The organism is Streptomyces mashuensis (assembly GCF_014654785.1).
In the GTDB taxonomy this organism is placed as follows: Bacteria; Actinomycetota; Actinomycetes; order Streptomycetales; family Streptomycetaceae; genus Streptomyces; species Streptomyces mashuensis.
Map to the genome: position 1 here is coordinate 1 of NZ_BNBD01000022.1, position 87,634 is coordinate 87,634.

At 73.9% G+C, this 87,634-nt stretch carries 83 protein-coding genes, 1 tRNA gene, 1 pseudogene and 1 riboswitch; of the genes and pseudogenes, 36 read left to right on the forward strand and 49 right to left on the reverse strand.

From position 1 onward, the window contains the following. Together IE305_RS33320 and IE305_RS30505 are read right to left on the reverse strand one after the other, a co-directional pair. A partial coding sequence (locus IE305_RS33320; protein WP_229891737.1) for a hypothetical protein occupies positions 1 to 190 on the reverse strand: 190 nt, incomplete at its 3' end. Between the two features lie 258 nt (positions 191 to 448). Continuing rightward, the gene (locus IE305_RS30505; RefSeq protein ID WP_190133068.1) at positions 449 to 1,099 is read right to left on the reverse strand and encodes a DNA-3-methyladenine glycosylase; all 651 of its coding nucleotides are present in this window, start codon (positions 1,097 to 1,099) and stop codon (positions 449 to 451) included. Positions 1,100 to 1,158: 59 nt separating this feature from the next. Here IE305_RS30505 and IE305_RS30510 point away from each other — a divergent pair, with 59 nt between their 5' ends. Then, complete coding sequence (locus tag IE305_RS30510) at positions 1,159 to 1,941, forward strand: sporulation protein (RefSeq protein ID WP_190133069.1); 783 nt, start codon at positions 1,159 to 1,161, stop codon at positions 1,939 to 1,941. Positions 1,942 to 1,976: 35 nt separating this feature from the next. On the opposite strand, the gene IE305_RS30515 is transcribed toward IE305_RS30510, so the two are convergent. Together IE305_RS30515 and IE305_RS30520 are read right to left on the reverse strand one after the other, a co-directional pair. Beyond that, positions 1,977 to 2,408 carry a barstar family protein gene (locus tag IE305_RS30515; protein WP_190133070.1) on the reverse strand — a complete coding sequence of 144 codons (432 nt, stop codon included), beginning with the start codon at positions 2,406 to 2,408 and terminating at the stop codon, positions 1,977 to 1,979. Then, positions 2,405 to 2,821 carry a guanyl-specific ribonuclease gene (locus IE305_RS30520; protein WP_229891739.1) on the reverse strand — a complete coding sequence of 139 codons (417 nt, stop codon included), beginning with the start codon at positions 2,819 to 2,821 and terminating at the stop codon, positions 2,405 to 2,407. The genes IE305_RS30515 and IE305_RS30520 overlap by 4 nt, the downstream gene beginning before the upstream one ends. 149 nt (positions 2,822 to 2,970) lie before the next feature. Between IE305_RS30520 and IE305_RS30525 the strand changes: the two genes are divergently transcribed. After that, positions 2,971 to 3,510 carry a YbhB/YbcL family Raf kinase inhibitor-like protein gene (locus IE305_RS30525; RefSeq protein ID WP_190133138.1) on the forward strand — a complete coding sequence of 180 codons (540 nt, stop codon included), beginning with the start codon at positions 2,971 to 2,973 and terminating at the stop codon, positions 3,508 to 3,510. Positions 3,511 to 3,602: 92 nt separating this feature from the next. On the opposite strand, the gene IE305_RS30530 is transcribed toward IE305_RS30525, so the two are convergent. From IE305_RS30530 to IE305_RS30545, 4 genes are all read right to left on the reverse strand, one after another. Then, the gene (locus tag IE305_RS30530) at positions 3,603 to 4,376 is read right to left on the reverse strand and encodes a sulfite exporter TauE/SafE family protein (protein ID WP_190133071.1); all 774 of its coding nucleotides are present in this window, start codon (positions 4,374 to 4,376) and stop codon (positions 3,603 to 3,605) included. A gap of 119 nt (positions 4,377 to 4,495) precedes the next feature. After that, a complete protein-coding gene (locus IE305_RS30535) occupies positions 4,496 to 5,449 on the reverse strand; it encodes an SPFH domain-containing protein (RefSeq protein ID WP_190133072.1) in 954 nt (317 codons plus the stop codon). Positions 5,450 to 5,582: 133 nt separating this feature from the next. Then, on the reverse strand, positions 5,583 to 6,005 hold the full coding sequence (locus IE305_RS30540) for an NfeD family protein (RefSeq protein WP_229891741.1): 423 nt from the start codon (positions 6,003 to 6,005) through the stop codon (positions 5,583 to 5,585). Positions 6,006 to 6,053: 48 nt separating this feature from the next. Then, the gene (locus IE305_RS30545) at positions 6,054 to 6,863 is read right to left on the reverse strand and encodes an ABC transporter ATP-binding protein (protein ID WP_190133073.1); all 810 of its coding nucleotides are present in this window, start codon (positions 6,861 to 6,863) and stop codon (positions 6,054 to 6,056) included. A 104-nt stretch (positions 6,864 to 6,967) separates the two neighbouring features. Here IE305_RS30545 and IE305_RS30550 point away from each other — a divergent pair, with 104 nt between their 5' ends. Continuing rightward, entirely contained in the window at positions 6,968 to 7,768 is an 801-nt protein-coding gene (locus IE305_RS30550) for an Rv1486c family protein (protein ID WP_190133074.1), read from the forward strand. A 117-nt stretch (positions 7,769 to 7,885) separates the two neighbouring features. On the opposite strand, the gene IE305_RS30555 is transcribed toward IE305_RS30550, so the two are convergent. The 4 genes from IE305_RS30555 to IE305_RS30570 form a co-directional block, all read right to left on the reverse strand. Further along, on the reverse strand, positions 7,886 to 8,188 hold the full coding sequence (locus tag IE305_RS30555) for a chaplin (protein WP_190133075.1): 303 nt from the start codon (positions 8,186 to 8,188) through the stop codon (positions 7,886 to 7,888). A 202-nt stretch (positions 8,189 to 8,390) separates the two neighbouring features. Continuing rightward, the gene (locus IE305_RS30560) at positions 8,391 to 8,630 is read right to left on the reverse strand and encodes a chaplin (RefSeq protein ID WP_308440290.1); all 240 of its coding nucleotides are present in this window, start codon (positions 8,628 to 8,630) and stop codon (positions 8,391 to 8,393) included. A 201-nt stretch (positions 8,631 to 8,831) separates the two neighbouring features. After that, positions 8,832 to 9,476, reverse strand: a complete 645-nt coding sequence (locus tag IE305_RS30565) for a response regulator (protein WP_190133077.1) — start codon at positions 9,474 to 9,476, stop codon at positions 8,832 to 8,834. After that, a complete protein-coding gene (locus tag IE305_RS30570; protein ID WP_190133078.1) occupies positions 9,469 to 10,614 on the reverse strand; it encodes a GAF domain-containing sensor histidine kinase in 1,146 nt (381 codons plus the stop codon). Before IE305_RS30570 ends, IE305_RS30565 begins: the two co-directional genes overlap by 8 nt. Positions 10,615 to 10,775: 161 nt before the next feature. Here IE305_RS30570 and IE305_RS30575 point away from each other — a divergent pair, with 161 nt between their 5' ends. Together IE305_RS30575 and IE305_RS30580 are read left to right on the forward strand one after the other, a co-directional pair. Continuing rightward, a complete protein-coding gene (locus tag IE305_RS30575) occupies positions 10,776 to 11,474 on the forward strand; it encodes a nitroreductase family protein (RefSeq protein ID WP_190133079.1) in 699 nt (232 codons plus the stop codon). A gap of 404 nt (positions 11,475 to 11,878) precedes the next feature. Next, positions 11,879 to 12,565, forward strand: a complete 687-nt coding sequence (locus IE305_RS30580; protein ID WP_190133080.1) for a transglycosylase SLT domain-containing protein — start codon at positions 11,879 to 11,881, stop codon at positions 12,563 to 12,565. Positions 12,566 to 12,677: 112 nt separating this feature from the next. Here the strand turns inward: IE305_RS30580 and IE305_RS30585 are convergent, their stop codons facing one another. Continuing rightward, positions 12,678 to 15,278 carry an ABC transporter ATP-binding protein/permease gene (locus tag IE305_RS30585; RefSeq protein ID WP_190133081.1) on the reverse strand — a complete coding sequence of 867 codons (2,601 nt, stop codon included), beginning with the start codon at positions 15,276 to 15,278 and terminating at the stop codon, positions 12,678 to 12,680. Positions 15,279 to 15,609: 331 nt separating this feature from the next. Between IE305_RS30585 and IE305_RS30590 the strand changes: the two genes are divergently transcribed. Then, entirely contained in the window at positions 15,610 to 17,277 is a 1,668-nt protein-coding gene (locus tag IE305_RS30590; RefSeq protein WP_190133082.1) for a streptophobe family protein, read from the forward strand. A gap of 107 nt (positions 17,278 to 17,384) precedes the next feature. Beyond that, positions 17,385 to 18,614 carry a phosphoserine phosphatase SerB gene (serB, locus tag IE305_RS30595; RefSeq protein WP_190133083.1) on the forward strand — a complete coding sequence of 410 codons (1,230 nt, stop codon included), beginning with the start codon at positions 17,385 to 17,387 and terminating at the stop codon, positions 18,612 to 18,614. A 67-nt stretch (positions 18,615 to 18,681) separates the two neighbouring features. On the opposite strand, the gene IE305_RS30600 is transcribed toward serB, so the two are convergent. The 5 genes from IE305_RS30600 to IE305_RS30615 form a co-directional block, all read right to left on the reverse strand. Further along, positions 18,682 to 19,203 (reverse strand): SixA phosphatase family protein, encoded by a 522-nt coding sequence (locus tag IE305_RS30600; RefSeq protein WP_190133084.1) that lies wholly within the window; start codon positions 19,201 to 19,203, stop codon positions 18,682 to 18,684. Between the two features lie 115 nt (positions 19,204 to 19,318). Beyond that, positions 19,319 to 19,438 carry an SGM_5486 family transporter-associated protein gene (locus IE305_RS33620; RefSeq protein ID WP_268255961.1) on the reverse strand — a complete coding sequence of 40 codons (120 nt, stop codon included), beginning with the start codon at positions 19,436 to 19,438 and terminating at the stop codon, positions 19,319 to 19,321. Between the two features lie 105 nt (positions 19,439 to 19,543). After that, positions 19,544 to 20,314 carry an enoyl-ACP reductase FabI gene (fabI, locus tag IE305_RS30605; RefSeq protein ID WP_190133085.1) on the reverse strand — a complete coding sequence of 257 codons (771 nt, stop codon included), beginning with the start codon at positions 20,312 to 20,314 and terminating at the stop codon, positions 19,544 to 19,546. Positions 20,315 to 20,319: 5 nt separating this feature from the next. Next, complete coding sequence (gene fabG, locus IE305_RS30610) at positions 20,320 to 21,024, reverse strand: 3-oxoacyl-[acyl-carrier-protein] reductase (protein WP_190133086.1); 705 nt, start codon at positions 21,022 to 21,024, stop codon at positions 20,320 to 20,322. Between the two features lie 279 nt (positions 21,025 to 21,303). Beyond that, positions 21,304 to 21,380: transfer RNA gene (locus IE305_RS30615), tRNA-Lys, on the reverse strand. Positions 21,381 to 21,475: 95 nt separating this feature from the next. On the opposite strand from IE305_RS30615, the gene IE305_RS30620 reads away from it, so the two are divergent. The 3 genes from IE305_RS30620 to tyrS all read left to right on the forward strand — a co-directional run bounded on the left by IE305_RS30620 (position 21,476) and on the right by tyrS (position 25,870). Then, on the forward strand, positions 21,476 to 23,002 hold the full coding sequence (locus tag IE305_RS30620; protein ID WP_190133087.1) for a TldD/PmbA family protein: 1,527 nt from the start codon (positions 21,476 to 21,478) through the stop codon (positions 23,000 to 23,002). Beyond that, positions 22,999 to 24,402 (forward strand): metallopeptidase TldD-related protein, encoded by a 1,404-nt coding sequence (locus IE305_RS30625; RefSeq protein ID WP_190133088.1) that lies wholly within the window; start codon positions 22,999 to 23,001, stop codon positions 24,400 to 24,402. The genes IE305_RS30620 and IE305_RS30625 overlap by 4 nt, the downstream gene beginning before the upstream one ends. Positions 24,403 to 24,466: 64 nt before the next feature. Next, positions 24,467 to 25,870, forward strand: a complete 1,404-nt coding sequence (gene tyrS / locus IE305_RS30630; protein ID WP_190133089.1) for a tyrosine--tRNA ligase — start codon at positions 24,467 to 24,469, stop codon at positions 25,868 to 25,870. Positions 25,871 to 25,971: 101 nt separating this feature from the next. On the opposite strand, the gene IE305_RS30635 is transcribed toward tyrS, so the two are convergent. Continuing rightward, positions 25,972 to 26,250 (reverse strand): GlsB/YeaQ/YmgE family stress response membrane protein, encoded by a 279-nt coding sequence (locus IE305_RS30635; RefSeq protein ID WP_190133090.1) that lies wholly within the window; start codon positions 26,248 to 26,250, stop codon positions 25,972 to 25,974. A 220-nt stretch (positions 26,251 to 26,470) separates the two neighbouring features. Between IE305_RS30635 and IE305_RS30640 the strand changes: the two genes are divergently transcribed. Together IE305_RS30640 and IE305_RS30645 are read left to right on the forward strand one after the other, a co-directional pair. Next, positions 26,471 to 26,845 (forward strand): DUF3099 domain-containing protein, encoded by a 375-nt coding sequence (locus tag IE305_RS30640; protein ID WP_190133091.1) that lies wholly within the window; start codon positions 26,471 to 26,473, stop codon positions 26,843 to 26,845. A gap of 238 nt (positions 26,846 to 27,083) precedes the next feature. Next, complete coding sequence (locus tag IE305_RS30645) at positions 27,084 to 27,347, forward strand: hypothetical protein (RefSeq protein ID WP_229891743.1); 264 nt, start codon at positions 27,084 to 27,086, stop codon at positions 27,345 to 27,347. A gap of 28 nt (positions 27,348 to 27,375) precedes the next feature. Here IE305_RS30645 and moaA read toward each other — a convergent pair whose 3' ends face one another. From moaA to IE305_RS30660, 3 genes are all read right to left on the reverse strand, one after another. Beyond that, positions 27,376 to 28,365, reverse strand: coding sequence for a GTP 3',8-cyclase MoaA (moaA, locus tag IE305_RS30650; RefSeq protein ID WP_229891744.1), 990 nt, complete (start codon positions 28,363 to 28,365; stop codon positions 27,376 to 27,378). A gap of 130 nt (positions 28,366 to 28,495) precedes the next feature. Continuing rightward, positions 28,496 to 30,154 carry a monocarboxylic acid transporter gene (locus IE305_RS30655; RefSeq protein ID WP_190133093.1) on the reverse strand — a complete coding sequence of 553 codons (1,659 nt, stop codon included), beginning with the start codon at positions 30,152 to 30,154 and terminating at the stop codon, positions 28,496 to 28,498. Then, complete coding sequence (locus IE305_RS30660) at positions 30,151 to 30,540, reverse strand: DUF485 domain-containing protein (RefSeq protein WP_373311787.1); 390 nt, start codon at positions 30,538 to 30,540, stop codon at positions 30,151 to 30,153. Before IE305_RS30660 ends, IE305_RS30655 begins: the two co-directional genes overlap by 4 nt. 441 nt (positions 30,541 to 30,981) lie before the next feature. Between IE305_RS30660 and IE305_RS30665 the strand changes: the two genes are divergently transcribed. Next, entirely contained in the window at positions 30,982 to 32,538 is a 1,557-nt protein-coding gene (locus tag IE305_RS30665) for a S8 family peptidase (RefSeq protein ID WP_190133095.1), read from the forward strand. Here IE305_RS30665 and IE305_RS30670 read toward each other — a convergent pair. The 7 genes from IE305_RS30670 to IE305_RS30700 all read right to left on the reverse strand — a co-directional run bounded on the left by IE305_RS30670 (position 32,528) and on the right by IE305_RS30700 (position 40,059). After that, positions 32,528 to 33,262 carry a lysoplasmalogenase gene (locus IE305_RS30670; RefSeq protein WP_190133096.1) on the reverse strand — a complete coding sequence of 245 codons (735 nt, stop codon included), beginning with the start codon at positions 33,260 to 33,262 and terminating at the stop codon, positions 32,528 to 32,530. The genes IE305_RS30665 and IE305_RS30670 overlap by 11 nt on opposite strands. Then, complete coding sequence (locus tag IE305_RS30675; protein ID WP_190133097.1) at positions 33,259 to 34,161, reverse strand: sterol desaturase family protein; 903 nt, start codon at positions 34,159 to 34,161, stop codon at positions 33,259 to 33,261. The genes IE305_RS30670 and IE305_RS30675 overlap by 4 nt, the downstream gene beginning before the upstream one ends. A gap of 130 nt (positions 34,162 to 34,291) precedes the next feature. Beyond that, a complete protein-coding gene (locus IE305_RS30680; RefSeq protein ID WP_190133098.1) occupies positions 34,292 to 35,464 on the reverse strand; it encodes an FG-GAP-like repeat-containing protein in 1,173 nt (390 codons plus the stop codon). A gap of 56 nt (positions 35,465 to 35,520) precedes the next feature. Continuing rightward, positions 35,521 to 37,578 carry a glycoside hydrolase domain-containing protein gene (locus IE305_RS30685; RefSeq protein WP_190133099.1) on the reverse strand — a complete coding sequence of 686 codons (2,058 nt, stop codon included), beginning with the start codon at positions 37,576 to 37,578 and terminating at the stop codon, positions 35,521 to 35,523. 113 nt (positions 37,579 to 37,691) lie between these two features. After that, positions 37,692 to 39,161, reverse strand: a complete 1,470-nt coding sequence (locus IE305_RS30690) for a C40 family peptidase (protein ID WP_190133100.1) — start codon at positions 39,159 to 39,161, stop codon at positions 37,692 to 37,694. Between the two features lie 149 nt (positions 39,162 to 39,310). Continuing rightward, complete coding sequence (locus IE305_RS30695) at positions 39,311 to 39,469, reverse strand: hypothetical protein (RefSeq protein WP_190133101.1); 159 nt, start codon at positions 39,467 to 39,469, stop codon at positions 39,311 to 39,313. Between the two features lie 275 nt (positions 39,470 to 39,744). Next, positions 39,745 to 40,059, reverse strand: coding sequence for a hypothetical protein (locus IE305_RS30700; protein WP_190133102.1), 315 nt, complete (start codon positions 40,057 to 40,059; stop codon positions 39,745 to 39,747). Positions 40,060 to 40,240: 181 nt separating this feature from the next. On the opposite strand from IE305_RS30700, the gene IE305_RS30705 reads away from it, so the two are divergent. From IE305_RS30705 to IE305_RS30730, 6 genes are all read left to right on the forward strand, one after another. After that, entirely contained in the window at positions 40,241 to 41,227 is a 987-nt protein-coding gene (locus tag IE305_RS30705) for a helix-turn-helix transcriptional regulator (RefSeq protein WP_190133103.1), read from the forward strand. A 207-nt stretch (positions 41,228 to 41,434) separates the two neighbouring features. Beyond that, positions 41,435 to 44,080, forward strand: coding sequence for an MXAN_6230/SCO0854 family RING domain-containing protein (locus IE305_RS30710; protein ID WP_229891746.1), 2,646 nt, complete (start codon positions 41,435 to 41,437; stop codon positions 44,078 to 44,080). 79 nt (positions 44,081 to 44,159) lie between these two features. Then, positions 44,160 to 45,191, forward strand: coding sequence for a DEDDh family exonuclease (locus IE305_RS30715; RefSeq protein WP_190133105.1), 1,032 nt, complete (start codon positions 44,160 to 44,162; stop codon positions 45,189 to 45,191). 54 nt (positions 45,192 to 45,245) lie between these two features. After that, positions 45,246 to 46,034: an SURF1 family cytochrome oxidase biogenesis protein gene (locus IE305_RS30720; RefSeq protein ID WP_190133106.1), complete on the forward strand. Its 789-nt coding sequence runs from the start codon at positions 45,246 to 45,248 to the stop codon at positions 46,032 to 46,034. Between the two features lie 82 nt (positions 46,035 to 46,116). After that, positions 46,117 to 47,904, forward strand: coding sequence for a glycoside hydrolase family 15 protein (locus IE305_RS30725; RefSeq protein ID WP_190133107.1), 1,788 nt, complete (start codon positions 46,117 to 46,119; stop codon positions 47,902 to 47,904). Positions 47,905 to 47,908: 4 nt separating this feature from the next. Continuing rightward, positions 47,909 to 48,664, forward strand: coding sequence for an SDR family oxidoreductase (locus IE305_RS30730; protein ID WP_190133108.1), 756 nt, complete (start codon positions 47,909 to 47,911; stop codon positions 48,662 to 48,664). A 19-nt stretch (positions 48,665 to 48,683) separates the two neighbouring features. Here IE305_RS30730 and amaP read toward each other — a convergent pair whose 3' ends face one another. From amaP to IE305_RS30770, 8 genes are all read right to left on the reverse strand, one after another. Then, on the reverse strand, positions 48,684 to 49,280 hold the full coding sequence (gene amaP / locus IE305_RS30735; RefSeq protein ID WP_190133109.1) for an alkaline shock response membrane anchor protein AmaP: 597 nt from the start codon (positions 49,278 to 49,280) through the stop codon (positions 48,684 to 48,686). A 4-nt stretch (positions 49,281 to 49,284) separates the two neighbouring features. Then, the gene (locus IE305_RS30740; RefSeq protein ID WP_190133110.1) at positions 49,285 to 49,905 is read right to left on the reverse strand and encodes a DUF6286 domain-containing protein; all 621 of its coding nucleotides are present in this window, start codon (positions 49,903 to 49,905) and stop codon (positions 49,285 to 49,287) included. Further along, the gene (locus IE305_RS30745; RefSeq protein ID WP_190133111.1) at positions 49,902 to 50,261 is read right to left on the reverse strand and encodes an Asp23/Gls24 family envelope stress response protein; all 360 of its coding nucleotides are present in this window, start codon (positions 50,259 to 50,261) and stop codon (positions 49,902 to 49,904) included. The genes IE305_RS30740 and IE305_RS30745 overlap by 4 nt, the downstream gene beginning before the upstream one ends. Next, positions 50,258 to 50,449: a hypothetical protein gene (locus IE305_RS30750; protein ID WP_190133112.1), complete on the reverse strand. Its 192-nt coding sequence runs from the start codon at positions 50,447 to 50,449 to the stop codon at positions 50,258 to 50,260. Before IE305_RS30750 ends, IE305_RS30745 begins: the two co-directional genes overlap by 4 nt. A gap of 54 nt (positions 50,450 to 50,503) precedes the next feature. Further along, entirely contained in the window at positions 50,504 to 50,956 is a 453-nt protein-coding gene (locus IE305_RS30755; protein ID WP_190133113.1) for an Asp23/Gls24 family envelope stress response protein, read from the reverse strand. Positions 50,957 to 51,034: 78 nt separating this feature from the next. Next, a complete protein-coding gene (locus tag IE305_RS30760; RefSeq protein WP_190133114.1) occupies positions 51,035 to 51,826 on the reverse strand; it encodes an enoyl-CoA hydratase/isomerase family protein in 792 nt (263 codons plus the stop codon). A 167-nt stretch (positions 51,827 to 51,993) separates the two neighbouring features. Next, the gene (locus IE305_RS30765) at positions 51,994 to 52,227 is read right to left on the reverse strand and encodes a helix-turn-helix domain-containing protein (RefSeq protein WP_190133115.1); all 234 of its coding nucleotides are present in this window, start codon (positions 52,225 to 52,227) and stop codon (positions 51,994 to 51,996) included. 388 nt (positions 52,228 to 52,615) lie between these two features. Next, positions 52,616 to 54,214: an ABC-F family ATP-binding cassette domain-containing protein gene (locus tag IE305_RS30770; RefSeq protein WP_190133116.1), complete on the reverse strand. Its 1,599-nt coding sequence runs from the start codon at positions 54,212 to 54,214 to the stop codon at positions 52,616 to 52,618. 244 nt (positions 54,215 to 54,458) lie between these two features. Between IE305_RS30770 and ypfJ the strand changes: the two genes are divergently transcribed. Both ypfJ and IE305_RS30780 read left to right on the forward strand, forming a co-directional pair. Then, positions 54,459 to 55,352: a KPN_02809 family neutral zinc metallopeptidase gene (ypfJ, locus tag IE305_RS30775; RefSeq protein ID WP_190133117.1), complete on the forward strand. Its 894-nt coding sequence runs from the start codon at positions 54,459 to 54,461 to the stop codon at positions 55,350 to 55,352. 17 nt (positions 55,353 to 55,369) lie between these two features. After that, positions 55,370 to 55,789 carry a VOC family protein gene (locus IE305_RS30780; RefSeq protein WP_190133118.1) on the forward strand — a complete coding sequence of 140 codons (420 nt, stop codon included), beginning with the start codon at positions 55,370 to 55,372 and terminating at the stop codon, positions 55,787 to 55,789. A 16-nt stretch (positions 55,790 to 55,805) separates the two neighbouring features. Here IE305_RS30780 and IE305_RS30785 read toward each other — a convergent pair whose 3' ends face one another. The 3 genes from IE305_RS30785 to IE305_RS30795 form a co-directional block, all read right to left on the reverse strand. After that, positions 55,806 to 57,239 carry a hypothetical protein gene (locus IE305_RS30785; RefSeq protein ID WP_190133119.1) on the reverse strand — a complete coding sequence of 478 codons (1,434 nt, stop codon included), beginning with the start codon at positions 57,237 to 57,239 and terminating at the stop codon, positions 55,806 to 55,808. Positions 57,240 to 57,361: 122 nt separating this feature from the next. Further along, positions 57,362 to 58,489: an alpha/beta hydrolase gene (locus IE305_RS30790; RefSeq protein ID WP_190133120.1), complete on the reverse strand. Its 1,128-nt coding sequence runs from the start codon at positions 58,487 to 58,489 to the stop codon at positions 57,362 to 57,364. Between the two features lie 45 nt (positions 58,490 to 58,534). Then, the gene (locus tag IE305_RS30795; RefSeq protein ID WP_190133121.1) at positions 58,535 to 59,245 is read right to left on the reverse strand and encodes a class II aldolase/adducin family protein; all 711 of its coding nucleotides are present in this window, start codon (positions 59,243 to 59,245) and stop codon (positions 58,535 to 58,537) included. A 113-nt stretch (positions 59,246 to 59,358) separates the two neighbouring features. Between IE305_RS30795 and IE305_RS30800 the strand changes: the two genes are divergently transcribed. From IE305_RS30800 to cobC, 9 genes are all read left to right on the forward strand, one after another. Beyond that, positions 59,359 to 60,606 carry an inorganic phosphate transporter gene (locus IE305_RS30800; RefSeq protein WP_190133122.1) on the forward strand — a complete coding sequence of 416 codons (1,248 nt, stop codon included), beginning with the start codon at positions 59,359 to 59,361 and terminating at the stop codon, positions 60,604 to 60,606. Between the two features lie 49 nt (positions 60,607 to 60,655). Then, a complete protein-coding gene (locus IE305_RS30805) occupies positions 60,656 to 60,880 on the forward strand; it encodes a hypothetical protein (protein ID WP_190133123.1) in 225 nt (74 codons plus the stop codon). A gap of 168 nt (positions 60,881 to 61,048) precedes the next feature. After that, positions 61,049 to 61,176: riboswitch (cobalamin riboswitch) on the forward strand. Between the two features lie 126 nt (positions 61,177 to 61,302). Further along, complete coding sequence (locus IE305_RS30810; protein ID WP_229891749.1) at positions 61,303 to 62,301, forward strand: cobalamin biosynthesis protein; 999 nt, start codon at positions 61,303 to 61,305, stop codon at positions 62,299 to 62,301. Continuing rightward, positions 62,298 to 63,839: a cobyric acid synthase gene (locus IE305_RS30815; protein ID WP_229891751.1), complete on the forward strand. Its 1,542-nt coding sequence runs from the start codon at positions 62,298 to 62,300 to the stop codon at positions 63,837 to 63,839. The genes IE305_RS30810 and IE305_RS30815 overlap by 4 nt, the downstream gene beginning before the upstream one ends. Before the next feature lie 49 nt (positions 63,840 to 63,888). Beyond that, on the forward strand, positions 63,889 to 65,988 hold the full coding sequence (locus tag IE305_RS30820) for a putative cobaltochelatase (protein ID WP_190133124.1): 2,100 nt from the start codon (positions 63,889 to 63,891) through the stop codon (positions 65,986 to 65,988). After that, positions 65,988 to 66,587: a cob(I)yrinic acid a,c-diamide adenosyltransferase gene (gene cobO, locus IE305_RS30825; RefSeq protein WP_190133125.1), complete on the forward strand. Its 600-nt coding sequence runs from the start codon at positions 65,988 to 65,990 to the stop codon at positions 66,585 to 66,587. Before IE305_RS30820 ends, cobO begins: the two co-directional genes overlap by 1 nt. Further along, positions 66,581 to 67,936, forward strand: coding sequence for a cobyrinic acid a,c-diamide synthase CobB (locus IE305_RS30830; RefSeq protein WP_190133126.1), 1,356 nt, complete (start codon positions 66,581 to 66,583; stop codon positions 67,934 to 67,936). The genes cobO and IE305_RS30830 overlap by 7 nt, the downstream gene beginning before the upstream one ends. Next, entirely contained in the window at positions 67,930 to 68,376 is a 447-nt protein-coding gene (locus IE305_RS30835) for a cobalamin biosynthesis protein (protein ID WP_190133127.1), read from the forward strand. Before IE305_RS30830 ends, IE305_RS30835 begins: the two co-directional genes overlap by 7 nt. A 10-nt stretch (positions 68,377 to 68,386) precedes the next feature. Then, positions 68,387 to 69,466, forward strand: coding sequence for an Rv2231c family histidinol phosphate aminotransferase CobC (gene cobC, locus IE305_RS30840; RefSeq protein ID WP_190133143.1), 1,080 nt, complete (start codon positions 68,387 to 68,389; stop codon positions 69,464 to 69,466). Between the two features lie 17 nt (positions 69,467 to 69,483). On the opposite strand, the gene IE305_RS30845 is transcribed toward cobC, so the two are convergent. Next, entirely contained in the window at positions 69,484 to 70,455 is a 972-nt protein-coding gene (locus IE305_RS30845; RefSeq protein WP_190133128.1) for an SCO1860 family LAETG-anchored protein, read from the reverse strand. 217 nt (positions 70,456 to 70,672) lie between these two features. Continuing rightward, positions 70,673 to 71,803 (reverse strand): amidohydrolase family protein, encoded by a 1,131-nt coding sequence (locus IE305_RS30850; RefSeq protein WP_229891752.1) that lies wholly within the window; start codon positions 71,801 to 71,803, stop codon positions 70,673 to 70,675. 349 nt (positions 71,804 to 72,152) lie between these two features. Between IE305_RS30850 and IE305_RS30855 the strand changes: the two genes are divergently transcribed. After that, complete coding sequence (locus IE305_RS30855; protein ID WP_229891754.1) at positions 72,153 to 73,481, forward strand: sensor histidine kinase; 1,329 nt, start codon at positions 72,153 to 72,155, stop codon at positions 73,479 to 73,481. Then, complete coding sequence (locus IE305_RS30860; RefSeq protein ID WP_229891756.1) at positions 73,478 to 74,179, forward strand: response regulator transcription factor; 702 nt, start codon at positions 73,478 to 73,480, stop codon at positions 74,177 to 74,179. The genes IE305_RS30855 and IE305_RS30860 overlap by 4 nt, the downstream gene beginning before the upstream one ends. Positions 74,180 to 74,200: 21 nt before the next feature. Here IE305_RS30860 and IE305_RS30865 read toward each other — a convergent pair. Further along, positions 74,201 to 75,372 (reverse strand): annotated as a pseudogene (locus tag IE305_RS30865) (serine hydrolase domain-containing protein). A gap of 181 nt (positions 75,373 to 75,553) precedes the next feature. Here IE305_RS30865 and IE305_RS30870 point away from each other — a divergent pair. Then, entirely contained in the window at positions 75,554 to 76,750 is a 1,197-nt protein-coding gene (locus IE305_RS30870) for a TerD family protein (RefSeq protein WP_190133147.1), read from the forward strand. Here the strand turns inward: IE305_RS30870 and IE305_RS30875 are convergent. From IE305_RS30875 to IE305_RS30885, 3 genes are all read right to left on the reverse strand, one after another. Beyond that, positions 76,722 to 77,783 (reverse strand): MsnO8 family LLM class oxidoreductase, encoded by a 1,062-nt coding sequence (locus IE305_RS30875; protein ID WP_190133129.1) that lies wholly within the window; start codon positions 77,781 to 77,783, stop codon positions 76,722 to 76,724. The two genes, IE305_RS30870 and IE305_RS30875, sit on opposite strands and share 29 nt — an antisense overlap. A 51-nt stretch (positions 77,784 to 77,834) precedes the next feature. Further along, a complete protein-coding gene (locus tag IE305_RS30880; protein WP_190133130.1) occupies positions 77,835 to 79,223 on the reverse strand; it encodes an alkaline phosphatase PhoX in 1,389 nt (462 codons plus the stop codon). Between the two features lie 145 nt (positions 79,224 to 79,368). Continuing rightward, positions 79,369 to 80,883: a hypothetical protein gene (locus tag IE305_RS30885; protein WP_190133131.1), complete on the reverse strand. Its 1,515-nt coding sequence runs from the start codon at positions 80,881 to 80,883 to the stop codon at positions 79,369 to 79,371. 334 nt (positions 80,884 to 81,217) lie between these two features. Between IE305_RS30885 and IE305_RS30890 the strand changes: the two genes are divergently transcribed. After that, complete coding sequence (locus IE305_RS30890; protein ID WP_190133148.1) at positions 81,218 to 83,068, forward strand: DUF8508 domain-containing protein; 1,851 nt, start codon at positions 81,218 to 81,220, stop codon at positions 83,066 to 83,068. A 151-nt stretch (positions 83,069 to 83,219) separates the two neighbouring features. Beyond that, on the forward strand, positions 83,220 to 84,113 hold the full coding sequence (gene dapA, locus IE305_RS30895) for a 4-hydroxy-tetrahydrodipicolinate synthase (RefSeq protein WP_190133132.1): 894 nt from the start codon (positions 83,220 to 83,222) through the stop codon (positions 84,111 to 84,113). Here the strand turns inward: dapA and IE305_RS30900 are convergent. The 3 genes from IE305_RS30900 to dapD form a co-directional block, all read right to left on the reverse strand. Next, on the reverse strand, positions 84,089 to 84,784 hold the full coding sequence (locus tag IE305_RS30900) for a hypothetical protein (RefSeq protein WP_190133133.1): 696 nt from the start codon (positions 84,782 to 84,784) through the stop codon (positions 84,089 to 84,091). The two genes, dapA and IE305_RS30900, sit on opposite strands and share 25 nt — an antisense overlap. Continuing rightward, on the reverse strand, positions 84,781 to 84,927 hold the full coding sequence (locus IE305_RS30905) for a hypothetical protein (RefSeq protein WP_190133134.1): 147 nt from the start codon (positions 84,925 to 84,927) through the stop codon (positions 84,781 to 84,783). The genes IE305_RS30900 and IE305_RS30905 overlap by 4 nt, the downstream gene beginning before the upstream one ends. 125 nt (positions 84,928 to 85,052) lie before the next feature. Next, positions 85,053 to 86,051, reverse strand: a complete 999-nt coding sequence (gene dapD / locus IE305_RS30910; RefSeq protein WP_190133135.1) for a 2,3,4,5-tetrahydropyridine-2,6-dicarboxylate N-succinyltransferase — start codon at positions 86,049 to 86,051, stop codon at positions 85,053 to 85,055. Positions 86,052 to 86,260: 209 nt separating this feature from the next. Between dapD and IE305_RS30915 the strand changes: the two genes are divergently transcribed. Continuing rightward, entirely contained in the window at positions 86,261 to 87,535 is a 1,275-nt protein-coding gene (locus tag IE305_RS30915) for a S8 family peptidase (RefSeq protein WP_190133136.1), read from the forward strand. Positions 87,536 to 87,634 lie beyond the last annotated feature (99 nt).

Genomic DNA, 87,634 nt, shown 5'->3' on the forward strand with positions numbered 1-87,634 from the left:
AACATATCTGGCGTTGACTTTTGGCACGCTGTTGAGTTCTCAAGGAACGGACGCTTCCTTCGTACTCACCCTCTCGGGCTTTCCTCCGGGCGCTTCCCTTCGGTGTCTCCGACTTTATCAGACTCTCTTCCGTGCCGTATCCGGCGTGGAATTCGATTCCGATATCCCCTGTCGGCGGGGTGTCCACCACGTTAGCGGATTTCCTCGGCGGCTGCTAATCGAGTCGATCGAGCCGATTTCGGAAACGCATTCCGGCACGCAAAGGCGCACGGAACACGACCCCGGTCCGGGGCTTCCTCGTAGTGGTGGTTGTACCGCCCATCAGGTGCGCTCGTACGGCGCTGCCCTTCTCAGGCGGCTCAGCTACGTTAGGCCCTCCCGGCCGCAGAGTCAAGCACCGAGGTCAGCGGGCCCGTCAGCCCTCCGCGAGCCCTCCCTCGGCCCTGTCCTACTGCTGCGCCTTCCCCCGGTTCCGCGGGACATGCGCCCGGTAGCGGCTCACCGTCGGGTCGCCGTCCGCCCAGAAGCGCCAGGGGTGATGGGCGCCGTCGCCGCCGACGCCCGTGCGGGGGCCGTTGCGGATGCTGCCGCGGGGGACGGGGGTGCCCTCCAGTACCCGTAGGGGGGCGTCGGGGCCGGCGCAGAGGTCGGTGCCGTTGAGGGTGCGGTCCACGTCGAGTGCGGTGGCCAGGCGGGCCGGGCCCTGGGCCAGCTCGTGGTCGTGGCGGGCCTTGGGGCGGCGCTTGCGGGCCAGGCCGGCGCCCTCGATCACCTCGCCGCCGCGCAGCAGGACACCGCTGGCGGTGCCTTCGGGGCCGCAGACCAGGTTCAGGCTGAACCACATTCCGTAGATGAAGTAGACGTAGGCGTGTCCGGGCGGACCGAACATCGACGCGTTGCGTTCCGTGCGGCCCCGGTAGGCGTGCGAGCCGGGGTCGGCCTCGCCGGCGTATGCCTCGACCTCCGTGATGCGGAGGACGATCCGTCCCTCGGGCATCGTCCGGACGAGGGTGCGGCCCAGCAGGTCGGGGGCGACCTCGAGGACGGGACGGTCGAAGAACTCCCTGGGCAGTGGCATACGGTCAGGCGCGGAAATCATGCCGGCCGAGCCTAGTGGAAGGGCCCGGGGAACCGAACCGGGTCCGGGGAGGATGTTCAGTGGTGTTCAAGAAGCTCATGGCAAGCCTGGGGGCGGGCGGCGCTTCGGTGGAGACGGTGCTCTTCGAGGAGAACGTCGTACCGGGCGGCGTGGTGCAGGGCGAGGTCCGCATCCAGGGCGGGACCGTGCCGCAGCGGATCGAGGGCCTGTCGGTGGGGCTCCAGGCGCGCGTCGAGGTGGAGACCGACGACGGCGAGTACAAGCAGGACGTGGAGTTCACGCGGGTCCGGCTGGGCGGGGAGTTCGAGGTGCAGGCGGGTGCGGTGCACACCGTGCCGTTCGGGCTGGAGGTGCCGTGGGAGACGCCGGTCACGATGTTCCTGGGCCGGCAGCTGACCGGGATGAGCGTGGGGGTGTCGACACACCTGGCGATCGCCCGGGCGGTGGACTCGGGTGACCTCGATCCGGTGAACGTGCACCCCCTGCCGGCGCAGCAGGCGATCCTCGACGCGTTCGGCCGGCTCGGCTTCGTGTTCAAGGCCGCCGACCTGGAGCGGGGCCACATCAGCGGGACGCGGCAGCGGCTGCCCTTCTACCAGGAGATCGAGTTCCATGCACCGGCGCAGTACCGGGGGCTGAACGAGGTGGAGCTGTCGTTCGTGGCGGACGACCGCGAGATGGACGTGGTGCTGGAGATGGACAAGAAGCCGGGCCTGTTCGGCTCGGGCAGCGACACGTACCGTTCGTTCACCGTCGACCTGGCGTCGTACGGGGACACGGACTGGGCGGCGTACCTGCACCAGTGGCTGGCCGAGGTGGGTGGCCGCCGCAACTGGTTCTGACGCCTCGTTCCCCGCCCCGGGCCGGGCGGCTGCGGTCAGGCGAGCAGGACCGCCAGCACCGGGTCGTGCCCGGCCCAGAAGCCGACGGCGTCGGTGAGGATGGCCTCCGCGGTGCGGGCGTCGGCCGGGGCGGACTTGCGGAAGGTCTCCCAGTCCTCGGCGAGCAGGAGGTGGCCGCGTGTCTTGCCGGCCTCCCGCCACCAGGAGAGGTCGGTGAGGCAGTCGGCGAGGGCGTCCCAGTTGTGGCCGAACCACGAGGGGAAGTCCAGGTCGGCGGCGCACCGGTCGAGGAAGGCCGCCTTGTCGTGGACGTGGGCGAGGCGGAGGCGGGCGGGGTGCCAGTCGGCGCCGGTGGCGAGGGCGGCGACGTCGTCGGGGGCGTCGGTGGGCGGGAGGCGGTAGACGCCCGGCGGGGTCGCGCCCGAGAGGAGCGCGGGGACGCCGGGCGGGGGGAGCAGGCCGGTCATGGGTGCACCACCGCTTCGAAGGTCTTGTAGTGGTCGCCGGTGTAGTAGCGCTCCTCGTGCTGCCCGGTGATGATGCGCCGGGCGCCGCGGTCGCGGGAGCCGGGGGTGGGGACGGTGTACTCGTGGTAGTAGCCGCGGTTCTGGCGGGGCAGCCGGTTCTCGTGGTTGCCGAAGACGGTGCCGTCCTTGGGGTACGGGAAGGGGCCGCCCTTGGCGATGAGTTGCAGGGTGTGCCGGGCCTCGGGGGGCAGTTGGTCCTCGGTGACGGTCTTCATGCCCTTCGCCCAGGCGGGCGCGGTGCCGGTGGCCGGGCGCGCGGGCTGTTCCGTCTTGTGCCCGCCGGAGGAGCCGGAGGAGCACGCGGGCAGGAGCAGGAGGGGCAGGACGGCCAGGAGTGCGGTCAGGGTGCGCACGAGGCGTCCCGCGGGCCGTCGTCCGTTGTGGCGAAGTACATGGAGCACGCTCCCTATGGTCGCAGCCCGTGCGGCTGTCGCCTCGTTAGGCTGGCGGTTCCGGTTGTCCGCCGTATCTGGAGGTGTTCCCCGTGTCCGACGCGTCCGGTGTGTCCGAGCAGAAGCGTCCGCCGCTCCCCCATGAGTTTCTTCCGCCGGTGCCGTCGTTCACGCTGGTGAGCGACGACGTCGTGCCGGGCGGGGAGCTGAGCGGGGATCAGGTGCATGCGGGCGGCAATCGTTCGCCGCATCTGCGCTGGGAGGGGTTCCCGGAGGGGACGAAGAGTTTCGCGGTGACGTGTTTCGACCCCGACGCGCCGACGGGCAGCGGTTTCTGGCACTGGGTCGTCTTCGACATCCCGGCCGGGGTCACCGAGCTGCCCGCCGGGGCCGGCAGCGGGAAGATGGAGGGGCTCCCGGAGGGGGCCGTGCACGTGCGCAACGACTACGGCACGCGGGACTTCGGGGGTGCGGCGCCGCCGGCGGGCGACGGGCCGCACCGGTACGTGTTCACGGTGTACGCCGTGGACCGGGAGAAGCTGGGCCCGGACGCGGAGGCGTCGCCGGCGGTGGTCGGGTTCCACCTGCGGTTCCACGCGCTGGCGCGGGCGCATGTGATCGGTACGTACGAGGTGCCGGCGGGCGGCTGAGGCGGGAGGTTCCGCCGGTTCGTCCACGTACGGGGGAGGGTCCGCTGCGGCCCCTCCCCCGTTGCTGTCCGGTGCGGCCGGTGCCGCGGCGGCTACTTGAGCAGCAGCTGGACGATGGCGACGGTGCCGACGGCGACGATGATGCCGCGCAGGGCGACGGGCGGGAGGCGGCGGCCGATCCTGGCGCCGATCTGGCCGCCGATGACGGAGCCGACGGCGATGAGCAGCACGGCGGTCCAGTCGACGTGGGCGGCGAGGACGAAGAAGACGGCGGCGACGCCGTTGACGACGACGGCGAGGACGTTCTTCAGGGCGTTGATGCGCTGGAGGTCCTCGTCGAGCAGGACGCCCATGAGGGACAGGTAGAGCACGCCCTGGGCGGCGCCGAAGTAGCCGCCGTAGGCGCTGGCGAGGAGCATGCCGGCGAAGAGGACGGGGCCGCCGTGGGCGGGGACGTGGGTGCCGTTGCGTTCGCGGCGGCGGGCGAGGGTGCGGGCGAGCCGGGGTTGCAGGACGACGAGGACGAGTGCGATGCCGATGAGGGCGGGCACGATGGCGTCGAAGGCCGAGGACGGCAGGGCGAGCAGCAGGACGGCGCCGGCGAGGCCGCCGACGAGGGCGGTGATGCCGAGGCGGAGGACGCGGGGGCCCTGGCCCTGGAGTTCCCGGCGGTAGCCTATGGCGCCGCTGATGCTGCCGGGGACGAGGCCGAGGGTGTTGGAGACGTTGGCAGTGATGGGGGGCAGTCCGGTGGCGAGGAGCACCGGGAAGGTGATGAGGGTGCCGGAGCCGACGATGGTGTTGATGGCGCCTGCGCCGATGCCGGCGCCGAAGACCGCGAGTGCTTCCCAGATGGACAAGGCCATCTCCTTCGGATCGGTGTGTCGCCTCCCCGCCACAGGGGTCGGGGGGCTCGCACCGATCATGCACGAACCGGATCATGGGGGGACAGGCCCTGGCCGGTTCGTGCCGGGTCGTGCGGGGGTCAGTCGAGGGGGGGCTGCTCGCGGCGCGGGGTCTCCTTGGTGGTGCGGGGGGCGCTGCCGCCGCCGCGGGGGCCGAGGCTGCCCAGGCCGTTGCCGACGGCTCCGCTGAGGCCCTTGAGGGCGTCGCCGATCTCGCTGGGGACGATCCAGAGCTTGTTGGCGTCGCCTTCGGCGATCTTCGGGAGCATCTGGAGGTACTGGTAGGAGAGCAGCTTCTCGTCGGGGTCGCCGGCGTGGATGGACTCGAAGACGGTGCGGATGGCCTGGGCCTCGCCCTCGGCTCGGAGGGCGGCGGCGCGGGCCTCACCTTCGGCGCGGAGGATGGCCGACTGCTTCTCGCCCTCGGCGCGCAGGATCTCGGACTGCCGGATGCCTTCGGCCTGGAGGATGGCGGCGCGCTTGTCCCGGTCGGCGCGCATCTGCTTCTCCATCGAGTCCTGGATGGAGGTGGGGGGCTCGATGGCCTTGAGTTCGACGCGGTTGACGCGGATGCCCCACTTGCCGGTGGCCTCGTCGAGGACGCCGCGGAGGGCGGCGTTGATCTCCTCGCGGGAGGTGAGGGTGCGCTCGAGGTCCATGCCGCCGATGATGTTGCGCAGGGTGGTGACGGTGAGCTGCTCGATGGCCTGGATGAAGCTGGAGACCTCGTAGGTGGCGGCGCGGGCGTCGGTCACCTGGTAGTAGATGACCGTGTCGATGTTGACGACGAGGTTGTCCTGGGTGATGACCGGCTGGGGCGGGAAGGGGACGACCTGCTCGCGGAGGTCGATGCGGTTGCGGATCGTGTCGATGAAGGGGACGACGATGTTCAGGCCCGCGTTGAGAGTGCGGGTGTAGCGGCCGAAGCGCTCCACGATGGCGGCGCTGGCCTGCGGAATGACCTGAACCGTCTTCATGAGGGCGATGAAGACGAGCACCACCAGGATGATCAGGACGATGATGATCGGTTCCATCGTGGCTCCAGCTCCCCGTGCCGTGTCGGTGACGTTGCCCGCTGTGCGGTGCACGCGGTGATCGTTGTGAGGGAGTCTTCCAGAACCGGGCACCGCTGTGCAGGCGTTAGGGCGGAGCCGGCCGGTCCCGGTCTCACACGACCACGGCCGTGGCGCCGTCGATCTCGATGACGTCCACCTGCTCGCCCACTTCGAAGGCGCGCCCGGTGTCGAGGGAGCGCGCGGACCAGATCTCGCCCGCGAGCTTGATGCGGCCGCCGTTGCCGTCGACCCGTTCCAGGACGACGGCCTGCCGGCCCCGGAGCGCGTCCACGCCGGTCGCCAGCTCGGGGCGGCCCCGGCGCTGGCGGTTGGCGATCGGGCGGACGACGGCGATCAGGGCCACGGAGACGACGGCGAAGACGAGGAACTGTGCCACGGTGCCGCCGCCGAGGACGGCGGTGACGGCGGCGGCGACGGCTCCGGCCGCGAACATGCCGAATTCCGGCATCGCGGTGACGACCAGCGGAATGCCCAGCCCGACGGCGGCGACGAGCCACCACACCCAAGTGCCCACCTGGTCATGGTAGGGGCGCGGCCCCGCCCCGGGACAGAGCGCGCGGGGTCAGGACAGCGGCAGCCCGTGGGCGGTCCAGCGGTCGCCGTGGCGCTCGACGACGAGGGGCAGGCCGAAGCAGTGGGAAAGGTTGCGGGAGGTGAGCTCCAGCTCGATGGGGCCGGCGGCCAGCACCTTGCCCTGGCGGATCATCAGGACGTGGGTGAAGCCGGGGGCGATCTCCTCGACGTGGTGCGTGACCATCACCATCGAGGGGGCGAGCGGGTCGCGGGCGAGGCGGCCCAGGCGGCGTACGAGGTCCTCGCGGCCGCCGAGGTCGAGGCCGGCGGCGGGCTCGTCGAGCATGAGCAGCTCGGGGTCGGTCATCATGGCGCGGGCGATGAGGGTTCGCTTGCGCTCGCCCTCGGAGAGGGTGCCGAACTTCCGGTCCAGGAAGTCGGTCATGCCGAGGACGTCGAGGAAGGCGCGGGCGCGCTGCTCGTCGACCTCCTCGTAGTCCTCGCGCCAGCCGGCGGTCATGCCGTAGGCGGCGGTGAGGACGGTCTGCAGCACGGTCTGGCTGCGGGGCAGCTTGTCGGCCAGGGCGATGCCGGCCACGCCGATGCGGGGGCGGAGGTCGAAGACGTCGACGGCGCCGAGCTTCTCCCCCAGGATGCGGGCGGTGCCCTTGCTGGGGAAGAGGTAGCTGGACGCGACGTTGAGAAGGGTGGTCTTGCCGGCGCCATTGGGGCCGAGGATCACCCAGCGCTCGCCCTCCTTGACCGACCAGGAGACCTGGTCCACCAGAGCCCGGCCCTCGCGGACCACGGATACGTCCACCAGTTCCAGCACATCGCTCATGAGCGCGTTGTCTCCCATTGCAGTCGCGTCGTCGCCTGCGCCTGTCCGGCGCAGCCCCCGGGGCAGAGCCCCAGGGAAAAACTACGCCACCCGGCGAGCGAGCCGGTCTCTAGGCTGGGGGCATGCTCGACGAACATCGCTCAGGGCGGCTCACCGCCTGGGGAAATGCCCTTATTGCCGGATTTGCCGCACCTGATGACGTGGCGGACCGCATCACCGGGGAGGACGCGTCCCACCGTGTCACGGGTCTGCCGGGCGAGTCCGGCCCGGTGGGCCTGACGCTGGCGCTGGGCCGGCTGCGCGCGCTGGGCGCCACGGGGCTGCGGCTGGCGCTGCCGGTGCCGGGCCATCCGCTGGGGCTGAGCGGGCCGCCGGAGTTCAACGACCGGGCGATCGACGCGGGCGAGGCCGTCGTCGCGGTGGGCGTGGGGCTCGGGCTGGTGCCCGAGGTGTACGAGGCGGGGCCCGCCGGCGACGTGCACGTCGAGGTCCTGTGGCACTGCCTGCCGGTACGGGAGGCCCCGCCCGCGGACGTGCCGTCGCTGTCGGAGGCCGAGCGGGAACTGGCCGAGGCGCTGCGCGACGCCACGGAGGCGCTGACCCGGCTGGACGTGGCGGGCTCGGGCCCGGTGGCGCAGGCGGCGCTGGAGGCGTACCGGGCGAGGGCCGCGCGGTCCGCGGAGGTACTGGCGCCGGGGTACCCGCCGCGCGCGGTGCGGGTGCTGCAACTGGCGCAGCGGGTCGGGGCGCTGCTGGACATCGCGTACGCGCCGGGGGACGGCGAGGGCCGGGAGCACGGCGGCGCGGTGAGCGCCTCGGAGATCGCGGCGCGGGCGGCGACGCTGCGGCCGGTGGAGCGGACGGCCCGGCGGGCGCAGGTGGCGGCGTACAACGCCGTGCTGGAGGGGTCCGGCCGGGGCTGACCGGGCTCCAGCAGAAGGCCCCGCGGACCGGCCGGTCCGCGGGGCCTTCTGCTGGGCGTACCTCATGGGCGGGCCGGCGGCCCGTCGGGGGACGCGGAGCGGGCGGGAGCCGCCTGCTCAGTGGCCGCCGTGGTGGCCCTTGTGCTCGTGGTGCCCCTTGCCCCCGTCGTTGATGCAGGTGTTGCCGAAGGTCGGGTTGAGGAGGCCGATGATGATGTCGATGGTGTTGCCGCAGACGTTCACCGGGATGTCGATCGGCACCTGGATGACGTTGCCCGAGATGACACCGGGCGAGCCCTTGGCAGCGCCGACGGCGATGGCGCCGTGACCGTCGTCACTGGCGACCGCGGGGACGACGGAGGCGCTGACGGCGACGCCTGCTGCGGCCAGAGCGAGGGCTGCCTTCTTGGCACTGTTCATGAGGTGGTCTTCCTTTTAGATGACTGACCTGACCGGCCCCTGCCACGGGGCCGTGTACTGATGAACGCCAATGAACCCCCGACGGCACGGCCATCGGGGGTGTTTGCCCTCGTTCGGACGATTGATCACCCTCGCCCGATCAATCCCGGTGTCGGCTCCACCGTAGTGGAGCCGACGGACTCACGGGGGTGAGCGTCGTTTATTACTCGTTGACGCAGAGGTTGCCGTGGGCCGGGTTGCCGACGCCCACCACGTTCACGGTGTTGCCGCACAGGTTGACCGGGACCTTCACGGGGACCTGGACGACGTTGCCGGAGGCGACACCGGGGCTGTTCTTCGCCACACCCTCGGCCTGGGCGTGGGCGGAGGCGGAGGCGGCACCGGCCAGCGCGAGACCACCCACGGCGAGCGTGACGGCAGCGGCCTTCTTCATGTTGTTCACTTTCGTATGACCTTCCTGATGTTTGCCAGAGCGTCGCCACGGCCAGCCGCCGCGGTTACGCCATGGAAAACGGGCCACGACGAGGGGAGTTGCGCGTTCGGAGCAGTTATCACACGACAGCATGAACAGCCGATCGGAGCGTGACGTTCCGCTTAATGGGGGACCGGACACGCGCCGCTCCCCGCCCCGCAAAAGACCAGGTCAGGCACCGATCCCATGACGGACCGCCCAGAGGGCCGCCTGGGTGCGGTCCGCCAGGTCGAGCTTCATCAGGATGTTCGAGACGTGCGTCTTGACGGTCTTCTCGGAGAGCACCAGCGCCCGCGCGATCTCCCGGTTGGACCGCCCGTCGGCGATCAGGGCGAGCACCTCGCGCTCCCGCTCCGTCAGCCCGTTGCCCCGGCCGTGGCCGGTCCCCTCGTCCTGGGCCAGCAGGGCCCCGGCGACCTCCGGCTGGAGCAGGACGTGCCCGGCGTGCACCGACCGGATGGCGCCGGCCAGCGCGTCGGGGGCCACGTCCTTGTACACGTAGCCCGCGGCGCCCGCACGCAGCGCCGGCACGACGGTGCGCTGCTCCGTGAAGCTGGTGACCACCAGGACCCGGGCGGGGTTGCCCAGCTCGCGCAGCCGGCGCAGCGCCTCGATGCCGTCGGTGCCGGGCATCTTCACGTCCATGAGGACGACGTCCGGGAGCAGCTCCCCGGCGCGCTCGACGCCCTCGGCGCCGTCCGCGGCCTCACCCACCACCTCGATGTCCTCCTGGACCTCCAGGAAGGTGCGCAGCCCTTCGCGGACCACCTGGTGGTCGTCGACGATCAGCACCTTGATCCGGTGTTCCTCAGCCACCGGGCACCTCCATCTCGATCGTGGTGCCCGTTCCGGGCTCCGAGGTCACGGTCAGCGTTCCGCCGACGCCGCCCGCCCGGTCGCGCATGGAGACCAGGCCCAGGTGGCGGCCGGCCCGGCGGACGGCGCCGGGGTCGAAGCCGCAGCCGTCGTCGGTGACGCGCAGGGTGGCGCCGGGGCCGCTGCGGGCGAGGGTGACGTCGACCGTGCGGGCGCCGGAGTGGCGCAGGGCGTTGTGGAGGGCCTCCTGGGCGACGCGCAGCAGGGCCTCCTCCTGGGCGGCGGGCAGGGCGCGCACGCCGTGGTTGGTGAAGCCGACGCGGGCGGAGTGGGCGCGGTCGAGCACCTTCACCTGGGTGCGCAGGGTGGCCACCAGGCCGTCCTCGTCGAGGGCTGCGGGGCGCAGCTCGACGACGGCGGCGCGCAGCTCGTCGGCGGCCTCGGCGGCGAGCCGGGCGACCTCGTGGAGGGCGCCCTTGGCGCGGGCGGGGTCGCGGTCGACGAGGGCGGTGGCGGCCTGGGCGGTCAGCCGGAGGGAGAACAGCTTCTGCGCGACGGCGTCGTGCAGCTCGTGGGCGAGGCGGGAGCGCTCGCCGGCGATGGTGAGCTCGCGGCTGCGCTCGTAGAGGCGGGCGTTGGTGAGGGCGATGGCGGCGTGCTGGGCGAGGACGCCGAGCAGTTCCTCGTCCTCCGCGGTGAAGCCGCAGCCGCCCTCGGGCTTGGGGCAGCGCTTGTCGGCGAGGAAGAGGGCGCCGAGGATCTCGTCGCCGTCGGCCACCGGGACGCCGATGAAGTCGCTCATGTCGGGGTGCGCGGCGGGCCAGCCGCCGAAGCGGGGGTCGCGGCGCACGTCGGCGAGGCGCTGGGGGGTGGCGTCCTTCAGCATCGACGCGAGGATGCCGTGCTGGCGCGGAAGGGGGCCGATGGCCTTCCACTGGTCGTCACTGACGCCGTCGACGACGAACTGGGCGAAGCCCCCGTGGTCGTCGGGGACGCCGAGCGCGGCGTACTCGGCGTCCAGCAGGTCTCGGGCGGAGGCGACGATGGTCTTGAGGACGTCGCGCACCTCCAGGTGCCGGCTCATCGCGAGCAGCGCGGTGCTGATCGCCGTGAGGCCGGAGCGGGGCGGGGTGGTCATGGCCCTTACCGTAGCGAGCGGGTGTGCGGGGGGAATCGGGCCTGCGGTGGCCGGGACCTGGGCCGGTGGTCCTAGGGCGGGTGGTCCTAAAGCGGGTGGGCCCGGGGCGGGGGCCTGGGGTGCGTGGGAGTGGACGGGCGCCGCCGGGGCATGTACTCCTCATGTCTGGACCTGTGCAGTGGACCCCCACCCACGGCGAGCCCTACCGTGCGGTGCCCTACCGTCCGGAGCGGATGCCGGTGGAGGAGTCGCTGGCCCGCGCCGCCGAGCTGCGGGAGCGCATGGGGCGGCGCCGTACGGTGCGGCAGTTCTCGCCCGACCCGGTGCCCGAGCAGGTGGTGCGGGACGCGATCGCGTGCGCGGCGACGGCGCCGTCCGGGGCGCACCAGCAGCCGTGGACGTTCGTCCTGGTGAAGGACCCGGCGGTGCGGCGGGCCGTGCGGGCGGCGGCGGAGGAAGAGGAGCGGCGGTCGTACGCGGGCCGGCTGGGCGAGGAGTGGCTGGCGGCGCTGCGCCCGCTGGGCACCGACGAGGTGAAGCCGCACCTGACGGACGCGCCGGCGCTGGTGGTGGTGTTCCAGCAGCGGTACTGGCTCGGTCCGGACGGGGAGCGGCGCAAGCACTACTACGTGGACGAGTCGGTGGGGATCGCGGTGGGGATGCTGCTGTCGGCGCTGCACCTGTCGGGGCTGGCGGCGCTGGTGCACACGCCGAGCCCGATGCGGTTCCTGGCGGAGGTGCTGGGGCGGCCGGCGAACGAAAAGGCGTTCGCGGTGATCCCGGTGGGCTATCCGGCGCCGGACTGCCGGGTGCCGGACCTGGTGCGGAAGAGCCTCGGCCAGGTGCTGGTGGAGGTCTGACCGGAGGGCCGGAGCAGGGCCGGAGCAGGGCCGAGCAGCATAACTCCGCTCGGACGATCTTTCTGATCGCAAACAGTGACCGAGCGTACGGCGCCGACCGCCCTGCGTAGCGTTGCCCGTGGCCGCGTGTGACCCCGCCCACGGGACGCACATCACGTACGAAGCCGCTTAGTGGACGCGTAAACACGCGGTAAGTGAGCGGTTCACCTGGCAAGTGCCGGGGAGCGGGGGCGGGGCCTCGCGGGTTGCGTTACGAGGCTCCGTAGTACGTCACATCATTGCGAGCTGATTTTGCAGCCGCTAACAATTGCCCAGCCGCAGGGCGCCGTCGAACGAGACGCGGCGCTGACCGCGTCGATCCGGGCCGCTGCGACTCAAGCGATTGGAAGAGGTTCAGCTCACTCATGCGCTCCCCCATCTCCGGCTATACCCGCCTGACCAAGGTCCACAAGTTCTCCGCCGCCGGCATTGCCGCGGCCGGTGTCGCCGCACTGGCCTTCGCGGTCGTCCCCGCCTCCGCCGACGGCGAGAAGACGGTCGCCGCCGTGAAGCCGGTCGCCTGGAACGCGCACTCCTTCGGCGAGACGCAGCAGCAGGAGCTGGCCAAGCAGGCCGACCGCGCCACCGAGCAGGCCAAGGCCGACGCCAAGAAGAAGGCCGACGAGCAGGCCGCCAAGGAGAAGGCGGACAAGGAGCGCGCCGAGCAGCAGGCCGCGAGCCGTTCCGCCGAGCGCGCGCCCGTCCCGGCCGCCCCGGTGAAGAAGACCTACGCCAACAACCTCGACGGGTGGATCCGCGAGGCCCTGGACATCATGCAGGCCAAGGGCATCCCGGGCAGCTACAACGGCATCTACCGCAACATCATGCGGGAGTCGACCGGCAACCCGAAGGCCATCAACCTGTGGGACTCCAACGCCGCCAAGGGCATCCCGTCCAAGGGCCTGCTCCAGGTGATCGACCCCACCTTCAAGGCGTACCACGTCGACGGCACCTCCTGGGACATCTACGACCCGGTCGCCAACATCACCGCCGCCTGCAACTACGCGGCGAAGGTGTACGGCTCCATGGACAACGTCAACTCGGCGTACTGAGCCAGGGCACCCCACGCTTCCGCGCGGCGGAAGGACAGCAACGCCGAAGGGCGGCACCCGGAGTCCGGGTGCCGCCCTTCGGCGCGTTCGCGGGCCCGTCACGGGCCGGCCGTCACTTGCGCATGACCTCGGGCTCGTGCCGGCGCAGCAGCCGGATGACGAGGAAGCCGCAGGCGATGCCGATGGCCAGCAGCGCGGCGAGGTCCATGCCCCACTGGCCGGCGCTGTGTGCCCACAGCGGGTCGAGGTGGGTCGGGTCGTTCTTGTCGAACGGCGCCATGACGTGCGACAGGTCCAGCGTGGTGCCGGCGCCGGCGATGGCCCAGCGGGCCGGCATCAGCCAGGCGACCTGCTCGATGCCCGGCGCGTCGAAGAGCTTGAAGAGGATGCCGGTGAAGACGACCTGGACGATGGCGAACATGACCAGCAGCGGCATGGTCTTCTCCGTGGTCTTCACCAGGGAGGAGATCACCAGGCCGATCATCATGCAGGTGAACCCCAGGCCGGTGACGACGACGCACAGCTCGACGGCGGGCAGGTTCTTCACCACCAGGCCCTGGTCGGGCAGCTTGCGGGCCGAGAAGCCGATGGCGCAGATCAGGGCGCCCTGCACCGCGGTGATCGCACCGAGGACGATCACCTTGGACATCAGATAGGCGCTCCGGGACAGGCCGGTGGCGCGTTCCCGTTCGTAGATGACCCGTTCCTTGATCAGCTCACGGACGGAGTTGGCGGAGCCTGAGAAGCACATGCCGACCGCGAGGATCAGCATGATCGTGCCGGCGTCCTGGTTGAAGTGGCCCTTGGTGGGCGCGCCGAGCCCGAAGTCCGACGGGATCAGCGTGCTGACGCCGCCGATCACGGCCGGCAGGGCCAGCATCAGCCCCATGAAGCCGCGGTCGGACGCGATGACCGACACGTACCTGCGCATCAGCGTCCACAGTTGGGACATCCAGCTCTGCGGCACCGGCGGGCGGACCATCTGCGGCTGGACGTGCACGGACTGCGGGGCGACGGCGTCGATGTCGGCCGCGTACATCTGGTAGTGCTGCGAGCCCTTCCAGCGGCCCGACCAGTCGTAGTCGCGGTAGTTCTCGAACGCCGAGAAGACGTCGGCCCAGGTCTCGTAGCCGAAGAAGTTCAGCGCCTCGTCCGGCGGGCCGAAGTACGCCACGGCGCCGCCCGGCGCCATCACCAGCAGCTTGTCGCACAGCGCCAGCTCGGCCACCGAGTGGGTGACCACCAGGACCGTGCGGCCGTCGTCGGCCAGGCCGCGCAGCAGCTGCATGACGTCGCGGTCCATGCCCGGGTCCAGGCCGGAGGTGGGCTCGTCCAGGAAGATCAGCGACGGCTTGGTCAGCAGCTCCAGCGCGACCGAGACGCGCTTGCGCTGGCCGCCGGAGAGCGCGGTGATCTTCTTGTCCTTGTGGTGGTCGAGCTTCAGCTCGCGCAGCACCTCGTCGATGCGCGCCTCGCGCTCGGAGGTCGCGGTGTCGCCGGGGAAGCGGAGCTTGGCCGCGTAGCGCAGCGCCTTACGGATGGTGAGGTCCTTGTGCAGGATGTCGTCCTGCGGGACCAGACCGATGCGCTGCCGCAGCTCGGCGAACTGCTTGTACAGGTTCCGGTTGTCGTAGAGCACGTCGCCCTGGTTGGCGGGCCGGTAGCCGGTCAGCGCCTTGAGCAGGGTGGACTTGCCGGAGCCGGAGGGGCCGATGACGGCGATCAGCGACTTCTCGGGGACGCCGAAGGAGACGTCCTTGAGGATCTGCTTGCCGCCTTCGACGGTCACGGTCAGGTGGCGGGCGGAGAAGGAGACGTCACCGGTGTCGACGAACTCCTCGAGGCGGTCGCCGACCAGCCGGAACGTCGAGTGACCGACACCCACGATGTCGTTGGGGCCGATGATCTGCTGCCGGACCGGCTGACCGTTGACGTAGGTGCCGTTGTGGCTGCCCAGGTCGACGATCTCGAAACGGCCGTCGCTCGTGGCCCGGAACTCGGCGTGGTGCCGGGAGACCTGGAGGTCGGAGACGACCAGCTCGTTGTCCAGGGCACGACCGATGCGCATCACGCGCCCGGCGGCCACCTGGTGGAACGTGGTGGGGCTGCGGTCGCCGTAGACGGGCGGGGCGGCCGCGCCGCCGGGCGTCTGCACGGGCTGCGCCTGCTGCTGCGGCACGTACGGCTGCTGCGGCTGGGGCTGCTGGTGCTGCGCGTGCTGCGGCGGCTGCTGCTGCTGCCAGGAGCCGTGCTGGGGCTGCTGCTGGTAGGGCTGCTGGCCCGGCCAGCCGGCACCGCTGCTCTGCCCGCCCGGCTGCTGGTAGTGCTGCGGGGCCGGCCCGCCGTGCTGGAGAGGGGGCGCGATGGCCGTCTGCGCACTGTAGAGGTCGGCGGCCGGGGCGGCGGCCTGGGCGGCGGAGAAGTCCAGCCGGGGGCCGTCGCTGGCGTTGCCCAGGTGCACGCTGGCGCCCGGGCCGATCTCCATCTGATGGACCCGCTGGCCCTGCACATAGGTGCCGTTGGTGCTGCCGTGGTCCTCGATGACCCACGCACGGCCACCCCAGCGGAGGGTGGCGTGCCGCCAGGAGACGCGGGCGTCCTCCAGCACCATGTCACCCTGCGGGTCACGCCCCAGGGCGTACGACCGGGACGGGTCAAGCGCCCAGGTCTGTCCATTCAATTCCAGTACGAGTTCCGGCACTCCATGCCCCACTACTTGTCCCCCGATGTCCCCTGCACAGGGAGTCTAGGGATGGTGAACATCGGGAGGAACTATTTCAGGCGCAGTCCCCCGACCGAAAGTCGGGAGTGGGGCAGCCGTGTACCGGCCCTGTAACAGGCGCCGTTGACCGACGGGAAACCCACCCCGACAGTAGTAACCGCCCGGGAGTGCGGGGGATGCGGCCGTTGTGCGGGGAAAAGCCGGACAGTGACCGGACGTCGAATTACGGCCAAGCCACATGAAAACCCCCTTTATTCGGGCGTCGGGTCGGCATCGGGGGGCCGGGATGGCGGGGACGGCACGGACGGCGGGGACGGCGGGGATGACGCCGGGGCCCGCGACGGGAAGCGGACCGGGCGGCGCGCCGGACCTGCTCCTCACCGCGGTGGCCGCCGTGAGCTGGGCGTTCCTGGCCATGGCGGCGGTGGCCGCGGCGGGGCTGCACCTGCTGGGCGCGGACGCCGCGGGCTCGCTGGGCCCCATGACGGCCGCCGTGGTCGTGCTCGCCGTCGGCGGCTCGGTCACCCCCTCGGGGTCGGTCGAAGCATTCGGGCTGACGGGCGCGGGGGCGCACACCACCATCGACCTCGTCCCCCTGGGAGTGAGCCTCGTGGGGGCCCTGGTGCTGGGCACGGTGCTCGCACGGTCGCTGCGCCGGGCGGGGGCGGTCGTCGGCGCCGGGGCGCTGGTGGCGCGAGTGGCCGCCGTGGCCGTGGTGTTCCTGGCGGTGCTGGGCGGGCTGGCGTGGGCCGGTTCGTCCGTCATCACCTTCGACGGCAAGGGGCTCGGCTCCGTCGTACCCGGCTCCGGCGGCAAGAGCCCGGGCCTGGACCTGCCCGGCCTCGGCGACATCGGGGACATCGGCGGCGGGCTGCCCGGCCGCCTCGCCGACCTGGCCGGCGCCAAGGCGGCGGTCGGCTTCTCCGTGCGCACCGGGGCCTCGCTGCTCGGCGGGCTGGTGTGGGTGCTGGTCGTGGCGCTGGTGACGCTGCTGGCCGCGCGGCGCGCACCGCTGCCGCGCGCGTGGGCCGCCGGGCACCGTACGGTGCGCCCGGCCGCCTCCGCACTGTGCGCGGTGCTGGTGCTGGCGGTGGTCGCGGGCCTGTCGGCGGCGGTGGGCGCGGCCACCGGTGACGACCGCCCGGGGCGCGTCCTGGGGGCGGCGCTGCTGGGCGCGCCCAACGGCGTGTGGCTGGGGGTGCCGCTGGGCCTGTTCGTGCCCTGGTCGGGGTCGGCGAGCGGCTCGCTGCTCCAGGTGCTCCCCCACCCCCTCGACGAGCTGCTGCGGGCGGGGACCGCGCGGACGGTGACGCCGGGCACGCTCGCGGACCTGTCGCCCGCCGTGTGGCTGCTGCCGCTGGGCTGCGGGCTGCTGATGCTGACGGCCGGGGTGCTCACGGCGGCCCGTACGCCCGTGGGCCGGGCGCGGGCGGGCGCGTTCGCGCTGCGCTGCGGGCTGTCGCTGGGCGCGGTCACGGCCGTGGCGCTGCCGCTGCTGGTCCTGGCCACGCGGGTGGAGGTCGGCGCCTCGCTGTCGGTGCTGGGCATCGACGCCGTGGGGGCGGGGCTGAGCCTGGAGGGCAGCGTGCCCCTGGCCCTGCTGCTCGGCGCCGCCTGGGGCCTGGCCGCGGGGCTCCTCGGGGGGCTTCTGGCGTACGCCACGGGCTCGGCGGGCCGCCGCGCGGCACCGTACGCCCGCGAGGGGACGGGCCCCGGGGGCGGCGGCGGGGCGGGGCAGGCGTACGGGGCCGGGTTCACGGGTGGGCCGTACGTCCCGCCCGGGGGCGGGCGGCCGGAGGCGAATCCGTACCTGCGCCCGCCCGGGCCGGGGACGTACGACGCCCCGACCGAGACCTGGCGCGGGCCGGCGCCGCCCCTGCCCCGGCGGCAGCCGCCGCAGGGGCGGCAGGACCCGTCGAGGCCGCGCTACGGCCATCCGCCGCCGCCCCCGCCGGACGGGCCGCCCCCGCCGCCCCGGGGCCGCCGGTAAGGGCATTCACCGGGCCCCGGGCAGGCCGGCGCCGTGGCACGGAGTGCCGTCCAGCGGGTGGGACAGGTGTACGGGCAGGCACGCGGTGCGGATACGGTAGGAACACCATGAGCGCATCGCCGATCCCGCCCGCCGCCCCGAGCGGCGAGGACGCACCCACTCTCCTGGTCAAGATCTTCGGGAAGGACCGGCCGGGCATCACGGCCGGGCTCTTCGACACCCTGGCCGCCTTCGCGGTGGACGTCATAGACATCGAGCAGATCGTCACGCGGGGCCGCATCACGCTGTGCGCACTGGTCACCGCACCGGCCGGCGGGCCGTCCGCGGAGGGCAACCTGCGCGCGACCGTGCACAGCTGGGCGGAGTCGATGCACCTGCAGACCGAGATCATCTCGGGGCGCGGCGACAACCGTCCGCGCGGCACCGGCCGTTCCCACGTCACCGTCCTCGGCCATCCGCTGACGGCCGAATCGACGGCGGCCATCGCCGCCTGCATCACCGGTACCGGCGGCAACATCGACCGTATCTTCCGGCTCGCCAAATACCCCGTGACCGCCGTGGAGTTCGCGGTCTCCGGCACCGGGACGGAGGAGCTCCGCACGGCCCTGGCCACCGAGTCGGCGGCGCTGGGCGTGGACGTGGCCGTGGTGGCGGCCGGCCTGCAGCGCCGCGCCCAGCGGCTGGTCGTCATGGACGTGGACTCCACCCTCATCCAGGACGAGGTCATCGAGCTGTTCGCGGCGCACGCCGGCTGCGAGGCGCAGGTGGCCGAGGTGACCGCGCGGGCCATGCGGGGCGAGCTGGACTTCGAGCAGTCCCTGCACGAGCGGGTGGCGCTGCTGGCCGGGCTGGACGAGGGCGTGGTGGACAAGGTCCGCGCCGAGGTCCGCCTCACGCCCGGCGCCCGCACCTTGATCAAGACGCTCAAGAAGCTCGGCTTCCAGGTGGGCGTGGTCTCCGGCGGCTTCACCCAGGTGACGGACGACCTGCGGGAGCGGCTGGGCCTGGACTTCGCCTCCGCCAACACCCTGGAGATCGTGGACGGGAAGCTGACCGGGCGGGTGACCGGCGAGATCGTCGACCGGGCGGGCAAGGCCCGGCTGCTGCGCCGGTTCGCCGCGGAGGCCGGCGTGCCCCTGGCGCAGACCGTGGCCATCGGTGACGGCGCCAACGACCTCGACATGCTCAACGCCGCCGGCCTGGGCGTGGCCTTCAACGCCAAGCCCGTGGTGCGCGAGGCCGCGCACACCGCCGTCAACGTGCCCTTCCTCGACACCGTCCTGTACCTGCTGGGCGTCACCCGGGAAGAGGTCGAGGCGGCCAACACCCACGAGTGACCGCACGGGCGAGTGACCGTACGGGCCGGCACACCGGCCCGTACCGCGTGCTCAGGGGCCCGGGGACTCAGGCGGCGTGCGGGGCCCAGAAGGCGGTGAGCCGGCCCACGCCGTGCTCCACGGCCTTCCAGGAGCCCTCGAACGCGAGGACGGCGATGGCCGAGGTGGGGAAACCGGACCGGTTCATCCGGGCCAGCGCGTCCCCGTCGGCCTCGCCCGCCAGGGCGTCGGCCAGGGCGTGCATCCCCGGGTTGTGGCCGATGAGCACCAGGTCGTGCACGTCGTCCGGGACCTCGTTGAGCAGGGCGATCAGCTCGCCGAGGGACGCCTCGTACATCCGGTCCTCGTAGACCGTCCGGGGCCGCTCCGGCAGCTCGGAGACGGCGAGCTTCCAGGTCTCCCGGGTACGGGCGGAGGTCGAGCAGAGGGCGAGGTCGAGGCTGACGCCGGAACCGGCGAGCCAGCGGCCGGCGACCGGCGCGTCCTTGCGGCCGCGCTCCGCGAGCGGGCGCTCGTGGTCGGAGCCGTCGGACCATTCGGCCTTGGCATGCCGGAGGATGACGATCCTGCGGGTCGGTTCGGAGCTCATGCCGTCCAGCTTCGCACGAAAAGCGGGGTGGGGCGCGGGGTGTTGGCGCGCAAGCCCCCACAGGGTGGAGCGGTGGCGCACGCGGGTGGTTGTCCCCGCCCCTCGCCCGCCGGCGTCACGGCGAGGCGAAGGTGGCGATCACCGCGATGACGACGGTGATGCCGAGCATCACGCCGAGGATCGTCAGCAGGGCCTTCTGGCCGTTCTTCGGGTTGGGGTCGAGGACTGGCTCCATGCGGACCAGTCTCCCACGCCCCGCCACGCGCCGATGCCCGCCCCGGGGGTCCCGGGGCGGGCATCGGACGGACGGTCGCCGCGGAGCGGCGCCGAGGGGTACGGCTCAGGCGCCCATCATGTGCACGCCACCGTCGACGTGGACGATCTCACCCGTGGTGCGCGGGAAGAAGTCGGAGAGCATGCCGACGACACCGCGGCCGGCCGGCTCCGGGTCGGCCAGGTCCCAGCCGATGGGGGCGCGGTGATTCCACACGTCCGCCAGCTCCTCGAAGCCGGGGATGGACTTGGCGGCCATCGACTTGATCGGGCCGGCGGAGACCAGGTTGCAGCGGATGCCCTTGGGGCCGAGGTCACGGGCCAGGTAGCGGTTGGTGCCCTCCAGGGCCGCCTTGGCCACGCCCATCCAGTCGTACTTCGGCCAGGCGATCTGCGCGTCGAAGGTCAGGCCCACGATCGCGGAGCCGGCCGGCATGAGCGGCAGCAGCGCCATGGCCAGCGACTTGTAGGAGTACGCCGAGACGTGGACGGCCGTCGAGACGTCCTCCCAGGTGGCGTCCAGGAAGTTGAAGGCGCCCTGGGGGCCGAAGGCGATGGAGTGCACGATGCCGTCGAGGGCCACGCCCTCGCCCAGGTGCTCGCGCACCTTGTCGGCCAGGCCGTCGAGGTGCTCCTGGTTGGTCACGTCCAGCTCGATGACCGGGGCCGGCTTCGGCAGCCGCTTGGCGATGCGCTCGACGAGCGAGAGGCGGCCGAACCCGGTCAGGATGACCTCGGCGCCCTCGTTCTGGGCGACCTTGGCGGCCTGGAAGGCGATCGACGCCTCGGTGAGGACGCCGGTGACCAGGATGCGCTTGCCTGCGAGGATTCCACTCATTGCGATCAGTGACCCATGCCCAATCCGCCGTCGACGGGAACGACGGCTCCGGTGATGTATGCGGCTTCCTCGGAGGCGAGGAAGCGGACCGAGGCGGCGATCTCCTCGGGCTGCGCGTAACGGCCCAGCGGGACGTTCGCGACGATCCCGGCACGCTGCTCGTCGCTGAGCACCCGGGTCATGTCGGTGTCCACGAAGCCGGGCGCCACCACGTTGACCGTGATGTTGCGGGAGCCCAGCTCGCGGGCGAGCGACCGGGCGAAGCCCACGAGGCCGGCCTTGGAGGCCGCGTAGTTGGCCTGCCCCGCCGAACCCAGCAGGCCCACCACGGACGAGATGAGGACGACACGGCCCCGGCGGGCGCGCAGCATGCCCTTCGAGGCCCGCTTCACGACGCGGAAGGTGCCGGTGAGGTTGGTGTCGAGGACGGAGGTGAAGTCCTCCTCGGACATGCGGAGCAGCAGCTGGTCGCGGGTGACGCCGGCGTTGGCCACCAGCACCTCGACCGCGCCGTGCTTCTCCTCGACCTCCTTGAAGGCCTGCTCGACCTGCTCGGGGTCGGTGATGTCGCACTTGACCGCGAGGAACCCGGCCGGCGGCTCACCCGAGCGGTAGGTGATGGCGACCTTGTCGCCCGCGTCGGCGAAGGCGCGCGCGATCGCGAGGCCGATGCCCCGGTTTCCTCCGGTGACGAGAACCGAGCGGCTCAAAGGATCACCCTTCCGTTGTTGTGTTTCCTGGGCAGTGCCGGATCCGGGAGAGTGCCGGACCGTACGAACGTAGCGTCACCGGCCTCCGGAACCGCACTCGACCTGCGACAGGGGCGGCCAGCGGTCACTGTTGGATCTCTACAGAACCCCGGACGGCGCCCGGGACAGCACCCCGGACGGCACCCCGGCGCGGCGCGACGTCCCGCGCGGCCGCACCCGGGGGCCGCCGGCCGCATGCGAAGGCCCCCACCGGGGATCCCGGTGGGGGCCTTCGACCGCTGGTGCGCCGCCAGGGACTCGAACCCCGGACCCGCTGATTAAGAGTCAGCTGCTCTGACCAACTGAGCTAGCGGCGCGGTACGAATAGTACACGATCTCTGTGGACGAGCCGCCGCGCGGGCTTCCGGGGCATGGTTCACTGCGGACCAGACACCGAGAAGGAGAGTGGACCGTGCCGCATGAGATCGATCCTTCATTCCTTGCGCTGCCACTGCGCCCCCTGGCCGACGCCGCCCTCGCCCGGGCCCGGGCGCTGGGTGCCGAGCACGCGGACTTCCGCTTCGAGCGGGTGCGGAGCGCGTCGTGGCGGCTGCGGGACGCCCGGCTCGCCGGCTCGGCCGACACCACCGACCTCGGCTACGCGGTGCGCGTGGTGCACGGCGGGACGTGGGGCTTCGCCTCCGGTGTGGAGCCGACGATGGACGCCGCGGCCCGGGTGGCCTCGCAGGCGGTGGCGATGGCGAAGCTCTCGGCGAAGGTGATCGCGGCGGCGGGGTCCGACGAGCGCGTGGAGCTGGCGGACGAGCCCGTGCACGCCGAGCGGACCTGGGTCTCGGCGTACGAGCAGGACCCCTTCGAGGTGCCCGACGCCGACAAGGTGGGGCTGCTGTCGGACTGGAGCGCCCGCCTCCTGGCGGCCGAGGGCGTGGCGCACGTGGACGCCTCCCTGCTCACCGTCCACGAGAACAAGTTCTACGCCGACTCGGCGGGCACCGTCACCACGCAGCAGCGGGTCCGCCTCCACCCCCAGCTGACGGCGGTGGCCGTGGACCCCGCCACGGGCGGCTTCGACTCGATGCGCACGCTCGCCCCGCCGGCCGGCCGCGGCTGGGAGTACCTGACCGGGCCGGACACCTGGGACTGGGAGTCGGAGCTGGCGGAGATCCCGTCCCTGCTGGCGGAGAAGATGCGCGCGCCCAGCGTGCGCGCGGGCACGTACGACGTCGTCATCGACCCGTCCAACCTGTGGCTGACCATCCACGAGTCGATCGGCCACGCCACCGAGCTCGACCGCGCACTGGGCTACGAGGCCGCCTACGCCGGCACCTCCTTCGCGACCCCCGACAAGCTGGGCACGCTGCGCTACGGCTCCCCGATCATGAACGTCACCGGCGACCGCACCGCCGAGCACGGCCTGGCCACCATCGGCTACGACGACGAGGGCGTCGCCGCCCAGTCCTGGGACCTGGTCAAGGACGGCGTCCTCGTCGGCTACCAACTCGACCGCCGCATGGCCCGCCTCACCGGCCGCCCCCGCTCCAACGGCTGCGCCTACGCCGACTCCCCCGCCCATGTCCCGGTCCAGCGCATGGCCAACGTCTCCCTCCGGCCCGCCCCGGACGGCCCGTCGACGGAGGAGCTCATCTCGTCGGTCGACGACGGCATCTACGTCGTCGGCGACCGGTCGTGGTCGATCGACATGCAGCGGTACAACTTCCAGTTCACCGGGCAGCGCTTCTTCCGGATCCAGGGCGGGCGGCTGGCCGGGCAGGTGCGGGACGTGGCGTACCAGTCGAGCACCACGGACTTCTGGGGCTCCATGAAGGCCGTCGGCGGGCCGGGGACGTATGTGCTCGGGGGCGCCTTCAACTGTGGGAAGGCGCAGCCGGGGCAGGTGGCCGCAGTGTCGCACGGTTGTCCGTCCGCCCTGTTCACGGGCATCAACATCCTCAACACCACGCAGGAGGCCGGTCGATGAGCCGCAGCACGCACAAGCCGCACGAGATCGTCGAGCGCGCCCTGGAGCTGTCGCGGGCCGACGGGTGCGTGGTCATCGCCGGGGAGGAGTCGACCGCCAATCTGCGGTGGGCCCGGAACGCGCTGACGACCAACGGGGTGACCCGGGGCCGTACGGTCACCGTGGTGGCCGTGGTCGACGGGGCGGAGGGCGCCGCGTCGGGGGTGGTGTCGCGGTCGGCCGTCACGCGGGACGAGCTGGAGCCGCTGGTGCGGGCCGCCGAGGCGGCAGCGCGCGAGGCCGGGCCCGCGGAGGACGCGCAGCCGCTGGTGACGGGCGTGCCGGCGGCGCCGGACTTCGCGGAGGCGCCCGCGGAGACGTCCTCCGCCGTGTTCGAGGACTTCGCGCCGGCGCTCGGCGAGGCGTTCGCACGGGCCCGGGCCCAGGGCCGGGAGCTGTACGGGTTCGCGCACCACACGGTCGTCTCCAGCTACCTGGGCACCTCCGCCGGGCTGCGGCTGCGGCACGACCAGCCCACCGGCACCCTGGAGCTCAACGCCAAGTCGCCCGACGGCAGCCGCTCGGCGTGGGCGGGCCGGGCCACCCGCGACTTCCGCGACGTGGACCCCGGTGCGATGGACGCCGAGCTGGCCGAGCGGCTGCGGTGGGCGGAGCGGCGCGTGGAGCTGCCGGCCGGACGGTACGAGACGCTGCTGCCGCCGTCGGCCGTCGCCGACCTGCTGGTCTACCAGCAGTGGTCGTCCACCGCGCGGGACGCGGCCGAGGGCCGCACCGTGTTCTCCAAGGCCGGCGGCGGCACCCGGATCGGCGAGAAGCTGTCACAGCTGCCGCTGACGCTGCGCAGCGACCCGCACGCCGCGGGCCTGGAATGCGCTCCGTTCGTGCTGACCGGCAGTTCGGGCGACGACGCGTCGGTGTTCGACAACGGCCTGCCGCTGGCGGCCACCGACTGGATCCGCGACGGCGTGCTGGAGCACCTGCTCACCACCCGGCACAGCGCGGGCCTCACCGGGCTGCCCGTCACCCCGTACACCGACAACCTGGTGCTGGACGGCGGCGGCACCCGGTCGCTGGCCGAGATGGTGGCGGCCAGCGGCCACGACGGCCCGGCGCTGCTGCTGACCTGTCTGTGGTACATCCGCGAGGTGGACCCGGCCACGCTGCTGCTGACCGGGCTGACCCGGGACGGCGTGTACCTGGTGGAGAAGGGCGAGGTCGTGGGGGCGGTGAACAACTTCCGCTTCAACGAGTCGCCGGTGGGCCTGCTGTCGCGGGTCACCGAGGCGGGCCGTACGGAGCCCACGCTGCCGCGCGAGTGGGGCGACTACTTCAGCCGGGCCGCCATGCCGCCGCTGCGCGTGCCGGACTTCAACATGAGCTCGGTCAGCCAGGGCGTCTGACCGGCTCCGGGCAAATTAGACTCGTCCTGTTCTCCGACCCGACGACTCCTTCAGGAACGCCACGATGACACGCCTCGGCGACTCCGTCGCGCGCGCCAGCGCCCTGCTGGTGCAGGACCTCTCCACCGACTCCACCGTGGAGCAGCTGCTCACGGAGACGAAGGCGAGGCGCTATCTGGACCTGTCGGACCTGCCGGCGCAGGAGCAGGCCGAACTGATCGCCGCCCGGGCGGTCGAGGTGCTGCCCGGGGTGGCGAAGCTGGCCGAGCGGATCGAGGCGCGGCGGGCCGAGGGCAAGGGCCTGCACGTCAAGCTGGGCATCGACCCGACGGCGGCGGACGTGCACCTGGGGCACGCCGTGCCGATCATCACGCTCAGCCGGTTCCAGCGGATGGGGCACGACGTCACGCTGATCATCGGTGACTTCACCGCGAAGATCGGCGACCCGACGGGCCGTACGGCCGAGCGCCCGCCGCTGACCGACGACGACATCGCGGCGAACCTGGCGGGCTACCGCGAGCAGGTGCGGCCGTTCTTCGACTTCGAGAAGGTGAGCTTCCGGCAGAACAGCGAGTGGCTGGCGCCGTACACCTTCCCGAAGCTGCTGGGGCTGCTGGCGCAGGTGCCGGTCTCGCAGCTGCTGCAGCGCGAGGACTTCCGCACCCGGCTGGCGGCCGGTTCGGGCCTGACGATGACGGAGATGCTGTACCCCGTCGCGCAGGGCCTGGACTCGGTGGCGCTGGACTGCGACGTCGAGCTCGGCGGCGCGGACCAGCTGCTGAACCTCCAGATGGGCCGGAAGCTGATGGAGGTGCACGGCCAGAAGCCGCAGCTGGTCGTCACCATGCCGCTGATCGAGGGCACCGACGGCACGGGCGCGAAGATGTCCAAGTCCAAGGGCAACTACGTGGGCCTGTCCGCCCCCGCCGACGATGTCTTCGGCAAGATCATGTCGGTGCCGGACCGGCTGATGGAGCCGTACCTCAAGGCGTGGACCGAGTGGACCGACGCCGAGATCGCGCAGGTGCTGAAGCGGGTGGAGGAGCGCTCGCTGCACCCGATGGACCTGAAGAAGATCCTGGCGGGCGAGGTCGTGGCCGCGCTGTACGGCGTGGACGCGGCGATGGCGGCGCGGGCCGGGTTCGTGGCGCAGTTCTCGAAGAAGAGCTTCACCGAGGTGGAGACGCCGGTGGTGGAGCTGGCCGAGCACGGCGCAGAGCCGGCGACGGTGGTGCTGAGCAAGGTTCTGGGCTTCCAGCCCAGCGCGTCGGCGGCCCGCCGCGTGGCCAAGCAGAACGGTCTGCGCCTGGTGCTCCAGTCGGAGGACGGGCAGGACGCCGTGGTGCTGGCCGAGGCCGACGCCATCCGCCCGCTGGGCGAGGTGACGCGCGAGACGCTGGCCGGCCGGCAGGTCACGGCGGTCTACCTCAAGGCGGGCCGCAAGATCGCCGAGCTGCGCGGCCTGTAGGACCCGGAACGCAGGACCCGGAGCCCGGAAGACGGGCAGGAGCGGCCGGTGTGCGCATGACGCACACCGGCCGCTTCACGTGTGCCATCCTGCCCCGGCCGTCACACCTCCCCGTGCCGCCGCCCCCGCATTCCGACCCACAACCGGTCGCCGATGGCGACGACGACCACCGCGCCCGCCAGTTGCAGCAGGTGCCGGGTCCAGTCGACGCCCTTGGTCTCCGCCACGCCCAGCCCGGAGGCCGCCCAGTTCCCCAGGAGGCTGCCGATCATGCCCAGCACGATCGTGAGCCAGAGGGGGATCTGTTGCTTGCCCGGGATGAGGATCCTGGCGATCACGCCCAGGATCAGGCCGACGATGATTGCCCACAGCCAGTGCATGTCGCCTCCTCGTGCGGAGCGATGCGGGGTGCTCCGCCATTCTGGGCCGGTCCCCCGTACGGCGCACGCCGGACCGGTCCGTACGCCGTATGCGCACGTCGGGCGCCTGCGGGTCCGCCGCGCGGAGGCCGCCCCCGGTCTCGTCGGGCGCGGGTGCGCGGCGTAACGTGGGGGTGAGCGGGCACCTGGGGCCCGCCGCGGAAGCGGATGGTGGAACGAGATGCGGAAGCTGGGCGGTACGGAGGTCGTCCGGATCACCGGGGCCCGTCGGGGCCTGGCGGAGGACGTCCGCGGACGGCAGCGCCGGTATGTGATCTCGATGGGGATCCGTACGGTGTCGGTGGTGCTCACCGTGGTCCTGTGGAACGTCGAGCGTTACGTGGCGATGAGCACCCTGGTCCTGGGCGCGCTGCTGCCGTACGTGGCCGTGGTGATAGCCAACGCGGGCCGGGAGAGGCCGCCTTCGCTGCCGGGAACGTTCGTGCCGGCGCCGACGCGTCCGGTGCTGACGGCCGGGCCGGGTGGCGGTCCGGCGGAACCGGTGGCGGAAGCCGACGGGCCGGCGCGGGGCGATCAGGGCGCCGGGCGCGGCTGATCCTCCGGTTCCGGGGGCGGTGTCCGGGGCGCCGCGGACGGCCGGCGGGCGTCCATCGGACAAGCTCAAGAAAACCTCAAATCAATCATGTGGATCGGTGCCCCCGGACGGGCACCCCGTGACATACTTCGTAGGCGCTCCGCATCCCCCGTCGGAGCGACAGACCGACGCCGGGCGGCTCCCCCCGTGGCTGCCCGGCGTCGCCGTGTCCACGTGCGGGTCGCGTAGGGTCGGGGGCGTGAACGCCCCGCTGAACGCCGACGCCAACAGCCCCTCCCCCGCCGTGATCTGCTCCGCCAAAGGCTGCCGTGCCGCGGCCGTGTGGGTGCTGGCGTGGAACAACCCCAAGCTGCACACGCCCGAACGGCGCAAGACGTGGCTGGCGTGCGACGAGCACCGGGAGCACCTGTCGCAGTTCCTGGCGGTGCGGGGCTTCCTGAAGGACGTCGTGCCGCTGGCGGAGTGGGAGGCGCGGCAGGAGCGGCCCCCGGCCGCGCAGTAGCAGTCCCCGAACCGCCCTCGGGCCGCTGTCAGCCGCCGATCGCCGACATCGGGCGGCGCGGCTGGAGGAACGCCGGGTCGTCGAGGCCCGAGCCCGCCTTCTTGCCGAGCATCGCGGTGCGCCAGCGGGCGGCCAGTTCGTCGTCGCCGGCGCCCGAGCGCAGGGCGCCCCGCAGGTCCGTCTCCTCGGTCGCGAACAGACAGGTGCGTATCTGCCCGTCGGCGGTCAGCCGGGTGCGGTCGCAGGCCCCGCAGAAGGGGCGGGTGACCGAGCCGATGACGCCGACGCGGGCCGGGCCGCCGTCGACGAGCCAGCGCTCGGCCGGCGCGGAGCCGCGCTCGTCCTCGCCCTCGGGGGTCAGCGTGAAGCGGGTGCGCAGGCTCGCCAGGATGTCCTCGGCGCTGATCATCGCCTCGCGCCGCCAGCCGTGCTGGGCGTCGAGCGGCATCTGCTCGATGAAGCGCAGCTCGTAGTGGTTCTCGACGGCCCAGGCGAGCAGGTCGGGGGCCTCGTCGGCGTTGAGGCCGGGCATCAGCACGGAGTTGACCTTGACGGGGTCGAGTCCGGCGGCGCGGGCGGCGGCCAGGCCCTCCAGAACGTCGTGGTGGCGCTTGCGCCGAGTCAGGGCGGCGAAGACGTCGGGGCGCAGGGTGTCGAGGGAGACGTTGACGCGGTCGAGCCCGGCGGCCTTGAGCGCGGGCGCGGTGCGGGCCAGGCCGATGCCGTTGGTGGTGAGGGAGAGCCGGGGACGGGGGGTGAGGGCGGCGCAGCGCTCGACGATGCCGGTGAGCCCGGGGCGGAGCAGGGGTTCGCCGCCGGTGAAGCGGACCTCGGTGACGCCGAGGCGGGTGACGGCGATGCCGACGAGGCGCACGATCTCGTCGTCGGTGAGCAGGTCGGGCTTGGCGAGCCAGGCCAGGCCCTCCTCGGGCATGCAGTAGGTGCAGCGCAGGTTGCACCGGTCGGTGAGGGACACGCGCAGGTCGGTGGCGACGCGCCCGTAGCCGTCGATGAGCACGTGTGGCCTCCCCCGCGGTTCCGGACTGCTCGGCACTGCTCGACTGTTCGTTCCAGGCAGCGTACGCGATCGCCCGGGGCACCGGCACGTGCCGGTGCCCCGGGCGATGGGCGTGGGTGGGGCGGGTGGGTCAGTGCGCGCCGTAGCCGGTGAGGGAGCGGACCTCGAGTTCGGCGTACTTCTGCGGGTCGGCGGCCTCGCGGGAGAGGAGGGAGCCGGCCCAGCCGAGGAGGAAGCCCAGCGGGATGGAGACGAGGCCGGGGTTGCCCAGCGGGAACCAGTCGAAGCTCATGCCGGGGAAGAGGGCCTTGGGGTTGCCGGAGACGACCGGCGAGAAGATCACCAGGGTCACGGAGGAGACCAGTCCGCCGTAGATCGACCACAGGGCGCCGCGGGTGGTGAAGCGCTTCCAGAAGAGGCTGTAGAGGATGGTGGGCAGGTTGGCCGACGCGGCCACGGCGAAGGCGAGGGCCACCAGGGCGGCGGTGTTGAGCCGGTGGGCGAAGATGCCCAGCAGGATGGAGACGGCGCCGATGACGACCGCCGCGATCTTCGCGGTGAGGATCTCCTCCTTCTCGCTGGTGCGGCCCTTGCGGATGACGTTGGCCCACAGGTCGTGCGCGAAGGACGCGGAGGAGGCCAGCGTCAGCCCGGCGACCACGGCGAGGATGGTGGCGAAGGCGACGGCGGAGATCACGGCGAGCAGGATGGCGCCGCCGGTGGAGCCGGCGCCGCCGCCGATCTCCTGGGCGAGCAGCGGTGCGGCGGTGTTGCCCGACTCGTTGGACGCGGTGATGGCCTTGGGCCCGACGAGGGCGGTGGCGCCGAAGCCGAGCGCGATGGTCATCAGGTAGAACGCGCCGATGATGCCGATGGCCCAGTTCACGGACGTCCGGGCGGCGCGCGCGGTGGGCACGGTGTAGAAGCGGATGAGGATGTGCGGCAGCCCGGCGGTGCCCAGGACGAGGGCGAGGCCGAGCGAGAGGAAGTTGAGCTTGGACGTGCTGTCCTTGCCGTACTGCAGCCCGGGTTCGAGGAACGCCTGGCCCTTGCCGCTGGCCTCGGCGGCGCGGCCGAGGAGGGTGGAGATGTTCCAGTGGAACTTGGTGAGCACCAGCACGGTGATGAGCAGCGTGCCGGCGATGAGCAGCACCGCCTTGACGATCTGCACCCAGGTGGTGCCCTTCATGCCGCCGACGGTCACGTAGAGCACCATGACCAGGCCGACGAGGACGATGATCCAGCGCCGTGACGCCTCGCCGCTCGCGCCCAGCAGCAGGGCGACGAGGGCGCCGGCGCCGACCATCTGGGCCAGCAGGTAGAAGATGGAGACGACGATGGTGGAGGTGCCGGCGGCGGTGCGGACGGGGCGCTGCCGCAGCCGGTGGGCGAGGACGTCGGCCATGGTGAAGCGGCCGGAGTTGCGCAGCGGTTCGGCGACGAGCAGCAGGGCGACGAGCCAGGCCACGAGGAAGCCGATGGAGTAGAGGAATCCGTCGTAGCCGTAGAGCGAGATGGCGCCGGCGATGCCGAGGAAGGACGCGGCGGACATGTAGTCGCCGGAGACGGCCAGGCCGTTCTGGAAGCCGGAGAAGGAGCGGCCGCCGGCGTAGAAGTCGGTGGCGTCCTTGGTCTGCCGGCCGGCCCAGACGGTGATGGCGAGGGTGATGGCGACGAAGACGGAGAACAGGCTGATGATCAGCGTGCGGTGGTCGCCGGCCCCGCCGCCGGCGGCCAGCGGCTGGGCCGCGGTGTGCCAGGTTCCGGTGGCGATCGGGGGGTTGGTCATTCCGCGGCCTCCATGCGCGCCTTGAGGGCCTCGGCCTTGGGGTCGATCTTCGCGGCGGCGTGCCGCGCGTACCACCAGGCGATGAGGAAGGTGGTGAGGAACTGGGCCAGGCCGAGGACGAAGGCCACGTTGACGTGGCCCAGGACCCGGATGTCCATGAAGGAGCCGGCGTAGTTGGACAGCAGGACGTAGAGCAGGTACCAGGTGACGAAGGCGAGCGTGAGCGGGAACGCGAAGGAGCGGTGGGCGCGCCGGAGTTCGGCGAACTCCTCGCTCTGCTGGGCCCGGACGAAACGATCGTGCTGGGCGGGGATGGTCGGGCGGGCCGGCTCGTCCGGCCCCTCGGCTGCGGTCGGTGGGGTCCCGACGGCCTCTTCTGAGTCCACGGCTTCTCCTGGTGAGGGAACGCGTAGAGGGGTTACGAGGGATGTGAGGCGATGCGTGAGGGAAAACGGGCGCAAAGCCATGGCCTGTGACCCGGATCACGCATCGTAGAGCGCGACCGCAGTATGCGACAGAGCCCGGCCCGGCGAACGGCCCCGCCGTGGCCGGAGGCGGCACGACCGGCCGCCGCCGGGCCCGTCGACCCAGGTGCGAGCGCTGTCCCGGCCCACTGGCCGCGGTCCCCCGGCCGACGGCCCTCCGGCAGCGCGAAGTTGACGGCGCCCTGCCCGCGGCCGGCACGGAGCGGACGCCCGCGCTGACATACGGGCATCTTTCCCGATGAATTCATTGCCTGGGGCCAAGATCGGCGCTAGCTTCACTCGTCATGTACCCGTCCACGCGCCTCCGCGCCTGGACGGTTTTCCGGATGATGTGGAGAACCCATGGCTCCTCTGCGTTCCAGACGGCGGCACGCCCTGCTGGCGGCCCCCGTCGGACTGGCGCTCACCGCCTCCCTCGGCTTCCTGCCCGGCGCCGCCTCGGCCGCCCCGCAGGGCACGACGGCCAAGGCCGCCGTGACGACGGACGGCCCGCTGCTGTCGTACGTGGTCAACACCGGTACGGACCGCGCGACCCTGACGAAGGTGAAGAAGGCGGTGACCCAGGCCGGTGGCACCATCGTCGTCTCGTACGACCGAATAGGCGTCATCGTCGCGCACTCGAAGAACCCCGCGTTCGGTGCCACGCTGCGGGCCGTCCCGGGCGTGCAGTCGGCAGGCGCCACCCGCACCGCGCCGATCACCGCGGCCGCCACCACCGACTACGGCAAGCCGGAGAAGCTCGACCTCGCCAAGCTCGGCAAGGACGGCGCCCGTTCGCCGGCGCGCTCGGCCGGCAGCGGCGCGGAGCCGCTGGAGGGCCTCCAGTGGGACCTCGGCGCGATCGGCGCCGACAAGGCCGCCAAGATCAACCCGGGCAGCAAGAAGGTGACGGTCGCCGTCATCGACACCGGCGTGGACGACACCCACCCGGACCTCGCCCCCAACTTCTCCGCGAGCCAGTCCGCCAGCTGCGTCAGCGGCAAGGCCGACACCTCGCCCGGCGCCTGGCGTCCCCACAACCCGGAGAAGGACTACCACGGCACGCACGTCGCGGGCACGATCGCCGCGGCCCGCAACGGCGTCGGCGTCGCCGGTGTCGCCCCGGGCGCCAAGGTCTCCGCCATCAAGGTGAGCACCCCGGACGACAAGAGCCTCTTCTACGCCGAGAGCGTCGTCTGCGCGTTCGTCTTCGCCGCCGACCACGGCGTGTCCGTGACGAACAACAGCTACTACGTCGACCCGTGGCTGTTCAACTGCCCCGACAACGCGGACCAGAAGGCCATCGCCGACGCGGTCGGCCGCGCCGCGAAGTACGCCGAGGGCAAGGGCATCGTCAACGTCGCCTCCGCGGGCAACGACAACTACGACCTCGCGGCCAAGGAGATCAACGACACCTCCAGCCCGAACGACACCACCCCGGCGCCGCGCAAGGTCAACCCCAAGCAGTGCCTGGACGTCCCGGCGCAGCTGCCCGGCGTGATCACCGTCTCGGCCACCGGCCCCACGGGCGCCAAGTCGTACTACTCGAACTACGGCCTGGACGCCGTGGACGTCGCCGCGCCCGGCGGCGACAAGATCCAGGTGCCCGAGCTGCCCGCCAAGGACGGCCGCATCCTCTCCACGATGCCGGGCGGCGACTGGGCCTACCTCCAGGGCACCTCGATGGCGGGCCCGCACGTGGCCGGCGTGGTCGCGCTGATGAGGAGCGCGCACCCCAAGTCCAGCCCGCAGGAGATCCAGTGGATGCTGAAGGCCCAGGCCAAGAACCCGGGCTGCCCCACCACCGCGTACGACCCGGACGGCACCGGCAAGTGGAAGGCCTCGTGCACCGGCACGAAGCACATCAACAGCTTCTACGGCTACGGCATCGTCGACGCCCTGGCGGCGGTCAAGAAGTGACGTCCGCGTGACGCGTACGGGTCCGGGTACGCGCACGTGAGCGGGAGGGACCGGGTGGCATCGCCCCGGTCCCTCCCGTGTTTCCGGGTTCCGTGCGCCCGGCGGCGGCCGCGAGCACGGCCAGGGCCAGCAGGCACTGGGCGGGCACGTACGTGGCCATGACCCAGAACTGCGGGGCGGGCGCCTGCGGCCAGCCGGCCATGCGGCCCGCCAGCAACGTGTCGGAGAGCAGGAACAGCAGCCCGCCCGCGACGCCGGGCAGACCGGTGGACGTCGCGCACAGCCCCGTCGCCGTCAGCAGCAGGCTGTACACCGCGACGGGCAGCCGCATCCCGGCGTCCAGCCCCGGCCACAGCAGCACCAGGACGGCGATCCAGGCGGCGGCGTACGGGACGGCGACCCGGTACGGGTGGCGGGGCCGGCTGCCGTGCCGGGCGAACAGCAGCAGGTAGCAGACGTGCCCGGCGGCGAACCCGCCCATGCCGAGCAGGAACAGCGTCCCGCCGTCGGCCAGCAGCAACGTGTCGCCCGCGCACCCCAGGAGCAGCGCGGCGGCGAGGAGGCGCGGCCCGCCGCTCAGTACGGCGTACAGCGCGAGCAGGGGCATCAGCGCCGGCTTGGTGACGTGGGCGACGGTGCCGGCGCCGGCGAGGAGGGCGCCGAGGTGGACGACGGTGACGGCGCCGAAGGCGGCGAACGCCGCTCGCGCGACCGCGGCCTTCACGCGACCCGCCGGCTGACGGGGGCGGCGGAGGGGGTCTCGGGGCGTGGGGTCTTCACGGGCTCCCGCTTGGACGCGGGTTGCCAGCCCGGGCCGCGGAACAGGTGGCCCGCCCGGTCCCGCCAGGTGCGGGCCGCCCGGATGTCGCGGGCGATGGCCACGTACTCGTGGGTGGCCACCCGCAGCGGGTTGTACGTGCGGATGTTCTTGGTCAGCCCGTAGACGGGACGTTTCTCCTCCGCCGTGAACGAGCCGAACAGCCGGTCCCAGACGATGAGGATGCCACCGTAGTTCCGGTCGAGGTAGTCGCCCTGGGAGGCGTGGTGGACCCGGTGGTGCGAGGGCGTGTTGAACACGTACTCCACGGGCCGCGGCAGCTTCCCCACGCGCTCGGTGTGCACCCAGAACTGGTAGACCAGGTTGGCGGAGGAGCAGAAGGCCACGGCCGCCGGGTGGACGCCGGCGAGGATCATCGGCACGTAGAACGGCCAGACCGTCCACGACGTCCACGGCTGCCGCAGCGCGGTGGTGAAGTTGAACTTCCGGCTGGAGTGGTGCACGACGTGGCAGGCCCACAGGATGCGCACCACGTGGTGGGAGCGGTGGGACCAGTAGTAGAAGAAGTCCTGGACGAGGAGCATCAGCGGCAGCGTCCACCACAGCACGGGCACGCGCAGCGGCGTCAGTTCGTACAGCGCCGTGTAGAGGGCGACGATCGGGATCTTCCACAGCGCGTCGAAGGCGAGACTGCCCAGCCCCATGCCGATGCTGGTCGCCGCGTCCTTGGCCGCGTAGCCCTCGGCCCGCTCGTCCGGGAGAAGCCGGTAGCTCACCATCTCCAGGACGGTGAGCAGGACGAAGGCGGGCACGGACCACAGCACGACATCGGGAAGGTGCGGCATGGCGGCACCATAAACGCGCCGACGGGGCTGCGGCTAGGGGCAGTTACCGCCGGGTACCCGGGGTGCCTTACCCCGGGTACCGTGGCGATGTGGTGGGTGCGGGCCGGGTGCGGGCCGGCCGCGGGCTGTGTTACCAGCCGCCGTTGCCGATCTCGGTGCGGTCGCCGGAGCGGCCGTTGCCGGTGCCGGGGTAGAAGTAGAGCTTCCCGGTCTCGCCCGGCTCCGACTCGACAGCGGCCAGGTCGCCGATGCCGTCGCCGTTGAAGTCGGCGCCCGCGTAGTCGGAGATGCCGTTCCAGCCGCCGGTACCGATTTCGGTGCGGTCGCCGATGCCGTTGCCGGTGCCGGGGTAGAGGAAGAGCTTGCCGGTGCTCGTCTCGGTGGCGATCAGGTCGTCCTTGCCGTCCTTGTTCACGTCACCGGGGCCGACCAGCTTGTTCATGCCGTTCCAGCCGCCCTTGCCGATCTCGACACGGTCGCCGAGCGCGCCGAGGCCGTTGATGTTGCCCGTGCCGGGGTAGAGAACGAGCTTGCCGGTGCTGATCTCCGTGGCGCCGACGTCCTTCTTGCCATCGCCGTTGAAGTCACCGGTGAACAGGTCCTTCAGACCGTTCCAGCCGCCGCGGCCGATCTCGATCCGGCTGCCGACACCGTTTCCGTTGCCGGGGTAGAGGAAGAGCTTGCCGGTGCTCGTCTCGGTCGCGATGAGGTCGTCCTTGCCGTCCTTGTTCATGTCCGCGACGGTCAGGTCCTTCATCCCGTTCCAGCCGCCATCCCCGATCTCGACGCGGTCGCCGAGGCGGCCGTTGCCGGTGCCCGGGTAGCTGAACAGCTTGCCCGACTTCACCTCGACGGCCACGAGGTCCTTCTTGCCGTCGCCGTTGAAGTCACCGGCGGTGAGGCTGGTCATGCCGGGGTCGGTGGGCTTCGGGGGGAAGGGGTCGGCGTGGTCGTCGCCGAGGCCGGCCGGGGGGCCGCAGTGGGGCCAGGCCATGACGCCCTGATCGGCGAGAATCTTCTCGGCGATGCGGATCTGCTGTTCCTTGGTGGCCAGGTCTGCGCGCGGGGCGTAGTCCCTGCCGCCGAAGGCGACCCAGGTGCTCTGGAGGATCTGGAGGCCGCCGTAGAGGTCGTAACGAGGGTTCTGGTTCTGCCAGTTGTTGGTGCTCTCGCAGAAGGCCACCTTGTCCCAGGTGGCGACCGATGCGGCCTGCGCGCTCCCGGAGTTGAGGAGCGACAGGGCGGCGACGGGGGCGACGGCGAGGGGCAGCAGGGCCTTGCGTATGCGGGCGGAGGAGGGCATGCGGAACCTTTTGGTGAGGGAGGGTGCGTCGGTGGGGAGGGAGCCCGGGGCTCAGGTCACCAGCCGCCGTTGCCGATCTCGGTGCGGTCGCCGAAGCGGCCGTTGCCGGTGCCGGGGTAGAAGTAGAGCTTTCCGGTCTGGCCCGGCTCCGACTCGACCGCGGCGAGGTCGCCGATGCCGTCGCCGTTGAAGTCGGCGCCGGCGTAGTCGCTGATGCCGTTCCAGCCGCCCGTGCCGATCTCGACGCGGTCACCGAGGCCGCTGCCGGTGCCCGGGTAGAGGAACAGCTTGCCGGTGCTCGTCTCGGTGGCGATCAGGTCGTCCTTGCCGTCCTTGTTCACGTCACCGGGGCCGACCAGCTTGTTCATGCCGTTCCAGCCACCCTTGCCGATCTCGACACGGTCGCCGAGCGCGCCGAGGCCGTTGATGTTGCCCGTGCCGGGGTAGAGAACGAGCTTGCCGGTGCTGATCTCCGTGGCGCCGACGTCCTTCTTGCCATCGCCGTTGAAGTCACCGGTGAACAGGTCCTTCAGACCGTTCCAGCCGCCGCGGCCGATCTCCACGCGGCTCGCCACGCCATTGCCATTGCCCGGGTACAGGAACAGCTTTCCGGTGCTGATCTCCGTCGCGATCAGGTCGTCCTTGCCGTCCTTGTTCATGTCCGCGACGGTCAGGTCCTTCATCCCGTTCCAGCCGCCATCCCCGATCTCGACACGGTCGCCCACGCGGCCGGTACCGGTGCCCGGGTAGCTGAACAGCTTGCCCGACTTCACCTCGACGGCCACGAGGTCCTTCTTGCCGTCGCCGTTGAAGTCACCGGCGGTGAGGCTGGTCATGCCGGGGTCGGTGACGGAGGGGGCGACGTCGATGTAGTCACGGTCGATGTGTATCTCGACCCCGCCGTACGTCTCGTCGACCTCGCCCTTGTACTGGTGCACCCGCTGGTGATCGGCCCACTGGTAGTCCTTGGCGTACGGCTCGTCGGTGTCGGCCTTGTCGTTCCAGTTCGCCGAGTAGATGACGTCCGGGCGCAGGGAGCCGCCCTCGTCGTAGTCGTCGCTCAAGTGGCTGATGCCACTGGCTGCGGAGCTGTAGACACCCGAGCGGAAGCCGCTCTCCCGGACCCGCTCGGTCCAGCCGGAGAGGAAGTTCCGGACGGTCGGGCGATAGCCGTCGGCGTACGCCTCCATGTCGAAGTACAGCACCGTGCCGGGGACGAAGCCGTACTTCTTGGCGAGCGTGACGGCGTCGTCGGCCGCGTCCCGGCCCATGGCGGCTGCACGGCTGGAGCTGATGCGCGGAGCCTGCACCCCCACGTAGATGGGCAGCATGTGCCAGCCGGCGCGCGACTGCTCCGCCACCCAGTCGGGCGTCAGGTTGGGCTGCTCGTAGCCCCGCTCCGCGCCACCGATGTAGATACCGATGCCTCGGTAAGGGGAGTTGTTCCGCCAGGCGTTCATGGCCGAGCTGCTGGGAGCGGTGTACGTGTCGAATCCCTTGCCGGTGTAGCCGGTGCTGGGCGTCGAGGACCCCGAGGCGGCCAGCGAGCGCGGGGCCTGGCGGAGGGAACGCGGGGCGGCGGCGGGCTTCGCGGAGGAGTCGAGCTTCGCCGTGGCGAGGATCTGCTGAATCGCGGCCGGGCTGCTGCTGTACGCGGCGGTCGCGTGCAGCCCCGCTCCCTCGAAGGTGACGCGCACCTCTCTGCTCTCCGTTGCCGGCAGCGCGGCCGGCACGCTCTTGCCTGCGGGCACGCGCACGGCGTCGAGGTCCGCCCGCGGGTTGGCGCCGGAGATGGGCTCGATGACCATCGCCTCGGTCTTCGGGGCGACGCCCCGTTCGGCGCACTTCTGGTCCGCACCCGGGTGCCCCAGGTACACCACGTGCTGGTCGAGACGGACGCAGGTGTCGGGTGCCTTGTCGAGGTCCACCACCTTCCAGGTGGCGGGCACGTTCAGGTTGAGGCCCTTGTACGAGACGGTGGTGACGGACGACGTGTCGGCGCCGGGGGCCTTCGTCGCGGCCGTCGCCGGCGTCGTGGCCAGCTGGAGAGGAGCGGCGAGGACGGCGGCGGAGGCGACGAGCGTGGCGAGACGGCGCAGGTGTGCGGAACTCACGGTTTCTCCGAAGGCAGGCGGAAGCGACGGGAGCGGGGAGGAGGGGGAAGGGGCGGGCCCGCGGGGCTGCGGGCCCGCCCCTGGTCAGAGCAGAACCGGGTGACCGGGCGGGGTTACCAGCCGCCGTTGCCGATCTCGGTGCGGTCGCCGAGGCGGCCGTTGCCGGTGCCGGGGTAGAAGTAGAGCTTTCCGGTCTCGCCCGGCTCCGACTCGACGGCCGCGAGGTCGCCGATGCCGTCACCGTTGAAGTCGGCGCCGGCGTAGTCGGAGATGCCGTTCCAGCCGCCGTTACCGATCTCCACACGGCTCGCCACGCCATTGCCGTTGCCGGCGTAGAGGTAGAGCTTGCCGGTGCTGATCTCGGTGGCGACGAGGTCGTCCTTGCCGTCCTTGTTCACATCACCGGGGCTGACCAGCTTGTTCATCCCGTTCCAGCCGCCATTGCCGATCTCGATGCGGTCGCCCAGAGCGCCGAGGCCGTTGATGTTGCCGGTGCCGGGGTACAGGTAGAGCTTGCCCGTGTCGATCTCGGTGGCGCCGATGTCCTTCTTGCCGTCACCGTTGAAGTCGCCGGTGAACAGGTCCTTCAGACCGTTCCAGCCACCACGGCCGATCTCCACGCGGTCGCCGAGGCCGCTGCCGTTGCCGGGGTACAGGAACAGCTTGCCGGTGCTGATCTCCGTCGCGATCAGGTCGTCCTTGCCGTCCTTGTTCATGTCGGCGACGGTCAGGTCCTTCATCCCGTTCCAGCCGCCCTTGCCGATCTCCACGCGGTCACCGACACGGCCGGTACCGGTGCCCGGGTAGCTGAACAGCTTGCCCGTCTTGACCTCGGCGGCGACGAGGTCCTTCTTGCCGTCGCCGTTGAAGTCACCGGCGGTGAGGTTCGTCATGCCGGGGTCGGTGATGTCGTCGATGACGGACTTGTTGCGGATCGGGAAGTAGCTGTCCGGGTCGTAGTTCGCGTAGTAGGCGTAGGGGAACACCTTGTGGTGGACGCCCGAGCCGGAGAAGTCGTAACCCCAGTAGCTGCTGTGGTCGTCGTCCGCCCACTTCTCGAACAGGACGATGTGCCCGTCGTTGCCCGGCTTGGGGTTCAGCAGGGCATCACCGGCCTTGAGCTCGTCCTTGCTGATCCGCTCCGCGACACCCGGGGTGAAGACGGGCGTGGTGAGCGAGTCGCCGAGGTTCCAGGCCATCGATGCATAACCGGAGCAGTCCATCCGGTAGCCCTCGTACCAGCCGTCCTGGTTGTACTTCAGGCCCAGCCCCACCCAGGACTGCGCCCGGTTGATGACCTCGCTGCGCGTCAACTTCGGCGCCGCGAAGCCGGAGGTCCGCGGCGACGCCACAAGCCCTCTGTTCTTCTGCGCCTTCGGCAGCTTCGGTGCGTACGGCGCGGGGACCGGGGTGATCGGGCCCTGGCCGGGGTTGGCGTGGAGGTCCTGGTTCTGCTGGGCGGACGCGGCGGCGGCCGGGGCCGCCGTCGCCGAGCCGACCGATGCCGCGACCGTGCCGCCCGTGATGGCGCAGACGAGGGCGATGCCGATGGCGTGCGAGCGCAGAGTGGTGCGCTTGGGCATGACGAAGTCTCCTGAGAAGCGTTTCGGGCATGGCGGTGCCGCCGAAGGGCCCGGGAAAGGAAGGGAGAAGAAGAGAAGAGAAGAGAGATGGACGCCGTCGTGGCGTCAGGGCCGGTGGGGCGGGGCCGGCGTGGGGCCGGCCCGGCCGGTTACTGCCAGCCCATGGAGGCGAGGACCACGTGCGACTGACCCTGGCCCGGCTCCTGCGCCTGGCCGGCGTGGCCGGCGGCCGGGGAGAGCAGTGCGGTGGCGGCGCCCAGCGCGAGGGCCAGGACCGCGGCGGCCTGGGCGATGCGGATGCGGGTCATGTCGGGGTGGTCCTTCCGGTGCGGCGAAGTCGTGGGGAGGGAGACCGAACGGAGGCCCGGTGAACGTCCCGCGGTGACGTTTCTTCGGTAACTCCGGTGCGCTTCCGGTGTGCTGCAGATGCACGTTCCGTGCGCTTCGGTCTCGCTCGTCAGCCGGTGTCCCGGGCTGACAACGAATAGCTTCGCCGCAGGTCAGGCGGGGCGGAAGGGTTTTCCCCCGGCCTGAAACGGCCCTGGACGCTTCGGTCCAGGAGGCCGCACCCGCGGGGGACGGATCAGTCCACGCCGGGTGCGGGCAGCAGGGCGTGCCGGTCCAGCAGCGGTACCTCGGCCTTCACCAGCCGCCACTCCCCCAGTCCCGCGCAGGTGCGGATGGCGCGGCGGCACAGCTCCGCGGTGCGTTCCTCGGCCTGCGTCAGCCCGTCGGCCAGGAGGAAGACCCCCAGGACCGGGTGGGGCCGGGCGTGCGGGTGCGCCACCACGTGCTCGACGCGTTCGTGGGGCAGCGCGAGGGCGAGGGTGGACTCCGCCACCGTGTCGGGCAGGTGGGCACCGGGCGGCCCGCACAGGCTGGCGTGCACGAGATACATGGCGCCAACCCTCCCAACAACAGGTGTTGTGCTGCCACCCCGGAAACCGGAACGCTTCAGTCCATGGCCGGTACCGGCCACCTCTTCCGGTCCGGGCAGGGACAGGTGCGTACGGCATGTAATGATCGCGACTATTCGAGAGAGACGGTTGTTACCGCAGTTCTCAGGGGGATCGAAAGACATGCTGGACACATTGGGCCTGGACGCCACATCGGAACAGGTCTACCGAGGGATGCTCGTGATGCCGGGGGCCGGAGTGGCCGTGCTGGCGGAGTATCTGGGGCTGACGGAGGCGGAGGTACGGAGAGGGCTGGACGCGCTCAGCGAGCTCGCACTGGTCTCCCCGGGGCTGGACGGCCGGACGCGCGCCGTCTCCCCGGAGATCGGTCTGGAGATGCTGATGTCGCGGCAGCAGGCGGAGCTCGCGGCGCGGCAGAAGCGCCTGGAGGAGTCCCGGGTGGCCGCGGCGCAGTTGATGGCCGAGTACGCCGACCAGCGGTCGGTCTCCGGCAACCTGGGCGGCGAGCAGCTGGTCGGCCTGGAGGAGATCCGGCACCGGCTGACGCGGCTGACGCGCGAGGTGCGCGAGGAGGTGATGGCCTTCAGCCCGGACGGCGCGCAGACCGAGGAGAACATGGCCGCGGCCCGGCCGCTGGACCGCGAGCTGCTGGGCCGGGGCGTGCGGATGCGTACGGTCTACCTCGACAGCGTGCGCAACAGCGCGCCGAGCACGGCGTACGCGCAGTGGCTCACCGACCTCGGCGGACAGGTGCGGACGGTGGCGGCGCTGCCCACCCGCCTGATCATCGTGGACCGGGCCACCGCCGTCATCCCGGTCAACAGCGAGGACTCCGCGGCGCGGGCCGTGGTGCTCACCGGGCAGGGCATGCTGACCGCGCTGTGCGCGCTGTTCGAGCACGTCTGGGCCGGTGCGCGGCCGCTGGGCGTGGCGGCGCCCGGCCGTGACGAGCACGGGCTGACGGGGCAGGAGTCGGCGACCGTGCGGCTGCTGGCGGAGGGCCGCACCGACGACGCCATCGCCAAGCGGCTGGGCGTCTCGCAGCGCACGGCACGCCGCATCGCCACGGCCCTGATGGAACGCCTGGGCGCCCGCAGCCGCTTCGAGGCGGGCGTGCTGGCCGTCCGCGCAGGCTGGCTGCCCCAGTAGGCCGCACCCCGTCCCACCCCTCCCGGGGCGGGTAATTCGCTCGCTCCCGCCGTCCCCCGCCGCCTAGACTCCTGGGCGCGGGGGCGGCTCCGCGGCGTGCTTCCTTCTCCTCTTCCGGGATTCGATCCAGTGCGCCCACTCTCCGCCCCCGTTCGCCTTTCCAGGGCAATGCAGGGGAACCCGGGGGAATTTCAGGGGGAGTTCGCCGTGTCCACACTCCAGTCCGTGCTGCTGCGCCGCGCCGGTACCGTCCACGTCGACCACGAGCCGGCCCGGCCCTCCGGGGCGTCCGACGCCATGGTCGCGCAGGGACTGGCGGCCCTGGAAGCCGAGTTGCTCGACCGCGGTTTCGCTCTGACCGAGCCGTTGCGCACCGCCCTGGCCGGAGCCGGGGCCGGCGCGCTGGCCGACACCGGCCGCGGGCTGCTGCACGCGATCGACGAGCAGCTGGGTGCCGACCGTACGCACATGCCGTTGTTCCGCGACTTCCCGCGGTCGGTGCCGCAGGACACGTTCGCGCTGTACACCGACCGGGTCTTCGCGCTGCTGCTCCAGCAGCCGCGGCAGCCGTGCGTGCTGTGCGGCACGGTCGGCGCCGTGCGGCCCGTCTCGCCGTGCGCGCACCTGGTGTGCCGTTCCTGCTGGGACGGCGCGGACTACGCCGGCTGCCCGCTGTGCCACCGCCGCATCGACCGGAACGACCCGTTCCTGCGTCCCGCGCGCCGTAAGTCCCCAACGGTGTCCCGGCAGTCCGGCCCCCTCCGCCTGCTCGTCCTCGGTACGTCCCGCACGGCCGACGCCGCCGCGGAGCTGGCCGCGCTGCTGGCGCGGCCCGTGCCGCTGTCGCCGCAGGACCGGGAGGACCTGCGGGTCCTGCTCCTGCACGCCGTCCCCGGCGGCCTGGACTGGCTGCCGGCGCAGGTGCCCGTCCGCGAGACCAAGGCCCTCGCCCTGGGCACGCTGCTGCGCGAGGCCGGCCCGGAGACGGTGGCGGAGGTGCGGCGCCGGCTGCCGGCGCTGCTGACGACGGCCACGGACGTGCTGCGCCTGCTGTGCGTGTGGTCGGGCGGCGAGCCCGACCCGGTGCGGGCTCCGCGCCTGCGGAACGTACCGCGACCGCTGCGCCGCGACCTGCTGGGCGTGCTCGACGGGCTGGACCCGGCCTCCCTGGTGGAGGACGTGCACCGGCACGCGCGCGTGTGGAAGCGCGCCGCCGAGGTGCTGCACCCGTACGCGTACGGCCGCCGCTTCGAACTGGCGGCCCTGGCGCTGGCCACCGTCCGGGGCACGGACCTGGCCGCGGCCGGGGACCTGGGCGCGGCGCTGCTGCGCCGGGCCGGGGCGCACCCGGGGCTGTTCGCCGTGCGGACGGGCGGCGGCGTGGGCACGCGGACGCGGGTGGCCCCGGTGACGTGGGGCGGCGTCGTGGAGGACGCGCTGCGGGCGGGCGATGTCGCGACGGCGGTGGAGCTGCTGGGCGCGCGGCCCGGCGAGCTGGTGCGCCGGCTGGGTCACCTGCTGCGCCTGGAGGGCGCGCCGGAGGCGGCGCCCGCGCTCACGGCGGCGCTGCGCCGGGGGCTGCCCGCCGTGGCGCCGGGGCCGTTGCTGTCGGCGCTGGGCGCGTTGCGCGCCGCGCAACGGCCGGGCGGGCGCCGGGTGTTCTTCCCGCGCGGGCAGGTCGGGCGGGCGTACGGGGCCGACGATGCGCGGGCGCCGCTGGCGCAGCCCGTCGCCGGCGCGGTGTGCGCGCTGCTGGAGGGCGAGGTGCTGCGCCGCCTGGGCGAGGCGCCGCCGTACGACCTGGCGGTGCTGGACCCGGGGCTGCGCCGGCTGACCGTGCCCTTCGCCGAGCGCACGGCGGCGGCCTCGCTGGTGGCGGTCCCGCGCGGCAGCGAGCTGCGGCTGCCGGAGGGGGGCGTGGTGCGGCTGTTCCTGCACTGGACGCAGCCGGAGGGCGTCCAGGTGGACCTGGACCTGTCGGTGGCGTTCTTCGACGCCGGCTGGAACCGGGTGGGCCTGTGCGACTACACGCGGCTGCGGTACGGCGGCGACGCGGCCGTGCACTCCGGCGACCTGACGTCGGCGCCGGCGCCGGACGGGGCCACCGAGTACGTCGACCTGGACGTGGCGGGGCTCGCGGCGGCCGGGGCGCGGTACGCGGTGGCCGTGGTTTTCAGCTACAACGACATCCCGTTCGAGGAGCTGCCGGACGCGTTCGCGGGGTTCATGGCGCTGCCCGCGGCGGGCCGCGACGCCTCGTACGACCCGCGGTCGGTACGACAGCGGTTCGATCTGGCCGGGGAGTCGCGGGTCTGCGTGCCGATGCTGGTGGACCTGGCCGAGGGCCGTGCGGTGTGGACCGACGTCCACCTTCCGGGTGAGAACGGGGTGCACAGCGTGGGCCGGCACGGCGACGCGCTGGGCGTGCTGGGCCGGGACCTGTGGACGTATTTCTCCGGCGGTGCCCGGTTGACGCTGTGGGAGCTGGCCTGCTGGCACGCGGCGGCGCGCGCGGGTGCCACGGTCGTGCCGCACCGCTCCGCCGGCCCCGGCGGTACGGACGAGCTGTGGCGGTTCCGGCGCCGTAGGGGCGAGGACGTCGCCGCATTCGCGGCGCGGCTGCGGGCCGGCGCGGAGCCCGACGGCCGGGAGCCGGCGGAGGACGTCCTCGCGGCGGCGGCCGGGGCGGCCGCGGGCCGGCACGTGTTCGTGGCGCTGGCCGGGGGCGACCTGCCGGCGCCGCGGGCGACGGGCACGCTGCACCGTCTCTTCCCCGGCCGGGTCGACGCCTGGGCGGCGGCGACCCGGGTGACGGCCGGCGACCTGCTGACGGCGCTGGCCCCGGCCGCGTAGGGCCGGCGCCCCCGCCACGGAGGTGTGGGCGCACGGCCGGATCCGTCGCTGTCAGCGGTGGCCCGTAAGCTCTGGGACCATGCTCGTAGACGCCACCGACGCCGAATCGCCCATCCCGTGGCCGGCCGCGTACCCCGAGGGGTACGCGGTCGTCGACGTGGAGACCACCGGGCTCGCCCGGGACGACCGGATAGTGTCGGCCGCCGTCTACCAGCTGGACGCCCGGGGCCGGGTGCAGGACCAGTGGTACACGCTGGTCAACCCGCAGCGCGATCCGGGCCCGGTGTGGATCCACGGGCTCACCACCGACGTGCTGGAGGGCGCGCCCCTGTTCCCGGAGATCGCCGAGGAGTTCGGGCAGCGGCTGGAGGGCCGGGTGCTCGTGGCGCACAACGCCGCCTTCGACTGGTCGATGATCGCGCGGGAGTACGCGCGGGCGAAGGTGACGGCCCCGGTGCGGCAACGGCTGTGCACCATCGCGCTGTCGAAGGAGCTGGGGCTGCCGCTGCCCAACCACAAGCTGGAGTCGCTGGCGGCGCACTACGGCGTCGTGCAGCAGCGGGCGCACCACGCGCTGGACGACGCGCGGGTCCTCGCGGAGGCGTTCCGGCCGAGCCTGCGGCTGGCGGCGGAGGCGGGGCTGCGGCTGCCGCTGCTGGCGTGCCAGCCGCTGACGGAGTGGTCCGACGGCCCGTCGGCCGCCCGGCCGCGGATCGGTCACCAGTCCTCGTACCGGGGGGCCGCCACGTGGCGGCCCAGCCGCAAGCGGCCGGCGTGCCCGTACCCCAACCCGGGGCGGTACGAGCCGGGCGGGCAGCTGAAGCAGGGGATGCGGGTGGCGTTCTCCGGCGACACCTCCGTCGACCGGGAGCTGCTGGAGGACCGGGCGGTCGGGGCCGGGCTGCACGTGGCGACGAGCGTCTCGCGGCTGACCAGCCTGCTGGTCACCAACGATCCCGCGTCCGCCACGTCGAAGAACGTCAAGGCGCGGTCGTTCGGCACGCCTGTGGTGGACGAGGCGGCGTTCGTGCAGCTGCTGTCGCACGTCACGCCGGCGGACGGACAGCCGGGCGGACAAGCGCAGGGACAGAACGGGACAAAGGGGGCGTAGCTCTTCGCGACACCCGGCGGTTGGGGGGCGAACCGGACCAGGTACCGTCAAAGCGTGTACCGCTTCCTGTTGTCCCGGCAGTGGGTGATCACCACGGTCGTGGCGCTCGCCCTCGTCCCGGTGATGATCAAACTGGGCTTCTGGCAACTCCACCGCCACGAGCAGCGGGTAGCACGCAACGACCAGGTCGCCCGCAGCCTGGCCGCCGACCCCGTCCCGGTGGGCGAGCTCACCGCGCCCGGCCGCGCCGTGCCGAAGAAGGACGTGTGGCGCACGGTCACCGCGCACGGCACCTACGACCGGCAGGGCGAGGTCGTGGTCCGGATGCGCACGGGCAACGACGGCAGCCAGGGCTACTTCGTCCTCACCCCGCTGGTGCAGGCCGACGGCACCGCCGTCCTCGTCAACCGGGGCTGGGTCCCGGCGGGCGGCCCGCAGACCACCTACCCCGACGTCCCGCCCGCGCCCGCCGGCACGGTCACCGTCACCGGCCGGCTCCGCGCGGACGAGCAGCCGGGCCAGGGCGTCAAGGACACCAGGGGCCTGCCGCCCCGCCAGGTCATGCTCATCAACAGCGAGCGGCAGGCCGCCCAGCTGCACCGGCCCGTCCTCGGCGGCTACCTGGAGCTCGCCGAGGCCCCCGCCGGCCGCCAGCCGCAGCCCGTGGCCGCCCCCGACCACAGCAGCATCGGCCCGCACATGGCGTACGCCGTGCAGTGGTGGCTGTTCTCCGCCTTCGTGCCCGTGGGCTGGATCATCCTTGTGCGCCGGGAGCGCCGCGAGCGCGCCGCCGCCGCGGCCGGGGAGACCACGGCCGCGGCCGCCGCACCGGCCGGAGCCTGACGGGACCGGCGCGCGGGGGGCGCGTCGCCCGGACAGCCGCGCCCCGGAGTAGCACCCCGCCGGCCTGGGAAGACGGTCCGGCGTGGCAGCTCGCATCGAGGACTACGCGCTCATCGGCGATCTCCAGACGGCCGCCCTCGTCGGCCGCGACGGCTCGGTCGACTGGCTGTGCCTGCCGCGCTTCGACTCCGCCGCCTGCTTCGCCGCCCTGCTCGGCACCGAGGAGAACGGGCACTGGCGGCTCGCCCCGGCGGGGGCCGGCGACTGCACCCGGCGCGCCTACGTGGAGGACACCCTCGTCCTGGAGTCGGTCTGGGAGACCGCGCACGGCACGGTGAAGGTGACCGACTTCATGCCGCAGCGGGACCGCGCCCCCGACCTCGTACGGATCGTGGAGGGCGTCAGCGGCCGGGTGCCCATGCTGAGCGTCGTCCGGCTGCGCTTCGACTACGGCAACATCGTGCCGTGGGTGCGCCGGAGCGACGGCCACCGCGTCGCCGTCGCCGGCCCCGACTCCGCGTGGCTGCGCAGCGAGCCGGAGGTCCACACGTACGGCGAGGACCGCTCGACGCGGTCGGAGTTCACGGTGGCCGCCGGCGAGAAGGTGGCCTTCGTGCTGACCTGGCACCCCTCGCACGAGCCGCGCCCCCGGCTCGTCGACCCGTACGAGTCACTGCGGCAGAGCGTGGCGGACTGGCGCGAATGGTGTGCCCGCTGCCGCTACCGCGGCCCGCACCAGGAGGCCGTACGGCGCTCCCTGATCACCCTCAAGGCGCTCACGTACGCCCCCACCGGCGGCATCGTCGCCGCCCCCACCACCTCCCTCCCCGAGGAGATCGGCGGCGTCCGCAACTGGGACTACCGGTACTGCTGGCTGCGCGACTCCACCCTCACCCTCAACGCGCTGCTGTCCGTGGGCTACGAGGACGAGGCCCGCGCCTGGCGCGACTGGCTGCTGCGCGCGGTCGCCGGCGACCCGGGGGACCTCCAGATCCTCTACGGCCTCGGCGGCGAGCGCCGCATCCCGGAGGCCGACCTGCCGTGGCTGCCGGGGTACGAGCGGTCCTTCCCGGTGCGGATCGGCAACAACGCCTACCGCCAGCTCCAGCTGGACATCTACGGCGAGGTCATCGACTCGCTGTGGGTGGCCCGCCGGGGCAAGCTCGACGTCAAGCCGCACGCCTGGCACATCCAGCGCTGCTTCCTGGAGTTCCTCCAGCAGCACTGGCGCGAGCCCGACGAGGGCCTGTGGGAGGTGCGCGGCCCCCGCCGGCACTTCGTCCACTCCAAGGTCATGGCGTGGGTCGCCGCCGACCGCGCCGTCCGCACCCTGGAGGCGGACCCGGACCTGCCCGGCGACCTGGACGGCTGGCGCACCATGCGCGACGAGGTGCACCGGGACGTGTGCGAGCACGGCTTCGACCCCGAGCGGGGCACGTTCACCCAGTTCTACGGCTCGACGCAGCTGGACTCCGCCACCCTGCTCATCCCGCGCACCGGCTTCCTGCCGCCCGGTGACCCGCGGGTGCGGGGCACGGTCGACGCGGTCCGCCGCGAACTGTGCCGGGACGACGGCCTGCTGGCCCGCTACGGCGACAGCGCCGGCCTGGTCGACGGGCTGCCGGGCGAGGAGGGCGCGTTCCTGGTCTGCTCCTTCTGGCTGGTGGACGCGCTGTGCCTGACCGGCCGGCACACCGAGGCCCGCGCGTTGTTCGAGCGGCTGCTGGCGCTGCGCAACGACGTGGGGCTGCTGGCGGAGGAGTACGCGCCGCGGGACGACCGGCTGCTCGGCAACTTCCCGCAGGCGTTCAGCCACATCGGACTCGTGGGGTCGGCCCTTCTCCTCTTCGGCTGCGGCACGGCAGACTGAGCGCATGGATCTTGGACTGGAGAACCGGGTGTACGTCCTGACGGGCGCCACCCGCGGCCTGGGCCTGGCCACGGCCCGCGAGCTGGTCGCCGACGGCGCCCGGGTGGTCGTCGCCGGGCGGGACGAGGACACCGCGGCCGCCGCGGCGGCCGGGCTGGGCCCGAACGCGGTGGGGGTGGCCGCCGACAACGCCGACCCGGAGACCGCCGGGCACCTGCTGGCCACCGCCCGCGAACGGTTCGGGCGCCTCGACGGCGTCCTCGTCAGCGTGGGCGGCCCGCCGCCCGGCTCGGCGGCCACCACCGGCGACGACCAGTGGCGGGCCTCCTTCGAGTCGGTGTTCCTCGGCGCTGTCCGGCTGGCCCGCACGGCCGCCGCCGAGCTGGGCGAGGGCGGCGTCATCGGGTTCGTGCTGTCCACCTCCGTGTACGAGCCGGTGGCCGGGCTCACCGTCTCCAACGGGCTGCGGCCGGGGCTGGCGGGCTTCGCCAACTCCCTGGCCCGGGAGGTGGCGCCCCGCGGCATCCGCGTCGTGGGCCTGCTGCCGGGCCGCATCGCCACCGACCGGATGCGCGAGCTGGAGGCCCTCTCCGGCGACGCCGAGGCGGCCCGCGAGCGCCACGCGGCGGCCATCCCGATGGGCCGCTACGGCACGCCGGAGGAGTTCGGCCGGGCGGCGGCGTTCCTGCTGTCGCCGGCCGCCTCCTACATCACCGGCGTGATGCTGCCGGTCGACGGGGGCGTGCTGCACGGCATCTGAGCCCCGGCACGGGCGGGGATCAGCCCACGCGTTCGGCGCGGTGCCGTACCGCGCGCAGCCGCACCTCGGCCGGCAGGCGGCCCAGCCCGGCCGACGTCCGGGCGTGCCGCAGCACCTCGGTGCGCAGCCGGTACAGGACCGCGGCCGGGCCGGCGTGCGGGGCGAGAGTGAGCACCGCGCGCACGGCCGGTGCCGTGCGGCGGCCGCCGAGCGTGACCAGGGCCCGGTCGACGCCGTGCAGGGCGGCGGCCTCCGCGGCCATCGCATCCTCCAGGCCGCGCCCGCGCACCGTGGCGGTGTCGCCGTCGCCGCAGTCCACCACGGTCTCCCGCAGGCGGCGCGGCCGCAGCTGCGCGGCGAGCCAGGCCAGCGCCGCGAGGACCAGGACGGCGAGGCCGCCGACGACCGCCGGCCACCACCAGCCGTGGGCGCGCCAGTGCTGCCGGGTGGCGGTGGGCAGCAGGACGTCGCCGGGCCCGTCGAAGGGCCATTCCGGGGGGACCGGCAGGTGCCAGCGGCGCACCAGGTCCAGCCCGCCGGTCAGCACGGCGGCACCGAGCGCCACGAGCAGCAGCCCGGCCAGGCCCAGGACAACGCGGTTGACGGTGCGCAGCACGCGGTCACCCCTTCGGCGGCCGGCCGACGCGCACGGACAGCACGGGCGCGCGGGTCAGCCCCAACTCCCGTACGGCGTCGGTGAGGACGGAATCGACGTCACGGCGCACCTCGTCGAGGGCGCGGAAGTGGGCCTGGGCGCGGGCCCGGACGACGCGGCGGCCCACGCCGACCCGGACGGAACGGACGCCCGGCACCTCCATCGCGCGGTCCCGCAGCACCAGCGCGGCGGCCCGCCGGTCGAGCACGGCCCGCACGTCCGGGTCGTCGGTGCGCAGGGGCAGCAGCCGGCGCAGCCCGGGGGTGACGGCGAGGACGAACAGCCACAGGCCGAGGAGCAGCGCCAGCGAGGCGCCGGCGAGGACCCAGGGATCGTCGAGGTGCCGGGTGGCCAGCTGGTGGGCGAGGGCGCGGCGCCAGGCCATGCCCGTGCGGTGGGCGCGGACGGCGACGACGTCGTACAGCGTGAGGCCGGAAGCGGCCAGCAGGGCCGCGGCGACGAGGACGGCGGGCAGGCGCCGCACGGACCAGAAGCGGCGCGCCGGGCCGGGGGCGTCGGCGAGCGACGGGTCGGGGGGCACCGCCTCGGCGGGGTCCGGCGCCCCCGCCCGTTCCGCTGTGGTCATCGCACCCTGCCCAGGCCGGCGCGGTCGGTGTACGCGGAGTGCAGCCGCTCGACAGTGATGGTCACCTCCGGGACCTCCATGCCGGCGAGTTCCCGCACGCGCTCGGTGACCCGGTGGCGCACGGCGCGGCAGCGGGCCGCGATGTCGCCCGGGTAGCCGAGCTCCAGCGCGACCCGGACGCGGGCGGCGCCCTCGTGGACGACGGCGTGGGCGGAGGGCCGTTCGTGGTGGTCCGGAACGTCGCCGAGGGCCTCGCGGGCCGCCTGGGAGGCGATCTTGGCGACGACGCGGTCGGCGATCCTGGTCGCGCCGCGCCCGGCGGGCTCGACCGCGCGGACTTCCCCCACCGCCGTCACCTCCGGCGTTCGTCGCGGCTGCGGGGGCGGAAGAAGTCGGCGGGTTCGAGGTCGCCCTCCAGCAGCCGGCCGGCCACGAAACCGACCGCGCCCAGCGCCCCCACCAGCAGGAAGGCGCCGAAGCCGCCGAACCAGCCGGCGAAGCCCAGCGCCATGCCCGCGATCATGCAGGCCACGGCCGTGCTCATGGTGCGCTCCTCACCGGTCCGGGGCGCGGTGCCCCGGGCCACTGGTCCTGGGGTCTACTGGAGCCGGGGCTCGGGTTCTTCCTCTTCCTCGTCGGGGAGCTTGACGTCGCCGACGGCGATGTTGACCTCGACGACCTCCAGGCCCGCCATCCGCTCCACCGCCGTGATGACGTTCACCCGCACCGCGCGGGTGACGTCCGGGATGGCCACGCCGTACTCGACGACGATCTCCAGGTCGAGGGCGGTCTGCACCTCGCCGACCTCGGCCTTGACGCCGCGCGTGACCGATTTGCCGCCGGGTACCCGGTCGCGCACGGCGCCGAAGGTGCGGGACAGGCCGCTGCCCATCGCGTGCACGCCGACGACGTCACGCGCCGCCATGGCGGCGATCTTCTCCACGACGCCGTCGGCGATGGTGGTGCGGCCCCGCTCGGCGGCGGGCACGGGCTCCTTGGCGGCGCCGGTGCGGTGGCCGGTCTGGTGGGGCTGGCCCGCGGTGTCGGTCATCGTCATCGCCTTCCTTCCCGTCCGGTCCGGTCCCTCCCGCCACCATAGAACGGTCCCGCCGGGCCCGCTCGGTGCCCGCTACTCGCCGATGCCCGCGAGGTCGCGCAGGCGCCGCGCCTGCGCCGCGCGCTCCGCGGCGCGCTGCTCGTCGTACGTGCGCCCGGCGGCGCCCTGCAGCAGGGCCTTGGTCTCGACCACGGCGTCCCGGGGCGCGGCCAGCAGCGCCGCGGTCAAGTCGGTGGTGGCGGCGTCCAGTTCGGCGAGCGGCACGACGAGGTTGGCGAGGCCGGTGCGCTCGGCCTCGGCGGCGCCGACGAACCGGCCGGTCGCACAGATCTCCAGGGCGCGCGCGTAGCCCACGAGGGCGACGAGGGGCTGGGTGCCGGTCAGGTCGGGCACCAGGCCCAGGCTGGTCTCGCGCATCGCGAACTGGGCGTCGTCGGCACAGACCCGCAGGTCACAGGCGAGGGCCAGCTGGAAGCCGGCGCCGATGGCGTGGCCCTGCACGGCGGCTATGGAGACCAGGTCGGGCCGCCGCCACCAGGTGAACGCCTCCTGGTACGCGGAGATTTCGGCGTCGAGCGCGGCGTCGCTGCCCCGGGCGAGGTCCAGGAAGGAGGGCTCGCCGTCGAAGCCCTCGGGCGTGAACGCCTGCCGGTCCAGGCCGGCGGAGAACGACTTGCCCTCGCCACGGAGCACGACCACCCGTACGGAGCCCGGCAGCAGCCGGCCGGCCTCGGTCAGGGCCCGCCAGAGCGCGGGCGACTGGGCGTTGCGCTTCGCAGGTTTGGTGAGGGTGACGGTCGCCACCGCATCATCCACGTCGAGCCGTACGCCGTCCTGGTCCAGCAGGGTCTTGCGAGCAGTCATGGGGGCCTCCCGGCCGCAGTCGCTGTGGTTGACTGCACAGTAACCACCCGGCCGACCGGCCGGCCGACCGGGTGGGACTGCCCGTACTGCTGTCGCTGCTGTGCGCTGTGTGCGTACGTGCTGTGACGCGTACTTGCAGATAGTCCCTGTGTGGTACTCGCGGGGCGTCAGGCCGGCGTCGTCGTCGACGTCGCCTTCTTGCCGCGCGTCGCTCCGCCGCGGCCCCGGAGGACCACGCCGGACTCGGTGAGCATGCGGTGCACGAAGCCATAGGAGCGACCGGTCTCCTCGGCCAGCGCCCTGATGCTCGCACCAGCGTCGTACTTCCTCTTCAGGTCTTCCGCGAGCTTCTCGCGCGCGGAGCCGGTCACCCGGCTGCCCTTCTTCAGAGTCTCGGCCACCCGTGCCTCCTCATGGGAGATGCGCCTCTTGTCTCTCATGATCACCCCTAGGCGGCGTCATGGCCACCCATTCGGCAAGGTCTGTGGGAACTCGCCGCCGTACGGGGGCCGGGCCGCACCGCGTTTTCCCCGCGATTTCGGGCCGCGGGGCCGGGCCGGAGGGGCCCCGCCGGAGCCGCACGGCTCGTACGGCCGTACGGGTGGCGTGGCGAAGCGGCAGGTCAGACGGGGGCGCCCCGTGCCGTCGCGCGAGCGGCGCCCGGCCCCTCACGCAGCGCGTGCGCCGGAGCACTCACGGGCGCCGGGGTACCAGCCGGCCTCACTCAGATGATGGATCACCTGTCGGCCGAATGATCGGGACAGCACTGATCATGAGCCGCGCGCCGGGTCAGGCCAGCGCGACCAGGTCCGCGTACTCCTTGCCCCACAGGTCCTCCACGCCGTCCGGCAGCAGGATGATCCGCTCGGGCTGGAGCGCCTCGACGGCGCCCTCGTCGTGCGTGACCAGCACGACGGCGCCCTTGTAGGTGCGCAGCGCGCCGAGGATCTCCTCGCGGCTGGCCGGGTCCAGGTTGTTGGTGGGCTCGTCGAGCAGCAGCACGTTGGCCGAGGAGACGACCAGGGTGGCCAGCGCCAGCCGGGTCTTCTCACCGCCGGAGAGCACGCCCGCCGGCTTGTCGACGTCGTCGCCGGAGAAGAGGAACGAGCCGAGCGTCTTGCGGATCTCGACCAGGTCCAGGTCGGGGGCGGCCGAGCGCATGTTCTCCAGGACCGTGCGGTCCGGGTCGAGCGTCTCGTGCTCCTGCGCGTAGTAGCCCAGCTTCAGACCGTGGCCGGGGGTGACCCGGCCCGTGTCCGGCTGCTCCACGCCCGCCAGCATCCGCAGCAGGGTGGTCTTGCCGGCGCCGTTGAGGCCCAGGATGACGACGCGGGAGCCGCGGTCGATGGCCAGGTCGACGCCGGTGAAGATCTCCAGCGAACCGTAGGACTTGGACAGGTCCTCGGCCATCAGCGGGGTCTTGCCGCAGGGCGCGGGCTCGGGGAAGCGCAGCTTGGCGACCTTGTCGGAGACGCGCTCCTCCTCCAGGCCGGCCAGCAGCCGCTCCGCGCGCCGGGCCATGTTCTGCGCGGCGACGGTCTTGGTGGCCTTGGCGCGCATCTTGTCGGCCTGCGCGTTCAGGGCGGCGGCCTTCTTCTCGGCGTTCTGCCGCTCGCGGCGGCGGCGCTTCTCGTCGGCCTCGCGCTGCTGCTGGTAGAGCTTCCAGCCCATGTTGTAGACGTCGATCGCCGACCGGTTGGCGTCGAGGTAGAAGACCTTGTTGACCACCGTGTCGACGAGGTCGACGTCGTGGGAGATGACGATGAAGCCGCCGCGGTAGGACTTGAGGTAGTCCCGCAGCCAGGCGATGGAGTCGGCGTCGAGGTGGTTGGTGGGCTCGTCCAGCAGCAGGATGTCGGCGTCGGAGAAGAGGATCCGGGCCAGCTCCACGCGGCGGCGCTGACCGCCGGAGAGGGTGTGCAGCGGCTGGCCGAGCACCCGGTCGGGCAGGTTGAGCGCGGCGGCGATGGTGGCGGCCTCGGACTCGGCCGCGTAGCCGCCCTTGGTGAGGAACTCCGTCTCCAGGCGCTCGTACTTCTTCATGGCCTTCTCGCGCGTGGCGCCCTGGCCGTTGGCCATGCGGTCCTCGTTCTCGCGCATCTTGCGGAGCACGACGTCCAGGCCGCGGGCGGAGAGGATGCGGTCCCGGGCCAGCACGTCCAGGTCGCCGGTGCGCGGGTCCTGCGGCAGGTAGCCCACCTCGCCGGAGCGGCTGATGGTGCCGGCGGCCGGGATGCCCTCGCCGGCGAGGCACTTGGTGAGCGTCGTCTTGCCGGCGCCGTTGCGGCCGACGAGGCCGATGCGGTCGCCCTTGGCGATGCGGAAGGTGGCGGACTCGATCAGGACACGTGCGCCGGCGCGCAGCTCGATGCCGGAGGCGGTGATCACGGTTCTCTACTCCTGGACGGAAGGGACGGCGGACGGGACGGACTGGTCGCTTCGACGCCGTCTAATGCAGGAGGAGGAAAGCCATGGCTTCAGTCTAACGGGGGCGTGCAAGCGGCTTTCCGTACGCCGTCCGCCGGGCGCAGCGCGCTGGAAAAGGTTGCGGACGGGTGATTCACCGCATACTCGGGTGGTAGGCCCTGTCCGGGAGCCGGCACCGGAACGCGACCGGAGAGGCGGTGGGCGGATGCAGTTCGACGACGACGCGGACCTGGACACCTCGCAGGTGCAGGACCAGCGGGGCGGTATCCCGGGCGGCGGGCTCACCATCGGCGGCGGCATCGTGGGCCTGCTGGCGCTGCTCGCGGGGCTGTTCTTCGGCATCGGCCCGCAGGAGCTGGGGCTGAGCGGCGGCGGCCAGGAGGGGGCCCGGCCGGCCGCGACCACCGACACGCAGGTCACCCGGGACTGCCGCACGGGCAAGGACGCCAACACCCGCGAGGACTGCCGGGTCGTCGCGGTGGTCAACAGCACGCAGTCCTTCTGGCGCCGCGAGCTGCCGCGGCACGGCACGGCGTACACACCGGCCTCGACGGTCTTCTTCACCGGCCGGGTCCGCACCGCCTGCGGCGACGCCACCTCGGCCGTGGGGCCCTTCTACTGCCCCGGCGACCGCAAGGTCTACCTCGACCTGGGCTTCTTCGACGAGCTGCGGACCCGGTTCGGCGCCACCGGCGGGCCCTTCGCGCAGGCGTACGTGGTGGCGCACGAGTACGGACACCACGTACAGAACCTCACCGGCGTCCTGGGCCGGTCGCAGGACCGGCGCACGGGCGCGGACAGCAACTCGGTGCGCGTGGAGCTCCAGGCCGACTGCTACGCGGGCGTCTGGGCCCGGCACGCCACCAGCACCCCGCAGCAGTCCACCGGCCGGCCGCTGATCAAGCAGCTCACGCAGGCCGACATCCAGGACGGGCTGTCGGCCGCGGCGGCGGTGGGCGACGACCGGATCCAGGAGCGGTTCCAGGGCAGGGTCACGCCGGAGAGCTGGACCCACGGCTCGGCCGCGCAACGCCGGCAGTGGTTCACCACCGGGTACTCCACCGGTGACATGGCGCGCTGCGACACGTTCCGGCAGTAGCGCGGAAGGAGAAGGAGATGACGGACAGCGGCACGGTGTCACCCACCATCTGCCCGGCGCTGCTCTACGACGACGCCAAGGCGGCCGTCCGGCAGCTGACGGAGGCGTTCGGCTTCACGCAGTCCGCGCTGTACGAGAGCGAGGACGGCACCGTCCTGCACGCCGAGCTCGAGTACGGCAACGGCATCGTGATGATCGGCTCGCGGGGCCGGGGCGGGGTCTTCGACGACGCCATGGCGAGCGCGGGGCCCGCCGGGCTGTACGTGGTCGTCGACGACCCCGACGCCCACCACCGGCGGGCGGCCGGGCACGGCGTGGAGATCCTCATGGCCCCCGCCGACCAGGAGTACGGGTCCCGCGACTACATGGCCCGCGACCTGGAGGGCAACATCTGGAGCTTCGGCACGTACGCGCCCAAGGGCCCCGCGCCGGCCTAGGCGGCCGGGGCCCCGGTCAGGCCCCGCCGCGGTGCACCTGGAAGGCGGCCCGGCGGACGGCCTTGGCCAGGGCCGGGTCGGGGTGCGCGGCGGCCAGGGCGACCAGCACCTGGACCGTGCGCGGGTGGCCCACGGCGCGGACGTCCTCCAGCAGGCCGGGCACGGTGCCCTGCACGGCGGTGTCCAGGTGCCGCACGAGGAGGCGGCTCTCGCCGTGGTCGGCGACGGCGGCCGCGGTGTCGACCCACAGCCACGTGGCCTCCTCGCGGGTGAGCACGTCGGCGGCGTCCTCGGCGTCGTGGCCCTCGTGCTCGGCGAGCCACAGCAGCGCGTAGGGGCGCAGCACAGGCTCCTGGGCGGCCTCCCGCACGGCGGGTTCGGCGGGCGCGCCGACGGCGCGGAGCGCCTCGAAGGCCATGCCGCGGACCATGGCGTCCTCGCCGCGGGCGGCCTCCAGCAGCTCGGCGACGGCGCCGCGGACGGGGCGGGCGGCGATCCAGGCGCGGTACTCGGCGCGGGCGGGGCCGGGGGTGAGGTCGGCGCAGCCGCGCAGCATGGCCTCGGCGGACAGCTCGATGTTGCCGGCGGGGCTCTGGGCGGCGACGCAGATCTGCTCCAGCTTGACCCAGACCGCCCAGTTGCCCAGGGGGGTGAGCAGGGCCTCGGCGCGGGGGCCGGTGCCGCCGCGCATACGGAGGGCGCCGACGGACGCCAGGGCCTCCAGGGCCCAGTCGAGGAGGCGGGGCAGGGGGTCGCCCGGTGCGTCGGCGGGGCCGTCGGCGGGGGGCGTCACGGGAGCGCTCGCGGGGGCCGGGGCGTCGTACGGCACCTCGCAGCGCTCGGCGCGGATCTCGGCGACGCGCTGCTGGAGCAGGTCGAGGAGCATGGCGACGGAGACCGGGCCGGCCGACAGGTGCATGACGGAGAGCAGCTGCGGTGCGGCCTCGACGACCTCGGCGGCCATCGTGGGGTCGGTGCCGGGGGGTTCGGGGTGGGCCAGGGACCAGGCGTCGAAGAGGGCGACCCAGCCGCGCAGGGCGGCGCTGTCGTCGCGCTCCCAGGCCCGCAGCCGCCAGCCGGGGCGGGCGGTGTCGCCGTGCAGCTCCAGGAGGCCGGCGAGGCGGGCGCGGTCCCAGTCGGCGCGGACCTGGCCGGGCGTCAGGCCGAGGGCTGCGGCGGCCCGGTGGGCGGCGCTCTCGCTCGGCCCGCCGGCGGTCCCCGGCAGCGGGCGGGCGCCGCGGGCGCACTCCTCCGCGGCCCAGCGGGCCAGCCGGACCGCGCCGGCGAGGCCCGATCTGGCCTGCCGGGCCAGTTCCTGACGGGCCGGCGTGCCCGCGGGCGGGCGGGGGGCCGGGCGGGAGCCTCGGCCCGCCACGGCCCGGCGGGCGGCGGTGATCGGCTGGGGTGGGACGAGTCGGAGCCGGGAGTCGCGCGGAGTACGGGACGTCACAGGAGCAGTCTTGCCGTTCACGCTCCGAAAACCCAATCGGAACCAACGATCCGGCCGCCCGCGACCTGTGGTGGAGCGGTACGGAGGGGGTGCGAGTGGGCGACGGGCGCGCCGTCGCGGTGCTACATCAGGGGGGTCAGGAAGCGCCGCAGGGCCTCTTCGTACCCCTGCGGATCGGCGTTCCAGGAGCTCGCGTGACCGGCGCCGCGGACGCTGCGGAGGGTGACCAGTCCGGGCCGGGCGTCGGCGAGTTGACGCACGGGACCCGGTGGGGTGAGGGGGTCCTCGCGGCCGTGGACGAGGAGGGTGGGCACGCGCAGCCGGGCGGGGTCCGCGGCGGCCAGCAGGCCGCCGGTGGTGAGACCGGTCCTGCCCTCGGCCGCGCGGACCGCAAGCGGAATGAGCGGACCCGGCAGCCGGCGGGCCGCCCGGACGCGCACGACGGCGGGCCAGTCGAGCACCGGGGCGTCCAGGACGAGGCCGGAGACGCGGCCGGCGTGGGGCGAGTCCAGGGCGGTGAGCAGGGCCATCGTGGCGCCGGTGGACCAGCCGAGGAGGACGGCGCGGCGGGCGCCGTGGCCGAGGGCGTGGGCGAGGGCCGCGTCGACATCCCGCCATTCCCGGGCGCCGAAGTGGCTGATTCCGTGCGGTGGGCGGGGCGCGGCGGGGTCGCCGCGGTGGGCGACGGCGAGGACGGGGAGCCGCATGCGGTGCAGGAACGGCATCAGGACGAGGGCGTGCTCGCGGGTGGTGCCGGGGCCGTGCACGGCGATCACCCAGGTGTCGCGGTCGCCCGGCAGGAACCAGGCGGGCAGCGGGCCCATCTCGCCGGGCACCTCGACGTCGGTGTGGTCGAGGCCGAGGGCGGTGCGGGGGTCGCCGCGGTGGACCTCGGGGGTGAGCCAGACCCGGGCGCCGGGGGCGAGGGTGCCGTGGGTGACCCGTTCGACGCGGCGGACGACGAGGTCGTGGGGGTGGGAGACGTCGGCGACGACGGGGCCGACGACCACGTGCAGGCCGTCCTTGCCGGCCAGGCCGTGGGTGCCCGGCTGGAGCGTGGCGGGGGTGCGGGTGAGGCTGACGGTGCCGGTGCCCACGTCGTGGACGGTGATGCGCGGCTCGCCCGGCGGGGGCCGCCCGGGGACCTGCTTGAGGGCCGCGTCACCGGCGTACCGCCCGGCCGCCACCGCGGCCGTGCCGGCACCGAGGAGGAGGGCGGCGGTACGGGCCGCCGCGGACCGGACGCCCATCCCTCCAGTGTGGGGGCGGCCCGCCGCGGCGGCCAGCGGGGCGGTTCAGCCGGGGCGGCCGTAACCGCGCAGTTTCGCGGCGGCCTCGGAGAGCTCGCCGGGGCCCAGGAGGGTGGGGGTGCGGCCGGGCACGGAGGAGGCGGTGAGCCAGACCCGGCACATCCACTCCAGCTGCGCGGTGCGGTCGTACGCCTGCTCCAGGGTGGTGCCGTAGGTGAGGGTGCCGTGGTTGCGCAGGAGGCAGCCGGTGCGGTCGCGGAGGGCCTCCAGGACGTGGGCGGCCAGGTCGTCGGAGCCGTAGAGGGCGTAGGGCGCGACCCGTACGGGGCCGCCGAGCGCCGCGGTCATGTAGTGCACCGGCGGCAGCTCGGTGACGAGCGTGGAGACGGCCGTGGCGTGCACGGCGTGGGTGTGCACCAGGGCGGTGGCGCCGGTGGCCCGGTAGACGGCGAGGTGCATGGGGAGCTCGCTGGTGGGCGGCAGGTCGCCGAGCACCTGGCGGCCGGTGCGGAGGTCCACGCCGACGGTGTCGGCGGGGCCGAGGCGGTCGTAGGGCACGCCGCTGGGCGTGACGAGCACCACATCGCCGACTCTGGCGGAGACGTTGCCGGAGGTGCCGACGACCAGGCCCTCGGTGGCGGTGCGGCGGGCCGTGGCGACCACGTCGGCCCAGGCTTGCCGCAGGTCGCCGGGTATGCCGGGGATGCCGGCCGGGTGGTGCGCGCAGCCCTCGCCGGGCTGCCGGGAATGTGTCATCGGAGGTCCCCTCCCCTGGGTGTCATGCCCCTGTCGTCAACCCGTTCACCTTCCGTTCACCCTCAGTCCCTACGGTCGCCGCGTACTGACCACCGAACTGATTGCCTGGGTGAATGGAACACATCACGCTTCTCATCGGGATCGTGATCGTCACGGCCTTGGTGTTCGACTTTACGAACGGCTTCCACGACACGGCCAACGCCATGGCCACCACCATCTCCACCGGGGCACTCCGGCCCAAGGTCGCGGTGGCGATGTCGGCGGTCCTCAACCTCGTCGGCGCGTTCCTGTCCGTCGAGGTGGCGGCCACCATCTCCAAGGGCATCGTCGACGAATCGGGCATCCGGCCGGAGATCATCTTCGCCGGCCTGGTCGGCGCGATCGTCTGGAACCTGCTCACCTGGCTCGCGGGCCTGCCGTCCAGCTCCTCGCACGCCCTGTTCGGCGGCCTGATCGGCGCGACCGTCGCCTCGGTCGGCACCGGCGCCGTGCACGGCGAGGCCGTGGTGATGAAGGTCCTCATCCCGGCCGTCGCCGCCCCGATCGTGGCCGGCCTGGCCACCGTGCTGGCGACCCGGCTGACCTACCGCCTGGCGCGCAACACCGACCCCGAGGCGAGCGCCACGGGCTACCGCGCCGGGCAGATCGCCTCGGCCGCCCTGGTCTCCCTCGCCCACGGCACCAACGACGCCCAGAAGACCATGGGCGTCATCACCCTCGCCCTCGTCTCCGGCGGCGTGATCGCCCCGCACTCCGACCCGCCGATGTGGGTCATCGTCTCGGCGGGCCTGGCCATCGCGCTCGGCACGTACCTCGGCGGCTGGCGCATCATCCGCACCCTGGGCAAGGGCCTGGCCGACATCCAGCCGGCGCAGGGCTTCGCCGCTCAGACCGGTGCCGCCGTCACCATCCTGGCCTCCTCGCACATCGGCTTCGCCCTCTCCACCACCCAGGTCTGCTCCGGCGCCGTCATGGGCGCCGGCATGGGCCGCAAGGGCGGCGTGGTGCGCTGGTCCACCGCCGGCCGCATGGTCGCCGCGTGGGGCCTGACCCTGCCGGCCGCCGGCCTCGTCGGCGCCGGTGCCGCGCTCCTGGCCGACCAGGGCGACTGGGGCGTCACCGCCGTCGCCGTCCTCGCGCTCGGCGCCTGCGGCGCCATCTGGGCCGCGTCCCGCCGCAAGCCGGTCGACAGCAGCAACGTCAACGAGGCCGAGGCCGGCGAGCCGGCGGGCGTCGTCACCGCCGCCATCCAGGCCGTCGCCCCGCCGCCGGCCGGTGCCCTGCACCAGGACGCCCCGGCGACCTCCCCGGTCGCGCCGGCCCCCGCCGCCACCGCCGCTCCCGCGGCCACGACCGCCTGACCGCGCCCCGCACCGGCCGGCACAGGCACGACAGCCAGAGGAAGCAGCAATGAACATCGACTGGGCAGCCCTCGGTGAGGTCTTCGGCGTCACCCTCGTCGTCACCGTCGCCCTCGTGGGGCTCTTCACGCTCGGCATCGTCGGCACCGCCCGCAAGCCCGGCGCGTCCGCCACGGCGGGAGGCGCGGGCGCCCTGGCCCGCACCGGCGCGTACGCCGCCTTCGCGCTCTGCGCGGCGGCCGTCGGCTACGGCATCAGCCTGATCGTCGGCTGACCCCGCCGCGGCCCGGCCGCGCCCCCGGAACACCACGCGCCCCCACCGGTCACACCGGTGGGGGCGCGTGCGCGTCCATGCGCGTCCGTCCGCAAAGAGGCAGCTCAGGGCGAGTTGACGGCCGTTCCGCGGCCGTGGTGGACTGCCGGGGCCAAACGGCGACAGCAGAGGAAGCCGGTGCGAATCCGGCGCGGTCCCGCCACTGTCACCGGGGAGCGTCCTCCCACCCAGCGCCACGGCCCGCGCGCAGCGGGCGGGAAGGCCGGGAGCGACGCGGATCCGGGAGCCAGGAGACTCTGGTCGCCGGTCACGTCGAGCCAGGGCGCGGACCCTGAGTGAGGACACACCGCCATGCCTTCCCGCCGTCTCCCACCGGACCGCACCGCCTCCGCCGCCTCCCGCTCCTGCCGCGTACGCGCGGCGTGACCGCGGCCCGGACCGGACTGCCGGTCTTCGCCTGCGGCACCGCCCTCGGCTACCTCTGCGACCTCGCGTTCGGCGACCCCCGGCGCGGCCACCCCGTGGCCGCCTTCGGGCGCGCCGCGCACGCCGTGGAGCAGCGCCTGTGGCGCGACCACCGCGGCTACGGCGCCCTGCACACCGCCGTGTGCGCCGGCGGCGCCGTGGCAGGCGCCGCGCTCCTCTCCCGCGCCGCGCGCCGCAGCCGTACCGCCGGTGTGGCCCTGACGGCCGCCGCCACCTGGACCGTGCTGGGCGGCACCTCCCTGGGGCGCGAGGCGCGCGCCGTGGGCGCGGCCCTGGCCGCCGGCGACCTGACGGCCGCCCGTGCGCGGCTGCCGCACCTGTGCGGCCGCGACCCGCAGGCCCTGGACGAGCAGCAGATCGCCCGCGCCGTCGTCGAGTCCGTCGCCGAGAACACCTCCGACGCCGTCGTCGGGGCCCTGGTGTGGGGCGCGCTGGCCGGCGTGCCCGGGCTGGTGGGCTTCCGCGCCGTCAACACCCTCGACGCCATGGTGGGCCACAAGTCGCCGCGGCTGCGCCGGTTCGGCTGGGCCTCGGCCCGCCTCGACGACGTCGTGGGCTGGCCCGGCGCCCGCCTCACCGCCGCGCTGACCGTGCTCTGCGCCCCCGACCGGGCCCGCGCCCTGCGCGTCGCCCGGCGCGACGCCGCCCGGCACCCCAGCCCCAACGCGGGCCCGGTCGAGGCGTCCTTCGCCGGGGCGCTCGGCGTCCGCCTGGGCGGCACGCTCGCCTACGCCGGCCGGGTCGAGCACCGGCCCGTCCTGGGCGCCGAGCTGCGCCCCGTCGAGGTGGCGGACGTCGAGCGGGCCGTCCGCCTGTCCCGCCGGGTGTCGCTGCTCGCCGTGGGCACGGCGGTGGCGGGGCGGGCACTGGGCAGGCTGTTGACGACACGTAGGACAACGGGCAGGACCACGGGCACGAGGAGGACGCACCGGTGACAGCGCGAGGGAGCGGGCCGCACGGCCCGCTGGGCGGGGGCCTGCTGGTGGCCGGGACCACCTCCGACGCGGGCAAGAGCGTGGTGACCGCCGGCATCTGCCGCTGGCTGGCGCGCAAGGGCGTCAAGGTGGCGCCGTTCAAGGCGCAGAACATGTCGCTCAACTCCTATGTCACGCGGGAGGGCGCCGAGATGGGCCGGGCCCAGGCCATGCAGGCCGCGGCGGCCCGCGTCGAGCCGAGCGCCCTGATGAACCCGGTGCTGCTCAAGCCCGGCAGCGACCGCAGCAGCCAGGTGGTGCTGCTGGGCAAGCCGGTGGGCGAGCTGAGCGCCCGCGGGTACCACGCCGGGCGGCAGGAGCAGCTGTTCGGCACCGTCACCGAGTGCCTGGCCGAGCTGCGGCGCACCCACGACGTGGTGATCTGCGAGGGCGCCGGCAGCCCGGCGGAGATCAACCTGCGGCGCAGCGACATCGTCAACATGGGGCTGGCGCGGGCCGCGCGGCTGCCCGTCGTGGTGGTCGGCGACATCGACCGCGGCGGCGTGTTCGCGTCCTTCTTCGGCACCACCGCCCTGCTGTCGCGCGAGGACCAGGCGCTGGTCGCGGGCTACCTGGTCAACAAGTTCCGTGGCGACGTGACGCTGCTCGAACCCGGCCTGGACATGCTGCGCGACCTGACGGGCCGGCCCACGGTGGGCGTGCTGCCGTTCGCGCACGGCCTGGGCATCGACGAGGAGGACGGGCTGCGGGTGTCGCTGCGCGGCGCCGTCCGCGAGTCGGTCGTCGCGCCGCCGTACGGCGACGACGTGCTGCGCGTGGCGGTGTGCGCGGTGCCGCTGATGTCCAACTTCACGGACGTCGACGCGCTGGCGGCCGAACCGGGCGTCGTCGTGCGGTTCGTGGACCGGCCCGAGGAGCTGGCCGACGCCGACCTCGTCGTGGTGCCGGGCACGCGCGGCACGGTGCGGGCGCTGGCGTGGCTGCGCGAACGGGGCCTGGCCGGCGCGCTGGCCCGCCGGGCCGCCGAGGGACGGCCGGTGCTGGGCGTCTGCGGCGGCTTCCAGGTGCTGGGCGAGCGCATCGAGGACGAGGTGGAGTCCCGGGCCGGCACGGTCCAGGGGCTCGGCCTGCTGCCCGTACGCGTGCGGTTCGCCGCGGAGAAGACCCTGGCCCGGCCGTCCGGGAAGGCCCTGGGCGAGGCCGTGGAGGGCTACGAGATCCACCACGGCGTCGCCGAGGTGCTGGGCGGCGACGAGCCGTTCCTCGACGGCTGCCGGGTGGGCGCCGTGTGGGGCACCCACTGGCACGGCTCGCTGGAGAGCGACGGCTTCCGGCGGGCGTTCCTCCGCGAGGTCGCACGCGCGGCCGGGCGGGCGTTCGTCCCGGCGCCGGACACGTCGTTCGCGGCCCTGCGCGAGGAACAGCTCGACCGGCTCGGCGACCTGATCGAGGAGCACGCGGACACGGCCGCGCTGCTGCGCCTGATCGAGAACGGGGTCCCGGCGGGTCTGCCGTTCATCCCGCCGGGGGCGCCGTGACCGCCCTGCGTACCCACCGCCACGCGTCACCCGAAGGAGCGAACAGCGCATGAGCACCCCCTATCCGTTCACCGCGATCGTCGGCATGTCCGACCTGCGGCTGGCGCTGCTGCTCAACGCGGTCTCGCCCGCCGTGGGCGGCGTGCTCGTGCGGGGCGAGAAGGGCACCGCGAAGAGCACGGCGGTCCGGGCGCTGTCGGCGCTGATGCCGCGCGTCGAGGTGGTGCCGGGCTGCCGCTTCTCCTGCGACCCGGCCGCGCCCGACCCCGCCTGTCCCGACGGGCCGCACGCGGCGGCCGCCGGGGAGGCGCGGCCGGCCCGCATGGTGGAGCTGCCCGTCGGCGCCTCCGAGGACCGGCTCGTCGGCGCGCTGGACATCGAGCGGGCGCTGGCGGAGGGCGTGAAGGCGTTCGAGCCGGGCCTGCTGGCCGACGCGCACCGCGGCGTGCTGTACGTCGACGAGGTCAACCTGCTCCACGACCACCTCATCGACCTGCTGCTGGACGCCGCCGCCATGGGCGCCTCGTACGTGGAGCGCGAGGGCGTCTCCGTGCGGCACGCGTCCCGCTTCCTCCTCGTCGGCACGATGAACCCGGAGGAGGGCGAGCTGCGGCCGCAGCTCCTCGACCGGTTCGGGCTGACGGTGGAGGTGGCGGCCTCCCGGGACACCGAGGAGCGGGTGGAGGTCGTGCGCCGCCGCCTGGCGTACGAGGAGGACCCGGCGGCGTTCGCCGCCAAGTGGGCGGCGGAGGAGGACGCGCTGCGCGAGCGCATCGCCGCCGCGCGGGCGCTGCTGCCGTCCGTACGGCTCGGGGACGGCGCCCTGCGCCGGATCGCGGCGGTGTGCGCCGGCTTCGAGGTGGACGGCATGCGGGCCGACATCGTCACCGCGCGCACGGCCACGGCGCTCGCGGCGTGGGCCGGGCGCACGGAGGTGACGACGGCGGACGTCCGGCAGGCCGCGCTGCTGGCGCTCCCCCACCGGCGGCGGCGCGCGCCCTTCGACGCGCCGGGGCTGGACGAGGAGAAGCTCGACGAGATCCTCAACAGTTTCGAGGACGAGGAGCCCGAGCCGGACGGCCCCGAGCCGGAGGGCCCGGACGGTGGCGGGGACGACGGAGGCGGCGACGGCGGGGACGGCGGTCCCGGCGGTGGGCAGCCGCCGCAGGGCGCGCACACCCCGGACGAGTGCACGACGGACATGCCGGAACCGCGCCGCGAGCAGGCGCCGGAGACCGCCCCCGCCCCGCCGCAGCAGGAGGCGGCCGCCCCGGGCGCGGGCGGCGAGGGCGGTACGGCCGCCGAGGCGCCCGCCGTGGCCGCCGGCGAGCCGTTCCGCACCCGCCGGCTGACGGTGCCGGGCCTCGGCGAGGGCGCCGACGGACGGCGCTCGCGCGCGCTGACGGCGCACGGCCGGACGACGGGGGCGCGCCGCCCCCGCGGCGGCTCCCTGTCCAAGCTGCACCTCGCCGCCACCGTGCAGGCCGCCGCCCCGCACCAGCGGGCCCGCGGCCGGTCGGGGCCCGGCCTGGTGGTGCGCCGCGACGACCTGCGGGAGGCGGTGCGCGAGGGCCGTGAGGGCAATCTTGTGCTGTTCGTCGTGGACGCCTCCGGGTCGATGGCGGCCCGCAAGCGCATGAGCGCGGTCAAGGGCGCCGTGCTGTCGCTGCTGCTCGACGCGTACCAGCGCCGCGACAAGATCGGCATGATCACGTTCCGGGGCGCGGACGCCGACGTGGCGCTGCCCCCGACCTCGTCCGTCGAGGCCGGTGCCGCCCGGCTGGGCACACTGCCCACCGGTGGCCGCACCCCGCTGGCCGCCGGGCTGCTGCGGGCCCGCGAGGTGCTGCGCGTGGAGCGGCTGCGCGACCCCGCGCGCCGGCCGCTGCTGGTCGTGGTGACGGACGGCCGGGCCACCGGCGGCGCCGAACCGCGGCTGCGCGCCGAGCGCGCGGCACGCCTGCTCGCGGCCGAGGGCACCGCCTCGGTCGTGGTGGACTGCGAGTCGGGCCCGGTGCGGCTGGGGCTGGCCGGGGAGCTGGGCCGGTCGCTGGGCGGCCCGGTCGTGACACTCGACGAACTCCGCGCGGACACCGTGTCCGCGCTGGTGAGGACCGTACGCGACAGCGACGCCAGGAGGGCCGCGTAATGCCGAAGGGACAACCGACCGCCGTGCCCGAGGACGGGCTCACGACGCGCCAGCGGCGCAACCGCCCGCTGGTGTGCGTGCACACCGGCATCGGCAAGGGCAAGTCGACCGCCGCGTTCGGCATGGCGCTGCGGGCGTGGAACCAGGGCTGGCCCATCGGGGTGTTCCAGTTCGTGAAGTCGGCCAAGTGGAAGGTCGGCGAGGAGAACGCGCTGCGCGTGCTGGGCGCCTCCGGCGAGGGCGGGACGGTCGACTGGCACAAGATGGGCGAGGGCTGGTCCTGGATCCAGCGCGACGCCGACGTCTCGAACGAGGAGAAGGCGCGCGAGGGCTGGGAGCAGGTCAAGCGCGACCTGGCCGCGGAGACGTACAAGCTGTACGTGCTCGACGAGTTCGCGTACCCGCTGCACTGGGGCTGGGTGGACGTCGACGAGGTGATCGCGGTGCTGCGGGACCGTCCCGGCACGCAGCACGTCGTCATCACGGGCCGCAACGCCCCGGAGAAGCTGGTGGAGTTCGCCGACCTGGTGACGGACATGACGAAGGTCAAGCACCCGATGGACGCGGGGCAGAAGGGCCAGCGGGGCATCGAGTGGTGAACGTCCCCCGGCTGGTCATCGCCGCGCCGTCGTCCGGCAGCGGCAAGACGACGATCGCCACCGGCCTGATGCGCGCCTTCGCGGACGCGGGCCTCGTCGTCTCGCCGCACAAGGTGGGACCGGACTACATCGACCCGGGCTACCACGCGCTGGCCGCCGGCCGGCCGGGCCGGAACCTCGACGCCTGGCTCTGCGGCCCCGAACGCATCGGCCCACTGTTCCTGCACGGGGCGGCAGGCGCGGACGTCGCGGTCGTCGAGGGCGTGATGGGCCTGTTCGACGGGGCGAGCGGGCAGGGCGAACTGGCGTCGACGGCACACGTGGCGAAGCTGCTGCGGGCCCCGGTGGTGCTGGTCGTCGACGCGTCCGCGCAGTCCCGGTCGGTGGCGGCGCTGGTGCACGGCTTCGCGTCCTGGGACCCGGAGGTACGGGTCGCGGGCGTGATCCTCAACAAGGTGGGCTCCGACCGCCACGAGGAACTGCTGCGCGAGGCGCTGGGCGGCGCGGGCGTCCCCGTCCTGGGCGCCGTCCGCCGCGCCGGCACGGTGCACACCCCGTCCCGCCACCTGGGCCTGATCCCGGTGGCGGAACGCCGCACGGAAGCCCTGGACGCGGTGGCGGAACAGGCGGCGAGGGTACGGGAGGGCTGCGACCTGGAGGCGCTGCTGGCGCTGGCAAGGAGCGCGCCGCCTCTGGCAGACGGTTCCTGGACACCGGCCACGGCGCCGCACCCGGCGAACGGCCCCCGCCCCGTCGTAGCGGTGGCCGGCGGCCCCGCCTTCACCTTCACGTACACGGAGCACACCGAACTGCTCACCGCCGCCGGCGCGGAGGTCGTCACCTTCGACCCCCTCCGCGACGAGTCGCTCCCGGACAACACCCGCGCCCTCGTCATCGGCGGCGGCTTCCCGGAGGTGTACGCGCCGGAGCTCACGGCGAACGAGCCCCTGCGCAAGGCCATTCGCGCCCTGGCGGAGGCCGGCGCGCCGGTCGCCGCGGAATGCGCCGGCCTGCTGTACCTGTGCCGCTCCCTCGACGGGAAGCCGATGTGCGGCGTCCTTCCCGCCGACGCCCGCATGTCCGAGCGGCTGACGCTCGGTTACCGGGAGGCCGTCGCGCTCGCCGACAACCCGCTCGCCGCGGCGGGAACCCGGGTGCGGGGGCACGAGTTCCACCGCACGGTGACCGAGCCGGGCGCGGGCGCCGCGCCCGCCTGGGGCGTCACGCACCCCGCGCGCCGCGTCGAGGGCTTCGTGCAGGGCGGCGTCCACGCGTCGTACCTGCACACCCACTGGGCCGGCGTGCCCGACGCGGCGGCACGCCTCGTGGTGGCGGCACGGCAGTGGTGACGGCCCATACCCGCGCCCACGCCTACGCCGCCGGCGTCGGCTCCCGGCGCGGCGTGACCGCCGACGAGGTGCTGGATCTGGTCGGGCGCACCCTGGCCGAGGCGGAAGCCACCGCAGCCACCGACGCCACCGACGACACCGACAGCACCGCAGGGGCGCCCCTGGCCGCCCTGGCCACCGTCGCGGCGAAGGCCGGGGAGCCCGGCATCGTGGCGGCCGCCGCGCGCCTGGGCGTCCCGCTGCTCGCGTACGACGCAACGGCGCTGGCGGAGCGGCCCGTTCCGCACCCCTCGGAGGCCGCCCGCAGGGCGACCGGGGCGGGCGGGGTCGCGGAGGCCGCGGCGCTGCTGGCCGCCGGCCCGGGGGCGGTGCTCGTCGTCCCGAAGCGCAAGTCCGCCCGGGCGACCTGCGCGGTCGCCCGTGGCGTCGGTACCGTCTGACCTCATGCACATGACGCCCACGTCACCGACCCCTTCCGGGCTCGCGCCCGCCGACCCGGACCTGCGGCACCACGGCGATGCCGAAGTGCGCGGCGCCGGCGCGCACCTGACCGACCTCGCCGTCAACGTACGGGCCGGCACGCCGCCGGAGTGGCTGCGCGAGCGGATAGCCGGCTCGCTCGCGTCGCTGGCCGCGTACCCCGACGGGCGGGCCGCGCGGCGGGCGGTGGCCGAGCGGCACGGGCTGCCGGAGGAGCGGGTGCTGCTGACGGCGGGCGCGGCGGAGGCGTTCGTGCTGCTGGCGCGGGCGCTGCCGGTGCGCCGCCCGGTGGTGGTGCACCCTCAGTTCACGGAGCCGGAGGCGGCGCTGCGGGACGCGGGGCACCGGGTCGGGCGGGTCGTGCTGAGCGCCGAGGACGGTTTCCGGCTGGATCCGCGGGCCGTGCCGGCGGACGCGGACCTCGTGGTCGTGGGCAACCCGACCAACCCCACGTCCGTGCTGCACCCGGCGCGCGACCTGGCCCGGCTGGCGCGGCCGGGCCGCTACCTGGTGGTGGACGAGGCGTTCGTGGACGCGGTGCCCGGGGAGCGGGAGTCGCTGGCGGCGCGCACCGACCTGCCGGGGCTGGTGGTGCTGCGCAGCCTCACCAAGACGTGGGGGCTGGCGGGGCTGCGGGTGGGGTACGTGCTGGCCGCGCCGGACACGGTGGCGGCCCTGGAGCGGGCGCAGCCGCTGTGGCCGGTGTCGTCGCCGGCGCTGGCGGCGGCGGAGGCGTGCAGCGCGCCGCCGGCGCTGGCCGAGGCGGCGCGCGCCGCCCACCGGACCGCCGCGGAGCGGGCGTATCTGGTGGCGCGGCTGGCGGAGTTCGGCGAGGTGACGGTGCACGGTCCGGCCGAGGGGCCGTTCGTGCTGATCCGGACGGCGGGCGCGGACCGGGTGCGGACCCGGCTGCGCGGCCTGGGCTTCGCGGTGCGCCGGGGCGACACGTTCCCGGGGCTGGGCCCGGACTACCTGCGGCTGGCCGTCCGGGACCCCGCCACCACCGACCGGTTCGTGACCGCGCTCGGCACGGTGCTGGCCGAGAGCTGAGCCGGGGAGGGGGCTCCTCAGTCCCTGCTGCGCGCGGCCGCGCGGCGGCGTGCGGCGATGAGGGCGCCGCCGCCCCCGACGACGAGCAGGCCCGCCGCCCCGGCCACGTAGGGCGTGGCGGAGCTGCCGCCCGTCTCGGCCAGCCCCGAGGCGGCGGCGCCGGAGGCCGCGGGGCGCGGGCTGCTGTGTGCGGCGGCCTGCGGCTTGACGTCCGGTCCGGTGCCGGCCGCGGGCGTGGGCGTGGGCGAGGACGCCCCGGCGGGGGTCCGGCAGCTGGTACCTGCGAGCGTGACGTGCCCGGTGACCTTGGCGACGCCCAGCGCCAGCGGATCGATGGTGACGTCGAGGCCGAGGGCGGTGGCGGCGGCCGTGGCGGTGCCGGTGTCCTTCTTGGACAGTTCCAGCCGGACGTCGCCGACGCCCGGCACCGTCACCTTGGTGGGGCCGTCGGGCGTGAGCGTGACCTTCTTGCCCAGGACGGAGACGCTGCCGAGCACGGTGGCCGTGGCCGTCGGTGCCCGGCCCGCCGTGCACACGGCTTCAGCGGTGACCTGCTGCACCTCGACGAGGGAGCGCAGGGGCAGGCCGGGTACGTGGACGCGGGCGCCGACGACGCGTACGTACCCCTTGGCGGTGGTGGCGTCGGTGGTGGCACGCGCGGTGGCGGTGTCGGCGCGCAGGAGGCTGACGGGCCTGCCGTTCTCGACGCCGTCCAGGGTGACGGCGAGGGCCGTGCGGTCGGCGTCGGCCGGTGCCTTGACGTCGTTGAGGCTCGCCTCGACCGGTACGTGGACGGCCTGGCCGAGAAGGGAGACGTCGAGGTTGGTGCGCAGGACGGTCGCGGTGGCCGTGCCGGTGCCGGGGCTGCCGGTGGCGTGGGCGGCGGGCGCGGCGGCGAGCGTCAGCGCGGTGGCGGTGCCCACGGCCGTCAGGGCGGCGAGACGGCGGTGCGCGGGCATGCCGGAGGCAGGGCTGGTGGTGCTGGACACGTGTGTGGAACCCCCACGGGAGAAAGGGCGCCGCCGGCGCGCCAATGGGGGACATCGCGCGCCGACGGCTTGACCACGCCATGGTGGGGTCCGTGTGGGTGAACGGGCGACACCCTTACGTCACTTCACTCCAACGAGTGAGTTCCCTCTTGCCTTTCGGGCATCCGTTCGCCCCACGGGTCGAACCCCATGACGTGCGCCCCGGATGCCCCTGGGGTCACGCCACGACGCGGCCCCGCAGCACCACCCTGCGCGGCGCGCCCAGCACCCGTACGTCGGCCCGCGGGTCGGCGTCGTAGACGACGAAGTCGGCCGGGGCGCCCTCCTCGATGCCGGGGCGGCCCAGCCACGCCCGCGCGCCCCACGACGCGGCGGACAGCGCCGCGTGCGCCGGGAGGCCCGCCTTGACGAGCTCGGCGACCTCCTGGGCCACGAGCCCGTGCGGCAGCGAACCGCCCGCGTCCGTACCGACGTACACCGGCACCCCGGCGTCGTACGCCGCCCCGATGGTGGCGTAGCGGCGCTCGTGCAGCCGCCGCATGTGGTCCGCCCAGCGCGGGAACTTCGCCTCGCCCTTCTCCGCCAGCACGGGGAAGGTCGCGATGTTGACGAGCGTCGGCACGATGGCCACGCCCCGCTCGGCGAAGAGCGGAATCGTCTCCTCGGTCAGGCCGGTGGCGTGCTCGATGCAGTCGATACCGGCCTCGACCAACGGGGCGAGGCTCTCCTCGGCGAAGCAGTGCGCGGTGACGCGGGCACCCAGCCGGTGCGCCTCGGCGATGGCGGCCTCGACCGCGCCGCGCGGCCAGCAGAAACCCAGGTCACCCGTCTCGCGGTCGAGCCAGTCGCCCACCAGCTTCACCCAGCCGTCGCCGCGCCGGGCCTCGCGCGCCACGTACGCCGGCAGGTCCTCGGGCTCCACCTCGTGCGCGTAGTTGCGGATGTAGCGCTTGGTGCGGGCGATGTGGCGGCCGGCACGGACGATGCGCGGCAGGTCCTCCCGGTCGTCGGTCCAGCGGGTGTCCGCGGGCGAGCCGGCGTCGCGCAGCAGCAGCGCGCCCGCGTCCCGTTCGGTCAGGGCCTGCTTCTCGGTCGTCGGGGCGTCGACGGCACCGTGCGCGTCGAGCCCGACGTGGCAGTGCGCGTCGACCAGGCCCGGCAGCACCCAGCCCTCGATCGTGGTGGTGTCGGGGGCGGCGACCGGCCGGTCGAAGGTGACGCGCCCGCCGACGACCCACAGCTCGTCGCGCACCCCGTCCACCGGGTCCGGGCCGACCAGTATCCGTCCCTTGATGTGCAGCACGGGCGGCCGGTGACCCGCCGCCGCGCTCGCGTCCATGGAGGCCATGCACGCACTGTACGAGCCCGGCCCGGAGGAGTACGGGCCGGGCCGCCTGCCCGACCGGAGGACGAGGCGCGGATCCGTCCGGCGGCGGAGAGGGTCCGCCGCCGCGGAGGAGGCGTTCACGGTGCCCGGGGCGCCAGGGTGGAGGCATGCACCGGCCGACGGGGCCGGACGACGGGGGTCACCATGGGAACGATCGGGAACAGGGGAACGGACAGGAGAACCGGCGGGGCGCGGACCGGCTGGGCGCGGACCGGCTGGGACGACCACGCGACGGCCCGGAGCCGTGCCCTCCGCGGCCGGCCCTCGCCTACGCTGTGCGCATGATCAACACCACGCCGGCGGCGGCCTCGTGAGCGGGTGGCCCATAGGGCGCGCGCTCCGCGCCGTGCTCGGCCGCCGCGCCCGGCTGCGCTGGGTGCACCTGCTGCTGGGCGGCGCGCTGTCGATGCCGTTCTACCTGCTGGCGAGCACGGTGGCGTCGCTGTTCACCGACCACGCGACCTTCCTCGGCAACGCCTCCCTCACCTGGCAGCTGGGCGTCTTCGCGGCGGGCCTCGTGCCCGTCGCCGTCGTCGCCCTGCACCCGCTGGCCCGGCCGCTGCAGAGCGGCGCGGCACGGGCCCTGCGCGTGGTGGAGCGGGACGCCCTGGCCGCCGGGGGCGGCCGGTCGTGGGCGGCGCGGGGCCGGACCGCCGCCTGGTGCGTGCTGCACCTGGGGGCGGGCGGCATCGTCAGCGGCATGTCGCTGGCCACGCCGCCCGCCGCGGTGTTCCTGATGCTGCTGCCGGTGCTGTACCGGCACGGCGGCCCGGACACGTCGGAGGTGTCCTGGCTGACCCTCTTCCACGGCCCCCGGCTGCTGCTGGCCCCGGTCGCCGGGCTCGGCCTGCTGGCCTTCCTGGCGGCCTCGTCGTGGGTGGCGGGCGCGCTGCTGGCGCGGTGCGCGCCGGTGCTGCTGGGGCCCACGGCCGCGGAGCGGCTGGCGGCGGCCGAGGAGGAGACGCGGCGGCTGGCGCTGCGCAACCGGCTGGCACGGGAGCTGCACGACTCGGTGGGCCACGCGCTCAGCGCGGTGACCCTCCAGGCGAGTGCCGCGCGCAGGCTGCTGGACCGCGACCCGGACTTCGTCCGGCAGGCGCTGACGGCCATCGAGGAGACCACGCGCACGGCCGTCGCCGAACTCGACGCGGTGCTGGGCGTGCTGCGCGAGGACGGGCCCGCCTCCACCGCGCCGGCGCCCACCCTCGGTGACCTGCCCGCGCTGCTGGACCGGGCCCGCGCCGCCGGCGGCAGCGTGGAACTGACCGCCCCCGGCGGGCTCGACGCCGTACCCGCGGTGGTCTCCCGCGAGGCGTACCGCATCGTGCAGGAGGGCCTGACCAACGCGCTGCGGCACGCGGGCCCGGTGCCCGTACGGCTGCGCATCGCGGTGCACGAGAGCGGCGAGGGCGACGGCCCCGACGGCAGGAACGGCCAGTACGGCAAGGATCTGGAGGTCACCATGGAGAACCCCGCCCGGACCGGGGCGGTCCCCGCCCGCCGGGGCCCGGACGGCGGCGGCCGGGGGCTGCCCGGCATCGCCGAGCGCGCCCGGCTGCTGCGCGGCACGGCGGAGTGGGGCGAGGAGGCGGGCCGGTGGCGTCTCGCCGTGCGGCTGCCGCTGCGGGGCGACGCGTGAGCGCCTCCGCGCCGGCCGGGGAGCCGGAACAGCCGGTGCAGCCGATACGGGTCGTCGTCGCCGACGACGAGCACCTGGTGCGTACGGCCCTGCGCGCCGTCCTGGCCGCCGAACCGGGCTTCGAGGTGGCGGGCGAGGCGGCCACGGGGGCCGAGGCGGTGTCCGTGACCCGGGAGGCCCGGCCCGACGTGGTGCTGATGGACGTCCGCATGCCGGACGTCGACGGCATCCGCGCGACCGAGCTCATCACCTCGGGCCTGACGCCGCCGCCGCGCGTGGTGGTGATCACGACGTTCGAGAACGACAGCTACGTCTACGAGGCGCTGCGCGCCGGCGCGGCCGGCTTCCTGCTCAAGCGGGCCGGCACCGACGAACTGCTCCAGGCGCTGCGGCTGGTGGCGCGCAGCGACTCGCTGCTGTTCCCGGCGGCCGTACGGTCGCTGGCCGCCGCCCACGCGGGGGCGCGGGCCTCGCGCGCGGCGGCCGACGCGCTGCGCGCGAAGCTGTCCGAGCGCGAGGCGGAGACACTGCGGCTGATGGCCCGCGGGCTGTCGAACGCCGAGATCGCCGAGCGGATGGGCGTGGGCCCCGCCACGGTCAAGACGCACGTGGCGGGCGTGCTCGCCAAGCTCGGCGTGCGGGACCGCACCCAGGCGGTGGTGGCCGCGTACGACTGCGGCTTCGTGTCGCCCGGGTGACGGCCGCGGGGGCCGGCCCGGTCAGCCGCGGGTGGCGCAGGCGTGCACGGCGCGCGCCAGCGGCACCGTCTCGGGTGCGGCACCGCCCGGGAAGGCGAAGCGGCGCCGGTTGTAGCCGAAGGCCAGGCCCGAGGCCGGGTCGGCGAACGCCTGCGAGCCGGCCGCGCCGCTGTGGCCGAACGCGCCCGCGCTGAGGAAGGGGTAGTTCAGCCAGGTGGCGGCGAAGCCCAGCGCAAAGGCGTCGGGCGTGCCGAAGACGATGTTGATGCCGTGCGAGTGCACCTGCGCGAACTCCGCGGCCGTCTCCGGCTTCAGCAGCGGCGGCAGGCCGCCGGTGCCGCTGATGGCCGCCGCGTACATGCGGGCCAGGCCGCGCGCCGAGCCGACGCCGCCGGCCGAGGACGGGCCGTTGGCCCGTACGGCGCGGGAGTTGGGGAACTCCTCCAGCACGGTGGGCTGCTCGTGGTTGAGGTTGAAGGCGATGCCGCGCAGGCCGAGCGGGCTGCTCGCGCCGGCCGCGCCAGCTCGCGCTTCTGCTGGGGTGTGGGGTCCATGGGCTGGGTGCTGAGCCAGCGGTGCTCCTGCTCCTCGGGCAGCCCGAGGTAGAAGTCCAGCCCGTAGGGGGCGCGGATGCGGGACTCGTACAGCTCCTGGACGGTGCTGCCGGTGGCGCGCAGCACGACCTCGCCGGCGAGGGCGCCGATCACCAGGGCGTGGTAGCCGAAGGCGGCCCCGGGGCGCCACCAGGGGCGCTGGCCGGCCAGCCGCGCGGCGATCGCCCGGTCGTCGGCCAGCTCCTCCGGCGAGAAGCCGCCCTCGACGCCGATGAGGCCCGCGCGGTGGGACAGCAGGTCGCGCAGGGTGATGTGCTCCTTGCCGGCCTGGGCGAACTCGGGCCAGTAGTGGCGCACTTCGCGGTCCAGCTCCAGGACGCCGTCCTGCACCAGCAGGGCCACGACCAGGTACACGGCGCCCTTGCTGCTGGAGAAGACGCCGGTGAGCGAGTCGCCGGCGATGCCGGGGCCGCCCCAGAGGTCCACCACCTGCTCGCCGTGCACATAGGCGGCCAGCTGGGCGGAGTGCCCGCTGCGCTCCTCCGCCAGGGACGCCTCGAAGGCCTCGCGCACGGGCTCGAAGCCCGGGGCGACCGTGCCCTGGACGCCCGTCGTCGTACCGTTCTCCGTCACGGACATGTACTCCCCCACACTGGTGATCGCCGGATCGTGCAGGGAGTGTAAGCCGTTCGGGTGTTCGGTTATTTCCGGTGCGGGGAGGCGCACGGTCCGGCGTCGTGACCTGCGCGTCCGGACGGTGGGCGGCGGAACCGCGTGGAACTGCGCGGGCCGGCCGCTCGTTACCCGGGACATGACCGCAATGACTCCCGGCTCGAACATCCCGCTCCCCGTCTCCCGTGTGACGGTGGACGTCACCGCCCCGGTGCGGCTGGACGTCTCGGGCCTGTTGCTCACCGCCGACGGCAAGGTGCGCTCGGACGACGACTTCGTCTTCTACAACCAGCCCACCGGCCCCGGCGTGACACACCGCGCCGCCTCCGGCTCGACCCCCGACGCCATCACCGTGGACACGGCGGCGGTGCCCGCCGCGATCGAGAAGATCGTGGTCACGGCCAGCCCGGACGCCCCGGGCGCCACGTTCGCGGGCATCGAGCCGACGGCGACCGTGCGGGACGCCGGCAGCGGGGCCGTGCTGGCCACGTTCACCCCGCCCCGGCTGGGCAGCGAGACCGCGCTGCTGGTCGTCGAGGTCTACCGGCGGGCCGGCGCGTGGAAGGTGCGGGCGGTCGGCCAGGGCTACGCCAACGGGCTCGCGGGCATCGCCACGGACTTCGGCGTGACGGTGGAGGAGCCCGCGGCCGCCCCTGCAGCCACCCCCGCCCCCGCCGTCGCCCCGGCGCCGGCCGCGGCCCCCCTCGCGCCGCCCGTGCCCGCCGCGCCCCCGGCCCCGGCCGCGCCCCCGGCCCCGCCCGCCCCGGCCAAGGTCAACCTGGACAAGGGCCGGGTGAGCCTGCGCAAGAACGAGACGGTGTCGCTGGTCAAGGGCGGCCGCCCGCTGACGCAGTCGGTGCGGATGGGCCTGGGCTGGGAGCCCGCGTGGAACGGCCGCGCCATCGACCTGGACGCCTCGGTCATCGCCTACGGCCCCCAGCGCAACATGATCGACGCCTGCTACTTCGGCAAGCTGCACATCCTCGACGGCACCGTGCAGCACTCCGGCGACAACCTGACCGGTGAGGGCTCCGGCGACGACGAGAGCATCACCGTGCACCTGGGCGGCCTGCCGCCGGAGGTCACCGGCCTCGTCTTCACGGTCAGCTCGTTCAACGGCCAGAAGTTCACCGAGGTGGCCAAGGCGTACTGCCGCCTCATGGACGCCCGCACGGGCGAGGAACTGGTCCGCTTCGACCTCACCGGTGCCGAGGCGACGACGGGCGTCCTCATGTGCAAGTTCATCCGCCAGTTCTCCGGCGAGTGGGAGATGACGGCGATGGGGCAGTTCGTGCAGTCCCGCACCGTGCGGGACCTCATCGAGCCGGCGGCCGCGGCGCTGTGAGGGTGGGCTCCGGCGCCCGGCGGGGCTGCTGCGGCAGCCCCGCCAGCCGGGCCAGCGCGCGGTAGGAGTCCAGCAACGCCCCGCGGTCGGGCGAGCTGGTCGTCACCAGCACCTCGTCGGCACCGGTGCGCGCCACCAGCGCGCCCAGCTCCTCGGCGACCTCCTCCTCCGTACCGAGGACGTCGCCCCGCAGCGCCTCCTCCATGTGCTCCCGCTCCCGGGCGGTCAGCGACAGCGCCTCGATCTCCCCGGCGGTCCGCAGCGGCGGGAAGTCGCCGTGCGTCCGGGAGTGCGCCAGCGCCCACGCCTCCGGCAGCAGCAGCCGGCGCGCCTCCTCGCGCGTCGCGGCGACCGCCACGTCGGCCGCCACCATCACGTACGGCTCCTGCCGCCAGGGGGAGGGCCGGAAGGCGGCACGGTAGCGGCCGGCGGCGGCCGCCAGGGCCTCCGCGCCCCCGGGGCCGCCGATCACCAGCGCGGCCCCGGCGCGCGCCGCGACCTCGGCGCCCGCCCCGGTGGCCAGGACGAACACGGGCAGCCGCAGCCCCTCGGCGGGGCGGGCGTGCACGGTGGGGTGCGGCCGGTCGCCGTCGGTGAACCACGCGGTCAGCTCGGCCAGCTGTGCACCGAAGTCCGCCATGGCGTCCCTGCCGGTCCCCAGCGCCCGCCGGATCGGCTCGGTGAAGCCGACCGAGCGGCCCAGGCCCATGTCGATGCGGCCCGGGAAGAGCGACTCCAGCACGCCGAACTGCTCGGCCACGACCAGCGTGCGGTGGTTGGGCAGCATCACGCCGCCCGTGCCCACCCGGATCCGGGACGTCGCCGCGGCCACGGCGGCCGCCAGCACCGTGGGCGCGGAGCCGGCGACGCCGGGCACGGCGTGGTGCTCGGAGACCCAGAAGCGGTGGTAGCCGAGCTCCTCCGTCTGCTGGGCGAACCGCACCGTGTCGCGCAGCGCCTCGCCGGGGTCCCGGCCGTGGCGGGTGCGGGAGCGGTCCAGTACGGAGAGCGGAACGGGAAGCGCGAGGGTCACCCTGATGTCAACGCCTGGCGGCGCGCGGGATTCCCGCGCGCCGCCGGGCCGTCAGCGGCCCTGGTGGCGCCAGGGCCCGGTGATGGCGAGCATGATGCCGGGTTCCTGGATGTTGGCGTACAGGGTCCGCCCGTCGGGCGAGAAGGTCACGCCGGTGAACTCGCTGTCGTTGAGCTCGTTGCGGGCAATGGGGTAGGTCCGGCCGTCGCCGAGCGCGCCGAACAGGTGCTGGAGGCCCTGCCCGTCCTCGGCGATCACCAGGCCGCCGTGCGGGGAGACGGTGATGTTGTCGGGCCCGTCGAAGGCGCCCTCCCGCTCGGGGTGCGGGTTGACGCCGAGCAGCACCTTGAGCGTGAGCGTGCGGCGGCGCGGCTCGTAGAACCACACCTGGCCGTCGTGCTGCACCGGGCTCTCGGTGCGGGCGTAGGAGGAGACGACGTACGCGCCGCCGTCGCCCCACCACATGCCCTCCAGCTTGCGGGCGCGGGTGACCCGGCCGTCCGTGAACTGCTTGCGCACGGGCACCCGCCGGGCGTCGCGGTCGGGGACCGTCACCCAGTCCACGCCGTAGACGGTGCCGGGGCGGGTCGCACGGGACAGGTCGTCGACGAAACGGCCGCGCGAGTCGGTGCAGCGGAACGCCTGGAGCACGCCCGCGTCGTCGGCGAGCGTCCGCAGCCGGCCGCGGCCGTGCCGGAAGCCGGCCGGCGGGGTCCAGCGGTACCACAGGCCGTTGGGGCCGGAGGCGTCCTCGGTCAGGTACAGGTGACCGCGGCCCGGGTCGACGACGACCGCCTCGTGGGCGTAACGGCCCAGCGCCTTGACGGGCTTGGGGGCGCGGTTGGCGCGCGTGTCGTGCGGGTCGACCTCGAAGACGTAGCCGTGGTCCTTCGTCATGCCGTTCTGCCCGGCACGGTCCTCGGTCTCCTCGCACGTCAGCCACGTGCCCCACGGCGTGGCGCCGCCGGCGCAGTTGGTGGACGTACCGGCGATGCCCACCCACTCGGTGACGTGGCCGTCGTGCGCGACCTCGACGACCGTGCAGCCGCCGGACGCGGCGGGGTCGTAGGCCAGCCCCGGCGCGAGCGGCACGGGGTGCGGCCACCGGGACCGGGGGCCGCCCAGTTCGTGGTTGTTGACCAGCAGCGTGGTGCCGCGCGGGCCGGCGAAGGCGGCGGTGCCGTCGTGGTTCGACGGCGTCGGCTCGCCGGAGACGAGCCGGGTGACGCCGCTGCGGGTGACGACGCGGTACGAGAACCCGTCGGGCAGGGCGAGCATTCCGCGCGGGTCGGGCCGCAACGGCCCGTACCCGACGCGGGACCCCGGCACGGCCGCGAGGGCGCCGGGCGCCCCGGCGAGCACCCCCACGCTGCCGGCCAGTGCCACTCCGGCACCGGTGACCGCGGATCTTTTGGCGAACTCTCTCCGGCTGAGCGTCATGTGGCCTCCGGGAAAGGGACGAGGGGCACCACGCCTGTCGGCGGCCCCGCAAGGGTCCCGTTCCCCACCGAACGCACGGTGAACACCCGCGGAACGACACCGGTCGGCCGGCGGGAGGGCACAGGCCCTCCCGCCCTACGTCCTCTCAGCGGCGCGAGCGGGCCTTGTACGCCGCCTTCCGCGCCGCCTTCGCCGTCTTCTTGTCGCCGTGCACGCGCGCCATGGCCTCCAGGACGCCGGCCGTCGCCGGGTGGTCCACCCGCCAGACCTTGTCGAAGAAGCCGCTGTGCCGCGCCGTGAGGCCCTCGACCAGGGCCCGCAGCTCCTCGGTCTCGCCCTCCGCGGCGAGTTGCGCGGCGACCGTGTCGACGGTCAGCCACAGCACCATGGCCTCGTCCGGCTCGGGGACGCCGGGCGCGCCGCGCTCCGCGAGCCAGACGCGGGACAGGCCGCCCAGCTCGGGGTCGTCGAGCACCTCGCGCAGCGCGGGCTCGGCGTCGGCGCCGAGCAGCGAGAGGGTCTGCTGGCACAGCAGCCGGCGGTGCGGGGCGTCCTCGTCGTCGCCGCGGGCGGCGGCGAGGAGTTCGCGGGCCGCGTCGGCCGGAGCGCGGCGGGCCAGCCACAGTTCGGCCTCCGTGCGCGCGGTGTCGCCGGGGTGGCCGGGGAGCGCGGCGAGCAGCGTGGCCGCGTCCGCGCCGGCCAGGTCGCCGACGACGGGCGCGTCCACGCCCGCCTCCAGCATCCGGGTGCGGACGCCGAACAGCCCCAGCGGGGTGAGCGCCACCATGCCGTAGCGCGCGACGTCCTCCTCCTCGGGCGTGCCGGAGGCGACGCCGTCCACGGACTCGCGGACGTGCGCCTCCCCGTCGACCTCCTCGACGAGCGACTCGTCCAGCGGCCGGTAGCGGACGAGCCCGGCCGGCTCCAGCATCCGGAACTGCTCGTCGAGCCGCATCATCACGTCCGAGACCTCCGCCAGGACCTCGTCCGTGGGCTCGTCCATGTCGTCGGGCACGACCATGGACGCGGCGAGGGCCGGCAGCGGCACCTCACGCCCGGCCGTGCCGTTGTCGACCGCGGTGAGCAGGTAGAGGTTGCCGAGGATGCCGTCGAGGAAGTCGGCCTCCTCCTCGGGGTTCCAGTCGACGGCGTCGAGGTCGAGCTCGCCGTCGTCCGCGGACTGCGCGAGCTGCTCGGCCAGGTCGGCGAGGTCGGGCGCGCAGGCGTCGGCCAGGACGGTCTCCATGCCGGCGAGCCACAGGTCGAGGACGTCCTGCGGGCTGCCGGAGGTGAGCGTGGCCAGTTCCTCGCCGGCCACGGCGGTGCCGTAGGGCTCGTCGTCGGGGCGGTCGGCGTTCTCCTCGCCGCCGGCCTCCTGCGGGAACTCGGTGAACTCCACCAGCCCCGTGTCCAGCGCCAGCTGCCACGCCTCGGCGGCGTACACGGCACCGTCCTCGTCGTCCGCCAGGCCCAGCACGGCGGCGGCGGTGGCCAGCTGGCCGGAGAGCAGCTCGCCGCCCGCGCCGACCGGGGTGCCCTCGCCGGCCCAGCGGGCGAGCCGGGCGGCGCGGGAGAACAGCGGCGCGCTGAGCGCGTCCCGCGCGAGCTCGGCCTCGGAGGGGAGCCGCACCGGCGGCATGGTGGGGCGGTCTCCGGACATCGGGGGGCTTCTCCTCGTCGGTGCGTGCGGTACGGCAGTACGGGCGGTGCGTGCGGTACGGATGATTCCGGGGCCCAGCCTAGACGCGATTCGTCCGGTGCCGCCCGGTTGGTGCCCGGGCCCTCCTCACATCTCCTGACGAACCCTTGACAACTCCCCTGCCCGGCCAGGACATTGACGCGCGTAGATTGCGTGTCGGCGCCGTGACGGCTTGTATGCACTCCGCACCACGATTGATCACTTCTGACCGGAAATCGGTCTGATCGCTCATCGGTACGTGCCGACCCGCTCGATCCCGCTCGATCCCACTTCGCTCCCACCGGAGGACTTCGTGCTGTCCACCCGCCGCGCCGCGCGCCGCCGCGCCGCCACCGCCGGCTCCCTCATAGCCGGCGCGCTCGCCGCCGGGCTCGTCGCACCCGCCCAGACCGCGAGCGCCACCGGGGCCGGCGAGGGCTCCGCCGTCCGGATCCACGACATCCAGGGCACCACCCGCGTCTCCCCGCTGGCCGGCACCCAGGTGCACGACGTCCCCGGCGTCGTCACGGCCGTGCGCTCCTTCGGTTCGTCGCGCGGCTTCTGGTTCCAGGACCCGCACCCGGACGCCGACCGCGCCACCAGCGAGGCCGTCTTCGTCTTCACCGGCACCACCACCCCGGCCGTGGCCGTCGGCGACGCCGTCCTGGTCTCCGCCACCGTCACCGAGTACTACCCGGGCGGCGCCGCCGCCGGCCTCCAGTCGGTCACCGAGCTGACCAAGGCCACCTGGACCGTGCAGTCCTCCGGCAACGCCCTGCCCGCCCCCGTGCGGCTGCGCCCCTCCTCCGTCCCGGCCCGCTACGCGCCGGACGCCAAGGGCGGTTCCATCGAGAAGCTGCCGCTCCGCCCCGACCGCTACGCCCTGGACTTCTACGAGTCCCTGGAGGGCATGCGGGTCCAGGTCGACGACGCCACCGTGGTGGGCCCGACCAACGAGCACCACGAGCTGTGGGTCACGGCCGACCCCCGGCACGACCGCACCCCGCGCGGCGGCACCCTCTACACCTCGTACCGCGACCCCAACCCGGCCCGCGTCAAGGTCGCCTCACTCGTGCCGTTCGCCCAGCACCCCTTCCCCGTGGCCAACGTCGGCGACCGCCTGACCGGCACCACGGCCGGCCCGCTGGACTACGACAACTACGGCGGCTACACCCTCCAGGCCACCGAGCTGGGCACGCTCGCCGACCGCGGCCTGAAGCGCGAGACCACCCGCCGCCAGAAGAGCGACGAGCTGGCCGTGGCCACGTACAACGTGGAGAACCTCTCCCCCAAGGCCCCGCAGGCCAAGTTCGACCGGCTGGCGGCCGCGCTGGTGACCAACCTCGCCTCGCCGGACGTCGTCGCGCTGGAGGAGGTGCAGGACAACAACGGCACCACCGACGACGGCACCGTCGACGCGAGCGTCACGCTGAAGAAGCTCACCGACGCCATCGCGGCGGCCGGCGGCCCGGCGTACCAGTGGCGGCAGATCGACCCGGTCAACGACCAGGACGGCGGCCAGCCCGGCGGCAACATCCGCACCGCCTTCCTCTTCAACCCCGCCCGCGTCTCGTTCAAGGACATCCCGGGCGGGGACGCCACCACGCCCGTGACCGTCCGGCGCGAGGGCGGCAAGGCCACCCTGTCCGCCTCCCCGGGCCGTGTCGCGCCCGGCGACGCCGCCTGGAAGACCAGCCGCAAGCCGCTGGCCGGCCAGTTCTCCTTCCGCGGCCGGGACGTCTTCGTCGTCGCCAACCACTTCAACTCCAAGGGCGGCGACCAGGGTCTCGACAGCCGCTTCCAGCCGCCGGCCCGCCCGTCCGAGACGCAGCGCGTGCAGCAGGCCCGGCTCGTCAACACCTTCGTCAAGCAGCTGCTGGCGGCGGACAAGCACGCGAACGTCATCGTCGCGGGCGACCTGAACGACTACCAGTTCTCGCCCGCGCTGGCCGCGCTCACCGACGGCGGCGTACTGACCGACCAGGTGAACACGCTGCCGGTGTGCGAGCGGTACGGCTACGTCTACCAGGGCAACTCGCAGGTGCTGGACCACATCCTGACCAGCCGCGCGCTCAAGCGGGTCGACTACGACATCGTCCACATCAACGCGGAGTTCGCCGACCAGGCGAGCGACCACGACCCGCAGGTGCTGCGCTGGAAGCCGTGACCGCTTCCTGACCACGGGGGCACCGCGTAGCAACGCTAAGCAGTACCCCCCAGCACATTTCAATAGACCTGTACGGTCGGAGCGGGACAGAATCCGGGCAGCGATCGCGAGCCGCTGTCACCCGACACCCGCCACCCGGAGTAGGACGAGAATGTCTGCCACCAGCCCCTTCGGCCGTACGGTTTGTGCCATGGTCACCCCCTTCACCCCGGAGGGGGCACTCGACCTCGACGGGGCCCAGCGCCTCGCCGACCGCCTCGTCGGCGAGGGCCGCTGCGACGGCCTGGTGCTGTCCGGCACCACGGGCGAGTCGCCGACCACCAGTGACGAGGAGAAGACCGCGCTGGTGGCGGCCGTCGCCGAGGCCGTCGGCGGCCGGGCCCGCATCACCGCCGGCGTCGGCTCCTCCGACACGCGGCACACCGTCGCCCTGGCCCGCGCGGCCCAACGCGCGGGCGCCCACGGCGTCCTGGTCGTGACGCCGTACTACAGCCGGCCGCCGCAGGAGGACGTCGCGGCGCACTTCACGGCCGTCGCGGACGCCGTCGACGTGCCGGTGATGCTGTACGACATCCCCGGCCGCACCGGCACCCGCATCGAGCCGGACACGATGCTCGCCCTCGCGGAGCACCCGCGCATCGCGGGCGTGAAGGACTGCGCGTACGACCTCCTGGGCAGCTCCAAGGTCATCGCACGGACGGACCTGCTGTACTTCTCCGGCTCGGAGGAGCTCAACCTTCCGCTGCGCGCGGTGGGCGGGCACGGCTACGTCAGCACCGTCGCCAACGTCGCCGGGCCGCTGCTGGCCGACGCCCTGGACGCCCACGACCGGGGCGACACGGCCGAGGCCACCGCCCTCCACCAGCGTGTCCTGCCGCTGGTCGAGCTGATGATGGCGTCCAGCCTGCCCGGCACGGTCACCGCCAAGGCGCTGCTGAACGCCCTGGGCCTGACCGCCGGGCCGGTGCGCCCGCCGCTGCGGCCCGCGGACGAGGCCCGGACGAGCGCGCTGCTGGCGGCCTACCGGTCGGCCGTACCGGCCTGACCGCCGTCGGCCAGCCGCGCCAGCCGGCCCTGGAACCAGTCGAGCCGCGCCTGGAGCAGGGCGGCCTCGGCCATCAGCCCGGCCAGGGTCGTGGCATCGGCGTCGGCGTCGGCGTGGGGCGGCCCCCCGGTTGCCCCGCCTTCCGTGACGATCGTCAGCGGACCGCCGGCCCGCTCGGCGAAGCCGGCGAAGGTGAGGCCGGACCGGCCCAGGGAGCAGCCCCCGCAGTCGGGCGCCAGCACCCGCCACCCGGGCAGCCCCCACCCGGCGTCGGCGAACCGCGTGGCGGCCCGGCCGCAGGGACAGGGCCCCACGCGCACGCCACGGACCCGCTGCCGGGCGTAGCGCATGCCGTGCTCGTAGCGGATGTACGCGCCGAGGACGGAGACCTCCAGCACCACGGCCCGCCGGTGCGCGCCCTCGCAGGTGAGGGCGCGGGCCTCGGCGGACGCGTGCAGGCAGTGGAAACCGCAGTCGCAGAGGCGGGAGGGCACGCGGTGGCGGCGGCCGTAGACGCAGCGGGCGTCGTCGAGGACGCCGTACGGGGCACCGCCACCGAGGGAGACCCCGGTGAAGCCGGTCCGGGCGCCGTCCCCGGACAGCACCGGGTAGGCGATCTTGTACCCGGTGGGCGGCCGGGCGGGGCGCTCCTGGGGGAGCCGCAGCCTCACGGGGCGACCGGGGCCTGCTCCTCGACGGCCTTCACGGTCTCCACGACGTCCACCGTCTCCACGGTCTCGTGGGCCTCGGCGGTCTCGTGGGCCTCGGGGGCCTCCTCCGCGATGCCGACGGCCAGGGGTTTGCCGAGCCTCATGACGCCTCCCAAGGGCGTGGGGTGGGACACCGGACGACTCCCCATGGTGGCCCAGCCCGCCCCGGACACGCCAGAGCGGCCGCACGAACGTACGGCCGCTCCGGCTGAGGTCCGGCGATGACGCGTCAGTTGTGGCTGTGCAGGATCTCGTTGAGGCCGCCCCAGGTGCTCTTGTAGGGGCGGGCCTCGACGGTGCCGGTGGTGGAGTTGCGGCGGAAGAGGATGTTGTCGGCGCCGGAGAGCTCCAGGGCCTTGACGACCTGGCCGTCGGGCAGGGTGACGCGGGTGCCGGCCGTGACGTACAGGCCCGCCTCGACGACGCACTCGTCGCCGAGAGCGATGCCGATGCCGGACTCGGCGCCCAGCAGGCAGCGCTCGCCGACGGAGATGATCTGCTTGCCGCCGCCGGAGAGGGTGCCCATGGTGGAGGCGCCGCCGCCGATGTCCGAGCCGTCGCCGATGACCACGCCCGCGCTGATGCGGCCCTCGACCATCGAGGTGCCCAGCGTGCCGGCGTTGAAGTTGACGAAGCCCTCGTGCATGACGGTGGTGCCGGGGGCCAGGTGGGCGCCCAGGCGGACACGGTCGGCGTCGGCGATGCGCACACCGGACGGGACCACGTAGTCCGTCATCCGCGGGAACTTGTCGACGCTGGTCACCTGGAGGTGCAGGCCCTCGGCGCGGGCGTTGAGGCGCGCCGTCTCGACCTGGTCGATGGCGACCGGGCCGAGCGAGGTCCAGGCGACGTTGGCCAGCAGGCCGAAGATGCCGTCGAGGTTCTGGCCGTGCGGCTTCACCAGGCGGTGCGAGAGCAGGTGCAGGCGCAGGTAGGCGTCGTGCGCGTCGACCGGCTTCTCGTCCAGCGAGGAGATGACCGTGCGCACGGCGACGACCTCCACGCCCCGGCGCGGGTCCGGGCCGACGGCCTGCAGAGCGCCCTCGCCGAGCAGCTCCGCGGCGCGCTCGGCCGTCAGCCGCTCGGTGCCGGCCGGGCCGGGCGCGTCGGCCAGCTCGGGGGCCGGGAACCAGGTGTCGAGGACGGTGCCGTCCGCGGCGAGGGTGGCGAGACCGGCGGCGACGGCGCCGCGCGGGGAGTCAGTACGGGAAGCAACAGCATCGGTCATGGGCGAAAACCTAACCGGACGGGACGGCTCAAGGCGAACCGGGCGGGCGACACCCGCCGGGCCGCGGACCCACGCGGATGGCGGAACGACGGCAGCCGGTCGGCCCATCCCGCGTCGCCGCCCGGGGCCGCGCCGCTTATCCAGAGGGAGCGGGCCGCGTACCGCGGACGACCGCGACCGAGGACGGACCGGACGGACGAAGGGCGCCGATGAGGAAGCCGACGAGGATATCCAGCCGACTCCCCCTCCTGCTGGCCCTGCTGACGGCCCTGCCGCTGCTGGGTCCCGCCGGCGCGGCCCCGGCCGCGGCCGCCGACCCGGGCCCCGGGCTGCCGGGCCGCCCCGCGGGCCCCGCACCGCTGCGGCAGACGGCCGGTGAGGCCGTGAGCGGGCACTACATCGTGACGCTGCGCGGGGGGTACGGCGCGGCGACCCGGGCGCAGGACATCACGGCCCGGCTGGGGGTGACGCCGGACTACGTCTTCACGCATGCCCTGACCGGGTTCGCCGCCTACCTCACCGAACGGCAGCTGACGGCGGTGCGCCGCGAGCCCGAGGTGGACGCCGTCGAGCAGGACGCCGTCTTCACTCAGGCCGACGCGCCGGCGCGGCCCCGCGCCGCCGTGGCGGGCGTGGCGGCCGTGGCGGGCGCCCGCGCGGTCCCGTGGGGCCTGGACCGCATCGACCAGCGCTGGCTCCCCCTCGACGGCCGCTTCGACGTGCGGGCCACGGGCGAGGGCGCCACCGCGTACATCCTGGACACCGGCATCGACTACGCCCACCCCGACTTCGGCGGCCGGGCCCGCAACGGCGCCGACCTCGTGGGCGGCAACGGCGCCGACTGCCCCTCCGGCACCGGGCACGGCACCCACGTGGCGGGCATCGTCGGCGGCGCGACGTACGGCGTGGCGCGCCGCGCCTCGCTCGTCAGCGTCCGCATCCTGGACTGCTCGGGCCGGACGACGACGGCGCGGGCGATCGCGGGCTTCGACTACGTGAGCGCCCACGCGGTGCGGCCGGCGGTGCTCAACGCCTCCATCACCGGCCCCTTCTCGTCGGCCCTCAACACGGCGGTGGCCTCGGTCGCGGAGAAGGGCGTGCCCCCGGTGGTCGCGGCCGGCAACTCCGACGACAACGCGTGCGACCACTCCCCCGCCGGCGCCGGGGCGGCCCTGGCCGTGGGCGCGACCGACCGCGCCGACCGGATGGCGGACTTCAGCAGCCACGGCCCGTGCACCCGGGTACTGGCGCCGGGCGAGGACATCGAGTCGGACGCCGTGGGCGGTGGCGCGGTCCTCAAGAGCGGCACCTCGCAGGCGTCGCCGTACGCGGCCGGGGTGGCCGCCCTGTACAAGGCGGACCACCCGGGCGCGTCCTCGGCGGCGGTCGTCGACTGGATCCTGGACCGGGCCACCAAGGACGCCGTGCGCTCCCCGCTGCGCGGCGACACGCCCAACCGGCTGCTGTACACGGGCGGGTTGTGAACGCGGGCGGTGAACAGCGCGAAGGCCCCCGGCGACAGGGGACGCTGTTGGCGAATTCGGGGGCTGGTCCTACTTCGCCCCGCCGAGCGTGAGCTCGGC

Coding starts and splice junctions, on each gene's coding strand:
- IE305_RS30505 (WP_190133068.1), bottom strand. CDS start 1,099: ATGATTTCCGCGCCTGACCGTATGCCACTGCCCAGGGAGTTCTTCGAC.
- IE305_RS30515 (WP_190133070.1), bottom strand. CDS start 2,408: ATGACCGGCCTGCTCCCCCCGCCCGGCGTCCCCGCGCTCCTCTCGGGC.
- IE305_RS30530 (WP_190133071.1), bottom strand. CDS start 4,376: ATGGCCTTGTCCATCTGGGAAGCACTCGCGGTCTTCGGCGCCGGCATC.
- IE305_RS30535 (WP_190133072.1), bottom strand. CDS start 5,449: ATGGAACCGATCATCATCGTCCTGATCATCCTGGTGGTGCTCGTCTTC.
- IE305_RS30545 (WP_190133073.1), bottom strand. CDS start 6,863: ATGGGAGACAACGCGCTCATGAGCGATGTGCTGGAACTGGTGGACGTA.
- IE305_RS30550 (WP_190133074.1), top strand. CDS start 6,968: ATGCTCGACGAACATCGCTCAGGGCGGCTCACCGCCTGGGGAAATGCC.
- IE305_RS30555 (WP_190133075.1), bottom strand. CDS start 8,188: ATGAACAGTGCCAAGAAGGCAGCCCTCGCTCTGGCCGCAGCAGGCGTC.
- IE305_RS30570 (WP_190133078.1), bottom strand. CDS start 10,614: ATGACCACCCCGCCCCGCTCCGGCCTCACGGCGATCAGCACCGCGCTG.
- IE305_RS30575 (WP_190133079.1), top strand. CDS start 10,776: ATGTCTGGACCTGTGCAGTGGACCCCCACCCACGGCGAGCCCTACCGT.
- IE305_RS30580 (WP_190133080.1), top strand. CDS start 11,879: ATGCGCTCCCCCATCTCCGGCTATACCCGCCTGACCAAGGTCCACAAG.
- IE305_RS30590 (WP_190133082.1), top strand. CDS start 15,610: ATGACGCCGGGGCCCGCGACGGGAAGCGGACCGGGCGGCGCGCCGGAC.
- serB (WP_190133083.1), top strand. CDS start 17,385: ATGAGCGCATCGCCGATCCCGCCCGCCGCCCCGAGCGGCGAGGACGCA.
- IE305_RS30600 (WP_190133084.1), bottom strand. CDS start 19,203: ATGAGCTCCGAACCGACCCGCAGGATCGTCATCCTCCGGCATGCCAAG.
- IE305_RS33620 (WP_268255961.1), bottom strand. CDS start 19,438: ATGGAGCCAGTCCTCGACCCCAACCCGAAGAACGGCCAGAAGGCCCTG.
- fabI (WP_190133085.1), bottom strand. CDS start 20,314: ATGAGTGGAATCCTCGCAGGCAAGCGCATCCTGGTCACCGGCGTCCTC.
- IE305_RS30625 (WP_190133088.1), top strand. CDS start 22,999: ATGAGCCGCAGCACGCACAAGCCGCACGAGATCGTCGAGCGCGCCCTG.
- tyrS (WP_190133089.1), top strand. CDS start 24,467: ATGACACGCCTCGGCGACTCCGTCGCGCGCGCCAGCGCCCTGCTGGTG.
- IE305_RS30635 (WP_190133090.1), bottom strand. CDS start 26,250: ATGCACTGGCTGTGGGCAATCATCGTCGGCCTGATCCTGGGCGTGATC.
- IE305_RS30640 (WP_190133091.1), top strand. CDS start 26,471: ATGCGGAAGCTGGGCGGTACGGAGGTCGTCCGGATCACCGGGGCCCGT.
- IE305_RS30655 (WP_190133093.1), bottom strand. CDS start 30,154: ATGACCAACCCCCCGATCGCCACCGGAACCTGGCACACCGCGGCCCAG.
- IE305_RS30665 (WP_190133095.1), top strand. CDS start 30,982: ATGGCTCCTCTGCGTTCCAGACGGCGGCACGCCCTGCTGGCGGCCCCC.
- IE305_RS30675 (WP_190133097.1), bottom strand. CDS start 34,161: ATGCCGCACCTTCCCGATGTCGTGCTGTGGTCCGTGCCCGCCTTCGTC.
- IE305_RS30680 (WP_190133098.1), bottom strand. CDS start 35,464: ATGCCCTCCTCCGCCCGCATACGCAAGGCCCTGCTGCCCCTCGCCGTC.
- IE305_RS30690 (WP_190133100.1), bottom strand. CDS start 39,161: ATGCCCAAGCGCACCACTCTGCGCTCGCACGCCATCGGCATCGCCCTC.
- IE305_RS30695 (WP_190133101.1), bottom strand. CDS start 39,469: ATGACCCGCATCCGCATCGCCCAGGCCGCCGCGGTCCTGGCCCTCGCG.
- IE305_RS30700 (WP_190133102.1), bottom strand. CDS start 40,059: ATGTATCTCGTGCACGCCAGCCTGTGCGGGCCGCCCGGTGCCCACCTG.
- IE305_RS30705 (WP_190133103.1), top strand. CDS start 40,241: ATGCTGGACACATTGGGCCTGGACGCCACATCGGAACAGGTCTACCGA.
- IE305_RS30715 (WP_190133105.1), top strand. CDS start 44,160: ATGCTCGTAGACGCCACCGACGCCGAATCGCCCATCCCGTGGCCGGCC.
- IE305_RS30730 (WP_190133108.1), top strand. CDS start 47,909: ATGGATCTTGGACTGGAGAACCGGGTGTACGTCCTGACGGGCGCCACC.
- IE305_RS30740 (WP_190133110.1), bottom strand. CDS start 49,905: ATGACCACAGCGGAACGGGCGGGGGCGCCGGACCCCGCCGAGGCGGTG.
- IE305_RS30750 (WP_190133112.1), bottom strand. CDS start 50,449: ATGAGCACGGCCGTGGCCTGCATGATCGCGGGCATGGCGCTGGGCTTC.
- IE305_RS30755 (WP_190133113.1), bottom strand. CDS start 50,956: ATGACCGACACCGCGGGCCAGCCCCACCAGACCGGCCACCGCACCGGC.
- IE305_RS30760 (WP_190133114.1), bottom strand. CDS start 51,826: ATGACTGCTCGCAAGACCCTGCTGGACCAGGACGGCGTACGGCTCGAC.
- ypfJ (WP_190133117.1), top strand. CDS start 54,459: ATGCAGTTCGACGACGACGCGGACCTGGACACCTCGCAGGTGCAGGAC.
- IE305_RS30780 (WP_190133118.1), top strand. CDS start 55,370: ATGACGGACAGCGGCACGGTGTCACCCACCATCTGCCCGGCGCTGCTC.
- IE305_RS30790 (WP_190133120.1), bottom strand. CDS start 58,489: ATGGGCGTCCGGTCCGCGGCGGCCCGTACCGCCGCCCTCCTCCTCGGT.
- IE305_RS30795 (WP_190133121.1), bottom strand. CDS start 59,245: ATGACACATTCCCGGCAGCCCGGCGAGGGCTGCGCGCACCACCCGGCC.
- IE305_RS30800 (WP_190133122.1), top strand. CDS start 59,359: ATGGAACACATCACGCTTCTCATCGGGATCGTGATCGTCACGGCCTTG.
- IE305_RS30805 (WP_190133123.1), top strand. CDS start 60,656: ATGAACATCGACTGGGCAGCCCTCGGTGAGGTCTTCGGCGTCACCCTC.
- IE305_RS30820 (WP_190133124.1), top strand. CDS start 63,889: ATGAGCACCCCCTATCCGTTCACCGCGATCGTCGGCATGTCCGACCTG.
- cobO (WP_190133125.1), top strand. CDS start 65,988: ATGCCGAAGGGACAACCGACCGCCGTGCCCGAGGACGGGCTCACGACG.
- cobC (WP_190133143.1), top strand. CDS start 68,387: ATGACGCCCACGTCACCGACCCCTTCCGGGCTCGCGCCCGCCGACCCG.
- IE305_RS30850 (WP_229891752.1), bottom strand. CDS start 71,803: ATGGCCTCCATGGACGCGAGCGCGGCGGCGGGTCACCGGCCGCCCGTG.
- IE305_RS30870 (WP_190133147.1), top strand. CDS start 75,554: ATGACTCCCGGCTCGAACATCCCGCTCCCCGTCTCCCGTGTGACGGTG.
- IE305_RS30880 (WP_190133130.1), bottom strand. CDS start 79,223: ATGACGCTCAGCCGGAGAGAGTTCGCCAAAAGATCCGCGGTCACCGGT.
- IE305_RS30885 (WP_190133131.1), bottom strand. CDS start 80,883: ATGTCCGGAGACCGCCCCACCATGCCGCCGGTGCGGCTCCCCTCCGAG.
- dapA (WP_190133132.1), top strand. CDS start 83,220: ATGTCTGCCACCAGCCCCTTCGGCCGTACGGTTTGTGCCATGGTCACC.
- IE305_RS30905 (WP_190133134.1), bottom strand. CDS start 84,927: ATGAGGCTCGGCAAACCCCTGGCCGTCGGCATCGCGGAGGAGGCCCCC.
- dapD (WP_190133135.1), bottom strand. CDS start 86,051: ATGACCGATGCTGTTGCTTCCCGTACTGACTCCCCGCGCGGCGCCGTC.
- IE305_RS30915 (WP_190133136.1), top strand. CDS start 86,261: ATGAGGAAGCCGACGAGGATATCCAGCCGACTCCCCCTCCTGCTGGCC.